General features: G+C 57.9%; 89 protein-coding genes and 1 pseudogene (1 of these 90 running past the window's edge). 35 read left to right on the top strand and 55 right to left on the bottom strand.

The window, feature by feature from the left end; translation table 11 throughout:
• On the bottom strand, nt 1-87 hold the start of the coding sequence (locus ACR0JA_RS10155; RefSeq protein ID WP_480573623.1) for a S8 family serine peptidase. It extends 1,962 nt beyond the left edge of the window; the window shows 87 of its 2,049 coding nt (coding positions 1-87); its start codon is at nt 85-87; its stop codon lies beyond the left edge, outside the window.
• Between the two features lie 145 nt (nt 88-232).
• On the opposite strand from ACR0JA_RS10155, the gene ACR0JA_RS10150 reads away from it, so the two are divergent.
• From ACR0JA_RS10150 to ACR0JA_RS10140, 3 genes are read left to right on the top strand one after another with little or no spacing between them, the layout of a single operon-like run.
• The gene (locus tag ACR0JA_RS10150; protein ID WP_480573620.1) at nt 233-1,804 is read left to right on the top strand and encodes a caspase family protein; all 1,572 of its coding nucleotides are present in this window, start codon (nt 233-235) and stop codon (nt 1,802-1,804) included.
• Nucleotides 1,774-2,475, top strand: a complete 702-nt coding sequence (locus tag ACR0JA_RS10145; protein WP_480573617.1) for a hypothetical protein — start codon at nt 1,774-1,776, stop codon at nt 2,473-2,475. The genes ACR0JA_RS10150 and ACR0JA_RS10145 overlap by 31 nt, the downstream gene beginning before the upstream one ends.
• A gap of 14 nt (nt 2,476-2,489) precedes the next feature.
• Nucleotides 2,490-2,891: a hypothetical protein gene (locus tag ACR0JA_RS10140; protein WP_480573614.1), complete on the top strand. Its 402-nt coding sequence runs from the start codon at nt 2,490-2,492 to the stop codon at nt 2,889-2,891.
• A 7-nt stretch (nt 2,892-2,898) separates the two neighbouring features.
• On the opposite strand, the gene ACR0JA_RS10135 is transcribed toward ACR0JA_RS10140, so the two are convergent.
• Entirely contained in the window at nt 2,899-4,386 is a 1,488-nt protein-coding gene (locus ACR0JA_RS10135; RefSeq protein ID WP_480573611.1) for a caspase family protein, read from the bottom strand.
• A 149-nt stretch (nt 4,387-4,535) separates the two neighbouring features.
• Here ACR0JA_RS10135 and ACR0JA_RS10130 point away from each other — a divergent pair, with 149 nt between their 5' ends.
• Entirely contained in the window at nt 4,536-5,591 is a 1,056-nt protein-coding gene (locus ACR0JA_RS10130; protein WP_480573608.1) for an OmpA family protein, read from the top strand.
• A 23-nt stretch (nt 5,592-5,614) separates the two neighbouring features.
• Here ACR0JA_RS10130 and ACR0JA_RS10125 read toward each other — a convergent pair whose 3' ends face one another.
• From ACR0JA_RS10125 to ACR0JA_RS10110, 4 genes are all read right to left on the bottom strand, one after another.
• Nucleotides 5,615-7,540 (bottom strand): caspase family protein, encoded by a 1,926-nt coding sequence (locus ACR0JA_RS10125; protein ID WP_480574219.1) that lies wholly within the window; start codon nt 7,538-7,540, stop codon nt 5,615-5,617.
• Between the two features lie 28 nt (nt 7,541-7,568).
• A complete protein-coding gene (locus ACR0JA_RS10120) occupies nt 7,569-11,207 on the bottom strand; it encodes a two-partner secretion domain-containing protein (protein ID WP_480573605.1) in 3,639 nt (1,212 codons plus the stop codon).
• 10 nt (nt 11,208-11,217) lie between these two features.
• Nucleotides 11,218-12,930, bottom strand: coding sequence for a ShlB/FhaC/HecB family hemolysin secretion/activation protein (locus tag ACR0JA_RS10115; RefSeq protein WP_480573602.1), 1,713 nt, complete (start codon nt 12,928-12,930; stop codon nt 11,218-11,220).
• Nucleotides 12,931-13,143: 213 nt separating this feature from the next.
• A complete protein-coding gene (locus ACR0JA_RS10110; protein WP_480573599.1) occupies nt 13,144-13,986 on the bottom strand; it encodes a M15 family metallopeptidase in 843 nt (280 codons plus the stop codon).
• A gap of 166 nt (nt 13,987-14,152) precedes the next feature.
• Between ACR0JA_RS10110 and ACR0JA_RS10105 the strand changes: the two genes are divergently transcribed.
• The 3 genes from ACR0JA_RS10105 (at nt 14,153) to ACR0JA_RS10095 (ending at nt 18,239) form a co-directional block, all read left to right on the top strand.
• The gene (locus tag ACR0JA_RS10105; RefSeq protein WP_480573596.1) at nt 14,153-14,728 is read left to right on the top strand and encodes an OmpA family protein; all 576 of its coding nucleotides are present in this window, start codon (nt 14,153-14,155) and stop codon (nt 14,726-14,728) included.
• A gap of 36 nt (nt 14,729-14,764) precedes the next feature.
• The gene (locus ACR0JA_RS10100; RefSeq protein ID WP_480573593.1) at nt 14,765-16,981 is read left to right on the top strand and encodes a serine/threonine protein kinase; all 2,217 of its coding nucleotides are present in this window, start codon (nt 14,765-14,767) and stop codon (nt 16,979-16,981) included.
• 112 nt (nt 16,982-17,093) lie between these two features.
• Nucleotides 17,094-18,239, top strand: a complete 1,146-nt coding sequence (locus tag ACR0JA_RS10095; protein WP_480573591.1) for a hypothetical protein — start codon at nt 17,094-17,096, stop codon at nt 18,237-18,239.
• 1 nt (nt 18,240) lies between these two features.
• Here ACR0JA_RS10095 and ACR0JA_RS10090 read toward each other — a convergent pair whose 3' ends face one another.
• The 23 genes and pseudogenes from ACR0JA_RS10090 to ACR0JA_RS09980 all read right to left on the bottom strand — a co-directional run bounded on the left by ACR0JA_RS10090 (nt 18,241) and on the right by ACR0JA_RS09980 (nt 48,439).
• Nucleotides 18,241-18,963: a PP2C family protein-serine/threonine phosphatase gene (locus tag ACR0JA_RS10090; protein WP_480573588.1), complete on the bottom strand. Its 723-nt coding sequence runs from the start codon at nt 18,961-18,963 to the stop codon at nt 18,241-18,243.
• A complete protein-coding gene (gene tagF / locus ACR0JA_RS10085; RefSeq protein ID WP_480573585.1) occupies nt 18,960-19,646 on the bottom strand; it encodes a type VI secretion system-associated protein TagF in 687 nt (228 codons plus the stop codon). Before tagF ends, ACR0JA_RS10090 begins: the two co-directional genes overlap by 4 nt.
• Nucleotides 19,646-23,218, bottom strand: a complete 3,573-nt coding sequence (gene tssM / locus ACR0JA_RS10080) for a type VI secretion system membrane subunit TssM (RefSeq protein ID WP_480573582.1) — start codon at nt 23,216-23,218, stop codon at nt 19,646-19,648. Before tssM ends, tagF begins: the two co-directional genes overlap by 1 nt.
• On the bottom strand, nt 23,218-24,657 hold the full coding sequence (icmH, locus tag ACR0JA_RS10075) for a type IVB secretion system protein IcmH/DotU (RefSeq protein WP_480573579.1): 1,440 nt from the start codon (nt 24,655-24,657) through the stop codon (nt 23,218-23,220). Before icmH ends, tssM begins: the two co-directional genes overlap by 1 nt.
• A 96-nt stretch (nt 24,658-24,753) precedes the next feature.
• Complete coding sequence (gene tssK / locus ACR0JA_RS10070; protein WP_480573576.1) at nt 24,754-26,094, bottom strand: type VI secretion system baseplate subunit TssK; 1,341 nt, start codon at nt 26,092-26,094, stop codon at nt 24,754-24,756.
• A gap of 38 nt (nt 26,095-26,132) precedes the next feature.
• Complete coding sequence (gene tagH / locus ACR0JA_RS10065) at nt 26,133-27,566, bottom strand: type VI secretion system-associated FHA domain protein TagH (RefSeq protein WP_480573573.1); 1,434 nt, start codon at nt 27,564-27,566, stop codon at nt 26,133-26,135.
• A 10-nt stretch (nt 27,567-27,576) separates the two neighbouring features.
• A complete protein-coding gene (locus ACR0JA_RS10060) occupies nt 27,577-27,885 on the bottom strand; it encodes a PAAR domain-containing protein (protein WP_170710785.1) in 309 nt (102 codons plus the stop codon).
• Between the two features lie 2 nt (nt 27,886-27,887).
• Nucleotides 27,888-28,499 (bottom strand): DUF6931 family protein, encoded by a 612-nt coding sequence (locus tag ACR0JA_RS10055; RefSeq protein WP_480573569.1) that lies wholly within the window; start codon nt 28,497-28,499, stop codon nt 27,888-27,890.
• 12 nt (nt 28,500-28,511) lie between these two features.
• On the bottom strand, nt 28,512-30,617 hold the full coding sequence (locus ACR0JA_RS10050; RefSeq protein ID WP_480573566.1) for a type VI secretion system Vgr family protein: 2,106 nt from the start codon (nt 30,615-30,617) through the stop codon (nt 28,512-28,514).
• 35 nt (nt 30,618-30,652) lie between these two features.
• The gene (locus tag ACR0JA_RS10045; RefSeq protein ID WP_480574216.1) at nt 30,653-33,988 is read right to left on the bottom strand and encodes a type VI secretion system contractile sheath domain-containing protein; all 3,336 of its coding nucleotides are present in this window, start codon (nt 33,986-33,988) and stop codon (nt 30,653-30,655) included.
• Between the two features lie 765 nt (nt 33,989-34,753).
• Nucleotides 34,754-35,236, bottom strand: a pseudogene (gene tssB / locus ACR0JA_RS10040) (type VI secretion system contractile sheath small subunit); the annotation flags it as partial.
• Complete coding sequence (locus ACR0JA_RS10035; RefSeq protein WP_480573563.1) at nt 35,229-36,083, bottom strand: ion transporter; 855 nt, start codon at nt 36,081-36,083, stop codon at nt 35,229-35,231. The pseudogene tssB (ACR0JA_RS10040) and the gene ACR0JA_RS10035, both read right to left, overlap by 8 nt.
• Before the next feature lie 68 nt (nt 36,084-36,151).
• Complete coding sequence (locus tag ACR0JA_RS10030; protein ID WP_480573560.1) at nt 36,152-37,303, bottom strand: hypothetical protein; 1,152 nt, start codon at nt 37,301-37,303, stop codon at nt 36,152-36,154.
• Between the two features lie 48 nt (nt 37,304-37,351).
• Entirely contained in the window at nt 37,352-40,069 is a 2,718-nt protein-coding gene (gene tssH, locus ACR0JA_RS10025) for a type VI secretion system ATPase TssH (protein WP_480573557.1), read from the bottom strand.
• Nucleotides 40,070-40,071: 2 nt separating this feature from the next.
• Nucleotides 40,072-41,142 (bottom strand): type VI secretion system baseplate subunit TssG, encoded by a 1,071-nt coding sequence (tssG, locus tag ACR0JA_RS10020; protein ID WP_480573554.1) that lies wholly within the window; start codon nt 41,140-41,142, stop codon nt 40,072-40,074.
• On the bottom strand, nt 41,106-42,983 hold the full coding sequence (gene tssF, locus ACR0JA_RS10015) for a type VI secretion system baseplate subunit TssF (protein ID WP_480573551.1): 1,878 nt from the start codon (nt 42,981-42,983) through the stop codon (nt 41,106-41,108). Before tssF ends, tssG begins: the two co-directional genes overlap by 37 nt.
• Before the next feature lie 5 nt (nt 42,984-42,988).
• A complete protein-coding gene (gene tssE / locus ACR0JA_RS10010; RefSeq protein ID WP_480573548.1) occupies nt 42,989-43,483 on the bottom strand; it encodes a type VI secretion system baseplate subunit TssE in 495 nt (164 codons plus the stop codon).
• Nucleotides 43,476-44,297, bottom strand: a complete 822-nt coding sequence (locus tag ACR0JA_RS10005) for a type VI secretion system accessory protein TagJ (RefSeq protein ID WP_480573545.1) — start codon at nt 44,295-44,297, stop codon at nt 43,476-43,478. Before ACR0JA_RS10005 ends, tssE begins: the two co-directional genes overlap by 8 nt.
• 82 nt (nt 44,298-44,379) lie before the next feature.
• Nucleotides 44,380-44,874 (bottom strand): Hcp family type VI secretion system effector, encoded by a 495-nt coding sequence (locus ACR0JA_RS10000; RefSeq protein WP_480573542.1) that lies wholly within the window; start codon nt 44,872-44,874, stop codon nt 44,380-44,382.
• A gap of 92 nt (nt 44,875-44,966) precedes the next feature.
• The gene (tssC, locus tag ACR0JA_RS09995) at nt 44,967-46,463 is read right to left on the bottom strand and encodes a type VI secretion system contractile sheath large subunit (RefSeq protein ID WP_480573539.1); all 1,497 of its coding nucleotides are present in this window, start codon (nt 46,461-46,463) and stop codon (nt 44,967-44,969) included.
• Nucleotides 46,464-46,466: 3 nt separating this feature from the next.
• Complete coding sequence (gene tssB / locus ACR0JA_RS09990; protein WP_039526464.1) at nt 46,467-46,982, bottom strand: type VI secretion system contractile sheath small subunit; 516 nt, start codon at nt 46,980-46,982, stop codon at nt 46,467-46,469.
• 67 nt (nt 46,983-47,049) lie between these two features.
• Nucleotides 47,050-48,084, bottom strand: coding sequence for a type VI secretion system protein TssA (tssA, locus tag ACR0JA_RS09985; protein WP_480573536.1), 1,035 nt, complete (start codon nt 48,082-48,084; stop codon nt 47,050-47,052).
• Between the two features lie 148 nt (nt 48,085-48,232).
• Nucleotides 48,233-48,439, bottom strand: coding sequence for a hypothetical protein (locus ACR0JA_RS09980; RefSeq protein ID WP_480573533.1), 207 nt, complete (start codon nt 48,437-48,439; stop codon nt 48,233-48,235).
• A gap of 70 nt (nt 48,440-48,509) precedes the next feature.
• Here ACR0JA_RS09980 and ACR0JA_RS09975 point away from each other — a divergent pair, with 70 nt between their 5' ends.
• From ACR0JA_RS09975 to ACR0JA_RS09945, 7 genes are all read left to right on the top strand, one after another.
• The gene (locus ACR0JA_RS09975) at nt 48,510-48,926 is read left to right on the top strand and encodes a hypothetical protein (protein WP_480573530.1); all 417 of its coding nucleotides are present in this window, start codon (nt 48,510-48,512) and stop codon (nt 48,924-48,926) included.
• 3 nt (nt 48,927-48,929) lie between these two features.
• Nucleotides 48,930-49,550 carry a MotA/TolQ/ExbB proton channel family protein gene (locus tag ACR0JA_RS09970; RefSeq protein ID WP_480573527.1) on the top strand — a complete coding sequence of 207 codons (621 nt, stop codon included), beginning with the start codon at nt 48,930-48,932 and terminating at the stop codon, nt 49,548-49,550.
• Nucleotides 49,551-49,560: 10 nt separating this feature from the next.
• On the top strand, nt 49,561-49,995 hold the full coding sequence (locus tag ACR0JA_RS09965) for an ExbD/TolR family protein (RefSeq protein ID WP_480573524.1): 435 nt from the start codon (nt 49,561-49,563) through the stop codon (nt 49,993-49,995).
• Nucleotides 49,992-50,402: an ExbD/TolR family protein gene (locus ACR0JA_RS09960; RefSeq protein WP_480573521.1), complete on the top strand. Its 411-nt coding sequence runs from the start codon at nt 49,992-49,994 to the stop codon at nt 50,400-50,402. The genes ACR0JA_RS09965 and ACR0JA_RS09960 overlap by 4 nt, the downstream gene beginning before the upstream one ends.
• On the top strand, nt 50,399-51,775 hold the full coding sequence (locus ACR0JA_RS09955; protein WP_480573518.1) for a DUF4384 domain-containing protein: 1,377 nt from the start codon (nt 50,399-50,401) through the stop codon (nt 51,773-51,775). The genes ACR0JA_RS09960 and ACR0JA_RS09955 overlap by 4 nt, the downstream gene beginning before the upstream one ends.
• Nucleotides 51,776-52,068: 293 nt before the next feature.
• Nucleotides 52,069-53,469, top strand: coding sequence for a DUF4856 domain-containing protein (locus tag ACR0JA_RS09950; RefSeq protein WP_480573515.1), 1,401 nt, complete (start codon nt 52,069-52,071; stop codon nt 53,467-53,469).
• A gap of 66 nt (nt 53,470-53,535) precedes the next feature.
• Nucleotides 53,536-54,525 (top strand): sterol desaturase family protein, encoded by a 990-nt coding sequence (locus ACR0JA_RS09945; RefSeq protein ID WP_480573512.1) that lies wholly within the window; start codon nt 53,536-53,538, stop codon nt 54,523-54,525.
• Between the two features lie 14 nt (nt 54,526-54,539).
• Here the strand turns inward: ACR0JA_RS09945 and ACR0JA_RS09940 are convergent, their stop codons facing one another.
• Nucleotides 54,540-55,808: an MFS transporter gene (locus ACR0JA_RS09940; RefSeq protein WP_480573509.1), complete on the bottom strand. Its 1,269-nt coding sequence runs from the start codon at nt 55,806-55,808 to the stop codon at nt 54,540-54,542.
• Between the two features lie 186 nt (nt 55,809-55,994).
• On the opposite strand from ACR0JA_RS09940, the gene cyoA reads away from it, so the two are divergent.
• The 5 genes from cyoA to ACR0JA_RS09915 are packed head-to-tail and all read left to right on the top strand — an operon-like array spanning nt 55,995 to nt 60,824.
• The gene (cyoA, locus tag ACR0JA_RS09935) at nt 55,995-57,056 is read left to right on the top strand and encodes a ubiquinol oxidase subunit II (RefSeq protein WP_480573506.1); all 1,062 of its coding nucleotides are present in this window, start codon (nt 55,995-55,997) and stop codon (nt 57,054-57,056) included.
• 33 nt (nt 57,057-57,089) lie between these two features.
• Nucleotides 57,090-59,123, top strand: a complete 2,034-nt coding sequence (gene cyoB / locus ACR0JA_RS09930) for a cytochrome o ubiquinol oxidase subunit I (RefSeq protein WP_480573504.1) — start codon at nt 57,090-57,092, stop codon at nt 59,121-59,123.
• Nucleotides 59,123-59,764 (top strand): cytochrome o ubiquinol oxidase subunit III, encoded by a 642-nt coding sequence (gene cyoC / locus ACR0JA_RS09925; RefSeq protein ID WP_480573501.1) that lies wholly within the window; start codon nt 59,123-59,125, stop codon nt 59,762-59,764. Before cyoB ends, cyoC begins: the two co-directional genes overlap by 1 nt.
• Complete coding sequence (gene cyoD / locus ACR0JA_RS09920; RefSeq protein WP_480573498.1) at nt 59,761-60,117, top strand: cytochrome o ubiquinol oxidase subunit IV; 357 nt, start codon at nt 59,761-59,763, stop codon at nt 60,115-60,117. Before cyoC ends, cyoD begins: the two co-directional genes overlap by 4 nt.
• The gene (locus ACR0JA_RS09915) at nt 60,114-60,824 is read left to right on the top strand and encodes an SURF1 family protein (protein ID WP_480573495.1); all 711 of its coding nucleotides are present in this window, start codon (nt 60,114-60,116) and stop codon (nt 60,822-60,824) included. The genes cyoD and ACR0JA_RS09915 overlap by 4 nt, the downstream gene beginning before the upstream one ends.
• A 48-nt stretch (nt 60,825-60,872) precedes the next feature.
• Here the strand turns inward: ACR0JA_RS09915 and ACR0JA_RS09910 are convergent, their stop codons facing one another.
• Nucleotides 60,873-63,665, bottom strand: coding sequence for a bifunctional aconitate hydratase 2/2-methylisocitrate dehydratase (locus ACR0JA_RS09910; protein WP_480573492.1), 2,793 nt, complete (start codon nt 63,663-63,665; stop codon nt 60,873-60,875).
• Nucleotides 63,666-64,057: 392 nt separating this feature from the next.
• Between ACR0JA_RS09910 and ACR0JA_RS09905 the strand changes: the two genes are divergently transcribed.
• Nucleotides 64,058-65,668, top strand: coding sequence for a tetratricopeptide repeat protein (locus ACR0JA_RS09905; RefSeq protein ID WP_480573489.1), 1,611 nt, complete (start codon nt 64,058-64,060; stop codon nt 65,666-65,668).
• Nucleotides 65,669-65,675: 7 nt separating this feature from the next.
• On the opposite strand, the gene ACR0JA_RS09900 is transcribed toward ACR0JA_RS09905, so the two are convergent.
• The 5 genes from ACR0JA_RS09900 to ACR0JA_RS09880 all read right to left on the bottom strand — a co-directional run bounded on the left by ACR0JA_RS09900 (nt 65,676) and on the right by ACR0JA_RS09880 (nt 72,155).
• Entirely contained in the window at nt 65,676-67,361 is a 1,686-nt protein-coding gene (locus ACR0JA_RS09900; protein WP_480573486.1) for a hypothetical protein, read from the bottom strand.
• 77 nt (nt 67,362-67,438) lie between these two features.
• Complete coding sequence (locus tag ACR0JA_RS09895; RefSeq protein WP_480573483.1) at nt 67,439-68,503, bottom strand: phosphatase PAP2 family protein; 1,065 nt, start codon at nt 68,501-68,503, stop codon at nt 67,439-67,441.
• Nucleotides 68,504-68,766: 263 nt separating this feature from the next.
• Entirely contained in the window at nt 68,767-69,093 is a 327-nt protein-coding gene (locus ACR0JA_RS09890; protein ID WP_480573480.1) for a hypothetical protein, read from the bottom strand.
• Nucleotides 69,094-69,190: 97 nt separating this feature from the next.
• A complete protein-coding gene (locus ACR0JA_RS09885) occupies nt 69,191-69,475 on the bottom strand; it encodes a hypothetical protein (RefSeq protein WP_480573477.1) in 285 nt (94 codons plus the stop codon).
• Between the two features lie 133 nt (nt 69,476-69,608).
• Entirely contained in the window at nt 69,609-72,155 is a 2,547-nt protein-coding gene (locus tag ACR0JA_RS09880; RefSeq protein WP_480573474.1) for a vWA domain-containing protein, read from the bottom strand.
• Nucleotides 72,156-72,347: 192 nt separating this feature from the next.
• On the opposite strand from ACR0JA_RS09880, the gene ACR0JA_RS09875 reads away from it, so the two are divergent.
• Nucleotides 72,348-73,322 (top strand): LysR family transcriptional regulator, encoded by a 975-nt coding sequence (locus ACR0JA_RS09875; protein ID WP_480573471.1) that lies wholly within the window; start codon nt 72,348-72,350, stop codon nt 73,320-73,322.
• Nucleotides 73,323-73,341: 19 nt separating this feature from the next.
• On the opposite strand, the gene ACR0JA_RS09870 is transcribed toward ACR0JA_RS09875, so the two are convergent.
• Entirely contained in the window at nt 73,342-74,865 is a 1,524-nt protein-coding gene (locus ACR0JA_RS09870; protein WP_480573468.1) for a trimethylamine methyltransferase family protein, read from the bottom strand.
• Between the two features lie 189 nt (nt 74,866-75,054).
• Between ACR0JA_RS09870 and ACR0JA_RS09865 the strand changes: the two genes are divergently transcribed.
• Nucleotides 75,055-77,490 (top strand): GcvT family protein, encoded by a 2,436-nt coding sequence (locus ACR0JA_RS09865; protein WP_480573466.1) that lies wholly within the window; start codon nt 75,055-75,057, stop codon nt 77,488-77,490.
• Nucleotides 77,491-77,566: 76 nt separating this feature from the next.
• Entirely contained in the window at nt 77,567-78,313 is a 747-nt protein-coding gene (locus tag ACR0JA_RS09860; RefSeq protein WP_480573463.1) for a 4'-phosphopantetheinyl transferase family protein, read from the top strand.
• Here ACR0JA_RS09860 and ACR0JA_RS09855 read toward each other — a convergent pair.
• Nucleotides 78,310-79,113, bottom strand: coding sequence for a FadR/GntR family transcriptional regulator (locus ACR0JA_RS09855; protein ID WP_480573460.1), 804 nt, complete (start codon nt 79,111-79,113; stop codon nt 78,310-78,312). The two genes, ACR0JA_RS09860 and ACR0JA_RS09855, sit on opposite strands and share 4 nt — an antisense overlap.
• 324 nt (nt 79,114-79,437) lie before the next feature.
• Here ACR0JA_RS09855 and ACR0JA_RS09850 point away from each other — a divergent pair, with 324 nt between their 5' ends.
• The 4 genes from ACR0JA_RS09850 to dld all read left to right on the top strand — a co-directional run bounded on the left by ACR0JA_RS09850 (nt 79,438) and on the right by dld (nt 85,539).
• Nucleotides 79,438-80,487 (top strand): TRAP transporter substrate-binding protein, encoded by a 1,050-nt coding sequence (locus ACR0JA_RS09850; protein WP_480573457.1) that lies wholly within the window; start codon nt 79,438-79,440, stop codon nt 80,485-80,487.
• A 115-nt stretch (nt 80,488-80,602) separates the two neighbouring features.
• Nucleotides 80,603-82,666: a TRAP transporter large permease subunit gene (locus ACR0JA_RS09845; protein WP_480573454.1), complete on the top strand. Its 2,064-nt coding sequence runs from the start codon at nt 80,603-80,605 to the stop codon at nt 82,664-82,666.
• Between the two features lie 12 nt (nt 82,667-82,678).
• Nucleotides 82,679-83,833: an alpha-hydroxy acid oxidase gene (locus ACR0JA_RS09840; RefSeq protein ID WP_480573451.1), complete on the top strand. Its 1,155-nt coding sequence runs from the start codon at nt 82,679-82,681 to the stop codon at nt 83,831-83,833.
• On the top strand, nt 83,830-85,539 hold the full coding sequence (dld, locus tag ACR0JA_RS09835) for a D-lactate dehydrogenase (RefSeq protein ID WP_480573448.1): 1,710 nt from the start codon (nt 83,830-83,832) through the stop codon (nt 85,537-85,539). Before ACR0JA_RS09840 ends, dld begins: the two co-directional genes overlap by 4 nt.
• Here dld and ACR0JA_RS09830 read toward each other — a convergent pair.
• The 10 genes from ACR0JA_RS09830 to ACR0JA_RS09785 form a co-directional block, all read right to left on the bottom strand.
• Nucleotides 85,536-87,503, bottom strand: a complete 1,968-nt coding sequence (locus ACR0JA_RS09830; protein ID WP_480573445.1) for a beta-galactosidase — start codon at nt 87,501-87,503, stop codon at nt 85,536-85,538. The two genes, dld and ACR0JA_RS09830, sit on opposite strands and share 4 nt — an antisense overlap.
• Nucleotides 87,500-89,146, bottom strand: coding sequence for an amino acid ABC transporter permease (locus ACR0JA_RS09825; protein WP_480573442.1), 1,647 nt, complete (start codon nt 89,144-89,146; stop codon nt 87,500-87,502). Before ACR0JA_RS09825 ends, ACR0JA_RS09830 begins: the two co-directional genes overlap by 4 nt.
• Before the next feature lie 64 nt (nt 89,147-89,210).
• Nucleotides 89,211-89,960 (bottom strand): basic amino acid ABC transporter substrate-binding protein, encoded by a 750-nt coding sequence (locus tag ACR0JA_RS09820; RefSeq protein WP_480573439.1) that lies wholly within the window; start codon nt 89,958-89,960, stop codon nt 89,211-89,213.
• A gap of 23 nt (nt 89,961-89,983) precedes the next feature.
• Nucleotides 89,984-91,030: a LacI family DNA-binding transcriptional regulator gene (locus ACR0JA_RS09815; RefSeq protein ID WP_480573436.1), complete on the bottom strand. Its 1,047-nt coding sequence runs from the start codon at nt 91,028-91,030 to the stop codon at nt 89,984-89,986.
• Nucleotides 91,030-91,743: a sugar phosphate isomerase/epimerase family protein gene (locus tag ACR0JA_RS09810; RefSeq protein ID WP_480573433.1), complete on the bottom strand. Its 714-nt coding sequence runs from the start codon at nt 91,741-91,743 to the stop codon at nt 91,030-91,032. Before ACR0JA_RS09810 ends, ACR0JA_RS09815 begins: the two co-directional genes overlap by 1 nt.
• A gap of 142 nt (nt 91,744-91,885) precedes the next feature.
• Nucleotides 91,886-92,590 carry an RES family NAD+ phosphorylase gene (locus ACR0JA_RS09805; RefSeq protein WP_480573430.1) on the bottom strand — a complete coding sequence of 235 codons (705 nt, stop codon included), beginning with the start codon at nt 92,588-92,590 and terminating at the stop codon, nt 91,886-91,888.
• Nucleotides 92,587-93,003, bottom strand: coding sequence for an antitoxin Xre-like helix-turn-helix domain-containing protein (locus ACR0JA_RS09800; protein WP_480573427.1), 417 nt, complete (start codon nt 93,001-93,003; stop codon nt 92,587-92,589). The genes ACR0JA_RS09805 and ACR0JA_RS09800 overlap by 4 nt, the downstream gene beginning before the upstream one ends.
• Before the next feature lie 65 nt (nt 93,004-93,068).
• Nucleotides 93,069-94,499: an NAD-dependent succinate-semialdehyde dehydrogenase gene (locus tag ACR0JA_RS09795; protein WP_480573424.1), complete on the bottom strand. Its 1,431-nt coding sequence runs from the start codon at nt 94,497-94,499 to the stop codon at nt 93,069-93,071.
• Nucleotides 94,500-94,581: 82 nt separating this feature from the next.
• Nucleotides 94,582-95,538 (bottom strand): LysR substrate-binding domain-containing protein, encoded by a 957-nt coding sequence (locus ACR0JA_RS09790; protein WP_480573421.1) that lies wholly within the window; start codon nt 95,536-95,538, stop codon nt 94,582-94,584.
• Nucleotides 95,535-96,308 (bottom strand): aspartate dehydrogenase, encoded by a 774-nt coding sequence (locus tag ACR0JA_RS09785; RefSeq protein ID WP_480573418.1) that lies wholly within the window; start codon nt 96,306-96,308, stop codon nt 95,535-95,537. Before ACR0JA_RS09785 ends, ACR0JA_RS09790 begins: the two co-directional genes overlap by 4 nt.
• A 149-nt stretch (nt 96,309-96,457) precedes the next feature.
• Between ACR0JA_RS09785 and ACR0JA_RS09780 the strand changes: the two genes are divergently transcribed.
• The 6 genes from ACR0JA_RS09780 to ACR0JA_RS09755 all read left to right on the top strand — a co-directional run bounded on the left by ACR0JA_RS09780 (nt 96,458) and on the right by ACR0JA_RS09755 (nt 102,115).
• Nucleotides 96,458-97,411, top strand: coding sequence for a dihydrodipicolinate synthase family protein (locus ACR0JA_RS09780; RefSeq protein ID WP_480573415.1), 954 nt, complete (start codon nt 96,458-96,460; stop codon nt 97,409-97,411).
• 96 nt (nt 97,412-97,507) lie between these two features.
• Nucleotides 97,508-98,050 carry a 3-hydroxyanthranilate 3,4-dioxygenase gene (locus ACR0JA_RS09775; RefSeq protein WP_480573413.1) on the top strand — a complete coding sequence of 181 codons (543 nt, stop codon included), beginning with the start codon at nt 97,508-97,510 and terminating at the stop codon, nt 98,048-98,050.
• Nucleotides 98,051-98,077: 27 nt separating this feature from the next.
• Nucleotides 98,078-99,055, top strand: a complete 978-nt coding sequence (locus ACR0JA_RS09770; protein ID WP_480573410.1) for a TRAP transporter substrate-binding protein — start codon at nt 98,078-98,080, stop codon at nt 99,053-99,055.
• Nucleotides 99,056-99,136: 81 nt separating this feature from the next.
• A complete protein-coding gene (locus ACR0JA_RS09765) occupies nt 99,137-100,324 on the top strand; it encodes a cytochrome P450 (protein WP_480573407.1) in 1,188 nt (395 codons plus the stop codon).
• Between the two features lie 7 nt (nt 100,325-100,331).
• Complete coding sequence (locus ACR0JA_RS09760) at nt 100,332-100,856, top strand: TRAP transporter small permease (protein WP_480573404.1); 525 nt, start codon at nt 100,332-100,334, stop codon at nt 100,854-100,856.
• Nucleotides 100,853-102,115: a TRAP transporter large permease gene (locus tag ACR0JA_RS09755; protein WP_480573401.1), complete on the top strand. Its 1,263-nt coding sequence runs from the start codon at nt 100,853-100,855 to the stop codon at nt 102,113-102,115. The genes ACR0JA_RS09760 and ACR0JA_RS09755 overlap by 4 nt, the downstream gene beginning before the upstream one ends.
• Here ACR0JA_RS09755 and ACR0JA_RS09750 read toward each other — a convergent pair.
• From ACR0JA_RS09750 to ACR0JA_RS09740, 3 genes are all read right to left on the bottom strand, one after another.
• On the bottom strand, nt 102,100-103,122 hold the full coding sequence (locus ACR0JA_RS09750; protein ID WP_480573398.1) for an NAD(P)/FAD-dependent oxidoreductase: 1,023 nt from the start codon (nt 103,120-103,122) through the stop codon (nt 102,100-102,102). The two genes, ACR0JA_RS09755 and ACR0JA_RS09750, sit on opposite strands and share 16 nt — an antisense overlap.
• On the bottom strand, nt 103,119-105,488 hold the full coding sequence (locus ACR0JA_RS09745) for a hypothetical protein (RefSeq protein WP_480573395.1): 2,370 nt from the start codon (nt 105,486-105,488) through the stop codon (nt 103,119-103,121). The genes ACR0JA_RS09750 and ACR0JA_RS09745 overlap by 4 nt, the downstream gene beginning before the upstream one ends.
• Nucleotides 105,489-105,593: 105 nt before the next feature.
• Complete coding sequence (locus ACR0JA_RS09740; protein WP_480573392.1) at nt 105,594-107,153, bottom strand: winged helix-turn-helix domain-containing tetratricopeptide repeat protein; 1,560 nt, start codon at nt 107,151-107,153, stop codon at nt 105,594-105,596.
• Between the two features lie 147 nt (nt 107,154-107,300).
• On the opposite strand from ACR0JA_RS09740, the gene ACR0JA_RS09735 reads away from it, so the two are divergent.
• Nucleotides 107,301-108,278, top strand: coding sequence for a homocysteine S-methyltransferase family protein (locus ACR0JA_RS09735; protein WP_480573389.1), 978 nt, complete (start codon nt 107,301-107,303; stop codon nt 108,276-108,278).
• A 273-nt stretch (nt 108,279-108,551) separates the two neighbouring features.
• Here the strand turns inward: ACR0JA_RS09735 and ACR0JA_RS09730 are convergent, their stop codons facing one another.
• Together ACR0JA_RS09730 and ACR0JA_RS09725 are read right to left on the bottom strand one after the other, a co-directional pair.
• A complete protein-coding gene (locus ACR0JA_RS09730) occupies nt 108,552-109,664 on the bottom strand; it encodes a phosphatase PAP2 family protein (RefSeq protein WP_480573386.1) in 1,113 nt (370 codons plus the stop codon).
• Nucleotides 109,665-109,686: 22 nt separating this feature from the next.
• The gene (locus tag ACR0JA_RS09725; RefSeq protein ID WP_480573383.1) at nt 109,687-111,576 is read right to left on the bottom strand and encodes a tetratricopeptide repeat protein; all 1,890 of its coding nucleotides are present in this window, start codon (nt 111,574-111,576) and stop codon (nt 109,687-109,689) included.
• 191 nt (nt 111,577-111,767) lie between these two features.
• Between ACR0JA_RS09725 and ACR0JA_RS09720 the strand changes: the two genes are divergently transcribed.
• Nucleotides 111,768-113,141 (top strand): S8 family serine peptidase, encoded by a 1,374-nt coding sequence (locus ACR0JA_RS09720; protein WP_480573380.1) that lies wholly within the window; start codon nt 111,768-111,770, stop codon nt 113,139-113,141.
• A gap of 38 nt (nt 113,142-113,179) precedes the next feature.
• Here the strand turns inward: ACR0JA_RS09720 and iolB are convergent, their stop codons facing one another.
• Together iolB and ACR0JA_RS09710 are read right to left on the bottom strand one after the other, a co-directional pair.
• Entirely contained in the window at nt 113,180-113,986 is an 807-nt protein-coding gene (iolB, locus tag ACR0JA_RS09715) for a 5-deoxy-glucuronate isomerase (protein ID WP_480573377.1), read from the bottom strand.
• 214 nt (nt 113,987-114,200) lie between these two features.
• Nucleotides 114,201-115,193 (bottom strand): helix-turn-helix domain-containing protein, encoded by a 993-nt coding sequence (locus tag ACR0JA_RS09710; RefSeq protein WP_480573375.1) that lies wholly within the window; start codon nt 115,191-115,193, stop codon nt 114,201-114,203.
• Nucleotides 115,194-115,343: the final 150 nt, after the last annotated feature.

Raw genomic sequence — 115,343 nt, 5'->3', positions numbered from 1 at the left:
CGGCGAGTCCTGGGTAAAACGCTGCCCACCGGATGCGCTGTACAAAACGGACTTAACCAATTTCGCGTCAGTTGCGACGTTCTGCATGAAACCACCTGTCATAAACTGCTGTCAGGCTAACACCCGATCGGTATTTCAACAAATGATTGAAGCACGTTGTCAGGATTCAGCCACATGCTTTCGGGACAGCGGCTGACTGTTCTTGCGCGTTCAGTTAAGCTAGGGTGTCGTCATGAAGCTGATCCACCCTATCATCGCACGCTTGGTCATTTTGATCTATGCGATGTCTGTCGTGGGATCGACTGCAGTTTCGGCACTCGCCGCGGACCGGGTTGCCTTGTTGATCGGCAACTCGAACTATTCCACGCCAGATATGGCCTTGCGCAACCCCGTGAACGATGTCTCGGCGCTGGGCGACGCGTTGCGAGAGCTGGGGTTCGATGTCCTCGAAGCCCTGGATCAGGACGCCAGCATGATGCAGCAAGCCCTAACCGAATTTGGCACTGCCGCCAAAGGGGCGGATATGGCGGTGTTCTTCTATGCGGGTCACGGAGTGCAGATTGGTGGCGAGAACCACCTGATCGGCACCGATTTTCAAGGCAGCGATTTGAACGCGCTGCGCCGAAGCTCGATCTCGATAGATACGGTGCGCGACGTCATCGCCAAAGCAGGTCCGAAGGTGGGCATTCTGTTGCTGGACGCTTGCCGGAACAACCCGTTTTCCGACAGCGGGCTGGTGCAGCGCGGGCTTGTCAGAATACGAGGTGGTGCCGGATTGCTGATTGCCTACGCTACCGATCCCGGAAATGTTGCCTATGACGGCTTGGGTCAGAACAGCGTGTTCACGTCCAGCCTGCTGGATCATATTGCCACTCCTGATCTCGACATCAGGCTGATGCTGGGCCGGGTACGTCAACAGGTTGTATTGGAAACCGATGGGCGCCAAATCCCGTGGGTCGAAGAATCGGTTCTGGACGATCACAGCTTTGCGCCGGGGTTGCCGTCTCAAGCGGTGGAGGATGAAACCGCCGCCGATCTGGCGCATTGGCGCAATGTTTCATCCAGCTCTGATACTCAGGACTTTGAAGCATATCTGAAAAGTCATCCAGACGGTCTGTTTGCGTCCTTCGCGCGTGAAAGAATTGAGACGCTACAGGCTGGAGCTGATACGCCCTTGGCCCCTGTCAGCGCTTCGCTGTCGCAGGCCAATCCCGACCAGGTCGCAGCAGCGTTGCTTGCCTTGGGTCATCTGAGCGATAGCCAGACCCGCGAACTGGGTCCCGCGTTGAACAACTATCGCCGCCGACTGCCTGAGCAAGAGACTGCCTCGGCCGAGCGCCTGTACGAAGACGCTGCGCAAGTCTCGGTGTTTCTGGCGGCAACAACGCTACAAAGGCTGCGCACAGATATTGTCGCATTGCGGAGCGTCGAACGAACACTGGCCATTGCCGAAGGCGCTCTGGAACAGATCGAAGAGATTGCCCGGTCCAACGCAGATGCCCTGCCCGTTCTGCAACAGGCACGCAATGACGTCTATGACATCTACCGCTCGCGTGGGGTCATCCTGCGGCGACTGGACCAAAGCCGCAGCTATTATGATGAGATCATGAACCGTGCGGCAGTGTTCTTTCCGCCGGGTATTGACGGAACAATCATCAGCGGGGCAGCAGATGCGCGCGATTTGGGGTATGCAAATGCCCAATTGACCGACGACGCTGCCCTGTTCCTGCGCCATGTGGCACAGGTCGAAGACAGCACAAAAGGGAGTTACCAATGGCTGGCCGATCTCATTCCACCCGACTGATCGCTGCCGCGATGTCGGCGTCACTTGTTCTTTCGGCTTGCGGAGGATCCAAAGAAGCCCCTGCTCCGGAAGTCGCCGCAGGTGGAACAACACAGGCTGAGGCGGATCTGGCCAAACAGGCAGCCGCTTTGCAAAAGACCATTCTTCAGGGAGCGATTGCCGGGGGTGTTACCGGAGGCGCGATCGGATTTGGCCTGGGCGGGGATGATGACATCGGCAGCGGCATCGCCATCGGTCTTGGTGCAGGCGCACTGGCCGGAACATATGTCGGTTTTATTCAGAAGAAATACGCCGGGCGCGAGGCGCGGCTGAGACAGATCAAAAGCGATCTGGACAGCAACGCCGCCGAAATGCAGACGACATTAAACGTCATGAATCAGGTTCTGGCAGCTCAAAAGGCCGAGTTGGATGCGTTGAACGCCCGCGCTGCAGCTGGCTCCGTCGATCAGGCGGAATTGCAGCGCGAACTGGCCGAGGCCAATGGCAACCTGAGCCAGATGGAACTTGCCATCGACGGTGCGACGAAGCGGCAGGCTGAATTTGCCGAGGCACGAAATCTGACCATTGCCCGGGGCCAGAGCGCCTCGCCCATCGATGGTGATCTGGCTGCATTGTCAAACCAGATCACGCAGATGCGCGGTATCGCCAGCGATCTGGCCTCGTCGCTATGACCGGGTTGCCCGTGATGCGTTTTGCCCTTCTTCCCTGCTTTGCGCTTATGGCCTGTCAAACGACAACGGACCCGGCAGAGGGGGGCTTTTTTGCTGGTGTCTCCGGCATTACAACCGGGGCTTATGACGCGCGCGTCGAAGCTGCCGAAGGGGATGTTGCGGCGGCGCAGGCACGAAACGACGCCTTGGCGGCGCAGCTGCGCACCTCGGAATCCGAGCTTGCCCAACTGAAACTGAAAATCCTTCAGCAGCGCGATTCCATCGGTGGCGGGGACACTGCCACCGCCGCCAGAATTGACCGTGTCCTGAACAGCAATCCCCAAGGTGCGACGCCCGAGGCGCGGCTCGAAGCGCTACAGCGCAGCATTTCCGAGGCGCGCGCGCTCAGCGCGGATCTGGCGAAACTGTCGGGTTAACGGCGGGTCAGCCCTGGCACCCGCCCAATGCCCAGCGACGGAGGTTGACCTTTAAACCCCCACCAAACGGGTGTTCTTTGGTGACGTTGCCCGCCGCAGGCCGCTGCACATAGGTCTGCGCCTGATCGCAGAGCGATTCAGCGGTCCATTGATGGCAGTTCGAGCAGGTTTGTTCCTTCCAAAGCTCCTCCGGCAAGCCCTCGATCGGCGGAAATTGCGGAGAACCGGCAATCAGGTCCTTGATTGTCTGTCCCCGCACACGCTTGTTTCCGAAAGTCAGCACCGATTGCAGCGTGACAGCATCAGTTGCGCTGATCTGACCTGTATTGGTCCCTTCGGGCGCAGCGCCGCTGGGCTCGGCCTTACGGGTCACTGTTTCGTCTTTCAGCCGCAGGGCCGCAAGGCGCTCGACCGCTGCGTCCGAGAACGCGCCGCTTGGAAAACTGTGCAGGTAGACCTCGTAGGAATGGATCGTGTCGTCGGCCTGTGCCAACTCATACATTAGGCGGTCGGTTTCGGTCGCTTCGGCGATTTCTTCCTCTGCCGAAGGGGCCGCTGGATCGGTTGATGGTATCGTCCCAAAGGATTCAGCCAACACCGTCTGCAACAGCTCATTGGCCTCGTCCGAATGCAGACTGTCGGGATAGGTGCGCAGGAACAGCATGATCTGCACCGGGTCGCGACCTTCGACAACTTCCTGCCACTGCTCTTCTTCGGTCCTGTGCGCGATGATCTTGGTTTCGGTTTCAGGTGCAAAGGCGAAATCCTGCGTCAGAGATGATGTATCCCACGGTGTTTGCAGGCCACGGGTTTCACCCAGAACATCGACCCGGACTTTCTTGAACAATTGCTCGATCGCCATTCCCGGGGTTTCGATATGTTGGGCAAGGCTCAGTGTGAAAGGACTGTTTCCAGCGTTCCCGTCCAGAGCGACGCCGCCCGGATCGGTCGCGTAGGCCAGAAACGTGCCAGTCGGTGCTTTCATTTCGGCCAAACCATTATCATCCATATCGGCCAGATCTTCGAACGGGTTGTTGCGGCAGGCATCAAGAATCACGATATTTGTCCGGTTTCGGGCCGACGCCATCTGGTGCAGCACCGAGCGCGCCTCGACCGCCATCAGATCCAGGTCCGCCGGGTCGCTAAGCGAGATATCAACCGGCAAAAGATAGTTGGAACCAAATGACTGAACGCCGTGCCCGGCATAGTAGAACAGGCCAATCGCGTCTTCGCCGCCTTTACGCAGATCGCGGCCAAATTGTGCAATCGCGCGTTTCATATCGATTTGGTTGCTATCGGACAGGTGCCGAACCTCAAAACCAAGACCTTGTAATTTCTCGGTAATCAGCTTTGCGTCGTTGACCGGATTGTCCAGGGGCGAAACCGAGCCATACTCCGAATTGCCGATCACCAACGCCACGCGCGGCTCAGCCGCCCCGGCCACGGCCCAGGCTGCCGAAATCAACGCGATTAATAGCCCATAGATGCGAAGCACGTTTTGCCCCTTGTTTTTTTGCGACCCTTGCCCGTGACCTCGGGGGCACCAAGCCGCTTTGAATCTCTATATTCCGCTTTTTTGGCTTTCTTGTGGCCACGCCCTGTCATATTCCCAAAATAGTATCAAGCATAGGAAGAGGTTCACACATGCGGCGTTCAACCTTTATGCGAAATCTGATTGCCTTGGCAGCGGTATTTTCGGCAAGCGCCGCAATTGGACAAAGCGCCGACCCGTTCGAACATGGTTGGAAACTGGACGCCGAAGCCTCGGAACTGCAATTCTTGTCGGTGAAAAAGAATTCGGTCGCCGAAAACAGTGGGTTTGCAACCTTATCCGGCGTGATCGCGGCAGATGGTACGGCTGAAATCCGGGTGCAGATGGACAGTGTCGATACCAAAATCGACCTGCGAAATGTCCGTATGCGGTTTTTGTTTTTTGAAACATTCAACTTTCCCGAAGCGATCATAACCGCCCAATTGCCCGCCGATGATCTTGTCGACCTGCATCAGACGCGCCACAAGATCATCGATTTGCCCTACAGACTGGCGCTGCACGGCATCGAGAAGACCGGAACGGCGCAGGTGGCGATCACGCTAGTGGACAACGATCGGGTTGCCGTGGCCAACACGACGCCGATTGCGATTGCCCTGACGGATTTCAACCTTGAAGAAGGTCGCGCGAAACTGGAAGAGGCCGCAGGCGTCGATATCCTACCTTTCGGGTTTGTCAGCTTTGGCTTCGTGTTTGATCGCGCCCAGGCGGGGACGCCGCCGCAATTGGAACTGGTTGCCGCGACGCCGGGTGCCGCTGCGCTTGAAACCAAAGGCAATCTGGACCGGGCCGCCTGCGAGGGTCGGATGGAAATCCTGTCGCGGACCGGAAACATCTATTTCAACTCGGGTAGCGCGCGTCTTACAAACGATTCAATCCCGTTGTTGACCAACCTGCACGACATTGTTGACCGATGCCCCGAGTTGACGATCGAAATTGGTGGTCACACCGACAGCGACGGTTCTGAGGCTGCGAACAAAGCACTCAGCGAACGCCGCGCGCGGGCGGTGAACACCTATCTGGTCGAACAGGGGATCTCGCCGGAACGGCTGATAACTGTGGGTTATGGCGAAAGCCGACCGGTCGTGTCCAACGACACTGCAGATGGCAAACGCCGCAACCGCCGGATCGAGTTTGTGCCGGTGAACTGACTAAAAATGGCACCGCGCCGATCTTAGTCCTGTGCCAGAATTATTGGGTTGAACCCGCCGCTGCGCCATTGTTGAAGCGCCGCGATAAAGTTAGGGCCCGGGACACCGTCGATCGTGCTGTCGTAATAGCCAGCCTTTTGCAGCAGCGTCTGTACTTCGATCAGTGTTTCACGCGACCACTGGTCCGACGCCAGCGACAACTGGTTAAGGATTGCACCGTTATCTTCGGCCGCACCCCGCAGAAGCATACGCGCCGCCGCTGCCGGGTCACGCGGAATTCCTCGACCTTCATCCAGCAGGATCGCTGCAGCAAGATAGCCCTGATACTCACCATCGCGGGCGGCCTTCTGGAAATATTCAAGCGCCTGCGCGGGCTCTCCGGCAATTCCATCTTGCACCAGAACCCCAAGGTTGAAGGTCGCCTTGGCCGAGCCGCCATATGCGGCACGGCGCATCAGCGCGATGGCCCGGTTGTCATCCTTCGGCACGATCTGACCTTCGAACAGGGTTACCGCCAGATTGATCATTGCATCGGCACTGCCACCCTGCGCAGCGCGTTCATACAATTCCAGCGCCTTGTTCACGTCCTGCGCGACACCCGTCCCGCTTTCGTGCAATTGCGCAAGCGACACCATCGCCCGCAAGTCACCCTCAGCCGCAGCCTGTTGATACAGCGTCACCGCCCTCTCGACATCGCCGGCTGCGATTGTTGCCCGCGCCAGGAGGGCCACGTAATGCGGCAGATCGGGTGACTGTGCTGCAGCCGCGCTGCACGCCTGTATGGCTGTCAAAGCGTTTTCCTGCAAGCGGCTGAAAGGTACGCCGGGTACGCTGGCCGTCCGATCACGCGGGTGCGTGGCAAGACGTTCGCATATACCACCGGGAGAGCTGTCTTCGGGACGTGGGATCGATGCGATCAGCAGTTCCGCCTGATCCGCGTGACTGCCATCGGGGTATTGTTCCAGGTAAAATTCAAGCAAGGGCCGCATCCGGCTGCGCTGGGCAAGCTTCCAAAGACGCTCGGCCTGTTCGTCCTCATCTTCGACCGACAGCGCACGGGTCAATGTCTCGCCCTGCCCTGCCCGATCCAGAAAGGCCGTCACCTCTTCGGCGTGCGCACCTTGCGGATAGCGGTCGATATAAAGCTGCATTAGCGACGGTTCCTGCGCATTTGCGGCAACCTGCCACAGCAGGGTTTCCTCGGATGCCGTGACCGGGCTGTTGTCGAACCGGAATTGGCGTGTCAGCGAGGAATTGTCCCACGGGATCTGCCGCCCACCGGTCGACGTCAGAACATCCTTGCGCACCGAAATCAGCAGATCCGAAATATCCTGACCGGGAGTGTAGATGTGGCTTAGCAATGCTTCGGTGAAGAAACTGTTCCGCCCGGTCCCGTCATAGGCGACGTTATCCGGCTGGGTTGCATAGGCGAACAGAAAATCCGCAGCGCTGCCGACACGAGCAAGACCCTCACCCCCGACCTCTATGCCTGTTCCCTCGAATGGATTGTCGCGACAGGCGTCCAGAAACACCAACCGAATTCCGTCGGATCGCTCCATCCGCCCGACGAATTCCTCCATGGCGATGGTCTGATCGGGAATATCCTCGGCGCTCGACATCTGCGCGTCGACTGGCACCAGATAGTTCCGCCCGTCGACCTGAAAACCATGGCCTGCGTAAAACAGCAGAGACACATCTGAATCCGCCGCTGTCGCGCCATAGCTTTCGGCCAACGCCAGCATCTCGGCCCGCGTCAGGTCGGTGCCCAGAAACACATCAAAGCCCAACCCTTCCAGAGCGATGGCAAGGTCCGAGGCATCGTTGATCGGATTGTCCAACGGGCTGACGGACGCGTAATCGGAATTGCCGATCACCAGCGCGACCCGCTTGTCTGCCAGCGCCGCGCAGGCGCTGAGCAGCGAAAGGAAAATGGCAGCAAAGCAACGCATTACGAACACAGGCTGGATCTCCGGAGACTTACAGGCCAATGGCGCGCGCCAGACCGATTTCGGCCTGACCAACCGCGGCCACAATCGTTTCTACCTGTTGGTTCTGGATCGAGACAAGCTCTGGATCCGTCGCTCTTATCAATGTGATGGCTTTGCGAATTTCACGCTGGGCCTGACGGATCTCGCGTCGGGCGGCCTGCACCGCTTCGCGCCGAATGGCAGCGCGTTCTTCGGCGCTTGTGGCCAATGCCAGCTTGCGGTTGGCCTCTTCACCTGCCGCGCGAATACCGGCGCTGGCGCCGCGAATGATGTCGCCGACAGATTCCAGACCCGGTGGCAAGCCTTTCACGATTGCATCCAGATCAGACGCATAGTCATCCATCGCCTCGGCCAGACAGGCCAGATACTGACTGACGTCATTGCCTTCCGAGGCACAGGCGGCAACCTCGCCGTCAAACTCCTGCGAAGCGTTCTCTACTGTGCCCAGGGCTGCTTCTGCTTCGGCCACAGTTGTAATGGCTGTACCGCCACCGCCTTCTCCGGTGATCGTCGTATCCACCGTCGGCGTGACTTCAACGGTCGGTGTTGGAGGAACTGGAATGATCGTTGTGTCATCGGTTATGACCGCCGCACCGGGCAAGGCGCTAACCGAATAGACCTGTCCGCCGCTGCTGGTCGCCGAGCTTGTGCCAAGGGTGAACGTGGTCGCGCCGGGCGACGTGTCAGCGAAATTCAGGTTGCCAAAGATTTGCGACGTGCTGAGCGAATCTGACGGCGGACCGAACCTGTAGACCGATGGCCCCCCATAGACGGTTCCTGTGGTCGAGGCGCTGGACACCTCGCTTGCGGGCACAGCGACATCATCCGGAATGGCAAATAGAACTGGCGAGGTTGTGTAGTTCGCCGGGTTCGTGCTGCCGTTGCCAGGGGCCCAGACGCTGGTGAAATCCCAGCCCCGTGCCCGGGCGCGGTTGTAAAAGCTTTCGGTGTCCTGCAATTGCGATGTCGTCAGTGAGGTGCCCCCGGCGCTGCTGCTGACACCAGTTGTCTGCCGGTTCCAGAACGAATTTGTGACTGTCGCCGGAGAGGTGTTGAAAACGACCAGACCGCCGAACGTAGTCGAGGCTGAGCCGTTTGAGGTGATATCGCCACTCGCGTATGTGCGCTCGATCCGACCGACTGTACCAAAATCAAGGTTGATGTCGTTGTCGACCACCAGACCGCCGATCGTTACGGTATCGTCGATGCCGTTGGCCGTTATGTCAGACGTGGAATATGAGTCCTGAATTGTACCGCTGTTGAAGGTAACCAGACCGGCCCCAAACGCATCACCCATACCCGTCTGACTGGTCAGTATGACGGGACCGGAACTGTTTGACCGCTCGATGGTTCCGGTATTGTCACCAACCAAACCAGCGGCCGCGAGGAAATCATCAAACGCGTCTACCGGGGAAATCGCCTCGACCCGCGCGGTGCTGAAACTGTCTTCGATCGTGCCGAAATTTGACACAACCAGCCCGGCAGCGACAGAGCCGCCACCCGAATTTTCGGCCGTAACCGAGCCGCCGACCGAAACGCCGCTGATCAAGCCGTTGTTGATTACGGCAAGGATCGCGGCGGTTTCGCTGTCGATATCCGCATTGGTGATCGACAAGTTCGAGACAGACCCCGTCGGTCCGATCGTTCCAATGAACGCTGCGCTGCCGCCTTGATCGATGGTCAGCCCGTCGATCGAGAACCTGTTACCGTCCAGAGACCCTGTAAGACCGGCAATCGGATCGAAACCCCCGCTCCAGCCAGAGGTAACCGAAGCGTCGATATCGTTGACCAGTTCGAAATTGGAAGCACCCAGCCCCGTGCTTCCAATTCCCTGAAGCCCATAGACATCTGTTATCCGGTAGGGGCTGGCAGACGACCCGCTGCCACCGACGGCGCGCAAAAAGCTGGCACCATCCGCAATCGAAAAATCTCCTGCGGAGAAAGACGGGATCGAGCTACCGTTCTGTTCCCAAGACCCACTCGCCAAGGTAAACGAACCAACGTCGATAGCGCCGCCTGATCCGGTCTCGACTGTTCCGGCGGCATCAATCGTCAAACCCCCCAACGTCGCCGTGATTGCCGCGTTGATATCGATGTCGTTATCCGCAAGCAAAGTCAGCTCGTTCGCGCTGAACCAGGTAATCGCCTCTTCCACTGTGATATTACCGTCTTCGCCATCCGGACCACCGAGGCCAACCGGGGAGCCGCTACCCACTATGATTTCTCCGGCTCCAACAGTAGTGATTGTCACGTCCCCAAGGTCCAGGTTTGTAACGATTGTGGTTGGCGAAACCGTTCCGGGGGCTCCACTTGAATTGACCTCGATATCCGACGGGTCAAGCAGCAGTAAACCGTTGGACCCATAAGGCGCGCGCGTATCCGTCAGGCCCTGATAGGTGAGTTGGATCTTGCCCGACACTTCGACAAAGCCGCCGTCACCGCTCTGATCTCCACCGCGGGCCGAATTGAACCCGAAGAAATCAGTCGCATAGTCAGACCAGACGATGATCGTACCGCCATTGCCCTGCGCGCCACCATCGGCGATCAAGCGGCTGTCTGCATCAACCGTTGTCGTCTGCGCACGCTGCAAATCGCCCTGCCCCTGCAAATCGCCTCCGACACGGATCGACCCGCCATCAGCGGCACCCGCGCCGCTGGCATCCAGGGTCGCTCCGGCCAGTGCAATCGCTTCACCCGTGATTGTAATATCGCCTCCGGTTTGCGGGCGCACAACAGGCCGGGGAGAGCTTGCAACAAGCGTCCTGCGGGCAGATGTGTCGATCGTACCGCTGACCTGCACCGCCCCGCCCGAACCGCCCAGCACCACCGCACCCGAAACGCCGCCGACCGAGCGTGCTTCGATGACGCCAGACATGTTGACGACCTGCCGTGCGGCGTCGCGCGCGCTGGCAACCTCCAGATGCACAAGGCCCCCATCTGCCTCGATCCGGCCAGAGTTCGAGACCAGTGCTTCCATCGCGTCGTCGTCACTGTCCGAAGGCACGGCGACTTGCAAGAACCCGTCGCCGGATATGTCCAGCGTAACCTGCTCACCGGCGCCGAGCCCGACCTTGCCCAATGGAACCCGGATCAGGCCGGAATTCGATACACGCCCCCCGATCAGAGCCGCATAACCGCCGGGCACGATCGAGATTGTCCCGGCATTCTCAACCGCTGCGGAATTGCCGTTCCCGTTATATCGATACCGCCCGTTCAGGAAATCGTCATCGGTGATATCCAGCGTCGAGGCGACGAACCCGGCGGTGTTCACATGACCCGACGGTCCAATGAAAATACCGTTGGGGTTGACCAAATGAACCTGCCCGTTGGCATTCAGTTGCCCGTGAATTTGGCTGGTCGTGTTGCCGGTCACGCGGTTCAGCATGGTGCTGTTCCGTCCCGGTTGGTTGATGTCGACCCGTGATCCGCTGCCGATCGAGAAATCGTTCCAGTTGACGATCGCGGCGTCCGAGCCCTGATTGATCGTCATCTGCTGGCCATTCGGCTGTGTGATCGACACGTCACCAGCTGCGACCGAGCCGCCGCTCGGCAAAGACTGCGCAAGTGCGGTTGTGCCCCACAGCATCGCCGTGGCAGAAGCCACCGCAAAGAACGTTGTGTAAATCATTGAAAGTCGCTCAGAATCTTCGGCTTGCAACGATACTGAATCGGTTTCCGTCTGCCCCCAGGTCATCACGTTCACCTCTCCCATATTCCACTCGTACCGACCCGGACCGATAGGCCGAGTCCTCAATCGTAAACAGGTCAAAACCCAAACCATACGAAGATGCTTTGGTTGTGCGTTGTTCGACAATAGTAGGTTGTTCTATACCTAACACGCCGTAGGCGCCGAACAAATACGGTTTGAAAATCAATGGCATTCCGGCCAGTTCAACTTGTTGTGCACGCCCGACTTCGGTGCGCAGCACCCACCCATTGTCACCGCGCAGCTCTCCTGCGTCAAATGCCGAAAGCTCGCTGGAGCTGGCGATGTTGAACTGTTCCGAGGTCACCAGCGGATCGCCAAAGTTCTCTTGAATGCGCGCGTTGACGTTCAGCGACCAGTTCGCGTTCAGCGGGCGCTGATATTGCGCCGACAGCACCAGTTTGGTGAATTCCGCGCTGGCGCCCTGCCGCGACAGTGGTGTGTCATCCGGACCGATTGATGTGCTGGCCCCAAAGGCGTCCAGACCACGCGACAAGACCGCTCCGGTGCGCAGGAACGTGCCGTTATCATAGTTCCATATCGCATCAATTGTGGCCCGTAACACACTGAGATCATCGTCATAAACCGGCAGGTCCGTCGACCCGATTGTCAAATCCTGAGAATCGCTGACCCGGTCCAAAATCAATTGCGACGACAGGTTGTACTGCCTCGTCCGAACCCAAGGATAATAGAGCCGGAAAGACAGGCGCTCGAATTCGCTTTTGTTCGGTATCGGGTTCGCATCCGGCCGCGCCTTGCTGGACGTGGCCTCGACGTTGAATGTCAGCCCATTGTAGCCGATCGGAAACACCGTACCCGCCGCCAAAATGCGGTATTTCGCATCGTCCGAGAAAAACCGCGTGGGCGAGCCTCCGGCGCGGAAATAGAATGTCTCACCCATCTCGAGCGCGCCATTCACCTCGAGACCGAGGCTCAGGTTCACCGGTCCCAACTCATCCGACAGTGTATTATCGAAGCCGTATGAACCAGTATATTGTTTGAATTGCCCATCCAGCGTCAGAATGGTGCCGCCACGAGAATCTCCAGCGGATAGCGTCGAGGACAGCCTGATGCCGAAGATGTCGCCCGCTAGCAGCAATGCCCGTTCGATCTCTTGCAGGCGAACCCCGCGCTTGCCGATCAAAGGTCGGGTGATCGCAACCACCCGCTCGCGCGCCTGTTCAGGTACTTTTCCAGCATCGATCCGTTCGACAAACCCGTCGATCACGACGATGCGCAGGGTTCCGCCGTCGCGCAGCACCTGTTGTGGCAGCACCACGCGGGACAGCACAAATCCGGCGTTGGTATAGGCGTTTTCCAGTTGGCTGGTGGCTGCAAAAATCTCGGATACTGCCACCCGTTTGCCCGTTAGACGTTCGACAAAGCCGGAATTCGCGGCCTCCATCTGTGGCAATGCCCCTTCGATCTGAACCGCGCCGACGGTCACGAACAGCCGGTTGGCCCCTTCCGGAACAGGCGCGCCGGGATCGCGCGCGACGGTAACAGGACCCGTACTGCGTTGATTTTGCGGCTGAAAAGTAGATGGAGCCAGGTTCGATGCGCTTTGCGCCAATACAGCACCGGCAAAGAAACCGCTGCAAAGCATCAGGACTGCAAGCTGAACGAAACGCCGGATATGCATCATTTTTATGGCAACCTCAGCACATTAACCGACTTGGGCGTTTGAATGGAACGGTTTCAAGAAAATCCCAAACGATGGGCCAAAGCAAGGTTGATTTGAACATTAGTCCGCGCCTGTTGGAATTGCCCAACAGATGTGCATGCCCCGGGTCAGGGTTGTCTGTGTCGGAGTTCACAAAACTTGGTTTTTTCAGAAACTTTTATCGGTCGGACCGGATCACAGCAGACCACCGTCGAGCCATTCCTGAATCTTGTCGCGACTGACCTCGAAATGCATCGAGTCCTCGCGCCCCCATGCCGCCCCCCAGACCCAGCCTTCATCGCGGAAAAAATCTGCCAAGATCGTTAACCCAAGCTGGGTTTTGCCATCGCCCAAGGTGTCAAGAACGCCATCAATGTTCAGGTCGACCGCCAACCCGTAGGCATGTGCTGAGGCCGAAGAGGTCGCGCCCCGAATTCGACGTACGCACAGCGAACCGGCAGTATTGATCCGAGCATAGAGGTCCGGATCCGTGCGACGGATGTTTTCGAACACCGTGCGCAGAGAATCGACCGCCGGTTTCAGCATCCGTACGCGCACGGGGCCGACTTCTTCCAGAACCAGCTTTTCCTCAAGACGCGGGTTGGTCATCGACTGGCAGTCATCCGTCAGGTCTTCGCGCGGAAGTCCAAAGGTGTCTCGCAGGAACGAAGAATTCGCCAGCTCGAGCCCCTGATTGACCTTCTTCCGGTTGGCTATCAGCACAACTTGCGCATAGGCATCGATAATCTCGTTCGGCGTCGTCGCGTCAAAGCCATATTCATCCGCCGCATCGCCGGATTGCGGCAGCACCGAGCTTCCCCCGCTTTGCGACCGTGAAATCTCAAGCGACAACTGTTCGATCTGGTTGCGCATGTCTTCAACCTGTTGGCTGAGCATTTCGATCTCGATCCGCGCGCCTGAATCGATTGCGGGCCCCTCATAGTTTTCTTCGATAGGCACAATTAACGGAAAGACATACCACAGGATTGGTGCCAGAATAATAGCCACACCCAGGATGATCGCGGGAACGATACGCATGTCCTTATTGTTTCCTGTTTCCTGCCGCCTTCGGGTCTGAACCTAGAAGCCGTTCGCAGGGTTGTCACGTGGTTGCCTAAAAAATGTCTATCAGAAGTGTGACTTTCTTCATTGTTCGACATTTGGCCCAAGGGTAGGCTGTTGCGCAAATTGGTAGGGGAAAACCATGTCTAAAACGTCTTCAATCAAATTCTTCTGTGCTTCGGCATTCGCTGTTGCCTGCGCGGCGCAAGCTTCGCTGGCCCAAACCACGGAATTGACAGCGGACGAAATCACCGACGCGTTCAACAAGCAAAAGACCCGGGGTCTGGTCATCGTGCCATCGACTCAGGACAACGCCGCGACCAGCACGACGGAAACAACGGCCGTTGCTGCGGCCCCGGCTGAGTATCAGCCTGTTGCCGAGGAAGATCAGGTGAACATCCAGATCCGGTTCGATTTTGCCTCGTCCGCGCTGCGCGAAGATGAAAAGCCCAAACTGTCATCGCTGTGTCAGGCCATGAAGGGTGTCGACGTCAACGTGTTCCAGATCATCGGTCACACTGACAGTGCCGGATCGGCCGAGTACAACCAAAATCTCTCGCTGTTGCGCGCGAAAGAGGTTAAACGCTTTCTCGTCGGCGATTGCGGTATTGCCGACGAGCGGCTTGAGGTGCTTGGCGTTGGCGAAGCGGAACCCCTTAACAAGGACAACCCGCGCGCGGATGAAAACCGTCGCGTTGAATTCCAGGCTCTCGGCTGATCGCAACCGCAGCAAACAAACGAACTTGAGGGCAGCATGACCGAATCCCGCGCAGGCGACCTGTTTCAGCCGGGCGATCTGGTGAACAATACCTATCGGATCGAAGCGATACTTGGGCGGGGCGGTACATCTGACGTCTACAGGGCCCGCTCCGAGATCTCGGGGCGGCTTGCCGCTTTGAAGGTTCTGAAGGCGGAGTTTTCCAGCAACGACGACTATCTGGTCCTGCTGACCCGCGAGGAAGAAATCCGCGATATCCGCCATGACGCGGTCGTCCGGTATTCCGAAAACAACAGAACCGCGGACGGCCATGTCTATCTGGTGATGGATTATGTGGATGGTCCGGGTCTGGATCGGAAGCTGGCAGAAGGGCCAATGTCAGCGGGTGAGATTCTGACCGTCTGCAAAAGAGTGTGCGAGGGGCTGGAAGCCGCCCATGCCCGCAACATCGTTCACCGTGATCTGAGCCCGGACAACATTATTCTGCGCGATGGCGATCCGGCACAGGCGGTCATTATCGATTTCGGCATTGCCAAAGATACGAATCCTGGCGCTGAAACCATCGTCGGAGGTGAATTCGCAGGCAAATACGCCTATGCCGCACCCGAGCAACTGTCGGGCAAAACCGATCAGCGCACCGATATCTATTCGCTGGGTGCGCTTTTGCTGGCCAATTTCCGTGGCAAACGGGCCGAGGCCGGGCGCAATCTGCTGGAAGTCGTCGAAAACAAGAAAGACCCCTTGGACACTGACGGCGTTCCCGAGCCGCTGAAGTCGATCCTCGACAAGATGACCGCTCCCAACCCGGATGACCGGTACCAGACCGCGACCGAGGTTCTGCGCGCGCTTGCCACCGCCCGGACCGGAGTGGCGTCGACATCGCTGGCGTCGGACGATGATGCGACGGTGATTATCCCCAAAAGCAAGCCGCCGGAATCAGATTTGGCGATGGCTGCACCAGAACCCGCTGTCGAAGCGCCCGCACAGGCGCCGCAGCGGTCGCCGTCAAAACCCGCCGAACCTCGGAAATCACGCGGGGGCCTTGTCGCTGGTGTCGGCGTTCTGGCCATCGCGGGCTTGGGGGTTGGCGGTTACTTTGGAGGCGTTTTTGACAGTTTCCTTGGACCACAATACCCGGTCGTTTCGCCCTACACACTTGTTGCTGACAAGCGCGAAGGCCTTCCCCCTCGTATTGTCGGCTTTGTCCCTTCAGAAACCGCCCGCGACGCGATGACGGGTGAGATCACCGCGCAGGGTGGCGAAGTGGACCTTACGCTCGCGTCCGGTGACATTGCCGAAAACTGGGGCACCGCAGTGAACGATGTCATCAGCGCCGCCAAAGACCTGGACGCGTGGCGCCTGGTCGTTGACGGAAACGACGCAAAACTGACCGGGCAGACAACCGATCAGGCACTGCATACCGAGTTGGAACAGCTCTACTCTGCCGGGTTGCCCGCCGGACTACAGGGAAGCGCTGAGATCGAGCTTGAGCCTTTGTTCCTGCCTGCCTCCGAAATCCGGCCGATCCTGTCCGGTCTTGCCGATTGTGGGCCATTGCAACTGGTCGATGCGCCGACTACGGGCTATGGGCTCGAGTCTCCGATCCGCGTCAGCGGGACATTGGCGTCGCAGGACAGTCTGATCGGGTTGCAAACAGCCTTGACGGCGCTTGCGGGCGAGCGTCCATTGGACTTGCAGCAGGTTACGGTGTTGAACCCGCCGATCTGTCTGGTCGAAAACTTCCTTCCCCCTGCGCCGACAAGCGACATCTCGGTCTCGTATTTTATTGGCGAAGAGGGCGCCGCACCCATACCCAACCCATCCGGCGAATTTGCTGTCGGGCAAAATCCGGTGATCGATGTCGATCTGCCGGCGGATGTGCAAGACGGCTTCCTGTCCGTCACGATCGTTGATGTCTCGGGCAGCGTGTACCACCTGTTGCCTAATTTGAACCGCCCCGAAAACGATATCGCGTCGTTACGAGACGGGAACTCAGGTCCTATCTCAGTTCGAATTGCATATTCGCAAGATGAAAAGCTGGCAAACGACAGTTTGATCGCGTTCTCGGTCGACGAGTCATCTTTGGGCAAAAGCAAAATCCTTGTCTTCCATTCGGACGGCAAGCTGTTCGATACGCTCCGGCCGACAGAAGAATCCGCTGCCAGCTATGCTGAGGCATTGCGCGAGCAGGACCGAAACGTCGAGTCGCAGATCCTGTCTCTGGACAGCAGAATTATGACAACCCTGGAATAGTTAACGCGGTTCGGCCCCAGCCATGCCCTGCTTTTGCAAAGCCAACGCAACTACACTCCCTGCCCTGAAGCCATCGGCCAATCTGTCGGTTCAGGCTGTGCCTCCTCAGATGATGAAACTGCTGAGTTTGCTGGGGCTGCAGGGAACCGCAGGGGGGCAGGCCCGAGCGGATATGAAGCTTAATGCGATGCTTCCGGCAATGACGCCGGATATGTATCTCAAGGCGACAATGGCCGCGAATGCGCCCAATATCGCGTTGCCGCCGATCCTGCCGACCGATGGTGGTGGCGCGATTTCGATGATGATGAAGCTGGTCGCCACCGGTTACCCTCTGACCGATCCCCGCGCCTTGCTGGCCGAGGTTCAACAAGCGGTCGTCAGCCTTGCAAAAAACGTTCTGCCACAGGCGCAATCGATGCCGAAGATACCCGGCCCACAGATGCAGAACATGACGCTGGCTGCCAAAATGACACTAGCCCTGCGCGCGCAAGGGGTCTGTCCAATGGCGCTGGCAGGGCTCGATTTCTCGCACGAGGCGAAGATGGAAGTTGGCGAGGCAGGCGGATCGCGCGGCACCTGCTCGGCCGCTCTGAACTTTGCCGCCAAACTGCCGCGCATCACCATGCCCCCGTTCGCTTTGCCACTGCCAAAGGTCAATCTGGCGCGGCACTTGGCGCTGATGGCTCCGGCTGCAACTGCACCTGCGGCGATGGGGTTACCCGCCGTCTCTGATCCAAAGCTGATGCAGGCGTTGATGAGCCAGCTGGCAAACCTGTCAACCATCCCCGTGCCCAACTTGCCGGTGTCACTTGAGGATCTTCAGGCCATGGCGGATCAGTTGCAGGATCTCGCAACAATACAGGAAGCCTTTGGCCCTGACGCCCTGACCCCGGCTGGTGTGGCCCGCGTAAACGCGATGCTCAGCTATATCGCACGCCTCAACGTGCCTGTGCCGCTTGAAGCGCAGTCCCTGCAGATGCAACTGGACGCCTTGCCCAAGATCGACGACGTCACACAAGGTGCGCAGGCGACGCAAAGCAGTGCAATGAACCTTGCCGCGTCGATGAGCGTTCAGCCACCGCCCGTGCCAATTCTTCCTACGCTGGAAGCTTTGAAAAAACTTGCCAAATCTCTGCCGGGGCGACCTTTGGGCCCGTGCGACGCGTGCAATACGGATATCGGTGCGATCCGCGACAGTCTGGCCACAATGCAACTGCCGCCCCCGCCCACGTTGCCGCCACTGCCGGGCTTTTCCTAAGTCAGAGGATATCCACCACAACAACGGTGATATTGTCCGCGCCACCACCATCCAGGGCAACCTGAATCAACTGGTCGGCCACCGTTTCGATCGGCATCTCGGACAACGCTTTTTCCAGCATCGAGAAGGTCGCATATTTGCTCAGTCCATCAGAGCAGATCAGGAAACGATCGCCGGGCTGAACCTCTCCGCGGATTTTGTCCAACTCCAGGACACCACCAACCCCTACCGCGCGTGTGATAGCGTTTGACTGAGGGTGTTGTTCCGCCTCGTCCCAGGTCAACTGACCGGCCATCACCAAATCCGCAACCAGAGAATGGTCAGTCGTCAGCATCTGAATTTTGCCGTCGCGCAACAAGTATATCCGGCTGTCCCCGGCCCACAGGCCGACAAAATGCCCATTGGCCAGCATCATGCAGGCTACGGTGGTCCCGATTGTTCCACCGCCGCGCGCCTCGGCCTCTTGACGGATCACGTCGTGCGCACGCTCGATAACTTCGCGCAAGGCACGCAATCTGTCTGATGGGGCCAGTCCCGGCGGCATCGCTGCCACCATGTCCGCGACGAGGCGGCTGGCATAATCTCCAGCCTCATGACCGCCCATGCCATCGGCCACCAACCAAAGACTCTCTTCAGGCAAAGCCAACACCGCATCCTCGTTGACTTTGCGCCTCAGGCCGACATGGCTGCGCGCGCTGTACCGAACGCGATGACTTGAATTCATAGTGGCCTGGCCTCGGTCCAGAGTGCGGCATGTAAGTTGAACAAACCTTGCATGTTTGGCCCATCCGGTAAACCTTCGCAAACCATCATCCGGGGCACTCCGCCAATTTCGGTGCTCCAAATGCTGGGACTGCGATAACTTTGCGACATCAACCCCGATGCCAGATCAGGCAGCAAGTCGTCCGAGCCCTCTCCACGGGTTAGAACCGTGGTTTTCCCATGCCCACGTACAGGCGCTGTCGGGCGCTGCTGCGGCGCGACCAAACCGGCCAACCCCTCGGCCAAGCGGTCGCGGGTCATATCGTCCTCAAGACAAGCCAGCGCAAGGTCTTCGAGTTGCAGAAAGGCGTCCGAGGCCCGGAGATGAGCCAGAATGGCCGACCCTTCGTTGGACAAACCGGCCACCAACGTCAGCGGAAATCGCCGCCCCACCCGATCGACCGAGGGCATCAGAACCCCCAACATCTTTTGCGGACCGGCCAGTCCGGGTGACAGACAAAACCGCCAGATCGGTGCTGACATGTAATGCTCATCCCAGGCCTGTCCCAACGTTTGTGAGGCGGCCAACATGCTGCGCTGTATCCACTCATCCCAAGGCTGCACAAAGGACTGCGCGACACCAAGCCGGAAGAAATCCCCTACCGAAGGCATCTTACCGAATGCGCCAAACCCCGGTTGTTGCATCAAAACGACTTCGGACAGCTGAACTTTTGCATGGCGGGCAGCGCAAACGGGTTGATAACCGACCCCGATTGCAACTGGAAAATCGCGATACGGCCACCGACGTTAAAGATCACTTTCTTGCGGTCAGAGACATTTGTCCGGCGCACTTCGGCGGCATCCAGCAAACGGAACCACGCCCACGGTCCGTCCTTTGACAAAACGCTTTCAATGTTCCGTTTCTGCGGCTCGAACGTGACACGTGCCAGACCGACGGAACCGGGCCATGTCACCGCCATTGGGGACGGCAACCCGCCCTTGTGGCGGAATTCAAGCGATTGGCCATCGATCTCTAAAGTGACACCCTTGGCTTTTGGGTCAAGTGCCTCGGGCATGATCTGGAACTGGATCTGCGGCTGCGGTCCGTTGGCGAAGAATGCTTCTCTGATCTCGGCTGCATATTGGAACTGGGTCAGAACGGCCTGGCTGATCCCCAGATCCGTGGCGTTGACCCCCGATTTCCACGACCACGGCCGCGTGCGCATATCCACGTGCTTGGCCAGACTGTCATTGAAGAAATTGTCGATCAGCCCCTGTGGCCCAAACAGCTTGGCAAAATCGCCCATTGCCACATCTGCACCCGACCTGCGATTGAACGGATACCGGTCAGACACGACCTGTTCGCAGAACGGCAGAACATTCGCCTGCCAACGCGCATTGATCGAAGCACGTGTGCTGTCCGAGGTAATGCCGGATGATCCATCGATAATCTGAACCGCCCATCTTTCCATCGGCCCCGGAATACGCGCCGCCTCTTGCTGGAACCGTTGCAGTGCTTGCCCGGTTTCACCGCCGGATACACCACTGAACGACATCTTGTTCAATTCCTGATAAACCTCAGTCAAAGATCCGATCAGAAGGTCCAACTGCGACGGCTGTCCTTCCTGTTGCTCAACAAGCTGATGCAACCAGTCAAAGCGTTCTTCGACATATTGACCGGGTTCCTGAACGGGCTCGTTGGTTCCGACCCCGCTCGACTTTGCCAGCGCTTCAAGCAAAATCTGCGTCTGCACCGAGGTTGCAGATTGCAATTCGAGGCTGGCAGCGTCGGATAGACCTTCGTTCAGGGCGTCATTCCCAGCCAGTACCGAGCGGCTTTCGGTCAGCCTTGTCTCATCCGATATCGAATTGAGGACATTTACGATAGGCGATGTCGGCCCGGACAAAACGTTTGTGACCTCAACCGCATGGCTCAGGCTTTCCATGGGCACGATGTCGATATCACCCAGCATCGCATCATAGCGGGCGATGTAGTCGTTGTAGTACAAGTCCAGAACATCCCGGCTGAGCGCAGCAAGCGCCTGTTCGGTCTGTTCAGCCTCGCCCCGAGGGCCCAAAACCCAGCTTTCCTTTTGAACGCGTTTGGCCACACCGACCGCCTCGCCCAGAAAGACGTTGTTGAAGCCGTTATAGGTGAAGATACCTTCGATGCCTTCGTTCAAGGGCTTACCCGAGGATCGTACCAGCACACGCCCCACGGCCGGGCCGCCCACATCGGTGATCCGCCATTGTGGCAGTGCCGTTGCTGCGGGGCTGGAGACGATGCCGTTATACACACGCTGAGCCAGCGGCAGCTCTGACAGAATGCCTTGTATCTGATCGACCATCGGGCCGTTCAACGCCACTTCTCGCATCGGTTGGCTGAGAAGCGCATCCAGATGGTCGTTCAGGTCCGCCCTGAATTCCTCGCGCGAGGGGCCGGGAAAGGACACCGTCCAATCGATGTTCATCCATTCCTTGACCAGATCCTGGTTCATCGGTCCTTGCAGGCCCAGCATCAGATAGACCTTGAGCGCCTCATACAGCACATCCGGGTTGTTGATGTTGGCGCTCATCTGCTCTTCCAGTCGCAGCAGCAGACGGGGCAAGAACCGTTGGTTCAGCGCAGCGCGGTAGGTTTGCGCGGCCTGTGTACCAATCACTTCGCCCTGATACAGCCCGTATGTCAGGCGTCGTTCCGGGTCCGGGTCGCTAAGCGTCGGGTTCGCGGGCAAATCGCGCAATGTATTCAGCGCCTGAACAACAGGCACCAAATCCGTATCGCCCACAGGGCTGGGCGGTAGCGTTGCTGCGGCGGCCTGATAGGAAGATACGCCTTCTTGCGCTTCGGCAATCAGGTCGGAATTGCCCATGAAACTGCGCACCAGCAAGGCGCCAACGCCAATCGCGGCCAAAACCGTCGCTGCAATCGACACCCATTTGGTGATCTTGTAGCGACGCTCGACCTTGTCATCGGCGCTGACCAGACCAGCCTCGCGGAAGATCACTTGATCGAAAAGACGTGTCAGGAAATAAGACCGGCCCGAGCCCTGCCCCGAGCCTATCGCCTGACGGCCAATTCCGAAGGTCCGCGCCATGCCCAGCATCAGACGGTCAATCGGAGTTCCTTCTTGTGTGCCAGAGGTGAAATAGACCCCGCGCAGCATATGCCGGTGTTGATAGCGGCTGTCCTGGAACACTTCGGTCAGGAACTCATGCGCAACCTTGCGGACCGAGGCAACCTGCATCGGGAAACCCGCAATCAGTGCGCGTCGCTGTGGATCGGTCTCGGTCTGCATCCGCTCGAGCGATTGGGCATTCAGCCGTCCCAGCAGCAAGGCGAACTCTTCATCAAATGCCGCAACAGGTGATTGTTCTGAACGGGACTTGTCCAGCGGCAGAGTAAAGCCCCAGACTTGTTCGCGATCTTCCTTGCCCAGATTATCGTGGAACTCGGCAAAACCGGCGATCAGGTCCGCTTTGGTGAACAGGATGTAAACGGGGAATCGAACGCCCAGTTTCTCACGCAATTCTTCTAAGCGACGACGTACGGCCTTTGCATGTTCTTTCTGCGTGATTTCGTCTTGCAGAGACAAATCAGACAGCGAAATCGCAATCATCGCACCGTTGATTGGCTGGCGTTTGCGGTACTTCTTGAGCAGGTTCAGGAACCCGATCCACGCTGCGTTGTCGACCTCGGCATCGCTTTCCTGCGTCGTATACCGGCCCGCCGTGTCGATCAGAACGGCGTTTTCGGTGAACCACCAATCACAATTTCGGGTACCACCGACGCCGCCGATGGCGGTTTTCCCCAACTCTTCGGCCAACGGAAAGTTTAGCCCCGAGTTGACGATCGCGGTGGTTTTGCCCGCACCCGGAGGACCGATCATCACATACCACGGCAGTTCGTTCAGATGCCTGCGCCCGTTCTTTGATTTGCGCAACGCGGCCATCGCGGTTTTCAGTTTGCCGCGCAGTTCCGTGATCTCGCTATCGATCATGTCGCCGCCATCGCTGACGGATTCCGTAATCTCTTCGGTCAGTTTCTTTTCACGCCGACGGCGCACAAAGAAGATGATCAGTGCGATGGTCAGGAAGATAACGTAGATGATCCCGCACCAGATCAGGCGCGCGGTCATGCTATCCAATGGCCGCCAGTCATCCGACCCGATCAACGGGCCAAAGAAATACAGGCTCAGCGCCAGAACGGTGGCTGTAAAGAACAGCACCGTGTAGATCGACATGAAGATGAATTTCAGAACTTTGAGGAAATACATCAGTTCTCCTCCTGAACCAGCAGGACTTCGATACGGCGATTGGTCGCCCGGCCCTCGCGGGTTGAGTTATCAGCTATGGGTTCGCTATCCGCACGGCCTTCGGCGCTGAGGCGATTGGGATCGGTCATATCGCCTGCCATCTGGTTCATCACCGATTTTGCACGGGCCAGAGACAGCGCAAGGTTGGACGGGAACCGCGACGACCGGATCGGGACGTTATCGGAATGGCCTGCGACAATGACGGAACCGGGCTCGTCGTTCAATGCAACTGCCACACGGCGAACCGGTTCACGGAACCGGTCCTGAAGATGGTCAGACCCTGACCCGAACATACCCGACCCCTTGATGCGAATGATCAGGGTGTTGCCTTTCTCGAAGACCTCGACCAACCCTTCGTCAATCTCGGGCTTCAGGAAGGCGACAACTTTTTCGACCTGCGGCTGCGCCTGCGGCGGCGGTGGAGGCGGCGGGGGCGCCCGTCGCTGCAGCTCGGCCACCGGGCCCGCATCGATCACCGACATCTGACCCACAAGGTTTTCTGTCCGGTTCGACAAGGCGTAAGACAGACCGCCGAATTCGATCATCAGCAACAGCGCGGTCACGCCAAGGGCGATCCAGACCGGCTTCCACATGCTGAGCGCGCGGTAGGGTTTATCGACCCCTTCCCAATGCGGGGCCAGATCGCGTTCCACATCCCCACGTTGCGCGCGAATGATCCGGGCCAGACCCTGCCTGATCTGCATGTGCTTGTCAGGGCCACCCTGTTCGACCCGGAGGCGGCCTTCGAAGCCCAGCGACAGGCACATGTAAACAAATTCCAGAAGCTCGATGTTGTTGGCCGGGTCCTGTTCCAGACGCGCCAGCAAATCGTAAAAGCGATCTCCACCAACGGTTTCGCGGTGGAAAGTCCCCACCAAAGACTGCGTGGCCCAGCTGGATTGCCCGCCCCATGGAGTGTTTAGCACCACATCGTCCAGCGTCGCACACAAAGCATATCGTGCAATCTTGACCGTCTGCGCTGGGATACCTGCCTGCAACGCCGCATTTTCAAAAGCGCGCACCTCGGCCACAACGCTCTGGCGCAGCTTGTCCGGGTCCATGTGCTGCGCCCGGTTGCGAATACGGCTGATCAGCGAAAACAGCGGGGCCGCACAGGCGTTCAGGCGGTTCATTCCCGTAACGGCAACATCTTCGCCAGCACCCTGCGGAGGTTTCGTTTGTGGTGCCTGAGGCTGGGGTACACCAAAGCCCACACCGCCGGTATCAGCCGCCGGCGCCTGTGGCGCCAAGGGCTGCTGCATCGGGTCGGGATACCCTGCTGGCTGTTGCGGAACCGCTGGCTGCTGCACACCACCCGATTGTCGACGCCCACCCGGATTGGGTCGGATCACCGTCTTGTCGGTATCGTCCGGTTCTGCAAAAGGATCTTTGTCGGACATCGCTTGACCTGTTTCCTCAAGGCTCCCGCGTCACAGTGTGACCCACATGGGTAGCCCTATCAAATTGTTTCGTCGCAGCCAGTGAATGCCTTCACATTACTGGTTGCGGATCGCCCACAGCTCCATTTCCAACCCGGGGTACTGGCCCGACACATGCACAGCGATGCCGCCCGACGTCGTCATCTTGCTCCAGTACGGACTGGCGGCATCCAGTTCGAAATAGACGACACCGGAATGGTAGGGGATCTGTCTTGGCGCGACCGGCAGCGGCCGCAGCGTAATCCCGGGCAAGGCAGAGTTCACAAGCTGGCGGATTTCCTCGACCGGGCCGGTCTTGGCCTGACCGGCAAAGTGTCTGCGCACATCTTCGGCCGGAATGTCTGCGTTGACGGCCAACACGAAGCCCGCATTGCCGATCAGTTTGCGGTCGGCGATGACACCAACACTGATGCCGTATTTGCGCGCCTCTAGCGGGATCGACACCGCCGTCTGCTCTAGCACCGAACTCAGATACTGGCGCAGGATGCGGATCACCGGCGCGAACGAGGCCGTCAGATCGTCATGTTGATACGCCGGGAACTGCGGCGCTTCCTTCTCGGCGCTCATGAATGTCGCAAGCTCTCCGGCAAGGGTTGCGCATACGCGGTAGGCGTGTTCGGGATGCACGTTCTCGATATTCGCAAAATGACGCACCAGCGGCAGGTTCCGGTTGATCACCATCAGAAGCAGGAAATCCGAAATCTCGGCAGCACCCTTGGCAGGCCCGCCCTCGGACAAACGCCCGGCCAGCGCCTGCATGCGATGCGATAGCATCCCCTCAAGCTCGTTCATGAAACCTGCCAGTGCCGCTGCAGCGCGCACGTCCAGAACTGAGGGGATAAAGCCTCGATCCAGAATGATCTCTTTGTCCGGGCGGACTTCGATAATCTTGGCAATCGGTATTGCCAGCTTGTCGGCCAGATCGTCCACTTCTAGAGCAAATTGCAGGCGCAGCTTGCCAACACCCAGCGTGACCGGCTTTTTCTGCTGGCTCATAACATCGGTGATTTCCTGTTCGGCCGGGCGCAGACGACTGACCGATTGTTCGGCCCCGCTCAGGTCAACTTCGGACGCACCCTGCCGCCGCTGCGGCACGGTCAGATAGACAACACAATCCTTGATCGTTTCCGGCACTTCCAGCGCGGGAGGGTGGTCTTCTGCCTGCGGCACGCGGAAGACCTGCCCGTCCGGTGTCAGCCCGGAACAGGACTTCAGCGCGAACTGACCAACCTTCAGTACCTCGTCGTCGATCTCAAGCGCGCTCACACCCCAGGCATAAGGCGTTACGCGACGCGCAAGCCCGGCGACCAGGGCCTCGTTATACCGATCGGCCTGCTGAAAGTGATGGGGTTGCAGAAACAACCCTTCGGTCCAAAGCACCTTGCTGTCCCAGGACAATGGCTGCCCTCCCTTGTTCTTGCCGCCCTAGCAGAGCGCTACTTCAGCTTTTCCAGCTGTTCCTTATACGCTTTTGCGAATTCCCGGCTAAAGAGATCATGAAAATCATTCTCTGCCTGATCCGAGATTTCTGCATACATCTTTTCGTACACTTCCCAATACTGGGCCTTTTTGCCCTTGAAAAGTGACCCAAGTTTGCCGGAACCTTCGATTTTCCCCGCCAGAACCTCGGGGTCCAGACGGGCCAGAACGCCCTTCAGCGCAGCCTCCATGCCCGTCACCATCGCAACCTCATGGGCCTTGATGTCGTTCAGGGCCTGTTCTGTTGCCTCTTCCGAGGCCAGATACCCTTTGACACGTGGCTTCACCAACGCTTCGATCGCCTGTTCAGGGCTGATCGAGAATTTTAGCGGGTTGTTCCCGCCTGCACTGATCATCGTCTGATCAATGCGAAACTCGGATTTGATCGAGGTGCGGGTCATCAGAATTTCCCGCAAACCGGTGATCATTGCCCGCAGCACGCGACCCATCCGCCCCATTGTTGCAGGCAAATCGGCGTCATCGATTTTCAGATCGTCAACCTCCAGCGCTTCTAGCAAGGCGCGGGCGGCCGACTGGTCGCCGCCACCCGCCGGCGCAGGTGCCGGAGGTTCGGGCTTTGCCGGTTCCGGGGTCGGTAGCTGACCGCCCGGTGTCGGCTTGACCGGAGGCGGCGGAGCGACCGGCTCAGCCCGGACTGGTTCGGGCGTCGGAATCGGATCCGGGGACGATCCGCCATTGGGCGACAAAAGATCATCGTCCCAATCATCCGGTATCAGATTTGCGCCACCGCCCGCTTGCGGCGCAGAAAACGCGTCCGAAGGTGACGGGTTGTGCATCGCATCGCTGCCACCCATATCCGCATGCACGTCCTTGGGCTTGGCAAAAAACGGATCATCGTCGTCCAGAGGTGGCAACAGCTCATCCATGGGATCAGGCGTTGCGATCTGTCCGGGCCCTTTCGGCGCATCACCACCCAACAGATCATCCAGAAAATCCCCACCCGGCGCGGCATCATCCAGCAACGCCAAAGGATCGGGTGCATTCTGCGATTGGCCCGGAGAAACGCCGGCCTGCTGCATCGGCTGCGGGATCGATTCTTCGAATGTGGGCAGATCGGCACCGATCTCGACCACCATCTCGTAACCACCTGCCGTCAGAACATCGCCATTGTTCAATGGCGTCGGTGTTCGCCCCAGCGCGATCTTGGAATAGTTCAGGAATGTCCCGTTGGTGGACAGGTCCACGATCACCACGTTTCCATTGTGATCTTCGATCACGAAATGGTTTTTGCTGAGTGTTTTTTCAGGGTCGGGCAGAACCAGATCATTGGCCGGGCCACGCCCCACGGTCAAAGAGCCCCCCTGCATTGACACCGGGCGCCCGTCGCCCGGCACAATGCCGGTGGATTGGAATTTTAGTGTGACCGTCATTCGTTTGTCTTCATCCTCCAACCAGAACGGTGGGGCAGCACGGCGGCAGAATCGGACCACCGCAGGCACAGGTGTCCATCATCCGTGCCGCCGGAAGCTTTCCGATCAGCACGGTTGCTGAACCTTTCAGGATCGGGTGCGGAAACGCTGGGGTCGCCAAATCGGTCATCCGCGCCGCTGGCAGTTTTGACACCAGAACGGTCGGACAACAAGGCGGCATAATCGGCATCGGCACCGGCGCCGGAGGCGGCGGCGCTGGCGGCGGGGCCGGCAGCGTGCATGCATGCAGATCGGTTACACGGGCTTGAGGAAATCCCATGTCTACTCCTTTGTCTCTGGACCGGCTTCTTCGCGGTCCAGCTTACCATTCCCACCCCGAGCAATATCTACGCCGCGATCAATCAGCAACTGTAGGTATGCATCAAAATCGCCTTCGTGATTGTCCATCGCAACAACATTCATCGCAAAGGCCACGGTTTCGGCTGCACCGGGCGGAGATGGGATGTTCGCCAGATCCCCCGTTCCCAACGTGCCTTCTGAATATAGCACGCCCATGGCACAGTTCACGGTCTCGTCGTCCGGTTCGGCCAAATCAATGGTTTCCCCGGCTTTTTCGCGGTTTTCCGGCGTTGGGCGGAATACCCATTCCTCGGATGCGGCCAGTGCAGGTGTGTTGTTGTCCGGCGCTTCGCCGACATAATCGCGCGCAGCCATACAAGACCACCAGACACGCTCGCGTGGCGGTAGCGCAACACCCAACAGGCGCAACATATCGATGAAGGCTTCTTTTTCGTCCAGCTCAGCCAGAACGACGTCCAAGGCCGCACTCGCCGGGGCGTCGAGCTTGACGCTCAGCCGAGCATTGGCGTCTGCCAGCATCCGGGCGGCCGGAACCTGTGGAACCTTGACCATATCTGCAAATCGTTCACTCATCGGTCAGCCTCCTTAGTTGATCATCGTCATGCCGCCCTTGAGGGTCAGCATGGCATCGCCGTTAACGGTCGTCATCGGGCTTTTCGCGTCCAGCTTGGCATTGGCCTGAACCTTGATCATGGTGCTTTTGATCGTGATGCTGGTCGGGTCCAATTTGATCGACGATCCGCCCACCTTCAGTTCGATCGACTGCATCGCGGTCATGGTGATCTTGCCGGACTTGGCATCGACCTGAATGTTGCCAGTCTTCACTGTCGTGGTTTTGTTCCCGGTTTTGACCGTTTCTGCGACATTGCCGGTGACCGTTCGGGTCGACTTGCCCTCTATGGTTTCAGTCTGGTCCGTCTTGATACCGATAGTCTGACTGCCGGTCTCGATGGTAAAGGTATGGTCGCCTTCCTTGATCGTCTCATCGACGTTCTTCTTGACCACTTGGCTCAGGCACCCGTCGCCACCATTGCCACCTTTGTCCAGCTTGTCATAGCCGATGGTGATGGTGGACATGTTCTTGACCAGTTTCTCATGATCCTTCTGAGCCTGGAACCGGACGAGTTCAGCGTCTTTCTTGTCCTCGAACATCAGTTCATTGAAGGTATCGGCGCTGCCCTGTTTGCTGGATCGGGTCTTTATTCCAGTTTGGGTTTGGTTATCAGGTAACTTGTACGGGGGCATTGTATCTGCGTTGTACAGCATACCCGTGCAAATCGGACGATCCGGGTCACCTTCCTCAAATTGAATAACCACCTCCTGACCGATCCGGGGAATGCTGACCATGCCCCAGTTCTTGCCAGACCAAGGTGTCACGACGCGCACCCAGCACGTGGTCTTTTCGTCCTTTTTACCCTCGCGATCCCAGTGGAACTGCACCTTGATGCGCCCGTATTTGTCGGTCCAGATTTCCTCACCGCTTTTGCCGGTCACGATAGCGGTATGCAGGCCGGAAATTTCAGGCCAGGGGATTGTCCGGGGCGATTTGAAATCGGTTTTCGCAGGCTGTGCCTGAAACTCGACCATGAACATCTGCCCGCTATCATCGGGAAACTCCAGCGCGCCGGTATCAAGGTCCATGTCTTTCTTTTCAAACCCGAATCCTTCGGTGGTTTGCAGATAGTATTTGGCTCCGGTGATCAGATACTCTGCGTTCTGCGACTTGTCGGGATGCTCTTTCAGCGTGAACTTACTACCGCTCGCCAGAGACCTGACAGACGCCCGACCGCGCCGCACATCGAACTGCGCGTCCTCGGCTTTCATGCGGACCTTGGCGAGATTGCTGCCAGCCCCGGTCTCTTTGTAGTGGCCCGGTGTATCATAAAGCTCGAGCTTCGATTTGAAGCCATGGGCCGCGCTCGTGGACGTATTGGCCCGCGTATCAAGCGAGGCGCTGGGTTTTTCAAAGTCGAAGTCACCCAGCGAGACAACGCCCGACAAAATCTGTTCCGAGGCGGCCCATTCCGTGATGAAATCACCATGCCGTTGCTTATAGTCGTCGCCGCCGCGAAACTCGACCTTTGGCTCGCCTTCAATCGGACTATGAGCCGAGGGTCCATCACACAAGACAAGCGTTTCGTTTTTGTCTTCGGCTTTCGAATAGTCGAAAAAGTAGTAGATCCCCTCTTCCTGCATCAGCCGAGAAACGAAATCAAAATCGGTCTCGCGATACTGCACGCAGTATTCGCGTTGCGGATAGGTTGCCGACAGGCTTTTCTTGAAATCCGAAATCCCGTGTCGGCTGAAGACATCCTCAATGATCTCGACGGTTGTCATGTTCTGATAAATGCGGCTGTCGGTCTTCTGCGTCAGCAGCCAGAACCACGGGCGAAGCTCGGCCAGAAACTGAACGAAACCGTCCCGCAAGGCCAGACGTTCGACACGCACGATTGTTCCGGTGAACTTGCGCTCGGCCCCTTCTTCTGCGGCCAGATGAATAGTCATGACCTTGCCAAGCAGCTTATCCAGCGCAATTGTGGTTTTCTTCGACATGAACTCGACCTGTATTTCGGTCAGCGTGCCAAGTTCTTCCGAGACAATAGCGCGCCGGATCACCAGATCTTCTTCGCCATACGAGTATGAACCGGTGATCCGAAGGGGCCACTCTTTACTTTGCAAACCTTGCGCCATTTCCCGTTCCTTCCAAATCTAGTCTTGCCACATCGTTACAGATCAGCCAGCAATGCGGCCAGTTCCGGGTCCATTTCTTCTTCGCCGTCTTCGGACCCGTCACCAAAGTCGACATCATCATCCCCGAAGGACGACAGAAAGTCGTCCAGATCGTCGGCATCATCCTCTTCTGCCTCCGCGTCGCCACCGCCCTGAAGATCGGCCAGCAACGCCGCCATTTCAGGATCATCATCGTCGTCATCCGATGTGTCATCATCGTCCAGATCCAGATCATCGATGTCGTCATCCAGATCCGTATCAAGGTCGAGATCATCGTCGTCTGCCGGTGCCTCCGATTCCGGTTCGGGCGGCACATCCGGTGACGGTTCGGGCACGGGCACACCTGTCCAGGGGCCTAGAATCTCGGATCCGGCAACGGAATTGAACGAGCCCAGCCGAATCTCATCCCGGCCCTTGACCGACAGAACCGGCATATAGCCGCGCTGCACGGAATGTTCGTGTTTTTCCAGCGTGATGTTGCGCTCGGTGCAGGGCAGCGCCACCTGATCTCCATAGCGATCATTGACGAAATGGAAGGGTATGCCGCCAAGGCTCATGACCGAACCTAAATTCATCGCCTTGCCGTTCTGTTTGAACGACCGCGCCAGAAGGATCGTCACCAGAACCGCCGGGTTGGCCCAGAGCATGCCGCGCAGACCTTCGGTTTCAGTAAACTCCTCGAAATCGAATTCGTAAATCGGCTCGGACTTGGCGCCGTATGGACGCCGCAACAGGAAGCGGGGCGAGGCCAGTCCCACATGCCCTGCCTCGGGCATCGCGCGGAATGTGTCCCACGCCTTGGTGACCAGTGGGTGACGGTCTTCTTTCTTGGTCTCCAGATAAGCAGGCGTGATCGCGCTGATAAACGGAGCATCCACATGCGCTGCTACGCGTCCGATCCGGCCCAGCAGCTCGGCATGTGGCGGCGTTTCCTCGAAGGTATAAAGACCGATCAGCGCCGAGTATCCGCCCCGCCCGTTCTCTTCGTCCAGCGGTTCTTCGGTCAGCAGACGGACCAGCCCGGTCTTGGCAAGATCTTCTTCGGCGGCCAAATCGGCCGCAATCTCTTCGGCCGAGACATCGTAAAGGATCACGTCCAAAGTATCGTCATCCTCGACGCTTCGAGCGATCAAATCCAAGCTGCGCCATTGCGCCTCGACCGACTGGAACTCGGGGTGATGCAGCACCATGCGCATGGCCGCGCTCAACGCTTCGTCCACGGCTGTCTGCATGGCCGAAACATCGGGGCTGGGCAGCTTGCGGATATGTGGCCCGACCACCCGTTTCAACAGGTCATCCACCGGCGACGGCTGCGCCAGTTCGCCGCTGGTGTCGCCGATCAGCTTCTGAAAGTCGCTCAGTTTCAGATCGGCGCGAACCGTATTGCCGCCCGACGTCTTGCGCGGGGGTACAACGGCCTGACCAAATTCTTCGCCCCAAGCGATGAGTTGCTTGGCCGCGTGATCTGCCGTGGCCCCGGAACTGAGCTGGCTTTTCAGACCTGAAAGCCCGTCAAACAGTTCGACATTTTCGTAAAGCTCGTCCGGATGCAGATCGTCAAGTTCCTTGAGCTTGACCTCGACCCCCGCGCCATCCTTTCCAAGCGGCAGCACCAGTGTGGTTGCAAAGCTTTGGATCACGTCCTCGACGGTATCCGGGTCCAGAAGGATTGGTTTGCGCGCGGCCAACGCGTCGCCAGTTTCGATCTGTCTGCGCGCGGCACGGCCTGAGAAATCTCCGAATATGGCAATGCGGAACCGCGTGCGCTTTAATCGTTCGGGATCGGGCCGATCGGCGCTCATCTTGCCAAAGGCCAACACCGGTTCTCCGTCAGAATTCGCACCTTTCGGCGCTTCAACGCTTTCGGTTTGTTCTAGATCCTCATCGGCGGCCACGTCCTCGAGATCCACAGACTCTTCTGCATCGTCGTCATCACCGCCCAGCAAATCGTCCAGGTCGAGGTCCAGATCATCCAGGCCGCTGTCATCCCCTGCGTCTTCGGGGGCGTCGTCATCATCTGCACCCAGATCGTCGAGCAGCCCGTCAAGATCCAAGTCCTCGTCGTCCGCAACTGGTTTCTCGTCATCGTCAAGAAAATCCTCCAGATCATCCGTCGACGCGTCGTCGTCGTCGAGGTCAAGGTCCCCTAAAAGGTCATCGAGGTCGTCGTCACTGTCCGCGACCAGTTCATCGGCATCCAAATCGGCAAGAGGATCGTCGGCGTCCTCAGCGTCTTCGGGAGCGTCCTCTTCCAGATCGCCCAGCAAATCGTCCAGACCCGAACTTTCGTCTGCGCCGCCAGAAACCGCGTTGTCTAGATCACCCAACAGGTCATCAAGATCACCATCGGTCTCTGCGTCCTCATCGGTATCGTCTATAGTGAGATCACCAAGAATATCGTCCGCGTCCTCAGCCTCCTCGACATCGGGCACCGAGGCGAGGATATCATCGGCGTCATCTTCTTCGGCTTCTTCGTCCGGAGCCATGTGCGCCAGATCACCTAACAGATCGTCCAGATCGTCATCGGTTTCCTCCTCGGGTGCAGCGTCTGCCAACTCTCCGAGAATATCTTCAGCGTCGTCAGTCTCGTCGGCCTCCTCGACTTCGGGCATCGCAGTCAGAATATCGTCAGTATCATCCTCTTCGGCGACCTCGTCCGGAGCCAGGTCGGCCAGATCACCTAAAAGATCATCCAGATCGTCTTCGGCTTCCTCCTCGGGTGCAGCATCTGCCAAATCCCCGAGAATATCTTCTGCTTCGTCAGTCTCTTCGATCTCTTCGACTTCGGGCATCGCAGTCAGAATGTCGTCGGTATCATCCTCTTCGGCTGCCTCGTCCGGAGCCATGTCGGCTAGATCGCCCAGAAGATCATCCAGATCGTCTTCGGCTTCCTCCTCGGGTGCAGCATCGGCCAAATCCCCGAGAATATCTTCAGCGTCGTCAGTCTCTTCGGCCTCCTCGACTTCCGGCATCGCAGTCAGAATGTCGTCGGTATCATCCTCTTCGGCTGCCTCGTCCGGAGCCATGTCGGCCAGATCGCCTAACAAATCGTCCAGATCGTCATCGGTTTCCTCTTCGGGTGCAGCATCGGCCAACTCCCCGAGAATATCTTCTGCTTCGTCAGTCTCTTCGGCCTCCTCGACTTCGGGCATCGCAGTCAGAATGTCGTCGGCGTCATCCTCTTCGGCTTCCTCGTCCGGAGCCAAGTCGGCCAGATCGCCCAGAAGATCGTCCAGATTGTCTTCGGCTTCCTCTTCGGGTGCAGCATCTGCCAAATCTCCGAGAATATTTTCTGCTTCGTCAGTCTCTTCGATCTCTTCGACTTCGGGCATCGCAGCCAATATGTCGTCGGTTTCGTCCTCTTCGGCGGCCTCGTCCGGGGCCATTTCGACCAGATCACCCAGAAGATCATCCAGATCGCTGTCTTCTGAAACTTCGTCTTCCGGTGCCGCATCCGCCAATTCGCCCAGCACATCCGATTGGTCGTCCTCAACCGGCTCGGGGGCGTCGGGCAGCGAAGACAAGGCGTCCTCAATACCCGCGTCTTCCTCTTCGTTAACCGGAGCGGTGTCAGCGAGGTCGGACAGGATGTCACCCGTTCCGTCCTCAACCTCATCGACCTCCAATTCGGGTACCGATGCCAAGGCATCGTCCACGCCGTTGTCCAGCGCCACGTCTTCAGGGGCCATGTCGGCGAGATCGGACAGAACAGTGCCGGTTTCGTCAACGGCTTCGTCTGGGACAGCGTCGGGAATCGACGACAACGCATCCTGTACCGAAGTATCTTCAACCGCGTCTTCAGGCGCGGTAGCCGCCAGATCTGACAGAACATCGCTGGCGTCATCTTGGACCTGCGACGGCTCGGCGGCATCGGGCAGCGAAGCGAGCGCGTCATTAAGCGACGTATCCGCTGGCGTGTCATCGGGTGCGGTCGCGGCCAAATCTGAAAGCACGTCCGCCGAGGTATCGCTGCGTTCCTCTGATGGCGCTTCGGGCAATGAGGCCAATGCGTCCTCGACCGAATGATCCTGCGGCGCATCCTCGGGCGCTGCGTCGCGCAGGGCATCCAGCGCGGCTTGTTGATCCTGTACCTCGACCGGGCTGCTGGCCAAACTGCTTAGCAACGCCGGATCGGCAAGTATCTTTTCGATCAGCGTTTCTGCCCCGGCTTTGCCATCCATATAGGCCATCAACGTGGACAATTGAGTGCGCGCGTCGAGCAGTTTGCGCAGAGGTTCGATCTTGGCCGCAATCTGCGCCGGGTTGAAATCGGCCATTTTTTCAAACGTCAGATCAACCGCAAGATTGCCTTCTCCCGTCAGAGTATTCGGCACCGAGAACTCAACCCGAGGCGCCATCGCCTTCATCCGGTCATCGAAATTGTCGACATCGATCTCAAGAAACTTACGGTCCGAGACTGCGGGTGTTTCGGCCTTGGATTTGCCCGACAAGTCACTCAGCACACCCATGACAAATGGCAGCTGAACTTTTTTCTGGGCACCGTATAGCTCGACATCATATTCGATCTGAACGCGAGGCGCGCGGTTGCGGGCGATGAACTTCTGCGAACTGTCAGCCATTGGTCTGCCCCTTCAGCTCCGCCACCTCGCGGCGCAATGCTTTGACTTCCTGCATCAGCTCCATGACGTGCTCATCGACGATGTCTGTCTCACTGCGCACAAGATCGCGCAGATGCGAGAATTCTTCGACCGATTCATCCTCGACAGCTGATTGCATGGTGTTGACCAGCAGGCCGATAAACAGGTTCAGCACCGAAAAGGCGGTGATCACGATGAACGGAACAAAGAAGATCCAGGCCGTCGGGTGCACTTCCATTACTGGGCGCACAATTCCCATGGACCAGCTTTCCAGCGTCATGATCTGGAACAGTGAATAGAGCGACCGCCCAAGCGACCCGAACCATTCGGGGAAGTCGGGGCCATACATCAGCGTCGCCATCACGGCAAACACGTAAAACACGATCGAAATCATGATGATCACGGCGCCCATTCCGGGCAGCGCATCCAGCAGCGCCTGAACAACCGCGCGCATTTGCGGTATGACCGACAGCAAGCGCATCGCACGGATAACCCGCAGACCGCGCAACGCGGACAGGCCGTCGCGGTTGGGCAACAGGCCCAGCGTTACGACCACTAGGTCAAAGATATTCCATGCGTTTTTGAAGAAAGACAGCCGATAGGCGTAAAATTTCACCAAAAGTTCGGCGACAAATATGCCCAGAACGATTTTGTCGAAAGCTACCAGCAAATGACCGACATTGGCCTGAACTGCGGGTGACGTAGACAACCCCAGCGTGATGGCATTGAAAATGATCACGCCCAGAATGGTATTCGTGACGACCCTGCGCTCGACAAATTCGCGGGCACGTTCACGAAGCGTGGGATCTGGGGCCGTTCGAGAGTCCAACTGAGTCACTCCTTGGTGCAAAGCGGGCAGCATCGGACCTCACACCGATCCTGCCCGCAATAGTCAGCTTACTTTACCGCTTTGACAATCTTGGCGCCGGACTTTGCCAGAGCCTTGCCCGCGCTGATCATGAAGTTCGCGGTATCTTCGTGGTCTTCCGCGAACTTGATCGCCTTGGACAGTTTTCCACCATCCCAGATACCCTTGGTTTCAAGGTCCTTGATGACCTTTGCGGCCTCGGCCTTCAGCTCGTCGTATTTCTTCTTTTTGACTTCGAATTTTTCGAGCTTGTAAGCCATTTCTTTCGCCAGACGTTCCGCCTCTGCGGCTTCGGCCGAGATGGCTTTGTCCGGGTGGCTTTTCATCTTGTCGGCGTTTTCGCGGGCGTCATTCGCCTTCACAAGCGCCTCGTTCATGTGCTTGCGCATCAACAGCATCCGCGTGGCACCGTCATCGAGGTGCTTTTTCAGCGATTTGACGTGGCCCGAAGTGCCAGCCATCAGCAGCTTGACCTTTTCCTTCGGCCCCAGCTTGCGGAATTCAGACGCTTTCTTTTTCTTTTCCTGGTACTCGACAGCCTTGGTGATCGCCGCAATGTCCTTTTCGATCTTCTCAAGGAAACCCTTGTAGCTGTCATATTCCTTCTTGATCGTCTTGCCGCTGGTGATCAGAGCGCCGACACCGGTACCGATCGCTGCGGCGATGACAACAGCCGCTACACCACCAGTCAGAACCGTTGCTGCGATGGATGCTGCCGCCACAGCCAGCGTGATCAGAACCAAAGCCGTTATTTTCAGACCCGTCTTAATCTTCTTGCGGGTCATTTTCTTTTTCAGCTTTTTCTCGACATAGTCGTAGACCTGCTCCATGCAGGTCGTCGCCAGCGACTGAACCTCGTTCTGGAAAGTCTTGAGACCCTGCTTGATCAGCTGGTTCGCCGTTTCGATGAATTTCTTCAGCTGCGCTTCCGAATAGTCCTTTTTCTCGATGTCCTTTTCGGTGCCGTCCATTGCTTTCTTGAACTCGGCCGAACGCTTTTTCTCAAGCTTGGTAAAGTTCTTATCCCACAGTTTGGCATAGGCGGCGCGCAGCAGCTTGGTTTCCGTTTCGTCCTCGCCCTCGGGTACGGCGTGGGCCACCGTAAACTCGCATTTGGGCTGCTTGAACATTTTGCCCTTGTATCCGATGTTCAGTTTTGCGCTTGTACTAAATGCAGCCATTCTCTCTCTCCTAGTATGCTATGTGCTTCGACCGTCGATTGATCGCCCTTAGTCAAACCCATAAGTGAAGTCGCCGTCTGTGACGTCGATCACGACTTTGGAAACTTCTTCGCCCTCCATCATTCTTTTTAGGAATTCTGCCGAAATATCCGGCAGCATCGTGTTGGTCACGATCGCATCGATCATGCGACCACCGCTGTCCAGTTCCTGACACCGGTTCACGATCTCGTCGACCACCGCATCGGTGTATTCGAAAGGTACACCATGTGCCTGTTGAACGCGTTTCTGAATCCGACCAAGTTGCAACTTGGTAATCTCGCCCAGCATATCGGGGCTGAGCGGGTAATAGGGGATCGTCACCAAACGCCCCAACAATGCGGGAGGGAATACCTTGAGCATCGGATCCCGCAGTGCCTTGGCCATGCCTTCCGGGTCCGGCATCAGGTCCGGGTCGGCGCACATATCCATGATCATTTCCGTGCCCACATTCGAGGTCAGCAGGATCAGCGTGTTCTTGAAGTCGATCACGCGGCCTTCGCCATCCTCCATAACGCCCTTGTCGAAGACCTGGAAAAAGATCTCGTGCACATCCGGGTGAGCCTTTTCGACCTCATCCAGCAGGACAACCGAGTACGGCTTACGCCGCACCGCTTCGGTCAAAACCCCACCCTCGCCATAGCCGACATAGCCCGGAGGCGCGCCCTTCAGGCTGCTGACAGTATGAGCCTCTTGGTATTCGGACATGTTGATGGTGATGACGTTCTGTTCACCACCATAGAGCACCTCGGCCAGCGCCAGCGCGGTTTCGGTCTTGCCCACGCCGCTGGTGCCCGCCAGCATGAATACGCCAATGGGTTTGTTCGGGTTGTCGAGCCCCGCGCGGCTGGTCTGAACCCGCTTGGCGATCATCTTCATCGCATGGTCCTGACCAATCACGCGTTGGGCCAGACGGTCTTCAAGGTTCAGAATCGTTTCGATCTCATCCTTGACCATGCGGCCAACGGGGATGCCCGTCCAATCGCCAACCACGCTGGCAACCGCCTGATGATCCACGATCGGCAGGATCAGCGGGCTGTCGCCTTGCAATTTCTCGAGTTCGGCATTCTTGGCTTTTAGTTCAGCCAGCAGAGCCTCGCGGTCGATGGGTTGCCCTTCCGGGGCTTCTTCCGTCGCGGCTTCGCCTTCGGCCGTGCCGGTGCCTTCGACCTCTTGCCCACCTGCGCGCAGCTTGGCCCGCAAGTCGAGGATTTCCTCAACGACCTTTTTCTCAGCCTCCCAACGCCCATTCAGTTCAGCCAGCCGCGCCTCTTCGGCCTCCTTTGCGGCGTTCACAGCCTCGCGGCGGTCGGCAACGTCATAGCCTGCGGTTTCATCGCGTTCGATAATTTCCAACTCGGTTGTCAGAGCCTCGATCCGGCGCTGGCTGTCATCCACTTCCGCCGGAACCGCGTGCTGAGACACCGCAACGCGGGCACATGCGGTATCCATCAGGCTGACCGATTTATCCGGCAACTGCCGAGCGGGGATGTAACGCGCGGACAAAGTCACCGCCGCCTCGATCCCCTCGTCCAGCACTTGCACGCGGTGGTGTTTTTCCAGCATCGAGGCGATGCCGCGCATCATCAGAACCGCCTTGGGGATATCCGGCTCTTCCACATGCACCACTTGGAAACGGCGGGTGAGGGCCGGGTCTTTCTCGATGTATTTCTTGTACTCGGCCCATGTGGTCGCGCCGATAGTGCGTAGCGTACCGCGCGCCAGCGCCGGTTTCAGCAGGTTGGCTGCGTCACCGGTTCCGGCAGCTCCGCCCGCGCCCACAAGAGTGTGTGTTTCGTCGACAAACATCACGATCGGCGTCGGGCTGGCCTGCACTTCGTCAATCACCTGACGCAGACGGTTTTCGAATTCGCCTTTCATGGACGCGCCCGCTTGCAGCAGGCCCACATCCAGCACCAGCAGGCGCACATCTTTCAGCGCGGGCGGCACGTCGCCGCGCGCGATGCGCAGGGCAAAGCCTTCGACCACGGCCGTTTTGCCCACTCCGGCCTCACCAGTCAGGATCGGGTTGTTCTGGCGACGGCGCATTAGCACGTCTACAATCTGACGGATTTCCTCGTCGCGACCCACAATCGGGTCGATCTCGCCATTGCGTGCCTGCTCGGTCAGATCGGTGCAGAACTGCTCCAGCGCTTCACCCTTACCCATTGCGCCGGGCGCCATCGCGCCGCTCGCCTCGCCGGGCTCGGCGCCACCGCCGACGTTGGACCCATCCTGTGCGCCCAGCGTATCCTCGGGCGAACCATCCGTGGCCTCGCCAAAGTTGTCGGCCAGATCATCAGCCCCGATCTTGGCCAGTTCCGGCGACATGCTGGCCAGAATATTACGCAGCGCAGGCGTCTTGAGCATGCCCAATATCAAATACCCCGTCCGCACCTTGCTGTCGGAATACAGCAGCGAACCCCAGACCCAGCCGCGCTCCATCGCGTCCATCAGGTGATCGCTAAGGTCCGAGATCGAGGACGCCCCGCGCGGCAACAGGTCTAACGACCGCGTCAGCTCGGACGCGATCTTTCCCGGGTCCAGATCGTAGTGCTGGATGATGCGGTGAATGTCGCTGTCCTGACCGTTCAGAATCTGATGTAGCCAGTGCTGGATTTCGACGTAAGGATTGCCCCGCATCTTGCAGAACACGGTGGCCCCTTCGATGGCCTGATAGCCCAGCTTGTTCAGCTTGCCGAACAGCGAAACACGGCTGATTTCCGTCATCTTCAATACCTCTCGTTGTGGGCCTGTTCTGCGGCCTCGAATTCTTGGTTTATGTATCCGGGATAAAGGATCAGATCGTCCGCATCCGGTCTGTCCTGTTCCGGGTCGTCGCGGGTTCGAATCCAACTGGTATGGCCCAACTGGGTTGTTCCACCCAGCGACGCGCGCGGAACCTCGTCGCCGGACAAAACCAGATTGACTTCCCAATCCAGCGTGTCCCCGGCATAGGTCCGCAGAATGGCCTCGAGCCGCTCCTGCGACACACCCCCGGGCAACAAACGCTTGTAGTCCACCAGCGAAAGCGGACCGATCCGAATGCGAAATTTGGCCGACCGCGACCACACGCGGTTGCCAATACTGGTCGATTGCCCAAGTCGGGCCGGGCCACCAAGCTGCCAGGTATCATCCGGCTCAAGTTCGAGCCAGGTTCCGACGAATTGCTGAACATGTGCCTCGACGCCGAAATAATCGGACAGAATCGCGATCAGGCCCTCAACCGTCTTGGTTCCCGATCCCAGATGCCCCGCAAAAAACCGGCGCAGCATGTCGGGCATCGCGTCCCGGTCCGAGTATTCTGCACCCTTGAACCCCGCCAGCGCAGCAACCCGCTGTTCGAACGGATCATCGCCGCGATCAAAACTGGGCGCGGGTTCCGCTGCAGCCCATGCTCGGTAAAGCAGGCTCATCAGACGGTGCGTCAGCATATCCGCGAAGGCGACAAATGTCGGATCGCGGTGGTTGCGCAACCGATCCCGGGCAAATTCTGTCAGATGCAGCGGCAGCGGCCCCTGAGGGCCAAAAAAACCAAAAAACAGATTGCTCAGCTTGCCGGGTTGATTGCCCGAAGCCGGGTCAAACCGTGTCAGCGTGTTCGGTGGAAAGGCCAGTGACACGTCCTGCCCAAGGCGCACCTGATCCTGACGCGGACGACGGGATTCCCCCAGACGCGGTGCATCGGCGTAATGCGCCTCGATCACGCGCAACGCCTGAAAGATGTGATGCTTTTCAGGCTCCGCCGCCAGCGCGGCGATCAGGCTTAGATGATCCTGCCCAGGCCGGCTGCCGGTCGCCATCTGGCAATCTCTCCCCTTCGTTCGGTTTTCAACACCGTTTCCGTGAAACTGTTGATCGTAGTGTATTTTCGGAAGAACCGTTCCAGCACAGCACCGAGCACATACACGCTTGTGCCCTCATAAAAGCTTTCGTCGAACCCAAGTGTGATTTCTAGACCGCGAACCGCAGTGCTGAGTACCTCGTCGCTCATCCGGCGCACGATTGGGCGGCTCGAGACCGAGACAACGCCCTCAAGCTGCTTTTCAGTCACGCGATTGCCCAAGGGTGCGTAGATTCCCAGCAGTTCACGCAAGGCGCCTGCACCGCCGTCTTTGCCGTCGCCGGCAATCGACAAATAGTTCAGGCTGAGATGACTGATCAACTTCCAGGCGGCGTCGCCCTGCGCAAGCGTGGCGTGCGGTCGTGTCGGCGTCACAGGCGTTCGAATTGATTTGACCGGTCCTCCGTCCGGCAGGTGGAACACACCGTCACCGCCCGCGGCCAGCAACATCGGCAGATCGCGGTTCGAACACAGCGCCTCAACCGCCAATTGTTCCAGCGTTCCGGGATACGGGGCCTGCGCGCGGTCCACCAGCGTCAGGTACACCTCGGACCCGAGATACGAGGTCCGCACCCCGCGCAGTCGTTCCTTTTCATTCCGCTGACGCATTCTGCGCTTGACCGTGTAATAGGCGGAATGATTGTCACCCGCAGCCGTCAGGTCCGTGTCGCTGTAGAAGGGGCGGAAAGGAATATCGCCCTCTTCATCCGCCTGAATGCCGATCACGCGATCGATCGAGAAAATCTCATAGTCCAAACCGGCCGTGCGGTTCGGAACAATGTGGTGCTCGGTGTCCATCTGGGTGATGTGCACTCGGTCGCAACGACGGTGAAACAGGTTAACCGCAGGCACCGCATTCAGGGTAAAAGCGGTTGGGGTCACCGCAGGCGAGACGTCGCGCATACCCTCTTGCAACAGGATATAGATATCGACATCCGTGCCAGCCGATTGTTTCAGCGCTGGCTTCAACCCGGTCAGTTCCACAAACAGGAACCGTTCAGGCATCGCAAAATATTCCTGCAGCAGACGGTATCCGTCAAAGGACTGACGCGGCGTGGGCAGCAGGGCTTCATTGCTCTCGAACCCTTTCGGAACGACATCTGCCTCCATCAGCCGCACAGTCCAATCCGCGCGCCGGTCGGTGGATCGCCCGGTCAGACCAACACATTGCGTGCTGAGCAACTCATGCAGCGCCCAGGGTTTGCCACTTTGCGTATCCAGATGCAGCACAAGGCTGTCCAATTCCAGATCCGCCATCGGCTCACCATCGGTCCGGTTCAGGCGTAGCCGAATACCGGCACGTGCGTCGGTTTCCTTGGCCACCCCGGCAGCAACAAGCTCGCCCCGTCCGTCGATGTACTCGGCTTCGGTAATTTCGATCGGCCACAATGTCAGATCCGAGGACGTGGCAAACTCACAAGCCGTTTGTTCGCCCTCTGCCAGGCGCGCGCGCAGCGTCGTGCCGCGCGCGATGGGATACCCTTCTTTCAACGCTGCATTGCCCACATCGGGCTCAAGCTGAGCGATCATCATCGACGGCGTCGGTGCCAGATAATGCGGGTAAACGATCTCGAGCAGGTTCGACGTGAAGGTCGGGAACTGCATTTCCAGTTCCAATTGCACACGCGCAGCCAGAAAGGCACTGCCTTCCAGCAGGCGTTCCACATAGGGATCGACGACCTCGATCCCCTCCATCCCCAAACGCGAGGCGATTTTTGGATAGGCATTGGCAAATTCCGCACCCATTTCGCGCAGAAAGGCAAGTTCGGTTTCATAGTGCTTGAGAAGCCGTGTGTCCATTTCGCCTAGCTCCTCTCGATCGCGACTTCGCCTGTCGTCACATCGACACGGCTGCGCAGATACAGTTCCAGCGGCATCGGCTGCGCCCACATCACGGCGCGAATGTCGAACTCGACATGCATGTCGCCTGCTTTGTTCTCGGACCGTAAGTCAACCGCGACCGAGCCCTTCACGATCCGCGGCTCAAAAACTTCAATCGAATCGGCAATGGATTTCTGGATGCGCTGCGCCTGCCGCAAGGTCGAGAATGACCCTGAGGTTTCGCGAATTCCGTAGTTCAGCACCGACTTTGCTGCATGCGGATAGACATCTTCGTCGATCAGGTCCGATTGATCGGTGGTGTTCAACAGCATCGACAGATCACGCTGGATGATTTCCCGAAGGCGGCCAACGTCGATCACACGCGCGTCGCGCCCCTCTTTCCTTTCATCCGGTGCGTTGTCCGTCAGCCGGTCAAGAAGTGAAGGTTGCAGTCGTTCCGCAAGTGTCTTCTCAGCCATCTCCCGCCGTTTCCCCGGCCTCTGTGGCCACATCCAGTACAAGTTCGCGGACATCCAGCAGCGCGACGTCGGATTTGTCTGTTGTCAGCAACCGCTGGCCCAGCCCGACAAAGGTCTCGGCCCCGGCATCGACCCAGTTTGTCGCCCTTGCCAACCGGTCGGCGTCGTCGCCCTGATCTGTTGTACCGGCATAGCGCGTTGGGATCAGGGCCGCGACCTCGCCTCCGCTGGCAACCGTCAGGGTGCAGGCTGTCCAAACCGCATCTCGCAGGTCACTGGGGGCTTCGATATCCAAACGCACGATCTGCGCAAAAGGCAGCCAGAAATAGCGTCCGTTCACGATGACCTCAAGCACGGGGCCAAGACGCATGTCCGCATCCGCGATCCACTCAAAAGCCTCGCCATTGACGGTTCCAGAGGTTGCCGGGGCAGCATCGAATGCGCGCCCGCGCAATTCGGCAGCCTGATCGAAGTGACCGCCCGCTGTCAATTTTTGTGCTTCGATCAGATGGGCCAGCCACTCTTCGGGCTCGCCAAAAATCATCGGGGTTTTTTCGCCCGCAAAAACCTTTTCGCGGTAGACCTCACAAATGATTGCCTCGCGATAGGTTTTGGCCATCATCGTGGCCGCTTCGTCCATTTCCGCGCTCAGCTTGAGTTGGGTAATCGCGCGCTTCCAGTCGCCCATGACACATAGCAACTGAAACAGAAAAATCCGCAGCTTGGCGTCTGCGGGATTGGCGCGAATGTTGTCTTGCAGCGTTGCCAGCGTGGCCGCCAGATCGCCTGATTTAAGATGCTCTTCCGGCGTCATGAAACCCTCGCGCAGTCAGGATGAAGAAAATGCGAAAAGCTCTGGCGATGGTTTACCGCCAGAGCCGGATCGTTTCGGAAAATCAGCTGACGTCGCCGGTTTCCAGGTTCCACTTGAACTCGTTGCAATCGCTGAGTTTGCCGGTCTTGAAGTCGGCAATCTTGTATTTGACCGAGATACCGCGATACGCGACGGTCCAGCTTTCGGTCGGGATCGATTCTTCGCCGCCGGACACCGAATAGCTGTCAACGATGGCATCACGCAGCGTGAGGATCAGATAAGGCTCCATGCCTTTCTTTTCATCATCGCCCGACCGGCACAGGTGGATCGTCATCTCGGCATTGGATTTGCCCGAAGCAACATAGGTCATGAGTTTTGCCGAAGCTTTGCTCAGTTCCGTGTTCAACTCGACTTTGCCGAAGTTTGCGTTCGCATAGCCACGCTGGGTGGTACCCATGTCGGCCATGTCCAGTGTCCGTTCGACGTTCCAGGTGATCTCTTTACAAGCGATCCAGTCGGTGTGTCCTTTTTCCCGGGCCTCGCCAGGGAAGTCCATTTTGATGAATACGTTTTCCATTTTGCCTTCCTCTAAGGTTGATGTCTTTGAAATACTGGAGAGCCAAAGCGGCGGCAGTGAAACACATCACATGCCGCCAACTTTTTTGTCATTTACCCAGCTTTTTCGGACGGAAGTTTTGAGACAAGCCGCAGTGAAACCGACAGCCCTTCGAGCTGATAATGGGGGCGCAGGAAGAACTTGGACGTATAATAGCCCGGGTTCCCTTCTACGTCCTCAACCACGACCTCGGCCGAGGCAAGCGGCTTGCGCGCCTTTTCCGCTTCGGCAGAAATATCGGCGTTGAAATCAACGTATTGGTTGATCCATTCCTGCAGCCAGGATTCCATATCCTGACGGCTTTTGAACGAGCCGACTTTGTCGCGCACCATACATTTCAGGTAGTGCGCAAAGCGGCAGGTCGCGAACAGGTAGGGCAGACGTGCAGCCAGATTGGCGTTCGCGGTAGCGTCCGGATCGTCATATTCCGCAGGCTTATGCAGCGATTGCGCACCGATAAAGGTCGCCGAATCGCTGTTTTTGCGGTGGATCAGGGGCATCATGCCGTTCTTGGCCAGTTCCGCCTCGCGCCGGTCCGAAATGGCAATCTCGGTCGGGCATTTCATATCCACGCCGCCATCGTCAGTCGGGAAAGTATGCGCCGGCAGGCCTTCGACCGTTCCGCCGCTTTCCACACCCCGAATGCGCGAGCACCATCCGTATTCCTTGAAAGACCGGTTGATGTTCACCGCCATGCCATAGGCCGCATTGACCCAGCTGTAGTTTTCACTGTTGGCACCTGTGGTGTCTTCTTCGAACGCGAACTCCTCGACCGGTTCGGTCTTGGAGCCATAGGGCAGACGGCCCAGGAAGCGCGGCATCGCCAGACCCACATATTTGGAATCTTCGCTCTCCCGCAGGGACCGCCATGCGGCATATTCCGGGGTTTGGAAGATCTTGGTCAGGTCGCGCGGATTGGCCAGTTCCGACCAGCTGTCCATCTGGAACAGGCTGGGTTTGGCCCCGGTGATCAGCGGCGCGTGAGCGGCAGCGGCGATCTTGGACATCTCGCCCAGCAGCTCGATATCCTGAGGGCTGTGGTCGAAGTGATAGTCCGCAACCAGCGAGCCATAGGGTTCGCCACCAAACTGGCCGAATTCTTCTTCATAAAGCTTTTTGAAGATCGGCGACTGATCCCATGCGGTCCCTTTGAACTTGCGCAGGGTCTTGTGCATGTCTTTCTTCGAGATGTTCATCACGCGGATTTTCAACATCTCGTCGGTTTCGGTGTTGTTCACCAGATAATGCAGACCACGCCATGCGCTTTCCATCTGCTGGAAATCTGCGTGGTGCAGGATCAGGTTGACCTGTTCGGTCAGCTTCTTGTCGATCTCGGCAATGATGCCTTCGATCGAGCGCAGCGCATCGTCCGAGATCAGGCCCGTGTTGGCCAGCGCCTGTTCGGCCAGCGTTTTGACCGCGCTTTCAACAGCGGTTTTCGCCTGATCCGACTTGGGGCGGAATTCTTTGGTCAGCAAAGCCTCGAATTCCGAGGATCCAAATGCTGTTGCGCCTTCGGCGGCTTCTACCTTGGCTTCTTCTTCGGCCATCTTTTACTCCTCCTCGGCGGCGTCGCCGCCCGGTTTGGGCTGGGCTGCCAGTGTCTTCAGCAAGCTTGGGTCTTGCATGATCTTGGAAATCAGATCTTCGGCACCGGTCTTGCCGTCCATATATGTCATCAGGTTGGACAACTGGGTGCGCGCATCCAGAAGCTCCTTGAGCGGCTCGACCTTGGCGGCAATCGCTGCCGGACTGAAATCGTCCATGCTCTCGAACGTAATATCGACAGCCAGGTTGCCTTCGCCAGTCAGCGTGTTCGGCACGGTGAACGCTGCGCGAGGGGCCATCGACTTCATCCGATCATCGAAATTGTCGACATCGATCTCAAGGAACTTGCGGTCCGCAACTGCGGGCTGCTCAACCTCGGATTTTCCGGCCAGATCGCTCATGACGCCCATGACGAAGGGCAACTGAACTTTCTTTTCAGCTCCGTACAGCTCCACATCGTATTCGATCTGAACCCTCGGAGCCCTGTTCCGGGCTATGAATTTTTGTGAACTATCGGCCATCTGGTGCTCCTCGATTCATCCATCAGTGTTTCTTTTCAATCCGTTACCGCCGCATGATCGGCGAGGATCAATAATCGTCATCATCTTCCTTCAGGCCGCCAATCTGACGAACCTCGTCCAGACCCTCTTTCGCCATGTCTTCGATAATCGTCAGAAAATCGGCATTAACAAGGCGCTTTGCCCGTTCCAGCAGAACTGGCAGCGGGCTGGAGGGTTCGCAGCGCGCGTAATAATCCATGATGCGGTCCAACATCATGGTGACATCGTCGGGCGAGTTGATCGCCCCGCCACCGGAAGGACCCCGCGCCGGTGCGCCGGGTGCGGCGGCCGCCGGGGCCTCGTCATCGCCGCTGTCCGCGTCGGCAATTTCGCCGACATCGGCATACCGCGCTAGCGCTTGCTTGATGCTTTTCAGCGCCTCGGACAGCGGATCGAGGTCCGGGCCTTCGCCCGGCGTCTTGTCGCTAAAGATCGCATCGATGGCCGTAACATCATCCAAAGCGGACGCAGCCGCTTCGGCATTGGCCGACAGGACCTCGTCGTCGGTATCCTTGAACGCTGCCGCAACCGAGTTCTCGTCCGGGATGTCGTCAAGATCGGCAGGCATGTTGATGCGGCCATCGACGACGTCCAGATGCCGAAGGGTCATCTGACCGAACATGCGGCTATCGGTCAGGCCGGTGCGGCGCAGCGCCCGCACCATTCGATCAGAAGATGCGATCCCGCGCACGGCATTTATGCGCATCGTGGCGTCGCCGTCATCTTCGTCCAATTCGGGGTGGCAGGTTTCCCAGTTGTCTTCCAACAAAGACTTCACATAGCCGATCGACGCAGCAAAAGCTGGCAAACCCTTGGTGTGAAGCACGGCCTCGGCCAGATAAACAGCGGCGCGCAGGTCGTGGCTTTTGTCCATGACGGCCAGCGCCTTGGATTCCACATCGCCCCAATCCTGCTCTTCGGCGGCGACAACCTCGTCACCCATCTGACGCTCTTCGCCCGGTTGGGCCGCGATCTCAAGGTCGGTGAACGCCGGATCATATTCCAGATTCTCGCCGCTTGGCGACTCGTCGTCCCTTGGTTCCAAATAAGATGATAGATCCATGTTCTCCCCGAACCGTCTTGTGCTTTGGTAGCTTGTTGTCGCTTTTTTCGTCGCTTACCGCAGCTTTGACTGCTGCGTGTATGAATTAGTTCACATGACTGGACAACTCGCAATTTCCCGGCGGTTGAACAGCTAACCCTGTGGTAAATCAGCCGCATCCCCCCGATAAAGTCAAATCCAATATGCGCGCCTGTCGTGGCCCGCGCTTGATCCCTGCAACGCCCGCAAGGCACAGCCATCGCTCCTTGTCGCTCACGCGCAATATTTCTTCTTTTCGGTTGGCCCTTGATACTGCAATGATCGTGCCAACAGCACGATTATCGCGTTCTTTGACCACCGGGGCTGCGTCGAACATCGAACCGGCCAGCAATTGGACTCAGTCGGATAATGGAAAAGTTGACGTAAGGGAACAAGGGGAAATTAGCATGAGACCTGGCATCTTTGGCGCAATCGCACTGGCTCTGGCCGCATCTTCTGCTTCGGCCGACGAAGGCAAGCTGTCAATCGAATTGAACAAGTTCGAAGCCGGTGAAAGCGGCGGGTGCCGAGCGTTCTTTTTGTTTCGCAACCAGACCGACAACAGTTTTGAAGAGTTTGAGATGTCGCTTGCCATTCTCGACGGCAACGGCGTGATTGACCGGCTGCTGTCGATCGACGCCTCCCCCCTGCCCGTTCAGCGCACCGTCCTGAAGCTGTTCGAAATCCCCGAAATCGACTGCGCCAATATCTCGGAAATTCTGCTGCACGATCTGCCCGCCTGCAAACCACAGAACGCCGATCCCGTGGACTGTTTTCCGTTGCTGTCGCTGGGCAGCAAGACCTCGGCCAGTCTGGCGCAATAAGTCATGTTGGGATTTGAAAACCTTGGAACCGGCGGGCCGATCCTGATTGTGCTTGGGCTGCTGTCTCTGCTGTCGCTGACCCTGATCGTCGTCAAGGCCATTCAACTCGCCCCTGTGCGCTCGGGCGGCGCGTCACGCGACAGCGCTCTGGTCGAGTGGTCGAAAGGCGATCGCGCGGGCGCCCAAGCGGCTGTTGCCTCGGGCAAATCACCTGCGGATCGTGTCTGCGCCTATGCGATGCAAGCGCTGATCGAGGGGTTCAAAGGCCCAGCGTTGACGGCAGAACTGACCCGACGCGGCAATCTGGAATTTGCGTCAATGACCACGTGGATCAGAGTTCTGGAACTCATCGCCATGATCTCGCCGCTTCTCGGGTTGTTGGGAACCGTGACCGGCATGATTCAGTCATTTCAAGAGCTTGAACTGGCTCAAGGGGCGGCGAATGCCTCGGTTCTGGCCGGTGGTATCTGGCAGGCGCTGCTGACCACAGCGGCCGGGCTTCTGGTGGCGATCCCTGCGGCTGTCGGTGCGTCGCTGTTGTCGGGTCGCGCCGAAGCCGGAGCGCAGGCCATCGAAAACGCGGTCGGGCGCCTGATGGTGATCGAGGAACGCGGCGCGGATTGAAGGGGTGGCAATGAGCGAAGAGATCATCCTCAACAGGCGCAGGCCGACACGGCCGCTGATTTCGCTTGTTCCGATGATCGACGTAATGCTGATCCTGCTCGTGTTCTTCATGGTCACGTCCACCTATCTGAACCTCGACATGATCCCGGCGCTGTCACAGCAAGACCGCCCTGCCCCATCGCAGAGCGAGGCAAGCGGGCAAGCCCCGGGCGCGATGCTGATCCGGGTTGGCGCGGATGGTACAGCCTATTTTCGGGGGCGCCCCTATCAGTTGGATGACCTTTCTGCCTTGCTAAGCGATCAACTTGTCATCGAACCGGCCACACAGGTGATAATCCTGCCGACCGGCAGCGCCAGAATGCAGGCGTTGGTGTCAGTCATGGATGTCGTCACGACCGCTGGCGTGACCAATATGCGCGTGGTCCGGCTGGAGGCGCGCCCATGAGGATCACCAGACCAGCACCCCGCCATCACCCGGAAACAATCATTGCATTGATCGATGTAGTTTTCTTTCTGCTAGTGTTTTTCATGCTGATTGGCCGAATGGATGCGACGGCGCCTTTCGACGTGGAACCGCCTGTCGCCCAAACCGGTGCCGATATGCCTGCCGGGGGTTTGACTCTGTCCGTCAGCGCCGACGGCGTTTTGGCATTGGACGGTACGGAAGTGCTAAGCGACGAGGTTGTGTCGCGCGTGCAATTGGCGCTGTCGGATCAGCCCGAGACGCTGATCCGCATCAATGCCCACCGAGACACCACCTTGCGCGACGTGCTGCCTCTGATTGCTCAGTTCGAGGCACTGGGCGCGCGCGACGTTGTGCTGGTCGTGACGCCGCCGGGTCCGGTTCGGTGATCCGCACCCCAATCATATGGGGCGCTGGGCTGGTCGGGTCGATTGCGCTCCATCTCGTGGGGGCTGGGGTGCTGCTGTGGTCAATCGATCCCGACCCTGTCGCGGAACAACCCGTACCCGAAACCCGGATGCAATTGTCAGCCCATAGGGTCAAACAAAGCGATGCCATCGAGACACGACCGCAGGCAGATGTTGCGCAGGCAGGCGACGCGTCGGGCCCAAGATTGGCACAGGGTGTAATACGCCAGAGCTCCGCGACTGCCGCCGCACCTGAGATCAGCGCTCTGCCGGCGTTGGAGCGGATCGGAGAAACCGTCGAAACGCTGGATGCAGCCCCGGATATTTTGACCGAAATCACCGAAACTCCGCGCCCTGCTCAGGCCGCCAGCGTAACACCGGCCAGTGTTTCCGCTGCAGACCTGCCTTTGAGCGCACTTGCCCCCCAGATTGTGCCGACACAGGCCGTTGCGTTGGCAGCGCCGACCGCGCAGGCCGCACAGGCGGTTCAGGCCCAGCCCGCCGCGCTAACGCAAACGAAACCGGACATACCACGAGCCAAGGCCTCGGATGTGTTTTCGTCGACCGGTGACGGACCGATTGATCCTGTCTCGCTTGCGGCCTTCCAAAGCTTCATGCAACCCGGGGATGCAGGCCAGCAGGCGCTGGATGTGCGTGACGGTATCGACGGTCTGCTGTCTCAGGTCCCATGTTCCCGGCTGCAGGTTCAGTTCCAACCCGAGAGCAATACGCTTGAGTTGATCGGTCATATTCCCGAAGACGGCCTGCGCAATCCCGTGTTGTCTGCGCTTCAGACCCAGATGGGAGAGAACATCCGGGTTGCTGACAACCTGCTGGTCTTGCCGCGCCCGCAATGTGGCGCACTGAGCGGGATCGCCGATGTCGGCCTGCCGCAATCCACCGACCAGATCACCAATCCGCTGCTGGTAGGAGAGGACGTGCATGCGCGCGCCTTCCGCTATACCGAAGGCCAGCAACTGGTCCTCGACCTGACAGGTGCCGATTATGACGCCTACATCTATGTCGACTATTTCGATGCGGACGGTCAGGTCATCCACCTCAGCCCGAACGACTCGTCGCCGCTGCAATTGACACAGGCCAAATCTGCCTTGCAAATCGGCGCGCAAAATCAGGGCGACCCGGGGCTTTTCATCACGATCGGGCCACCTTACGGGCAAGAGATTGCCGTAGCTTTTGCCGCGTCGCATCCTCTGTACGACACCGACCGGCCGCTGATCGAACCTGCCGACGCCTATCTGGAGTTTCTCAGAGAGCGCGTGTCTGCTGCCCGTGCCAGGTATCCGGATTTTAAAGGCGAATGGGTCTATTTTTTCATTACAACGGCAGCTCAGTAGCTTCCGGGGCTACAATCGGCCTAAGAAAAACGACTTTAAGTGACCGGCGCAGCATACTGAATTAAAATTATTTTTTTGAACTCGCAATCAGCGCCGGCAATGACCCTTGAGAATAGCTCTCAAGCAACTCCGTTGTTCACATATTCCTGGTTTGTAGTGCGCGCCGATTGGGTGTTTTCAGAACGATGTTCCGCATTCACTCGAAATTACCTTGACATTGCACCCAATTGATTGACTAAAACAATCAAGATTAATTTCCGACTCCTTTTATCGGACTATGCTGAGGGACCCGTATGTTCAAATCAAACCTGAAACTTACGTCGGCGCTTGTTGCTGCAACGCTGATTGGCGGAGCGGCGCTGGCGGATCAAGCCTATGGCCCGTTTCCTGTGACCGTAAAAGGATATGAGGGCGACAAAACGGACTCGGTGTCCTATTCCGGTCAGATCGCACGCCACGTTCTGCATGACAGCCTGAAGAAGGCTGCGGCCAAAGGAGACGGCGGCAACAACGCCGCCGAGGTCGAGGCGCTGATGCTGGCCTATTTCAACGGATCCGAAGAAGATCTGGCGATCATCGCACCCGTTTCCAAGGACGGCTTCCCGGTCAAGCAGTCGACCGTGAATGAAATTTCCAAGGGCAAGAACATCTCGGGCAAGTTCTACAAGGGCGCGATGCCAGCATGGCCAGGCAACCAGTCCGGCGTCAATGTGGCGTTACAGATGATCAAATTGGCAGCCGCATCCGAGCAGGGTTACGACCCGGTCAACGGCATGGATTGGGGTCAGCTGATCTCGAAATTCACGCTGGGCGCAATGGCCTATAACCAGGCGGTCGACAACTATCTCGACGAAAAACTGGAAGCCGACAACAAGCCCAACAACGAGCCCTATTCAGAGGGCGCGCATTACACAGGCAAGGAGCACAGCTGGGACGAAGCATTCGGTTACTTTGGTGCCGCAGCGCATTCGGTGACCCTATCGCCCGAGCAGAACTATGGCGTTTCCAAGCAGAAAGACCTGGCCGCTGCGGATGCCAATGGTGATGGCGTCATCGACTTGAAGACCGAGATGGTGTTTGGTCCGGCCTACTACGCCGCAGGTGCTGACAAAGGTGGCAACAAGAACACCCAGTACATGACCACTATCTTCAACGCCTTCCGTGATGGTCGCGCGCTGATTGCTTCGGCAAATGGTGAGGCCCTGACCGATGAGCAACGTGCGCAGTTGAAGAATTATGCTGACATCATCGAAACCAACTGGGAAAAGACGTTGGCCGAAGCCACGTTCAAATACGCCGGTTCGGTCTACCAGGATATCGACAAGATCAAATCCGGTGAGGACACTGACAAGGCGCTGCGCGACTATGCCAAACACTGGGGTGAGCTAAAGGGCTTCTCGATGGCGTTGCAATCGGGCAAGAACAATCTCGGCGCAACTGCGATCGACCTGAACTGGCTGATCGGCTTTGGCCCGGCGATGCCGGATGGTTTGATGGTCTCGGACATCGACGCAGACGGCAATTTTGTCCGTGGCCGCGAGATGACGCTCGAGGATTATCAGGTCAACATGCTGAAAGTTCAGAAACTGCTGATCGATACTTTCGGCATCGAAAGCCGCGCCAATGATGCGACAGCTGATCTGGCTGCGTTGGCTGAAAAGCTGGGCGAAAACGCCTCGGCCGAAAACGACTAAGGGTGACTTGACCCAACCCGGCGGCGGCTTGTTATCGCCGCCGGGGTTACAGCCGAGACGCGTGTATTGGATATTTTCGAACCTATAACCTCGGTCCTTTCCGATTTTTCGAACCCGAAGAAGCGCGTCTTTTTCGGGTACCTGTTTTTGACGGTGTTGATCGCAGTTCTGTGGCTGGTCGCAGCCCGCCGGTCATCCGTCAAGCGCGCATTACAGCAGGTTTTCGACCGCAAGATCCTGTTTTCCCCCTCGGCCAGAGCAGACTACAAGATCTTCGTCATCAATCGCGTTTTCATGATGTTCATATCGCCGTTGCTGGTGTCGCAGCTGGCAATCGGGACCCTGCTATATTACGCGCTGCACGACGTTCCCTTTCTACAACGCGGGGTGTTGTCCGAAACCCCAGCCGCGCTGATCGTGGCCCTGTTTACGGTGACAATCTTTATCGTCGACGATTTCACCAAATATCTGGTGCATCGCTGGATGCACCATTGGCCAGTGCTTTGGGCGATTCATAAGACCCATCATTCCGCCGAAACCTTGACGCCCATCACAGTCTATCGGACCCATCCGCTTGAGGGCATCCTCTATGCGTTGCGCAGCGCGGTTGCTCAGGGGACAACGATGGCGCTGTTTCTGTTCTTCTTCGGCAGCGCGGTGGACCTTTATACGGTGTTGGGGGTCAACGCGCTGTCATTCGTATTTCATGTAACCGGGTCAAACCTGCGGCATTCGCATGTTTCGATCCACTATTGGCCCTGGCTGGAGCACATCCTGATTTCCCCGGCGCAGCATCAGGTGCATCATTCGATAGCACGAAAGCACCACGACAAGAACTTTGGCGTCGCTTTTGCAGTTTGGGACTGGCTGTTCGGCTCGCTGCACCTGTCCGAAAAGGATGCCGATCTGAAATTTGGCCTGCACGCGTCAGAGGCGCACCCATCCCGCGTGTTGGATATCTATCTGCGCCCCTTCGCCGATATCGCACAGATATTGCGCCGTCGATACGACAGGTTGCGCGACCGTCGGAAACGACAGTTCATTCGCAGCCGCTGAGATCGAAAATTGCGTCAGTCGCCCTCGGGCGCGCCGCGCTTGTTCATGAGATGCAGCGCCATAAATGTGACAACCGCGCCTGATAGCAGATAAAGGCCTGCCGCCCAAAGACCAAACGCCGCCGTTAGTCCGATACCGACCAGCGGGGCAAAGGCGGCACCGAATATCCAGGACAGGTTCGTCGCCATGGCAGAACCTGAATACCGGTAACGCCTCGGAAACTGCTTGGGCACGATCGCACTTGCCTGACCATAGGCCAGGCCCAGGACCAGAAAACCGAAGATGATGTAAGCATAGGGATAATGTGCCAGGGTGCCGATCATCAGGCTGAGCACAACAATCAGGATCGAGCTGAGTTTGATCACAAAATGCCGGTCGTACCGATCCGCCAACAATCCGGATGCGATCACTGTCAGGATCGCCAGCGCTCCACCGATCAACTGCACGGTCAGGACTTCGGTGATTTCAAACCGCTCGTATATTGCAGCAAACGCCAGTGGGAAAACGGTGACCATGTGGAACAGGGCATAGCTGGCGAGCGGCAGGAACGCAGACAGCAATATCGTCCGGCCTTGGTTCTGAACCAGTTCCTTCAACGGAGCTGACTCAGTGACCTCGGGCTCGACACCCAAATCCGAATTCAGCAGCCGAACGCGGGCATATAACGAGACCACGTTGACCGCCATCACAGCAAAGAACGCAAAGCGCCAGCCCCATTTGAGGAACTCCTCCTCGGTCAGAAAGCCGTGGAGCACATAAAAGATCGACGCGGCGACAACAAAACCAATTGGTCCGCCCAGTTGCGGAACCATCGCATAGACACCCTTGCGATGGGCGGGTGCGGCATTTTGCAATTGCAAGGTTAACCCGTCCCAGGCGCCGCCAAGTCCCAGCCCCTGCAAAATCCGCAAAACAGCCAGAAAAACCGGCGCAAGCCAGCCGATTTTCTCGTATCCGGGCAACAAACCGATGGCAACCGTCGACGTTCCCAGCAAAAACAGGGCCAGCGTGACCTTCCCGACTCGCCCGATCTTATATTGCAGCGTGCGTCCCGCGAGGCTGGCAATGGGTCGCGCCAGAAATGCAAGCGAGAAGATAGCAAATGACGCCAGCGTACCCGCCAGAGGGTCGAGCATGGGAAAAAACAGCCTGGGAAAAACCAGAGCTGACGCGATGGCGTAGACAAAAAAACCAAAGAAATCAGTGACACGCGCCATGACAACGGTGGTGATCACCTCGTCGATTGTGGCTGTGTAACGTTTTGTGTTGTCAACGCTGGTCATGCTATACTCCCGTACAGACCCAAAGTTTCCGGAGCGTCACGCCAAAGGTAATTGTGCGGGTCATCTTTTGTCGCATTGCAGCATGACTGCAAAACTTGCACAAGAGGTAACGCAAGCAGAGGTTCGTCAAATGTCTCGCCAGCTTAGCAATTCCTCATCCCAAAACCGATCCATGAGACGAAAGAAATGAAGCGCGCAGTTTCCGTCGCACTCCTTCTAACGATCATCACTCTGGCCGGGTGCGATATGGTTGTCCTGAACCCCTCGGGTGACGTGGCGATGCAGCAGGCCGATCTGATATTGTATTCGACAGTCCTGATGCTGATCATCATCGTACCTGTCATGGCTTTGACAGTGTTCTTTGCGTGGAAATACCGCGCCTCGAACAAGAAAGCCACGTATGAGCCCGACTGGGATCACTCCACCAGCCTCGAGATCATCATCTGGTCGGTGCCGCTTGCGATCATCATCTGCCTTGCCGGTCTAACCTATGTGGCAACGCACCGGCTGGACCCGTATCAACCGCTGACACGACTTTCCGACGGGCAAGAGATTGACCCGAATATTGAGCCGATGGTGATTCAGGTCTCGGCGATGGACTGGAAATGGCTGTTCATTTACCCCGAAGAGGGGATCGCCACCGTAAACGAGGTTGCCGCCATCGTCGATCGACCGATTAAGTTCGAGATCACATCGACAACCGTGATGAATTCGTTCTTCGTACCGGCGCTGGCCGGTCAGATCTATGCCATGTCGGGCATGCAGACCGAACTGAACGCGGTGATCAACAAGCCGGGCGTCTATGACGGGTTCTCGGCCAATTATAGCGGCGAAGGCTTTTCGCAAATGCGGTTCAAGTTCCTCGGCAAGGATCAGGCCGATTTCGATGCCTGGGTGGAACAGGTGCGCGCGCAAGGCTCTGCGTTGGATCGTGAGACGATTGGGCAGCTAAACCAGCCCAGCATTTCGCACCCGGTGACCTACTACGACTCGGTCGAGGATGGATTGTGGGACAAGATCGTCAATCTCTGCATCGACGACGACGCCCTGTGCCTGAACGACATGATGATGGTTGATGCCTTGGGTGGCGGCGGGCTTGAAGGGCTTTGGAACCGCGAAATGTTCCGCGGCATCTGCTCGGCCGACAATCCGGGTGCGCTGATGGCGATGATCCGGCCGGACATGCGTATCCGCGAGGACGAAATCATTACTGCGATGACGCTGGTTCCTCCGGCGGCCACTGACTGACCTGTAACGAACAAGAAACGGAAAGATAACGCAATGTCGCTATCTCACGGAGCCGCTGACAGCATCGCCCATGTTTCCGGAGTTGATCCGTTCTGGGGCAAACTGTCATGGGGCGTTTTCCCCTTCTATGAGCCGGTAATCCTATACACCTTTATCGTCGTCGCGCTGGGCGGCGTGGCCGTTGTGGGCGCTCTGACCTATTTCCGCCTCTGGGGATATTTGTGGAAAGAATGGTTCACCAGTATCGACCACAAGAAAATCGGCATCATGTATATGGTTCTGGGGCTGGTCATGTTGCTGCGCGGCTTTGCCGATGCGCTGCTGATGAGATTGCAACAGGCCCTCGCGGCCAGTGGCGGCGAAGGGTATCTGAACGCGCATCACTATGACCAGATTTTCACCGCACACGGCGTGATCATGATCTTCTTCGTGGCGATGCCCTTTGTCACCGGGTTCATGAACTATGTTATGCCTCTGCAGATCGGGGCGCGGGACGTGGCCTTTCCCTTCCTGAACAATCTGAGCTTTTGGCTGACCGTGTCCGGCGCAGTCCTGATCATGATTTCCCTGTTTGTCGGAGAGTTCTCGACTGCTGGTTGGCTTGCCTATGCACCGTTTTCGGGGTTGGAATACAGCCCCAGTGTGGGAATGGATTATTATCTGTGGTCGCTGAACATCGCCGGGATCGGAACAACATTGTCCGGCATCAATCTGGTGGTGACCATCGTCAAGATGCGCGCGCCGGGCATGACGTTCATGAAGATGCCGGTCTTTGTCTGGACGACGCTGTGTACCAATATTCTGATCGTTGTGACCTTCCCGGTTCTTGCCGCCACGCTGGCCCTGTTGACTGCTGACCGGTACCTGGGCACGCATTTCTTCACCAACGATCTGGGCGGCAATCCGATGATGTATGTGAACCTCATCTGGATCTGGGGCCACCCCGAGGTGTACATTCTGATCCTGCCGATCTTTGGCATCTTTTCCGAGATCGTTCCGACCTTCACCGGTAAACGCCTGTTTGGCTATACTTCGATGGTTTATGCGACTTGCGTGATCATGATCCTCAGCTATCTGGTCTGGCTGCACCATTTCTTCACTATGGGCGCGGGCGCGAATGTGAACGCCTTCTTTGGCATAACCACCATGATTATCTCGATCCCGACCGGGGCCAAGATTTTCAACTGGCTGTTCACGATGTACAAGGGCCGCATCCGGTTCGAAACGCCGATGCTGTGGGTTATGGGGTTCATGCTGACCTTCGTGATCGGAGGTATGACCGGAGTTCTGCTGGCCGTACCGCCTGCGGATTACGTCCTGCACAACTCACTGTTCCTGATCGCGCATTTCCACAACGTGATCATCGGAGGGGTGGTGTTCGGAATCTTCGCGGGCATCATCTATTGGTGGCCCAAAGCCTTCGGTTTTCAGCTTGCGCCGTTCTGGGGCAAGGTCAGCTTCTGGTGCTGGCTGATCGGGTTCTACCTGGCCTTCATGCCGCTTTATGTGCTTGGCCTTATGGGTGTTACCCGACGCCTTAGCCAATTCGAAGACACGTTCTATTCCATTTACTTCATCGTGGCCCTCGTGGGCGCGTTGTTCATAGCCGCCGGGATCGGCGCTTTCATCGTCCAGATCATCGTCTCTATCCTGAAACGTGACGAGTTACGCGATACCACGGGCGACCCGTGGAGCGGGCGGACGCTTGAATGGTCGACCTCTTCGCCGCCTCCATACTACAATTTTGCCTTTTCGCCGCGTGTCCACGAACTGGACGCATTCGCCCAGATGAAGCGAGAAGGTTTCGTGCGTCCAACCGACGGTTTCCTGCCGATCCACATGCCGCGATATACCGCGACAGGTATCGTCATGGCCGGGTTCTTGACGGTCATGGGCTTTGCCCTGGTCTGGCATATGTGGTGGCTGGCCGTGCTCGGCTTTGCGGCCACCCTGCTTTACGGCATCGGGCACACCTTTAACTATAACCGCGACTATTACGTACCAGCGGATGAGGTGCGCGATATCGAAAACCAGCGGACACAACAGCTGGCGGGGGCTGCGGAGTAATGACGGACACATCTACCGACACGCCAAAAGAGTTCTTCGTGATGGAAGACCCGCACCACGCGGATGATCACGGTGAACATCACCACGAAACCGGAACCATGCTGGGGTTTTGGATTTACCTGATGAGCGATTGCCTGATCTTTGGCATCCTCTTCGCCACCTACGCGGTGCTGGGTCAGAACTATGCCGCCGGTCCCGCCCCCGTGGATCTGTTCGAGATCGAGATGATCCTGGTCGCCACTTTTGCGCTGCTGTTTTCCTCGATCACCTACGGGTTCGCAGTGCTGAGGATGGACATGGATGATCTGCGCGGAACGGTCCTTTGGCTGATCGTCACCGGTTTCTTTGGTGCGTGTTTTCTGTATCTGGAGCTCAAAGAATTCAGCCACCTGATCCATATCGGAGCAACACCGCAGGCCAGTGCATTCCTGTCGTCTTTCTTTGTGCTGGTCGGCACCCACGGTCTGCACGTTCTGGGGGGCAGCATCTGGCTGATCGTCCTGTTGATCCAACTGGGACAGCACGGTCTGACCCATGAAAACAAGCGCCGCGTGATGTGCCTGAGCCTGTTCTGGCACTTCCTTGATCTGATCTGGATCGGCGTCTTTTCCTTGGTCTACCTCACGGGGGTCCTGCTATGAGCGATCAGGCAAACGGGGGCCACGGCACCTTCAAATCCTACATGATCGGTTTTGCGTTGTCGGTCGTTCTGACGCTGATCCCGTTCTGGGTGGTGATGGGCGATGTCATGGATAGCACCGGCTGGGCGATCGCAGTCATCTTCACTATGGGTGCCACGCAGATGCTGGTGCATATCCACTACTTCTTGCATGTTTCGCTAACGGTCGAGGCGGGTTGGCAGGCCATGTCGCTGGGGCTGACGGTCTTGTTGTTGGTCATCGTGATGGCAGGCTCGATCTGGGTCATGTTTAATCTCGATGAAAACATGATGCCCGCCCATGAGCAGATCGAGCGGGTGCGCAACCTGCCATGACCAACCGATCCACCGTCCGACGGCCCGGATGGGTTACGGCTCTGTTGCTGGTGCTGTCGGTGGTGATGATCGGAGTGTTCATCCTGTTGGGCAACTGGCAGATGCGCCGTTTGGCCTGGAAGCTGGATTTGATCGAAGCCGTTGACACGCGCGCGTTTGCGGATCCGGCCAGCCTGCCTGCGCGGTTCGACCCAGAGGAACACGCCTATCAACGCGTCTCGGTCGATGGCCGCTTCAAAACCGAAGCCGTTATTCTGGTCAAGGCTGTGACCGAGATTGGGGCGGGCTACTGGGTGATGGTGCCCCTGCAAACGGATCGCGGCATTCTCTGGATCAATCGCGGGTTTGTCCCCCCGGACCAGAAGAACCCCGACCAGTGGAGCACACCAACAACACCTGTCACAGGATTGCTGCGCCCTTCTGTTGCTGGCGGTACATTGCTCGAGCGGAATGACCCAAATTCAAACCGCTGGGTATCGCGCGACACTCTGGCGATGTCCGAAACCCAGAAACTGGGCGCGACCCTACCCCTTTTTCTGGACGCTGATCACCAGGGCGCGGCGCAATCCTGGCCGCGCGGCGGCCTGACCGTCATCCGGTTCAGCAACCCGCACCTGTCCTATGCTTTGACCTGGTACGCCATGGCCGCGCTGTTCGCAGCCGCGCTGGTGTATGTCATTCGCACCGTTCGGCGCGAAAGGCCCTGAGACCCGCAGGCTCCCGCCCGACCCAAAGGAACGGACGGGAACAGAGACTTAGAAGTGAACCGATCTGGCGCCAGCCGGTTTTTCGATCGGAGGCGCAAACTTGGTCAGGTCGATACCATCAACCGCAGCTTTGTATTCCTCGACGCTTGGAGTGCGGCCAAGGATGGCGGACAGGACGACAACCGGGGTTGAGGCCAGCAGAGACTCACCCTTCTTGTCTTCTGAATCCTCGACAACGCGGCCCTGGAACAGACGCGTTGAAGTCGCCAGAACCGTATCGCCCTTTGCCGCCTTTTCCTGATTTCCCATGCAAAGGTTGCAGCCGGGACGTTCAAGATAAAGGATGTTTTCGTATTCCTTACGCGCCTCGTTCTTGGGGAACAGATCGTCGAACTCAAAGCCCGAATAGCGCTGTAGGATTTCCCAATCGCCTTCCGCCTTCAACTCATCGACGATGTTATAAGTCGGCGCTGCCACAACCAGTGGCGCGTTGAATTCGACTTTGCCCGAGGACTTTTCAAGGTTCCTGAGCATCTGGGCAACGATCTTCATGTCGCCCTTATGCACCATGCAGGACCCGACAAAGCCCAGATCGACCTTTTTGTCGCCGCCATAATAGGAAACCGGGCGGATCGTATCGTGGGTATAGCGCTTGGAGACGTCGATGTTGTTCACATCCGGGTCCGCGATCATCGGCTCGACGATTTCATCAAGATCGACGACGACTTCGGCAAAATACTCGGCGTTGGCATCGGGCGTCAGCGCAGGTTTTGCACCCGATCGGATTTTGGCAATGCGCGCATCAGCTTTATCAATTAGGCCTTGCAGCGTACCCGCTGCGTTATCCATGCCTTTGTCGATCATGATCTGAATGCGACCCTTGGCCAGTTCCAGAGATCCGATCAAGGTGTCATCCTGCGAGATGCAGATCGACGCCTTGGCCTTCATCTCGGCCGTCCAGTCGGTAAAGGTAAACGCCTGATCCGCCAACAGGGTTCCGATATGAACCTCGATGACGCGCCCCTGAAAGACGTTGTCGCCGAACTGTTTCAACATCTGCGCCTGCGTGGCATGGACCACATCGCGGAAATCCATGTGATCGGCCATCGTACCCTTAAAGGTCACTTTCACCGATTCAGGGATGGGCATGGTCGCCTCACCCGTCGCCAGGGCCAGCGCAACAGTTCCCGAGTCCGCACCAAAGGCCACGCCTTTGGACATCCGGGTATGGCTGTCGCCACCAATGATGATATCCCAGTCATCGACGGTGATGTCATTCAGCACCTTGTGGATCACGTCGGTCATCGCGTGATATTCGCCCTTCGGATCGCGCCCGGTGATCAGGCCGAACCGGTTCATGAAGCTCATGAGTTTCGGAATGTTGGCCTGCGCTTTTGCATCCCAGACCGAGGCGGTGTGACAGCCCGACTGATACGCACCATCGACCGAAGGTGAAATGATCGTCGCCGCCATCGCCTCAAGCTCTTGCGAGGTCATAAGGCCCGTCGTGTCCTGCGAACCAACGATATTGACCTTGACCCGCACATCCGAGCCCGCATGCAGAACCTTACCCGGGGCAACGCCGCGGGCGTTGTTGTTGAAAATCTTTTCGACCGCCGTCAGGCCCTGATCGTCATGCGAGATCTCCCGCGACGGTGCAAAGGCTGATTTCAACTCGATCCCAAGTGTTTCCGAAGCAAATGTCTGAAGTTTCTTACCGAAAACAACAGCATAAGATCCGCCAGCCTTCATGAACTCGACCTTCTGCGGCGTGAAGGCCGACGACACATCGACCAACTCCTGGTCGCCTGCATCATTGTACAGCTTTTTGTCCTTGGAGTTGATGGTCAAAACGGTTCCGGTTTCGACCGAGAACGCTTGCTCCAGGATCAGCTCGCCGTCGTTGTTCAGGATTGGATTGCCGTCCTCGTCCAGCTTTTTGACCCAGTTCTTCAGATCGATCCCGATGCCGCCGGTCACGCCTACCGTCGTCAGAAAGATCGGCGAAATACCGTTGGTACCGGCCACAACCGGCGCGATATTGACGAACGGCACATAGGGGCTGGCCTTTTTTCCGGTCCACAGAGCCACGTTGTTGACGCCCGACATCCGCGATGATCCGACGCCCATGGTGCCTTTTTCCGCAATCAGCATCACGCGTTTGTCGGGATGCTGTTGCTGCAACTGCTGAATTTCAACCTGCGCTTGCGGCGAAATCATGCATTTGCCGTGCAATTCGCGGTCGGAACGCGAATGCGCCTGATTGCCTGGCGACAGCAGGTCGGTCGAGATATCGCCTTCGGCCGCGATATAGGTGACAACTTTGATCTCGTCGTCAATCTCCGGCAGGTTGGTAAAGAACTCGGCCTTTGAATAGCTTTCCAGAATATCCCGCGCGATCGAGTTTCCATCGGCAAACGCTGTCTTCAACCGGTCGGTATCTGCCTCATAGAGAAACACTTGAGTCTTGAGGACTTCGGCCGCCTGCTCAGCGGTGGCCCCATCATCACCCAGAGCCAGATCAAGCAACACCTCAACCGAAGGACCACCCTTCATATGTGACAACAGCTCAAATGCAAATGTCGGCGAGATTTCTTCGACAATCGTTTCGCCCAGAATGACCTCTTTCAGAAAGGCCGCCTTGGCCCCCGCAGCGCTGGTGGTGCCTGGCAGCGTGTTGTAAATCAAGAAGTTCAACGACTCTGCGCGATGCTGGTTGTCACTATCCTTGATCTGACCAATGATTTCCTGCGTCAGCGCGCCATCTTCGATTGGCTTGGGGTGCAGCCCCTGTTCCTTGCGCGTTTCGATCTCAGTTAGGTAATCTTGATAAAGGCTCATGGCTATCCCGACGTATCAGCGTTAGATTGGGCTTGGGCGTCGGATCTGACGCGATGGCAGACCCTGAAGCACCATTTGTATGCGGCGGTATACCATTTGTGCCGCGAATGCAATATGCGCAAGAGCGGCAACTTGTCCTAGTTTCCGATTCCAAGCGAATTGCAGCTTGCGCGCCAAGATCGGGCCATGGCAGGCATTTTCGAAGGGCAGCCGGGCCGCTCTACTCCAAGTCGAATGCAGACATAAGTGACACTGCCTGTGATAATCTCACTTGCTTATCATCACAACAATGTTACCGCTCGGCCAACTGCTGACCTCATTGCGACTGTATGCTCGATTTTCTCGACGCGATTATTCTGCAATTGTGGTAACTTGTGGTACGGGGTAGGTGAATGATCGACGACGCGGAGAAAACGGTTTCACCTGTGACGATCGTCACACGCGGTCGATTTACGGTCCTGTGTTCACACGATCGCGACATGACCCCATCCAATCGCAAGGAACGTGCGGTCATCGCTCTGCTTGCGGTCAGCCGCGACAAGCGCCGGTCCCGGCAATGGCTGCAGTCGATGTTGTGGTCCGAAAGCGAACCCAGCAAAGCATCCGGCAGTTTACGGCGGGCACTGGCGAATATACGCGCTCGGCTTGCCGATTGCGGGCCGGTGATCGAGTCGAACAAGCACGAAGTCTGGTTGTGCGACGCAGTAAAGATCGACGACAGACCGTCGATGCTGGGCAAAGAAAATCTGCTGGAACTGGTGAACGCGCCTGACCCCGCGTTCGAGGACTGGCTGCGGGACTATCGTGCGCAGGACGCGGCACGGGCGCGCGAGTTGCAAAACCCGGATACTGCAACGCAGCCCGCAGGTGCAACCGGAGGAACCATTGTCATAATCCGCGCCACTGCGGATCAATCCGACGGCATGGCGCGGTTTTTTGAAACGGTTCTGCTGGATACCCTATCGATGCGGTTCGAGGCCGAAGGTGCCGAGGAGATCTATACTCAGGTCGAGCCAGAGCCGGGACGGATCGAAAGCGCGGCGACAATCGTTCACATTGAACTGGTTTCGATGGTCGAGGCTGGTCATTGGGCGGTTCACCTGCGCGCGCTGGCGGACAAGGAGCGGCGCTTTCTGTGGTCTGGTCGTATCAGACTGCCGATCGAAGCCGGAGAATTTACCGCCGGGGTGGAACTGGACGCGTTTGCGACGCGCGCGATCGCGCAAATTCTTCTGCGATATCAGTCTTTTCGCAAGATAAGCCACTCGCCCTTGATGATCATGTCCCGTGCCTCGGCCCGGCTATATGATCCCAGCATCGAACGTGTGCACGCTGCAGAACGCGATCTGAAGGGTCTTGTCGACGGCGAAGGCGCGCCAGTGGCTCTGGCATGGCTGGGCTTTGCCAAACTCGCCCGCGTGCTGGAATTCGGAGATCAGGAGGCGGCCGAAGAAGCTCAGGTTCTGGTGCAAGAGGCCCTGTCACGTAGACCCGGAAATGCGTTGATCTCGGCCTTGGCCGCGCGCGTCGCCATGGATGTGACCGGTGATTTTGACCGGGCAGAGTCTCTGGCACGCGACGCCATGAACAACGACGACGGCAACCCTTATGCCCTGCAAGCTGCGGCACGCATCTCATTGTTGCAGGGCCGGATCGAGGACGCGCAGGCGTTGACCAGCCGCGCGCGGTTGGCGGCCGAGGGGTTGTCCCATGTCTTTGCCTGGGACTTCGAACTGTGTCTGACCGCGCTTGCGCAAGGTGATTTTGCCGCCGCGCAGGAGGCCGTACGCCAGGCGCACAGCAACAACCCGCAGCATCGCGCATCGCTCAGATACCTGATCGCGACCAGTCTGTTGATGAAAGATATGGCCGTTGCCGAAAAAGCCGCCGCCAAACTGGCGGCGCTTGAGCCGGGCTTTGAGCTATCAGACCTCAGCAAGCCCGATTATCCGGTCATGACCCTTCGCAATCTCGGCCTGATTGACGCCTTGGAAGAAAACTGAACCGGGACTACATCCCGGCAATCTTTCCCGCCATCCGCGCTGAAGCCAGAGATGTCCCTGCCGCACGGAACCTGTCTTTGCCGCCATTGCCCAGCACGGCCCGGCCCAGGAATGGACCAATCGGTTGCAGATCGTAATCCATCCCTACCGATGCCCTATCCGCAAGCGACATACTATGATCAGCAGATTCGCCAGCGGGCAACAGGCTCGCATAAGGCGCAGATGTCCCATCCCCCAGCAGCGCTGTGACGATGGAAATCCGGTCATGTGAGGACGACGCAAGCAGAGATGCGCTGCCGTCACGACGAACCACAGACAGCGGATCTCCGGGTCGGTGGGAGGCATCCTTCAGGGCAGGCATGCCGTATTTGTCGAACCGGTTGTATCGCTGATCTTCGAACCACGAAGGACGCGACGGCTGAAAAGGATCCGCCTCGAACCCGGTTTCGTCGCGCAGAATCCACAAATCGGCCTTTACGTCGTCGCAGGCAAGTTGCCACTTTCCAAATGGCGCGATCGGAACCTGCGGGTATCTCGACGCCGTCGGAACCAGAGCAATTCGCGTGCGAACACGGCCCCCGTCTATGTCCTCGGTCCATGCACCACCGACGGGTAAACCGTTCACCACGATCCGGCACAGGCCCCGCATGTCCGGGATATCGACAAAAACTCCGCCCGGAGGCGCGATCCGCATGTTTGCCGGACCTTTGGCGCGAATGATCTCAACCGTATTGGCGGAATGATCGTCCGGCAATACGCGCCAGCCGACGGTCTCGCCCTTGGTCAGTCGCGCGTGCAGCTGGTCCTGAAGTTGGTTGCCAATCGGCAAAACCAGTTCGAGCTGAAAGCCATAATCATTGTATCGCGATACGACCTCTTCCAACCCCTTGAGGCCCCCGGCTGTACCGTCCAATGGCCCGCCCATGAAACCAAAGGCCATCAGGACGACCAGTCGGCATCCTTTTTTGTCCGGTATACCGCTTTGTCTTCTGGCGTTTCGAACCTGCTCGGCAAGCGCCTGGACGGCGATCTCCATCAACGCAATCATCTGGCCGCCGGTCAGATCGCGCAGGACCGACACCGGAAGTTCAAGCCCATGCAGACGCGCGGTCTTTGGCGCGGTCGAAAGGACCATTTCGGTCATCGCAGTGCCATGCGCCAATCCCTGCGGACGTACCAGCGGCCAGCGCGCGGTGTCCCCGAACACGCTTTCGGGGTATTTCACCGCCAGCGCCGCGCGGTTGGCGGTGTCGGCACGCGCGCAGAATTGCTGAATCTCCGCCGAAGAAAGCGCTGCGCCGACGAATTGCTTATCCTTCAGCTTCAATGCCCCGTACGAAGCGAACCGGCAGGAGCCATCCGAACCCTCGGCCCTGAATGCCGGGTTCCAAAACGCGATCCCAGCATCGATGATTCCGATCTCGACATCATCCGACTCCGGCGGGTCGGCTTTGGTCTGAGCATCAGCAGTCAGAGCTTGCCCGCTGCCCGCGCACCGCGGCACCCGCGGTCCAAGAGATATGGGCGCATTGCGGTCCGCTTGGCCATGGGCAGCATCGATGCTGGGCCACAAAATACAAAACGGGTCCATTCCCGATGGGTGCGGATAAAACTCTTCGATAAACAATTCGCCTGACTTGGTGCGAAAAAACACGCTTGAGACGGTATCAGGTTTGGCGAGCCCCGGAATCATGCACGGCAACCCGGCTGGCAATAGATTTCGAGGGGCGGGATCAGGCGTTTTCAGTGGTTCAAAATGCAGCACCGGGCTTACTCCTGACTTGTAGGAAAGCCAAGTTCGGTGCGCGACAGTTCCATCGCGGCCCCAAGCACGCCGCCCGGGTTGGTAAATGCGGGCGCATTGGGTTGCGCATGCGGCGCCCCGACCTGGCGCGCAGGTTGGGCCAGCAGACCCGCCTGCCCTGCCTCGGACCATACCGGGTCACGGGTTTCGTCCAGTTCGGCATTCGAAACACCAAGCCGATCCGCAAAAATCTTGGCGAGATAGGTGGCCAGACGCCGACCCATATAGCCGTCATGTTCATAATGCACACCAGCCACGATACGGTTTTCCTCGATCCGGGCAGCAATCAACCGCAACTCTTGCGAGGCGCACCCAAAAATCAGCGACTCCATGGCGTATGCCATAGCCCAGGATTCAGTCGCGTGGCCGCTGGGTGTTGCACCATGGGCTGGCGTACGAATGACCGGAGACATGCCCGCCGACCAGTCCGCCGGGCGGGGAACATTCAGCTTGTATTTGGCCTGAACCACGACCTTGCCCGCCGAAGCAAGCACCGCATCAAGCAGCGCCATGGTGAACGGATGCGTGTCGCGGGTCATTGGATAGGCCAGCGCCAGAAAGCTCAGAATATCTGTCTGCTGTTCGATTATCTCGCCGATACGTTCAGCCCTAAGCCAGCGGCGATTGTTGATTGCGTCCAGAACCGAGGCCGTAAGATCCGGTCTGGTCAGGGCATCCGGTCCAATGTTCTGGCCATCAAGCTGAACCATCACGCCAGCCGACGCAGGTCGTGCTTCGTCAATTCCAAGTCCGCGCGACAAAGCAGCGGTCAACAGGATATGTCGGTGCATGGGTTGCAGCCGACGAAGGCTTTCCTTGTCTGCGTCCGATGCCGATGACGACATATCGCCCGGGCGATCAACCGGCAGCGTTTGCCCCACCGAGTTCAAAGCATGACTCAGATGAGCTGAGCTTGCACCACCTGCGTGGTTCAGCGACGGAACCGATTGGGATTGTTGCGACTGCTGAGACTGTTGGGATTGTTGCGACTGCTGGGATTGCTGGGACTGTTGAGACTGAGCAAAGGGCATGAGACTCTCCGTTTTGGCAGGTTCGAGACAAAGGTGTATTGCTTGCGGGAGTTTTGCTGGTGCTCAACAAGCCGGTCCGTGGCGACGTGCATGGGTCTGGCGTTGAATGACATGAAAACTCGTTACTGGTTAATCGGTACTTGACGTTTTTTTTTCCGAGCCCTGGTGGCCGGTATCGAAAGATTGCCCGGGATTTGTTCAGCAAACAACAGTTCTCAGACTGGTTGTTTACTCGTTGAACCCCGAACATGGCCTTAAACAGTTCAGTGCGTCTCACGCACATCCAGATCCAGCAGTACCGAACTTTGCCAAAGGATCAGCACCTTGTCGTACTGCCCCTGCTCTGCCGGGGCTTCAAACCTCACGCGCTGATATTCGTCCTTGGCATTGCCCGCACCGCCGTTGTTCCGGATTGTCAGATCCAGTTCCAATGTTGACGGTGGCGTACGCGGATCCATGTTGACGCACAGATGCGGACGCTCGGTATCGCTGGGCATTTCGCCTTCTCCGCTGACAATCAGTTTGGATTGCCCGGGGTTTTCAAGATTGATCCAGCTGACGAAGGATCGCAATTTTGGAGGGTTGAACATCGTCTTCTCCTTTTCATTTCTCTGACGCGCAAGAACGGGGTTCAAATGCGCGGTTCAATTCGGGGGATATGTCGGAGGCAAAGGTCATCGGGCGCGCTCAGGGCAGAGTGACCAACCAGCCGCGATCACGGTAGTTCTGCACCACGGCGGTCAAAAGCTGATCTACATTAGCTGCGGGGGGCACTTTGGCCGAGGTCAGAAACAAACCATCTGACCGGTAACGCGGCAGGTTGTTGATGTCGTTCAGAAACGCGTCGAGATCGACTGCATCCGCGCCGATATGTGTTTCCACCTTGTGGTTGTCGACGACCCTTTTCCCGCTGGCCTGCTCCAGATGATCAAACAACGCGGCTTTGATTGCGTTGTAACTTTGGCTGCCCATGGCTGCTATCCTTCCTCCAAGCCAAATTCCGCTTGGTATCAGGTAACAAGCCAGCGTGATTTTTGCGTGATCGGAAGGGATCGGGCACGGTCAGTAAGCCCGCCGCGCCCTTGGTTATCAAAAGATCAAAGGCCTATTCGACCTTGATCACCTTTCGCGACAGAACCTGTTTGTTGGTAAGGTCCAGTAATCTGATCTCGTACACTCCGGGTTCGTCGGGCAAAGTCAGCTCCAGCGGCGCGTCACCTTTGATCTTCTCTGCGGAAATCCAGGTAAAGATCGGCTGCTCGCCGCGCGCCAGAGTGATGCGCTGATCGGCGCTTTGGCTTTCGGTTGTCCAGCCAACAGAAATGCTGGCACCGGGCGCGGCGGTATCCGGCGCATCAAGAGTTGCGCCTGTATCCAGTGCGGCGTCCGCACTAAGAACCTCAACTGGCTGTCGCGCCATCACCCGGTTGCCTTCGCGCAGTTGGTACCGCAGCTCGTAAAGACCTGTTTCCACAGGCGCATTCAGGTCAAGTTCCGTGTTGCTTCTGACCTGAGAATAGGTGCCGAAATCACCCTCCTCCGTGCCCATTGGCACCAGATTGATGTAGTCACTGGTGCTAACTGTTCCGGTCCAAGACACCCGCAGTTTGTCGCCTGCACGCACTTCCAGAGGCGCCTTGATCGTCACCTCCGGCTCGACAATTTCGGTCATGATGGATGCGATGGTCTTCGACCCTTCACGCAGAACGTATCGGATTTCGTACAGGCCTGTTTCGGAGGGGGCCTGCAGATCGCCCTGATTGGCATTGCGAACGGTGATGTAATTTCCGAATACGCCCTCATCTGTCCCGACCGGCACGATGTTGATATAGTCCTGAGCGCTCACGGTACCCGTCCAGGAAACCTCGAATTTTCCGCCCGCCAGAACCTTTTCCGGCGCGGTTATGGTCACCTCGGGCACAGTGACCTCAATCGGTGCCGAAGCCAGCGTTCTGGCGCCTTCGCGCAGGATATAGCGAAGCTCATAGAGGCCCGGATCGGCAGGTGCGGTCAGCACCGCGCTGCTGCCGTCGCGCACAACGGAATAATTGCCATAGACCCCTTCATCCGAACCCGCCGGAACGATGGCGACATAATCCTGAACATGCACGCCACCCGTCCAGCTCACATCAAACTTGGCGCCTGTCACAACCTGATCAGGACCGGATACAGTCACCTGCGGCGCTGTAATCTCGATCATTTCTGCAGCCAGCGTGCGGTTGCCTTCGCGCAAAACATAGCGGACCTCATACATGCCGGGTTCCGCCGGGGCTTTCAATGTGCCCTTGGTCGTATCTCGCACGGTGATGTAATTGCCGAACTTGCCTTCATCAGTGCCGACCGGGACTATGTTGATATAGTCCTGAGAACTGACAGCCGCCGACCAGCCAACATCGAACGCAGCCCCGGTCGCGGCAGCCTGCGGCACTTGCAAAACCACCGTCGCCGACGCGACCTCAATCGGGAGCGTCGCAACAGTGCGTTTGTCGACGTTCAGGATATAACGCAGCTCGTAAAGCCCCGGATCGGCTGGCGCGACCAGCGATGTTTTGGTGTTGCTGCCGACCGCCTGATAGTTACCGAACGTTCCAGGGTCGGATCCCGCCGGGACAATCGCGACATAGTCGCGCTTGTTGATCGTTGGTGACCAGGAAACCGCAAACCGGGCTCCGGTCGCCACGGTGTCATCTGCCGTCAACTCGACAACCGGTTTGAGCACCTCGAGCGTTTCTGTGCCCAGAACGTCCTTGCTTTGATTGTTGAGATACTGGATTTCATAAAGCCCTTCGCTGCCGGGGGCGGGCAATCTGACCTCGGTGGCCTTTCCAACGCGAACATAATTTCCAAAGGTTCCAGGATCGGTGCCGACGGGAACAATGTTGATGTAATCGCCTTCCGCAATCGTCGGATCCCATGTGACCTGAATATCCGCACCTCCGACGGCCGTATCGGGACCGTCGACGTTCACCTGCTGCGTTGCTGGCTCTGGTTCAGGCTCGGGCTCAGGTTCGGGTACAGGCTGCGCCACTGCGCTTGCGACGGTGCTGAACGCGGCGCCCAGTTCCTCGGCGCTGCTGGCAGTGATGTATTCACCGCCAGTGTTCTCGGCGATACACGCCAACGAGCTTGCGTCTTCGTCTGCGCCCAAACCAAAGCCCACCACATGCGCGGTGAACCCGACGCCACCTTTTTCCAAAGCCTGCGCCAGCGCGCAGGGATCGCGCTCACAGCTTTCCAGGCCATCGGAAATCAGCACCACAGTCGCAGGCTGGTCCGTGTAGGACAGTGCTTTTGCGGCCGCCTCGACCGCGTCGGTCAGCGGGGTCTTTCCGGTTGGCGTGATCGCGTTGATCCTGTCCAGAATAGCCTGCCGCGACTGTTGACCCGGGGGCACCAGAACCTCGATGTCCCCACAATCGCCCCGGCGACGGTGACCATAGGCCATAAGCCCGACATTGCGGCTTTCGGCCCAGTCACCCAGCAGGTTCTCCATGACGCCACGCGCAATCTCGACCTTGGCGACCCCGTCAATCTGGCCCCACATCGAATTTGACCCGTCAAACACCACCATCACGTTTTCATCTGCTGCACTTGCCGAGGCAGTCAGTAATGCGGTGGACAGCGCGATGCTACAATAGACCCTGCGGCGCATGGGAGACTCCTGAAACTCATTTGATCAATCGAACGAATTGAAACACACAAATGACGTTGCGCCAATATCCGGACCGCAGGCGTGCTTGGATCCAATTGACAACAATTCAGAGAGCAAGAAACTGCAAGTTTTCCGAAGTTCTGTTATTCTTTTTCCTAGAAATTCTAATTTATATGCAGGGAATACCGATTGATGTCGCGCAACTCGGCCCCAAAAGACCTGAGCCTCAAATGGCTCGAACTGTTCCAGATCTGCGCCCATAACGGCTCGCTTCAGGCGGCGTCCGAAGAAACCGGATTGACGATCAGCACGGTGTCACATCATCTGCGCAACCTAGAAGATCACCTTGGGGTCGAGCTGTTCAACCATGCGCGCCGACCCATGGTGCTGACCCCAAAAGGACGCGCCTTTCTTCGCAATATCGACGATGCGCTATATGCCATTCGTAAAGCCAAGGCCGAAGCCTCGGCCGGCTCGATTGCCGATGCCAGCTACCTCAGGGTCGGCAGTATCGAGGATTTCGACAGTGACATCATCCCGGAACTGGCGGTGTATCTGTCCAAAAACATGCCCTCTTGTGATTTCATGTACCACACAGATTCCAGTCACGCGATTTTAGAGATGCTGCGTAACCGGCATCTGGATTTGGCCATCACCACGACGCCCGAGAACGCCATGCGCGATCTTATTGACCGACCTCTGTTACGCGATCCATTTGTCATGGTACTGCCCGACATGAACGAACAATCGCTGTCAGATGTTGTTGAAGGACGCAGCAAGCTGCCCTTTCTGCGGTTTTCCAGTTCTCTGATTATTGCCCGGCAAATTGAGTCGCAGATGCGTCGCCTCGGGCTAACGCCGTCCTCGAATTTCGAATGCAGCAACAATCAGACGCTGATGGCCATGGTCGCCGCCGGTGCCGGGTGGACGATTACCACGCCGCTGCTATTTGCACGGGCAAAGCGGTTTCAACCCAGGCTGCGCATGCATCGCTTTCCCGGCAAGAGCTTTGCGCGCACTTTGGCCATCGTTGCGACGCCGGATTGCTCCAGATCGCTGTTGGATCTGGTCGATGGCAAAATGCGGGCCTTGATCAAAGATCACGCCCTGTCGTCACAACATAAGGCCTATCCGTGGTTGGCAGACAGTTTTCGGCTTGCAGACTGAACCTCGCCGCAGCTTCGGATTAGGGGTGCAGAATGTTGAAACGAGACCGTATCTGTGTTTCCTGTTCGGGGGTCAGATAGGCCGGGTTGTGATTGCGCAGAACCTCGCGGGCCCTCTCTCGGGCACGTGACCAAGCGTCTTTGGCCCCGTTTTCCGCCCATGTGCGCGGTTCATCACGATCCGCAAGGATAGGATAGAAATAGTCCCGTTCCATCGCCGAATAGGTATGTTGCCCGCCCAGGAAATGACCGTCCCCCAAAACCGCATCACAAACGGCCTGAAAGCCCAGGTTTTCCTCGGTCACTTCGATGCCGCGCAAGGCGCGATAGGTGTTGGAATGCATCTCATCATCCAACACGAAGGCTTCGAAACTGGCCCCAAGCAAAGACGCGGTCATGCCCGAGCTTTCGTAGATCAGGTTACCACCCGCCAGCGCCGCGGCCATCGAAGTGATACCCTTTTCCATTCCGTATTGAGCGTCGATTGCTTTGGCATCGGTCATTGAACAGGCCACGCCCGAGGGCAGACCCAGCCAGTTCGACAGCTGTGCCGATGCCGCATTCAATACGGCGGTTTCACCGCTGCCGCCGGAAAATGCACCTGTCCGCAGGTCGATCACCAATGGCCAGTTCGAGAAGACCATGGGAAATCCGGGTTGGATGGCGTGCACCATCAAAAGACTGGCCAGCGTTTCTGCCAGCGATTGCGCCAGAAATCCCGCAAGCGTTGCTGGGGCCGTTGCCCCGGCCTGCGCCGCCGTGATGCACGAAATCGGGATGTTGTATCTAATGCATTCGTAAACCACATCGACCGCATCTTCGCCGTAGCGCATCGGCGATATCATGGGGCTTATATGGGCCTTCATGAATGGACGTTTGGAAAACACGCCCGGACCACCCGCCGCAATGTCCAGCATCTCGACAATCGGAGCGACATGTTCGGCCAGAGTGAACGACGTCGCCGTCGGCTTTGTAGTGTTTTTCAACAGGGCGAAAACCGTGTTCACGTCCAGGTCGAAATTGTCGGGAACGTCCGTGGCGACGCAACAGCGCGTGAACCAACTGACATTGGCCAGCGTATCCTGAAGCCGGGTGAAGTCATGCAGGTCTTGCAAGGTTGACGGTCGATAAAGCGCGCTGTCCATATCCAGCGTCTGCACCGCAGCGCCACCGGTCCCGAAATGCACCGTGTTTCCGCCCACCTCGATTGAGCGTTCCGGATCGCGACCATGCAAAGTGAATGTCTTGGCGGCCTGATCGATGGCCTGCTCCACCAACGCAGGTGGAAACAGCACCCGCCCCTGCCCGTTGTCGGTTGCGCCAATTGCCAGCAAATCTGCAAGCAGCCGATCCGGCACGTCTCCGACCCCAAGTTTTTCAAGCAGATCCAGTGCGGTGTCGTAGATGCGCCTCAGATCATGTTCGCTGAGAGGTGTGTACGCCCCACCAATCTGGCCTGGTGGGCAAGGGTCTATGACCGGCTTCGCCGCGCGCTGTGCCACCCGCTCCTTGCGCCCGCCTCGTTTTCCGCGCTGTCCCGTCATTTTGGCCCTTTAGCAAACTTGATCTGTAGGAAATTCAAGCGGGCCAACCCCTTCAAACGCAAGCATTGCTTCTATATTCTCATTTTCTCGAATATCTATTCATATTTTCTCGGATTATTGCCTGTTCACTTGCGGCGTAACCAAATTTGCGAACCTATCTCGGAAAACGATTTCCAAAGGGCGCTTGTCATGAAAACCCGAACCAAAGTGGTTGTTATCGGCGGCGGCATCGCCGGTTGCTCGACACTCTACCACCTGACCCAGGAAGGCTGGAGCGATGTGGTTCTGGTCGAACGCAATGAGTTGACCAGTGGCACCACATGGCACTCGGCCGCGCAGGTTACGAATTTCGGCATGAACCAAACCATGGTCGGGCTGAAAACCCATTCGATCAACTTGTACAAGACTCTGTCCGAAAACCCGGAATACCCGATAAACTACCACCATGCAGATGGCGGTATTCGCTTGGCCAATACCGAAGGGCAGATGCAAGGCTATCGCCATTTCGCCTCGATGGCGCGCGGTATGGGGGTCAAGTTCGAAGTCATCGACGCCGAGGAATGCGCCCGGCGTCACCCCCTGATTTCGACGACAAACCTGCTTGGCGGGCTATGGGACCCGCTGGACGGCGACATCGACCCGGCGCAGCTTTGTCAGGCGCTGGCCTATCACGCGCGCAAGGCTGGGGCCGAGGTCTATCGGAACACACCTGTCACGGCTTTGACCCAACACAAGGACGATACGTGGACAGTTCACACCGAGCACGGCAATATCGACTGCGACATTGTCGTCAATGCTTGCGGCTACCGGGTGAACGAAGTCGGCGCGATGATGGGTGTCCACCATCCGGTCGCCTCAATGGAGCATCAGTATTTTCTGACCGAGGATATTCCGGGCATTGCCGAGGCCGGTCACCGGATGCCGCTGCTGCGCTGCCCGATCAGTGACTATTACAGTCGACAGGAAAAGGGCGGGTTGTTGGTCGGGTTCTACGAACAAGATTGCAAACCCTGGGGCATGGACGGGATTGACCCGAACTTTGTCAACGCGCTGTGCCCCGACGATCTGGACCGAGTCATGGATGTTTTGGCCGGGGCTTTCGAACGGATGCCTGCACTGGAAGAGACCGGCATCCGGTCCATCGTGAACGGGCCAATCACCTATACGATCGACGGCGCGCCTCTGGTCGGCCCAATCCCGGGCAAGCGCAATGCGTTCTGCATCATCGGCCTGCGCGCGGGACTTGGCGAGGGTGGCGGTCATGGCTGGTTGTTGGCGCAACAAATCGTCCATGGCGAGGCCTGCTATGACACCTGGTGTCTGGACCCGCGCCGGTTCACCGGACACACGAATGTGGAACTGACCTCGCTGAAAGCGATCGAGGACTATCAGAACGAGTTCCGGTTTCACTTTCCCCATGAACACCGACCCGCTGGCCGTCCGGCCAAGACTACACCTTTGACACCAATCCTGGCCGCCGAAGGCGCTGAGTTCACTGTGGTCAATGGATGGGAGCGGATGGATTACATCAAACCCACGCCCGATTTCCATCCAACGCTCAGCTTCAATTTCGACGAGGCGTTCGACGTCATCGCTGCCGATGTGAAAAATGTGCAGGAAAACGTCGGCCTATGCGAAGTCAACGGGTTCAACCGCTTCGAGATCACCGGCACTGACCGCCACAGCTTTCTTGACCGGATGTTCTGCGGCACAGTCACCAAACGCGACGGTCGGGTTGGGTTGGGCTATCTGCTGAACAATCACGGCATGATCAAGGCCGAGGCGACCGTGGCAAACCTGCCCGCTTCGGACCGTGGACCGGACCGCATCTGGTATGGGTCGGCTGCCGCCAGCGATTACCACGACATGGACTGGCTGTCCCTGCATATGCGCGACGATGAGGATGTGCAGATCCGTAGTCTGACCAACGATCAGACCATCCTGGTTCTTGCCGGACCCAAGGCGCGCGCCGTACTGTCGGCGTGCTCGCGCGGCGACTGGTCGAAAGAGGCCTTCCCATGGCTGTCGGTCCGCGAATGCTTTGTCGGCTTTGCCCCCGCGACTGTCATGAGTGTCAGCTTCTCGGGCGAACTGGCCTATGAAATCCACGTACCCAACGCGTCGCTATATGCCGCGTATCTGGCGCTGCGAAAGGCAGGTGAGGTGCACGGGCTGCGTCTGTTCGGTGCCCGCGCCGTCGAGTCGATGCGCATGGAAAAGGGTTTCTTGCACTGGAAGGCGGATATCCTCACCGAATTCGACCCATTTGAAACCGGGCTTGGTCGATTTGTGAACCTCGGCAAAGAAGACTTTGTTGGCAAACAGGCGTTGATAAAGCGTCAGGCTGGCAGTGTGCGAAAACAACTGGTGACGCTCAAGATTGATGCGACTCACGCGCCGGCCCATGGCGGGGCATCGCTGATGAAGGGCGATGCGGTCGTTGGCACCGTGACCTCGGGTGATTGGGGCCATCGCACCGACATGAATTTGGCCTATGCCTTTATCGAACCCAATCTGGCAGCAATCGGAAGCAAAATGCATCTGGATATGTGTGGCGAGCTGGTCGGGGCCGAGGTCATTGCATCCTCACCTTATGACCCGCAACACCAACGCATGCGGAGCTGACGACTGCCGGGTTTTGCCCGAAGTCTGCAAAAACGGGATTGACGGCAAGCGCAGGACGCGGGATTCCGAACGCAGAATGAAGCCCGTTGACCAGATACTCCGCTTTTCCCAGTCGCAATCCCGTGGGTTCCTGCGCGATACGCGTACGCTGCAGATCGGCGCGCCCGCAACCGCCGCTTTGGTCGGCAAATATGACATGCAACGATACGATGACGCGCTGTTCGCCGAACTCGGCATCCACCGGCCCGAACGGCTTGATTCAGCAGTCACAAAAAGACGCGCCGAATATCTGGCGGGGCGGGTGCTGGCGCAGACAGCGCTGTCAGTTCTTGGGCGACAGCCCGAACCGGTTCTGACCGGGCCAAACCGCGAGCCCGTCTGGCCCCAGGGCGTTGTAGGATCAATCACCCATTCCAAGGGCCATTGCGCCGTGGCTCTGTCCGACAACCCGTCGCTGCTGATCGGCATCGACACCGAAGACGTTGCCAGCGGATCAGCACTGGAGTCGATTTTTCATGTCGCTTTGCTGCCGCAAGAGGCTGCATTGGTTCGTAAACAAGAGAGCATGCCACAGGAAACGCTGGCCACGCTGGTGTTTTCAGCCAAAGAAACGCTCTATAAGGCGCTGTTTCCAAACGTTCGCAAGTTCTTTGGCTTTGACCATGCAGAGCTTGCGGCCACGCCGAAAAACAATGTGCTGCGGTTGCGTCTGGTGAAGACTCTGAGTGCCGCATTTCCCGCAGGTGATTGTTTCGACATCGCCTTTGAGCTTGCCGGAGGCACCGTCCTTACATGGCTGGTTTTGCCGGACCCTGTCCGCTAGCGCGGTTTATGCAACTTGGTGCCGTATTGGTCTGACAAGATCCGGCGCTTTTGCGCCATCGATTCACGTCGCCGACGCTCAAGCCCAAGCCTGAAAGATTTTTCGACAAAGTCGATATGATCCGTTGCTGCCTTCTCGGCACGCTCTTCATCGCCTTCGACTACAGCGCGCCCAAGTTCCAGATGTTGCTGCAACAGCGCCTCTCCGGTTCCGTCAATGGTTTTCAGAAAGTCCCGATTGTAGAAAACACCCCTTCGCGTCAGGTCATAGATTGATGCCATGATATGGATCAGCGTGGCGTTCTGGCTGGCGTCAACAATTGCCGAATGCAGCGCAAAATCCGCCTCTTGAGAGGCGGCGACGTCATTCTCTTCCCATGCGCGTTCATTTTCCGACAGGATTTCCGCGATGCGTTCCTTGTCGGCGGTTGTCGCCCGGCGTGCGGCAAGCCGCGCGGCAAAGCCCTCCTGCTCGCGCCGATATTCCAGATAATCGAAAAACGCGGGCTCGTGTCGTTCATAAAGCGCCAGAAGCGCAGGCATCATGGCCTGACCGGTCAGCGCCGCCACAAAAGTGCCTTCGCCATGTTGCGTCGTAACCAACCCGCGTTCTTCCAGAACGGAAAGCGCCTCTCGCAGTTTGGGGCGCGACACGCGCAGCATTTCGGCAAGATCGCGTTCCGAGGGCAGCTTGCGACCCTGTTTCAGAATGCCCGACGCGATCAGATCCTCGATCTGCGCGACCACCGCCTCGGACAGCGATTCGTGTCCAACAGGTTCAAAAATCGCCGTGGTGCTCATGAAGTGCCGCCCTGCCTGATATCGGATTTTCGCAATACTGGTAAATAATAATAACCATTTCTGTGAAAAACTCAAGATGTGGTCTCAGATCGCCAAATATCACTTACAACATTGGTTTTATTCTATTTTACCAAAATCAGTATTGCAGAAGTACGCGCAAAGATCGTAGCTACCGCAGCTATAGATCAAACGCGACACCGGACCAGTGGTAAATAAAGTTGTTGACTGATCCGCGGTGGTAAATTTAGTTTGCCACCAGAATGGCGTTGGATTAGCCCGCGCCGATGTTTGGGCCAAAGCCCGACAAACCCCGGAGGAGAATTGATGAAAAAGACTCTGACCAGTGTTGCCGTAGCAGCGAGCCTTCTGGCCGCACCTGCGGTCGCCGCAGACAAGTTGCTGCTGAAAACCCCAATCGCGTTTTCGACCGAATTGCCAGGCCTGGGCTCACCCATCCCGCGCGTTGCCGAACAGCTTGAGCTGATGTCGGGCGGTACATTGAAAATGAAGGTCTACGAACCAGGCAAATTGGTTCCGCCCTTCGAAATTCTGGATGCTGTATCCACGGGAAAGATCAACTCGGGCTACACCACTGCCGGATACTGGGCGGGCAAGATCCCCGCAGCGCCGCTGTTTTCGGCCGTTCCGTTTGGACCCGAGGCCGGCGAATACATGGCGTGGCTCTATTATGGAAACGGCCTGAGCTTGTATCAGGAAATGTACGATCAGGCCGGGTACAACGTGAAAGTCCTGCCCTGCGCGATTATCGCACCAGAGACATCTGGATGGTTTGCCTCGGAAATCAATTCGCCCGAAGACCTTGACGGCCTGAAGATGCGTTTCTTCGGCTTGGGCGGCAAGGTGATGCAAAAGCTGGGCGTTGCGACGTCGCTGCTGCCGGGTGGCGAAATCTTCCCCGCGCTCGAAAAAGGCGCCATCGACGCGACCGAGTTCTCGATGCCCGCCATCGACTCGCGCCTTGGCTTTCATAAACTGGTCAAGTTCAACTACTTCCCCGGCTGGCACCAGCAGGCGACCGTGTTTGAACTGATGATCAACAAGGATGTCTGGGCAGAAACCAGCGAGCAGCACAAGGCGATCATCGAAAGTGCCTGCAAGGCGTCGATGGCTGACAGCTTTGCTGAAGGCGAGGCCATTCAGCACGCTGCCCTGATCGACAATGTCGAAAACAACGGCGTGACCATCAAACAGTGGACACCCGAGATGCTGGATACCTTCCGCACAACCTGGGAAGAAGTTGCTGCCGAAGAAGCCGCAAATGACGCTTTCTTCGCCAAAGTTCTGTCCGACATGACCGAGTTCCGCGAAGGTTATGACCTGTGGAAGACCAACGCGTTCCTCCCACGTCAGTAACTGAAAGCTGACGTTGCCGGGGCGGCCTAACGTGTCGCCCCTGGCACATCTCTCTGATTACCCAGATTCAACACCTTGATTGCCCGCGCTCCGGGCTGCTGAGCGAGGACTGAACATGGCTACCCAAAAGAAACTCAACGATCCGGTCGAAGCCTATGAGGGCATCCTGGAACATCCCGAAACCGACCGTCAGCAAATCGCCGTAGCAATCGACACGGGCGTCAAAGCAATCGGTCACGTGGTGATGTGGGCAAATGTCCTGCTGATGGCGGCGATCTTCTCGCAGGTTTCGTTGCGCTACCTGTTCAGCCAGAACTATCCCAAGCTGGATGAGATCCAGTGGCATTTCTACGGCATCGTCACGATGATCGGCATTTCCTATGCGCTGATCACCGACAGCCATGTGCGCGTCGATGTTCTGCACATGCAACTTTCACGCCGCGCACAGCGGGTCATCGAGGTAATCGGCATCCTTACCCTGTTGGCCCCGTTCATCTATCTGATGGTCGATCAGGGTTATGATTATTTCTACGAAAGTTTCCGCGTCAACGAACGTTCGGACAGCCCCACCGGCCTGCCTGCGCGTTGGGCCTTCAAAGCCGTCATCCCGATCAGCTTTGTATTGCTTGGGTTGGCCGCATTGGCGCGCCTGATCCACGATGGTCACGCGCTGATGTTTGGCCCAGCCTCCGAGCGTGAAGGCGCCCCTCTACGCCGCATACTGCTGGTCTTGGCGGTCTTTGCGGCGGTTTGTGTTGGTCTGACCTTCCTGGTCGAAACCACCGAAGAAAAACTGGTCATTGCGATGTTCCTGACCTTCATCGCGCTGCTTTTCACCGGCTATCCGGTGGCATGGGTACTGGCTGGTATCGGCGTCGCTTATTGCGGGCTAGCCTATCTGTTCGACAACGACCTGATGTTGTGGACCGGGTTGGAAAGCACCTTTACCGGGCTTGATTATCTGACGTTGGGCGCCGTTGTGAACCGGGTCTACGCCACCATGTCGAACGCGGTTCTGGTTGCCCTACCGATGTTCATCTTCATGGGCCTGATGCTGGACGAATCCGGTGTTGCCGAACGTCTGATGAGCTCAATGCAGCGCTTGTTCGGCACAGTACGCGGAGGTCTGGCGATCACCGTGACCCTGATCGGCATCATCCTCGCCGCCTCTACCGGGATTATCGGAGCCTCGGTCGTATTGCTGGGCGTGCTGTCGCTGCCCTCGATGATGCAACAGAAGTATCAGCCGACGCTGGCCGCTGGAGTCGTTTCGGCCTCGGGCACACTGGGCATCCTGATCCCACCCTCGATCATGCTCGTGATCATGGCCGACCAGATGGCACTGTCTGTCGGTGACCTGTTCATGGCCGCGGTGTTTCCCGGCGTGATCATTGGCGGCCTGTACCTGACCTACATCTTCATCCTTGCGCTGGTGAAACGCGATGCTGCCCCTGTCCCTGAGGGTGCGAAAGCCCCCGACTGGGCCGCCGTCAAGGGCGTGCTGATCGCTGTAATCCCGACGTTGATGCTGATCCTTGCGGTGCTGGGTTCGATCTTTGCGGGTCTGACAACACCTACCGAAGCCTCGGGCATCGGTGCATTGGGGGCAACGCTTCTGGCCCTGGGGTATCGCAAGCTGACCTTCGCGAAATTGTGGAACGTTCTGGTTTCCACCTTCAACACGACCGCCTATATCTTCGCGATCTTCCTGGGTGCAACCGTGTTTTCCTATGTCCTGCGCGAGCTTGGCGGCGATGAACTGATCGAACATGTTGTGCAGTCCACCGGGCTCGGAGCCAACGGGACAGTCCTGTTCATCCTGTTCATCGTCTTCCTGCTGGGTTTCGTGTTGGACTGGATCGAGATCACGCTGATCGTGCTTCCCCTGATGCGCCCCATCGTGAACGGGCTGGGCATCGACATCCCCGGCTTTGGCGTACTGGATGAGCCCGCTCTGGTCTGGTTCGTGATTCTGGTCGCGGTGACGCTGCAAACCAGCTTCCTGACACCGCCGGTGGGCTTCGCCCTGTTCTATCTGAAAGGCGTCTGCCCGCCCGAGATCAAGCTGATGCACATCTACAAGGGCATTATCCCCTTCGTGCTACTGCAACTGACGGGTCTCGCGTTGGTCTTCCTTTGGCCCACCCTCGCCACCTGGCTGCCCTCGGTTGCCTATTAAGGAGGTCTCGCCATGCGTCTGAACCAATGCCATAACTTCCACGACTTTCGCCTGTTGGCAAAACGTCGCCTGCCGGGACCGATCTTCAACTACATCGATGGTGGTGCAGATGACGAAGTGACGTACCGGGAAAATACCCATGCGTTCGACCGCTGCGATCTGTTGCCCTCGGTCTTGCGCGGGGTATCGGATGTGGACATGTCGGTCACCGTCATGGGGCAAAAGCTGGAGATGCCGGTCTATTGCTCGCCAACCGCGCTGCAACGACTGTTTCACCATCAGGGTGAACGCGCCGTCGCGGCGGCGGCGGAAAAATACGGTACCATGTTCGGGGTTTCGTCCCTTGGAACCGTGTCGATCGAGGATTTACGGGCCAAGCACAAGAACCCGCAGGTCTATCAGTTCTACTTTCACAAGGATCGCGGCCTGAACACTGCCATGATGCAGCGCGCCAAAGAGGCCGGGGTCGAGGTGATGATGCTGACTGTCGACAGCATCACCGGCGGCAATCGCGAGCGCGATTTGCGAACCGGGTTCTCGATCCCCTTCCGGCTGACACTGGGCGGGATGATCCAGTTTGCGATCAAACCGATGTGGGGCATCAACTATATCACCCACGAAAAGTTTCGCCTGCCGCAGTTGGAAGACCATGTCGACATGGGTGGCGGCGCAAGTTCGATCGGCGGATATTTTACCGAAATGCTGGATCCTTCCATGAACTGGGATGACGTGGCGCAGATGGTTCGCGATTGGGACGGGCAGTTCTGTCTCAAGGGCATCATGACCGTAGAAGATGCTCGTCGCGCTGCCGAAATCGGATGCTCCGGCATCGTGCTGTCCAACCATGGTGGTCGCCAGCTTGATGGGTCGCGCACGCCGTTTGACCAACTGGCCGAGATCGTCGAAGCGGTCGGTGACCGTGTGGACGTAATGATGGACAGCGGCATTCAACGCGGTACGCATGTCCTCAAGGCGCTGTCGCTGGGCGCAAAGGCGGTGGGTGTCGGCCGGCACTATCTGTATCCGCTGGCCGCAGCCGGTCAGGCAGGCGTCGAACGTGCGCTTGGGCTGATGAGGGCCGAGATCGAGCGGGACATGAAGTTGATGGGCGTCACTCGGGTGGACCAATTGAAACCCGAGAACGTGCGCTTTCGCGATGCGGCATGACAAATGACGCGCTCATATCCACCTTCCGCGCAATAGTCGGATCACGCCACGTACGAACGGGCGCACGTGCAACCGAACGCTTTCGCCGAGGGTTCCGATCTGGTGAAGGAGAGGCACTGTGCGTTGTTCAACCCGGCACATTGCTTGAACAATGGAAGGTGCTGCAAGCCTGCGTCGTGGCGGACAAGATCGTCATCATGCAGGCGGCCAATACCGGCCTGACCGAAGGCTCGACCCCTTCGGGCACCTATGATCGCGACGTTGTGCTGATCAACACGCGCCGGATGGATACCCTGATTTCACTGAATGGCGGCGAACAGATCATCAGCTTTCCCGGGGCGACGCTGTTCGCGCTTGAAAAGCTGCTGGAACCCATTGGGCGCGAGCCCCATTCGGTCATTGGCTCGTCATGCATCGGCGCTTCGATCATTGGCGGGGTCTGCAACAATTCTGGTGGGTCTCTGGTGGAACGCGGCCCGGTTTACACCGAACTTTCGGTCTATGCTCGCATCGGCGAAGATGGCGGGCTTGAGTTGGTCAATCACCTGGGTATTGATCTGGGCGAAACGCCCGAACAGATCCTGGCCAATCTCGACTCGGGGACTTTCGACCGGAACCCAGACCCCACCAACAAGCGGGCGTCGGCCAGCGACTATGCGCAGATCGTGCGCGATGTGGACGCAAAAACACCCGCACGGTTCAACGCTGACAAGGCGAAGCTGTACGAATCCGCGGGATCTGCGGGTAAAATGGCCGTCTTCGCCGTGCGACTGGACACGTTCGCGAAAAACAAGGCCGAGCAGGTCTTTTACATCGGCACCAACAACCCGGATGACCTGACCGATCTGCGCCGACATATCCTATCCCAATTCTCGTCCTTGCCGGTTTCTGCCGAATATATGCAGCGTGAGGTTTTCGACATTACCCGGCTATATGGCAAAGACACTGTCTGGATGATCGACAAGCTGGGCACCGACCGTCTTCCGATGTTCTTTGCGCTGAAAGGCGCGGTGGACGCGCGGCTGCGTCGTATCCCCTTCTTACGCAACTTTACTGACCGTTTCATGCAGATGGCGGTGCGCGTTCTGCCGCAAATCCTACCCAAACGGATGATCGAGTTCCGTGACGCCTATGAACACAACCTGATCCTGAAAATGAAGGATACGGGCATAGAAGAAGTCCGCGATTGGTTGCCCGGATTTCTGAACGGGCGCGACGCGGGATTTTTCGAGTGCACCCCGCGCGAGGCAAAAATTGCGGGGCTGCATCGTTTCGCTGCAGCCGGGGCCGCCGTGCGGTATATGGCGATCCACGCTAACGAGGTCGAGGATATCATCGCGCTGGACGTCGCCCTGCGCCGCAACGACCGAACCTGGCTTGAAACGCTACCGCCCGAGATTGATGACCAACTGGTCCACAAGCTCTATTACGGCCACTTCATGTGCCACGTCATGCATCAGGATTTCGTCGTGCGAAAAGGCGCGGACCCAAAAGCATTGAAAGCCGCGATGCTGCGGCTTTTTGACGAACGCGGCGCGGAATACCCGGCCGAGCACAATGTCGGGCATCTCTACAAGGCGAAACCCGATCTGGCGGCGCATTACCAGTGCTGCGATCCAACCAACAGTTTCAATCCGGGGATCGGGAAAATGTCCCGGCTGCGCAACTATGCTGCGCAGGACGCAAAGAGCGTGAGCAACAACTAGTTAGCATCGTGCCAGATGGACACGCCATGAGGCGCGACCAATTCGTTACCGACCAGGAAACGCTTTGGTCCAGAGCACGGAATTGGCACGGGGCGATCCGCGAAATTGAACGCGAACCTCAAATTTCCTCGCCGGGTCAGGCGCATGTCATGCGGGCAGTCGAGATGGTCAAGCCCCGCCCAACCGAGCGCATCACGCAGGATCTTGCTCAGGGCCTCTCCGGTTGGTGACATCGCAAGGTATGTCGCCTTTTCAGATCGGGTGATCGCAGGACTAACCCGGTGATGCTTCTCTTCGAATGTGGCAAGCACCGCTTCGGTTGTCTCGATATCTTCGCGCCAGCCGATGACCTCGAACGCGGTGCCATCGCTGAACCGGATGGATTGCGGGGCATAATCCGGCAGCGATTCAACGCGCGTAACCTGCACGCCGGACATTCCTGCAAGGGCACCCGGAGCGAGGTTGGACGGGCTGTGCATGTCTGCCGTTCGGCTACCCGCGCGGGCACCGATCAGCAGTTTAGCATCGGCTGCCTCAAGCCTTTGTTCCAATTCACGCGTCACGATCATCGCCTGCGGCAGGACAATCAGCCGATAGCCGTCAAGATCAGACTCCGGACCGATGAAATCTATATCGATCCCCAAGGACCTTAGCCCGGCATACCACTCGCGGATGATCCAGTCGTTTCGATAGTCCTTGTCGTTCGGCAATATCTGCCCCGCCCAGATCGAGGGGTAGTCGAGCAGCATCGCCACCTCGGCCCGCTGACGGGTTGCCGGAAGCAGGGCCTGTCTCTCGCGGGCGATCTCGGCCAATTCGATAGCAGCCTGATCTGGGCTGCCATCGGATCGGAACAGACCGGTGTGGTCCTGTTCCTGTGCTTTGTCCGACTGACGCCAGCGAAAGAACATGACCGCCTGCGCCCCATGGGCATATGCGGCCCAGGTCCACAACCGCACCATCCCATCTGCGGGGGCCGGATTCTTGTCGGCCCAATCCACAGGCCCCGGTTGTTGTTCCAGCACCCACATGCGGCCCCGGCCCTGCGACCGGTAGAGATCGCAGTGAAAACCCTGATAGTCCGGCTCACCCGTACGCAAATAGCGTCGCTTCGCCGCCTCGGACTGAGACGAGCCCAGAAGGTTTCCCAGTGGATAGCTGTCGAAACCCACCACATCCAGATCGCGCGCCACCGCGTGATGGTCAAACTCGAAACTGCCGGCCATAAAGTTATGGGTCACGTCCCGCCCCGGCGAGAATTCGCGTAGAATTTCCACCTGAGCCCGATTGAAAATCTGCACCCGGTCCGAAGAGTAGCGCGCGAAATCAAGGGCCTGCGTCGGGTTTGGCGCAGCGACCAGGCCGGTTGGCAATTCGATCTGATCAAAGTCGGAATAGATCGCGCCCCAGAACGCGGTGCCCCAGATACGGTTCAGCGTTTCGATGTCGCCATAGCGGGCCTGCAACCATTTGCGAAAGCCATCGCGCGCCGCACCGGAATAGCTGAGCACCGTATCATGGTCATTGTATTCGTTGTCGATCTGCCAGGCGTGGACATGCGGGCTCTGTCCGTATCTGCTTGCGTATTCGCGTGCGATCCTGCGCGCCTCGACCAGATAAATCTCGCTGGAAAAGCAATAATGCCGCCGCGAGCCAAAGCCGCGCACCCGCCCATCTGGTCCAACGGGCAGTATCTCAGGATGCGCATCAACAAGCCATTTTGGCGGCGCGGCGGTCGGCGTGCACATCATCACCTTAAGGCCCGCCTGCCCAAGAATGCCAACCACATCGTCTAGCCAGGCCCATTCAAATCGGCCGGGTATAGGTTCCACGATCCCCCAGGTAAATTCCGCGATGCGAACCCAGTCGAGACCCATCTCGACCATCCGGGCGGCATCGTCGCGCCAAAGTTCTGGTTCCCATTGTTCCGGGTAGTAGCAAACCCCAAGTTCCAGCTTGCTCATCTGTTTTCCCTGGCGGTTCGTCTTTCGACCCATTTCAGAAAGCTGGCACAGCACAACGTAATGACCACATAAAGGATCGCGGCGGTGTTGAACGGGGCGAAGGGCAGAAAACTCGCCGCCTGAAACTCGCGCATCCGCTGGGTCATGTCGCGCACCGACAGGATCGACAGTAGCGACGTATCCTTGATCATCGCGATGAATTCGTTGCCCAAAGGCGGTGTCACAATGCGCAAGGCTTGTGGCAGCACGATCAACCGTGCCGTCTGCCAGCGCGACAGGCCAAGCGATCCTCCGGCCTCGATCTGCCCTTTTGGAATGGCCTCGATGCCGGATCGGAAAATCTCGGCCATGTAAGCGGAATAGCCGACTGAGATTGCAATGATACCGCGTGTCATGTTGGTCATATCGATGCCGCCACCCGTGGCGTCTTTGACCGCGCCAGCAAGCGGCAGACCGATATAGAGAATGATCACCAGCATGGGAATGCCGCGGATTGTATCGACAAAGAACTCGGCCCCGACGGCCAGCGGGTGCAGCTTGTGCTGCGCCCCGGCAACCGTCAGCGTCAGTAGAAGAAAGCCGAGGACCGAAAAGGTCAGTGCAGGTGTCCGGTACCGGTTGGGCAGGAAACTGTTCTGCCAGATAACCTTGTAGCCTTGCGTGTTCGCCTCAACCGGAATGTACGCGCCCGAGACGCTGTCGATGCTTTCGATCTGATCCAGCGCCGTGGCGACATCAGGGGCGCTGCGGATTCTGAACCTCTGCCCCTCGCCGCCATCGAACTCACCATATCGGATAATGTCGGCCTGATCCTGCGGCGTTCCTTGCACAATGGCAATGCGTCCCTCGATACCGCCCACAAGTGCATAGTTTTCCTTGGGCTGCATGAAGAAATAGGCCGCGATCGCAATCGCGGTAAGGCTGATGGCCCCGTAAATCGTCGTTGTCATCTGCTTGGGGTTCAGGGACTGAAGGCCGACCCAGACCAATCCCAGAATGGCGGACAGAACGTAGGCGAAAATGGCGGCCCGAAAGGTGATCGCAACGCCGGTTGCGAATTCCCAGTGGGCCACGAACATCAGATAGAACAGAACCGCACCTGTCAGGACCTCGAGCCCGATCAGCAAATAACCTTGGTTCCGCACTTCACGGCGTGAAAGCAACAGCACCAGAACCAGTGCAACGCTGTAGACAACGAGCGAAATTTGCAGGGCCACCTGCACCCGTTCGATCACCCACGGGAACAAAACCCAGTTCTGTGCCGAGCGGTCGATCAAATCCGAGGTGTTTTCACTCAATGCGTTAAAAAACACCGATTGCGCAAACGGCATCAGAAGTTGCGGCGCAACAAAGGCCAACATCGTCACCAAAGCCGCAACCGGTAGAGCCGCATAGGCGCTGATCCGCAGCCAGCCTGGGGCCGTCGACTGGAAACGGGCGTAACGGGCGCTGAGATACCCAAGTGCCGCCACCAGCAGCAGGATCAGAAACCCCTGGAATATCGGCGTCGCGTTCTGGCCGATGCCAAGTATTGCCGTCAGCGAGCGATAGTATTTCGGAGAGCTTGCGAAAAGGTAGATGATGAACGGTGCCGCAGCGAACAGAACCAGATTGCTGGGGCGAATGGACTTCAGATAGGACATCCGGGCCTCTGCTCTTGGAAAAGGGCCCGGCAAGTTGTCTTGCCGGGCCGGATGAGGGTCGGGTTTATTCGGTGCCCCAATATTTGTTGATCAACGCTTCCATCGTGCCGTCTTTTTTGATTGCGGCAAGACCTTCGTTGATGGCGTCAACGGTTCCGTCGCCCTCTTGGAAGACGATACCCAGCGGGTCGGTTTGCAATCCCGTAATGCCAACGGTCAGTTCGCCCGCGAATTCCTGCTCGTATGCGGTGGCCGAAGTTCCATCAATGATAACTCCATCCACATCCGCGTTTTGCAACGCAAGGATCGCCGCCGAGAAGTTGTCATAAAGCTGAGTATTCTCGCGCCCGACAAGGTCTTCGGCCAGTTGTGCGTTCGTCGTCCCGGTCTGCGCCGACAGCTTTTTGCCGCCAGCCTTGAAGTCATCAAGTGTGATGTCGGAATCGTTCACGCGCAGCAGGATGGCCTGGCTGACCACAATATAGGGCTCTGAGAAATCCATGGTTTCCTCGCGCTCATCCGTGATTGAGACACCCGAGATCACCAGATCGAACTCTCCTTGTTGCAACGCGGCGAAAATCCCGTCCCAGGCGGTGTTCACAAAATTCGTGACACAGTTCACCTTTTCACAGATGGCGTTCATGACATCCACGTCGAAGCCAACAATATTGCCGGTTGCCTCGTCGACGGTTTCCATTGGTGGATAGGTTGCGTCGGTCCCGATCTTCAGAACGCGACCCTCCAGATCGGCAGCAGAAAGAGCCGTTGCTGATATCGCAACCGCAGCCGCGGCGAACAAAGATTTTCTGAACATGTTGTTTTCTCCCTTATGTTGGATCAAGTGGCGCCCGCCAAGGTTGGCGGAATGGTGTCAGGTTGCCGCTCGATAAAGGTGGCCCTGATCTTTTTTTGAGTCTCGGCCAAATCGGCCCCTTCCAGACGCTTGAGGATAAATTCGCCCAAAAGCTTGCTGGTTTCTTCGATAGGAACGTAATAGGCGCTGGGTGGAGGCACAAAGTACCGGCTGAGTTGCAGATCATCGGTCGAAATGACGACGAAGTCCTGCCCCACGCACGCACCGGCTTGTGCGGCAGCCGACAGAACGCCCAAAGTCATCGCCTCGTTGGCGCAAATGCAGGCGCTGGGTCTGTTCGGCAGCGACCACATTTTCGCAAACGCATCGGACCCGGTCTTTGCAGTTGTTGGCCCGCTGAAAACCAAGGCCGGGTCAGCTGGCAACCCGGCTTGTTGCAATGCTTGGGTCGACCCCTGCACACGTTGCCTGGCGTAAATCAGCTCTTGCGGGGGGTTCACCAACGCAATGCGCTGGTGGCCAAGATCGATCAGTCGTTTTGTGGCATCAAAAGCCGCCGTCTGACTGTCAAAATCAACATAGGCGTGCGGGCGCGTGCTGTCGCTCATACCATAGGTGACAAAGGGGATATTGTTGTCCTGCAAGAAAGCAATGCGCGGATCGGACAAGCAGGTTCCGGACAGGATGACCCCATCCGCCGCGTTGTCCATTATCATTTGTTGCAGTGCACGCAGGGCATCTGCCATGTCCCGGACGGTCACAACATTCAGCCGATAGGGTGAGCCGTCCAAAGCGGCAGAGATACCGGCAAGAATGCGGGTAAATTCAACGCCTTCCCACTCTTCCGGCTGGTTCGCCGACATATTAACCAACACCGCGATCTGAAACGATTTTCGCGTCTTCAGTTTCAAACCATCCAAATTCACCCGGTACCCAAGCTCGTCCGCGGCGGCCTGAACCTTTTGCCGGGTCTTGGCTTTGACCGACTCTGAACCCCGCAACGCGTTGGACACGGTGCCGACAGATAGGCCGGTACGCTTTGCGATGGATTTGATCGTCGGCCGCGCCATCATGATGCTCCGACGAGGGTGTGGTTGCGCAGGAATCGAAATCCGGTTTCCAACGTCGCGCGCGCGTCTGGCGGATCGTCATGTTCCACAAACAGATCCGAACACGGGCTGGCTTGCAAAACCTCCAGAACAGAGGCCCAATCGACGACCCCCTGCCCCAGATCCCGCCAACGGTCATCACCCTGACCTGCCGCCGGGTCTACGTCCTTGACATGTGCCGAAACGATCTTGCCTTGCCAGCGTTGCAAGGTTTCGACCGGGTTTGGAACAGACGCAACCAGCCAGCCAATATCGGGTTGCCAATGGACTTCGCGCTCCAGGATCAGATCCAACGGAATGCGCCCCTGAACCTCAACCAGATCAAAATCATGGTTGTGATAGGCCAGACGTTTGCCATTCTGATCCAGAACCTGTGCCCATTCGTGCAGACGTTCAGCAACACCAATCCAGCCTGCAAGGTCATTTGGCCGGTCTCTTGGCTCGAGCCAGGGCATGACGGCCACGGGGCACTCCATGGCATTCAACGCTGACAAAATGTCATCAAAGCGCGTCTCGAATTCGTCCCAGTCGAAATGGGCAGATCTGACGCGAAGACCTGCTTGCTTCAGGTCGGCGGCCAGCTCTGCCGGGCCAAGCCCATGGAAGCCGACGGTTTCGACATCGCTGTACCCGCAGGCCGTCACCATCTGCAGAATTTCAGGCAGATGGCTCATATGTCTAGCCGTGTAGAGCTGCGCTGCGACTCGCATCAGACACCATATTGAAACGTTTCAGTTACGGTGACTCAGGGGTGCGGTCCTTGTCAAGCAGGGCGCGGTCAGGCTGAGTTTTGTGCGAACTGCGAGGCTTTTACTTTCAAGCGCGTGAAATGCTCGGGTTCGGCGTTCCCGCCCATTCGAAAACCCAGCCATCACCCTGACGAACGTTCTGGACCATGTGCGGGCGCAATGCGACCAGGCATTGCCCCCCGGGGTGGCGCACAGACGGGTACAGCAATCCGTTTCCACCCGCCGCAAACACATCGCGCGCTAACGCCTGCCCGACTGGGTACGCAACGGTGGGGTCTTGATCCAGAACATCCGCATCCGCTCTGTCGCAAAGATCGTGAAGACGTGTTGTGAAGCCAGCCAATAACTCGCGATAGGCGGTGATGTTCTCGTAGATGCCGGTTGCCTCCAGTTCGCGCGTAAGATGCCAGGCGACTTCTGCCTGCGCCGCGTCCACGGCATTTGCGCCGTGGCAGGCATACCAGGCCCCACGCTCTGCCCCGTTGAAGCGGTTTCCGGTTGTTCTCGTGTAGCAAAACGCGGCGTTGACGTAGGTCCAGCCATACCCTGCCGCCTCGGTTAACAGTTCTGCGGGGTTCAAGCCACCTGGTATCGGAAAGCTGGCCGAACGTCGTGCGGATGTAAGCCCCTCGATCTCTTCAAGAATCGCCAGGTCATCCTCATCATCGGCCAGCGGAGCCATCGCCGGTTCCTCGATGTAAGCCGCCGAGATCAGACGAACTGTCTTGGGGTCTGTAAAGTCTACCTCATCAAGGTCCGATGCGCGGATCACACGCCGCCCCTCAGGGCGTCAATGTGCTGTCGAACTTTCATCATGGCCGGAATCCCGCCATCGCACATGACTTGAACCGGGCTTTTGCCGTAGAACCCGGGACCTGCATTCGCGGCTTTGGGCCAGCCATAGGTCAGCGGACCATTGAAGAGCAGCCGAAGCCCTTTGAAAAGGCCGATCAGCAGGCTCGCACGGGTGACTTTGTCCTGATCCAGAACGCCCTTGTATGTGCCTGCTTTCATCCGACTCCAGGTCGCGCTTGGCACGTCAAACAGAGCGGCCGCTTCGGCGTTTGACAACTGCCAGGCATCCGTGGCCCGAACAACGGCTTTGACAATCGCGGCGATTTTCTCTGCCTCGGCCACAGAATGCACGACTCCGCGTTCAGATGTGAGTTGGGCTGGCTCGAACATAAGGCCCTCCATATGATGTGATTTATTTAATCATATGATATGCTTTTGTCAAGTTGGATAGATGTTCAATGAATTTGCGCTGCGTGCCAGACATTCTTGACCGTCATGTAATTGTCTAACCCTTCGGTGCCGCCCTCGCGCCCGTAACCGCTTGATTTTACGCCACCAAAGGGAGTTTCGGGCATGGATGCCTCCAATGTGTTGATGGACAGGTTGCCGACTTCTACTTCGTCAACCAAACGGTCGACATAATCCGCTCGGTTGGTGAAGGCATAGCCCGCAAGGCCATAGGGCACCGAATTTGCACAGGTGATGGCGTGATCCAGCGATTGCACAGGGTTGATAACGGCAACCGGACCAAAAGGTTCTTCCTGCATGATCCGCGCAGTTTCGGGCACGTTCAAAAGCACGGTTGGTTGGAAAAAGTACCCCCTGTCCCCTGACTGTGCGCCTCCGGTCGCCAGTGTTGCGCCTTTGGCAACCGCATCGTCGACCAGCGCCGTCAACGCGGGTATGCGACGGGCATTGGCGGTCGGCCCCATTTCGACACCTGAATCCATACCATTGCCCACAACCGTTGCCCGCGCCCGATCAACAAACTGGGCCGCATAGTCCGTGAATACACTTTCGTGGACAAAGAACCGCGTTGGTGACGTGCAGACCTGCCCCGCGTTGCGCATTTTGCGCACTGCGCCGGAGACCGCCGCTGCATGCAAGTCGGTGTCTTCGCACACAATGACCGGAGCATGGCCGCCGAGTTCCATCAACACCCGCGTATCGTGCTGCGCCGCAAGCGTGGTCAGCTGCCGCCCGACCGTGGTTGACCCGGTAAAAGCCACGAGCCGCACCTGAGACTGAGGGATCAGATGCCCCGAAATTTCGGCTGGAACGCCAAATACAAGGTTCAGGACTCCTGCGGGCAGGCCCGCATCTTCAAATGCGCGGGCGATGTGGAACGCGCCAGCCGGGGTTTCCTCTGCCGCCTTGAGGATTACCGAGCAGCCCGAGGCCAACGCTCCGGCGATTTTGCGGGCCGGCTGGCTCATCGGAAAATTCCAGGGCGAAAAGGCCGCGACGATGCCAACCGGCTGATGATGAACGGTGAACTTGTGCCCCTGCGCCGCCGGAATGACGCGGCCATAGGTCCGCATCGCTTCGCCTGCGTCCCATTCAAAGAACTCGGCCCCGCGTATGACCTCTAGCCGGGCTTGGGCAAGCGGCTTGCCGTGTTCCAGAGTGATCGCCTGCGCGATCTCGTCCTGTCTTTTGCGCATCAACGCTGCCGCGCGCAGGATGATATCAGCGCGCTCGCGCGGCGCGGTGCGGCTCCAGATACGAAACCCTTGATCTGCCGCCCCCAGCGCGTCATCCAGATCGCGGGCCGTGGCTTTGGGCAACCGACCGATTTCTTCCTCGGTGGCCGGGTTGACCACGGGCATGTCTGCACCGGTCTTACGCCATTGACCCCCGATAAAGAGTTTAAGCTCTGGGTACATGACTTGGACGCCTCCGAATTAATGCCATTTCAGATCAGGCATCCGCCGCCATCACTTCAAGTGAATTGACGGAATACTGATATCAGTTTGGCGAATACCTATCCTGCGCCGCCCGATGCAACGCGCCCTTGAACGCACGACCAGCGGGCGAAAGATCATCATCGGCGCGCAGCGATATCCCGACTGGTCCCGTGCCGAATGGCACCGCCCAATCCAATTTCGACAGATGCCCGTTCCGGATGTCCTGCGAGACGACCTCGGCGGGCATGAGGCCGATCAGGTCGCGCGTTTGCAGCAAGGCGCGGTTGGCCAGGTAGGATACGCTTTCAATTGTCACCGGCGGAACATATTGCTGTTGCCCGACAAAGAAGTGGTCTGCCTGCCTGCGCAGGGTGGTTTCCAATGGCGGCAGAATCCAGCCGAAAGGCTTGGTCTGAGCAAATGAAAGATCCTGCAATCCCGCCAGCGGATGCTGCGCCCCGACGACGGCGACGATCCGGTCTTCAAACAGCTTTTCCTGCCTGATCTTGTCCCGATGCCGGTGCGCAGGAAGCCGCCCGACAACCATGTCGATCTCGCCGGAAAGAAGCCCCGGCATCAAAACTTCGTTGGTACCTTCGGTGATTTTGACCGCCACATTCGGTCGGTCGGCCAGCAGAATCTCGATTGCCGTGGGCAACAGGCTGGTTGAGGCAGCCAGCAGCGTACCGACAACGACCCGGCCCGCGTTGCCCTCGTTCAGATCGTCCAGCTCTTGCGCCGCGTTCGAGACCTGCGTGAAAATCAATTTGCCGTGGCGGATCAGTGTCTCTCCGAACACGGTGGGCACGACGCCGCGATTGGTGCGATTGAACAGCTTGACCTCGAAATCCAGTTCAAGGTCCTGGATCATCTTGGTGGCCGCAGGTTGCGAAATGCCAAGCGCGCGGGCGGCGTTCTGGATGTTACCATGCGCCCCGACCGCCACCAAAAGCCGCAACTGCCGCAGTTTTAGCCGGGTCAGCGCCCGATCGACGATGCGAGAATGCCGACCGGTCACAGCGACACCCGTGCTGCGATCTGGTCCAGCTTTGCAAGAATGCTCATGGCTGCCAGTGCAGACGAGCGTGGATTGTCCGGCAAAGCGTTGCCGCAGATCTGAAAGCGAAACTCACCGAACTCACCCGATGCGGCAACCTCGTGAACGTTCTGCGCGATGGTTGTATCCGCAATCAGCCGGACGCGCGTATCGTCAAAGCCCAGCCCCGCCAAAGCGACCGCAGCCGACACGTTGGCGTTCTTGGGATAGGCAAGCGCCGCCGCCCGCGCAGTACCTTCGAAGTGCGTTTCGGCACCGCCGCTCATATTGTCCAGATCCAGTTTCTGTTCCGCAGGCGACCCCTTCCAGCCCTGCGGCGGTTTGCGCCCGGTATAGGTGACCGAAGTCAATCGTCCCGCCCGCGCGGCTGCCAGGCAGTCCAAAGCGCCGATTGCCCCGCTGGCCAGATGCAGCTTTGACCCGCCCGCCTTGGCGGCATCTTCCAGTGCTTGGGACGTATGCGGATTCGCCAGGGCCCCTATAGAGACCGTAACCATGTCAGTGCCGCGCGCCAGAATGGCAGGGCCGTGATCAGCGAGGGCCTGATGCCCCGCACAGTCGATAACCAGTTCGATGCTCTCTGGCAGGTCTTCGACCGAGTTGACCGCCAACGCACTGGGGGTGGCCCCGCCCGATCTGACCAATACGGCCTCCAGCGCGTATCCGCGCGCAGCAAGGCCCGACGCAACATAGCGCGCGATGGCGCCTTTCCCGATCATTGCAAGTTTCATAAGCTCAAAGCTATGCCAGATCTGCAAGAAACTGAATTGGAAAGCACCTGCTATCAGATTTTCTGATATCCACTTACAGGCTTTCACCTTGGCCATATCACCCGATCTAAGCTTTTCTGGCTGCAACTCAAATGAAAGGCCCCTGTCGGATGGAATATGCAAAGCATGACGCCAAAGCCTATGCCCGCGAGAACATGACGGGCATCTGGGCTGCGGCGTTGAACCCGTTCGATGAAGACCTGTCACTGAACGAAGCCGGGCTGCGCGCCAACATACGACACTGGATTGACGATCTGGGCATTCAGGGCCTGTTCATCGCCGGTAAACAGGGCGAGTTCTGGGCGATGTCGCTTGAGGAACGCAAGCGCAACATGACCATCGCCGTCGAGGAATGCGCTGGCAAGGCCGGGACAATCATGTCGATCTCGGATCAGAATATGGACACCGCACTTGAACTGGGGCGTCATGCGCAGAACTGTGGCGCTGACTATGTGGTGGTGCATGCCCCAATGCTCAGCTTCTGTCAGGACCGGGGCGAACTGCTCTATCAGTATTACAAACGCTTTTGCGATGAGCTTGATATCGGCATCGCCATGTGGAGCCACCCGGACAGCGGTTACCTAATGCAACCCGAGGAATGCGCACGTATCGCAGATCTGCCAAATATCGTAGCGATCAAATATTCGGTCCCGCGCGAAATGTATGTGAAGCTTACGCACATGGTTGGCGACAGGATCCATGTCTCGACCTCGGCCGAGCATGAATGGCTGGACAATATCCTGGAGTTGGACTGGAAACTCTACCTCTGCTCGTCGCCGCCCTACCAATTGCAGACGGCCAAGGATCAACGGATGAACGAATACACCCGTCTGGCTTTTGCCGGAAAGGCGGATGAGGCGCGTCGGGTGTTCGATAGCCTGAACCCCGTGCGTGACGCCATGAAACGGACAAAACCCGCAGGCAAACCGACCGCTTTCGGAAAGTACTGGCAAGAACTGCTGGGCCAGACCGGCGGCCGTGTTCGCGCGCCGATGCTGGAACTGACCCAGCCGGAAAAAGAGATCATTCGCAAGGCTTTTGATGAATGCGGCCTGAAACTCTGAGCCTTGTGATATAACTTATTCCGATATCTACATGCGGACAAATTCTTTGCCGTAATGGGCAATGTCGCCAACAATTTTCTCAGAGGGGAGATGCGCATGTCGAAGCTAAGAGCGTTCAACTTCAAAGCCTGGATTGACGAGCATCGTCATCTGCTGAAGCCTCCGGTGGGAAACAAGATGGTGTTCGAGGACTCGGATCTGATGGTCACCGTTGTCGGCGGGCCGAACAAGCGGACCGACTATCACGACGATCCGGTGGAAGAGTTCTTCTACCAGTTGGAAGGCGACATGCTGCTCAAGCTGTTTGACGGGCAGGAGTTCTACGACGTCCCCATTCGCGAGGGCGAAATCTTTCTGCTGCCGCCGCATGTCCGTCACTCGCCGCAGCGCCCACAAGAGGGTTCTGTCGGCCTCGTGATCGAACCAAAACGACAGGAAGGTCAGCTGGACGCCATCGAATGGTATTGTTTCGAATGCGGAACGCGGGTGCACCGGGCCGAAATGCAGCTCAAGTCCATCGTTGACGACCTGCCCCCGGTGTACGAGAAATTCTATGCCTCGGAAAAAGCCCGCACCTGTCCGAACTGCAACGCTGTTCATCCCGGAAAAGAACCACCCGAGGGTTGGGTTCAACTGTAGGCAAACAAAATAACAACAGGGAAAGCCATGGAACACTTCAAGAAAATGATCGCGACCGCCGCCGTTCTGACGGTGACGGCTGTTGCCGCTCAGGCCGAAGAATTTCGGCTGGGCCTAATCACGCCACCGCCACATATCTGGACAAAAGCTGCCGAAGCCTTTGGGGCTGAACTCTCCGAAGCAAGTGACGGCGCGCACAGCGTGTCGGTTTTTCCTGCACGGCAGTTGGGCAACGAAGCCGAGATGTTGCAGCAATTGCAGACCGGTGCTTTGGACATGGCCTTCATGACCGTCGCCGAAGTCTCGAACCGTGCGCCTGATTTTGGCGCCTTCTATGCACCATTCCTCGCCAATGACATTGGCCACGCAGCGCGCATTATCCAATCCGATTATGCGCGTGAAATGCTGGATCAGCTGCCGGGCAAAGTGGGCGTTGTCGGCCTTGGCTACGGCATGGCGGGCCTGCGGCAGATCGTTGCGCGCGGGGATGTCTCCTCGGCTGACGATCTGGCGGGGAAAAAGCTGCGCATCACCCCGTTTGAACCGATCCTCGACTTCTACTCCGCTCTGGGCGCTGCCCCGACACCCATGCCGCTGCCTGCCGTGTACGAAGCGCTTGCCAATGGACAGGTCGACGCGATTGACATGGACGGAGAGTTGATCTGGGTGCTGAAATACTACGAGCACGCCGACACCATCATCGAATCCAATCACATGATGTTCCCGATGGTGGGATTGGTGTCCGCCAAGGTTTGGGCTGGTCTTTCCGAAGAAGATCGCGCCATGATTTCGGATTTGATGAACAAGCACCTGGGCACGGTAGTCGCATCGTATGTCGAGAAAGAACCAGCATGGATTGATCAGATCAAGGGTACTGGCAAGACGTACATCAAGGTCGACCCCAGCTTCTTTGGGGATGTGGCCGACACCTGGAATGCAAAATGGTCTGACAAGTCTGCCGCGCTCGAAGGCCTTCGTGAGGTTGCAGCCCAGACTGCCCAGTGATCGGACCTAAACCATTGCGGGCAGACCGGAAATGGACTGCCCGTTCTTGCTTTTGCAATGATTCCGAAGGTAACTTTTGCCATGACGGACCGCCCAAGCTCTGACCTCGACCTGTTTTCGGATGAAGCCATCCAAACGCCTTATGCCGTCTGGAAAGAGCTCCGGGACATCGCGCCTGCGGTCTGGATGACCCGTTACGATATGTGGGCCGTAGCGCGGTATGAGGACGTCAGGGCGGTGCTAGGGAATTGGGAAGTCTATACGACCGCACATGGCGTCGCGATGGACGATCAGGTAAACGTCGCCACCTCGGGCCCGGGCCGGGCAAACTCTTTGACAAGCGACCCGCCGCTGCATGACGAAATTCGCAATGTAACGGGCGTTCCCTTGCGGCCACGCGGCTTGCGCGAAATCCAGGACCAAGTTGCCGATGCCGCCCGTGCGCTTGTGGATGACATCTGTGCCCGCAAGGATGTAGATGGCATGGAAGATGTCGCGCAGGTTCTGCCAATGAACCTTGTGAGGGAATTTGTAGGACTGCCTGCTACCGGCAAGGAAAACATGTTGAAATGGGCCGCCGCGACGTTCGACGCAATGGGCCCGATGAACGAACTGGGCAAAGCGGCGATTCCGAACATTCAAGAATTGCACCAGTACTGCATCAATGAAGCCGTGCCACCGAAACTAAAACCGGATGGCTGGGCCGACAGGCTTTATCAGGCAGCGGACGAAGGCAAGGTCGAACGCAGCCAGTGCCCCGGCATGATGCGCGAATACATAGGTCCGGCGCTTGATACGACGATATTTGGTATCGGCCATCTGCTTCGCTACCTGTCGTTGGATCGAAACCAGTGGGACATGCTCAAGGCCGACCGCGCGCTGGTGCCAAATGCGATAAACGAAGCATTGCGCATGGATGCGCCGATCCGATCTTTCACCCGGCTGGTACGCGAAGAGACGATGCTGGGCGATGTGCGATTGAACGCCAATGAACGCTTGATTGTGCTCTATGGGTCCGCCAACCGGGATGAGCGGCATTATGACGACCCGGACCGCTTTGACATTACCCGGAACAACCGCGACCAACTGGCCTTTGGTTACGGCTTGCATACTTGCGGTGGTATGCATCTTGCACGGTTGGAAATGACCGCGTTGCTCGAAGCGATGCTGGACAAGATTGACTACTTTGAAACCGACACGCCTACCGTTACCATAAACAACACCCTCCGGGGTTTTGATACTTTGCCCATGAGGGTGTTCGCCGCGTGATCACACAATGCTAAGACGTCTTTCCGCCCGACTGGCTTGGTTCGAGCTCTGGCTGGCTGCGCTGCTGGCCGTTTGCGTCACATTGCTTATCCTTCTGAACATCGTGACCCGCTATTTTGGCGCTGCGTTGTTCTGGGTCGATGAGCTTGCGATATACACGATGGTCTGGATGACGTTTCTGGGGGCGTCAGCCGCCCTACACCACCGAAGCGCAATATCAATCACGCTCGTGACAGACGCGGTGCCAAAGCAAGTCAGGCGCGTGCTGTTGAAATGCGTTGATGTCATCGTATTTTGCTTTGCGCTGTCGATGGTCTGGTTCTGCTGGCGTTGGTTTCTCCCGCTCGACATCGCGCGAGCGGGCTTTGACGCGCAGGCATTTCAGGGGGCCACGTTCAACTTTATCTACGCGGAACCGACGACCACGTTAGGTGTGCCAAAGTTTCTCTTCTGGGTGGTGTTGTGGCTGTTTTCGTTGGGGGCGACCCTGCATTCCGCAATGCACCTGTTTACGCCGGAGCCTCAGATATGAGCGCGGCCGTCTTTATTGTCACATTGCTGCTGTCGGTGCCTGTGGCCATCGTTCTGGCGGTAACCGCGATCTGGTACATTTGGCAAAGTGGCAATACGGTTTTGTTCGACAGCTTCGCCCAGAAGATGTTTGGCGGGCTTGAGAACTATGGCCTGTTGGCCATCCCGCTATTCATGCTCACCGGTGAATTGATGAACGAAGGCGGAATGACCCGCCGCCTGATCGCGCTTGCGCGGGTATTCGTCGGCGGGTTCCGAGGGGGACTGGCCTATATCAATCTTCTGGCCAACATGTTCATGGCCGCCATTATCGGCTCGGCCACCGCCCAGATAGCGGTCATGTCGCGCGCCATGGTCCCCGCGATGGAGGAGGAAGGATATGAAAAGGGCTTTGCAACGGCCACCACTGCCGCCGGAGGGTTGCTGGCACCGGTAATCCCGCCATCCATGATGTTTGTGATCTTTGGGGTGCTGGCCCAAATCCCGATTGGCGAGATGTTCATCGCTGGCATCTTGCCCGGATTGCTCCTTGCAGCGGGCTTTGCCCTGGTGATTGCAATGATCGGCTGGAAACAGCAATTTCCCAAAGGCAAATGGATGACACGGCAAGAGGCGCTGCGTGCCTTTGCAGCGGCGGTCCCGGCCATGCTCATTCCGGTTGCCATCATCGGCGGTATCCTGTTCGGCATCGCAACACCAACCGAGTCCGCAGCGGTTGCCTCCTTCGTCGCGTTCATCGTGGGTTGGCTGATCTATGGTGAGCTCGACCCGCGCCATTTGGGTCAGATGTTCCGGCGAACAGCTGCAAACGCTTCGATGATCTTGTTCATGATCGCGGCGGCCAGCGTGTTCGGCTGGGTCATTATTTACGAAGAACTGCCACAGAAACTCGCAGGGCTGATTACGACCGTAACGTCAGACCCCTTCCTGTTCCTGCTGATCGTCAATGCGGCGCTGTTGCTGGTCGGCATGATCATCGACGGTATCGCGGCGATCATTTTGATCACGCCAATATTGCTGCCTATTGCCACCGGATCCTACGACATAAGCCCCTATCAGTTCGGGGTTGTGGCCTGCTTGAACCTCGTTCTAGGCCTGCTGACCCCACCGGTCGGGATCGGGCTATACATTGCGTCGTCAATGAGCGGTGCAACCCCTGGATCCATCCTCAGATCACTCTGGCCCTTTCTGATTGCCGTGGCAGCCGTGCTTGTTCTGCTCAGCTATGCACCGATCCTGTCCACTTACCTGATCGAGTAACGCGCCGACGACCTGCCGGGTTGGGCGTCTGGGTGCCGGCTTCCCAGACCTGAAACCAACGGCGCAATTTCCTGGCAATCCTGAACCACCCACTCGCGGAACCAGCGAGAATAATAGGTGCTCACCTCGGCGGCGCTGACGCGTTGGTTTTGGGCACCCGCGACAAGGTGTACCGCCATCATTGCCGACATGGCGGCGCGTAAAACGCCTTTTCCTGCCGCTGGATCGAGACGCCCCCCCGCATCGCCAATGCGAAACAGTCGGTGCTGAGCCGGGCTTTCGCTGACCCTCCAGGTTCCATCGGCATACGCCCACCCAGCATCCTGCTGGACCGTTTCGAACCGACGGCCACGTATCAATTCAACCTCGGCAATCCGATCCGGTGTCAACCGGGCCAACCAGCGCCATCCATCTGGCCGCAACGTGATACGAGGCCAATTCTCGCTGACCGACCCATCGCACCGATAGCGATACCTGACGGTCATCTGTGGACCCAATTGCTGCATTCGGCCCGACAATTTGCGATGGCTCAGATTGGCAAAACCGGTGGCGTCGAAACACCAGTCGGCCGTGGCTGACCTTTCGGGCAGGTCGACCGTTACGTGGTCGCTTTGAAAATGGACACCTCGCACCGCGCTACCAAACCGGAACCGAGCGCCCAAAGCCCGAGCGCGTTTGACCATTGCCTGACTCAAACGCTCGCGGCTGATCTGGTAGCCCGTCCAAGGTCCATCTACAGGCCCGCCGAAAGGCAAGCGCGTGACACTCGGCCCCACGACTTCAATACCAAGCGGGCGCGAGGTCGCTATCCCCTCGATATCTGTCAGCAGCCCCAGACTGTCGAAAACGGGACCTGCACCCGGGTGCAGGGTTTCACCGGGGCGGACAGGAGGGGCGGTCTCTCGTTCGATCACCGTGACGCTCAGACCTGCCATCCGGGCGGCTATGGCTGCGGCCAATCCGGCCACGCCCGCACCAATGACAACTATTTCCGCGCGCGCGCTCAAACGCCGCTCGCTGCTTTCCAGGGACCCTGATCGGCCGAGAACGCGATCCGTCCGACCTCATCCACAATCAGGGTCAGCCTGGCCGTTATCTGCTTGCGCCTGAGCCACCGTTCGGGATTTGTCGGATGCCGGGCCAACCGGCGGCTGGCCCCGGTTTCAACCATCACGAACCGGTAAAGGAGCCCCGCAAAACTCAGACCCGTCGCCGCTGCGGCAGCGGTCACATCCGCATCGTTGGCAGCAACCGCGCGAAACGACAGCATGCGGTGTGTCCTCAGACCCTGCGCCCCTCCGCCTTCAACCGTCGCGTTCAACATCCGCCGCACGGCCACGATCCGCGCCTGATACTCCTCTTGATCCACTTTCATGGTTTCGGCCATCGAGAACTGATTGTTCAGCGCTGTATTTATGTAGTCTACGTGCGCAAAGTCGTCATCTTCGATGTGAGGACGACCATTGACGAGAACCTCGCGCGGGCCGGGCACGCCATCCCAAGCAGGCGGACCCTCCAGCCCGACCTCGCTGTCCGTCATCGGGGCCACAAGCCGCCAATTCGTTTGCGGGTGCTGCCCGTACGAGCGCGAGGTGTCCGGCGCAACCGACGGCCAAAAGGCCGAGATCGCAGCGCAGAGTTTGGCGTCCTCGGGAAATGGGCTGCCCAATCCATGCGCCGCTAGGAAATTGACACCGGCGACATCGTCGAAATCAATGCTGGTATCCCATCCCGGCGCGTAGAACCCGGCGGCGTTGTCGGGCAGATAGGAGGTGCAGTTGACCGGTGCGGATGATCCTGTCGCGCTGCTGCCAACCGACCCGGCGGAGCCAACGATGGCTGATACGGTTTCATCTTCGGGCACAAACGGCGCGCCGTGACGACGCAGGTCCAGATTTGGGGCCGTTCGCTGATCACACAATGTCAGCGGCGGAACCCGCCAGATGCCCCTGCCCAGTGAGGATGGCAGATCATTCAACCACCAATCCATCAACGCAGATTGACTGACGTAGGGATAGAAATCCGGAGCTGCCAGAATCGAGTAGGACGGAATGCGCCGACTGATCACGGCAGACAGGCCCGAGACCACGGGCGCCACCCACCCGTCTCCGGTGAAATCGGTATAGTGCAGCGCCTCGTAAGGGCTGACGTTGCCGACCCGCGCTTCGAAGACAATGTCGGCGACATCTTCGAATGTGTTGAGCGACTGCACCTCGTTATCGGGTTTAAGGCGCGATCGTACATGCATCCACTCGGGTGCTCTATGCGCGTTGTTCCGCTGCACGCTGATGTTGAAACTGCCCCAGTTGGAACTTTGGTCCGGCACTTTTGTTCCAATTCGGCGACCGTTGATCGTTGTTGGCTCAATCAGTCTCGGGCGCACCACAGGGCATACAGCACCGGGGCCATGGTCATCTTCGGGCAACATCTCAGCCAGCCCGCTTATGACAGTAAAGGGTGGGCGATCGACCTCGGGCAATCCAAAACCCGAGTCGAACGAGTTTCCGGTCAACAGGTTGGGGCGAACGCCCATATTCGACAAATGAACGCGTCGCAGCTTTTCATTTACGTGCCGAGCGTCGAAATCGACGGAAAGGACCCTGCCCCGAAGGCATTCATCGCCTGAAAACAGCTTGTGGACCGGTACCCAGAAATCCCGATTCTGGTCCAGCCTGTCGGATTGCGGTGTTACATTGAACTGCTGCTGTGCCCGCAGACTGCGGTTGGCGCGGAACGGCCCGAAATCGTTGGTGTTTCCCCGGCGTTGCACAGCAATGTAGACCGCGTATCTGCACGGCATTGCCCGGAACACATGCGGATTATCCTGAGTTCCACGCGGCAGATACGACCGGGACGCGCCATCCCACAAGGCGGCTTCGGTTCCGACCCGCGCCACGCCCGTCCGCGCGTAAACCATATCCGCATGCGCGCCATGCACGGTTCCGCTGGTCTGGCGGTATTCACGAGCAAATACACCAACCGCCATATTCTCGTTCGGGAACTGGGCACGCAGATCGTCCAGAGCCCGCGATGTGCTGGCATAGACAAAATTCTCTACTGCTTCCAGTTCCGCCGGGGTTGGAAAGCGCTGCAGCGCCATACCATCGGGCGCAGCCTGCACGGCGGGCGAGGACAAGGCGTGAAACAGCAGGCTTTGCGCCGGACGACCGGGTTCAATTGGCCGGATCGCCGCGCTGGACACCTCTTCGAACCCTGCAACAGCGCGCAATGCCGAAAGATTGGGGGCCGGGGATGTCAGGGCCGTTTGCAAACCCGAATCTGTCGGGCTCACGCCCATTAGATCGAATAAGGGGGTCCAGCCACCACCGGCCAACCGAACCAAAACGGATTTCAGATCATCAAGAACCGCCACAACAAAACCCTCCAAAAATTGAACAGAAAAATGCTTGTACAATATGCCAGAAAACACTGGATTTGAGAATGCCAAGGCTGTGGGGTTCGTTCCCGATCGAAGCCTTTACAGCTCCAGCGCGTTGGCCGCCTCGGATAACAGCTGCCTGAATCGGGTACTTGATGCCGGTACCAGGGCCAAAACGTGGTCTTTGCCAAGGTTAGGGTTGCGGCGGCGCGCCTCTGCGACCCACCACCGCGCCCGTTCCGGGTTGTCGTTCAGCCATTGGCTCATCCCGGCAAAAAAGGCCATTCCTGCGTGCGACCACGGCGTTTTTGCCGCGATCTCGGCCCATTTCACCGCCGAGGCATAATCCTGACGCGCGATATGAACCCACATTTTGTTACCCGTCATGCCGGGGCGAAACGGGTCGATCGGGCTCAGGTCTATGGCGCGATTTGCATTGTCGAATGCGGTGTCGAAATCACCTGTAAAAACATCCGCCCAACTGGCGCCGTAGTAGCCCCAAGTATAGTTTGGGCAGGCCATCGTCGCCTGAGAGAACCACGGTTTGCTGCCTTCGGGGTCGTGGTCAAGCCAATGGCACCTACCCATCATGAAGTTCGCAAACGGATCGCGTGGCTGCAGCGATAAGCTCTGTTCAGCGAAACGGCGCGCGTGATCTGCTTCGGTCGCAATGTCCGAAGCATACCGCATGAAGGCGTTTTGAAACCGGACAAATGCCATCCCTGCATGCGCGCGGGCCAGTGTGGGGTCCAGGTCTATCGCCCGCTCAAACATCTGCCGGGCATTGTCGTTACCGGCGCGACTGAACTGGCTCATGTGATTGAACCCCAGATGCATGGCAGACCAGGCGTCCAGATTCTCCGCATCAACCGGTCCCAGCGTAGCGCTTTCGTGCTGTGGGATTTCAAGCTCGGCGACCATGATGACGTTGGCGGCAATTTCGGCACGCAAGGCGTGAATGTCGTCAATATTCGCCGTCTTTCGCAAGGCCCAGACAACCTGCGAGCTTCGGGTATCCGACAATTCGGTATCGATGGTCACCCTGTTGCCGGTCAGATCCACAACACCGGTCAGGCAATACCGCGCCTTCAGGATTTGACGGACCTGATTCAGATCGATCTGTTGTCCGCGAAATTTGAACGCCGACCCATGCGAGACCACTCTGATCCACCGCAGACTGGCCAATGTCATGATCAACTCGCGCGGAATCGCCTCTTCCAGCGCTTCGAACTTGTCCATCTCACCGTTTCTTTGAAACGGCAAAACCGCGATCGAAGGCTGCTGGCCAAACGCTTGGGTCAGATCGACGTCCCGCGACGTTTGCAAATTACCACCAGCACCGGCCTGGGCGCGCAGCGTGACCTGCCCCGTGAAACGGAACCCATGACCACGCACTGTATGAACAAGCCCCGCGTCCTGTCCCGACGCCGCCAACACCCGCCTCAGATCCCGAACACGGCTTGAGATCGCGTCCTCGGACACAATCCGCCCCTGCCAGACTTTTTCGACAATCTCGTCGCGGCTGACCACGCGATGCGCATTTTCGACAAGCAGGCACAGCAGATCAAAGACCTGCGGTTGCAAATGCACCGGCTGCCCGTCGCGGCTGAGTTCGCGGCATTCGCCGTCCAGCCGAAAGGGTTCGAACGAATAAATCACCTCGGCAGTCCACTTTCCGAAAACCCTGCATTCAGCATAGTCAGATCGCGTTTCCCCGCAATATCCCGCAAATATCCCAGCAATCTCCCAGCAAGGGCAGCGCCTCTGGACTAGGAAAATTGCATTGAAACACTGAAGGAGGCGGATATGCCCATTTCCGAAACAACCTCGCGCCAACCCGCTCATCCGTTGCCGGGCAATGGCTTTTATCTGACTGATGGCGGCATCGAAACGACGCTGATCTTTCACGATGGGCTCGAACTGCCCCAGTTCGCTGCGTTTGTTCTGCTTGAGACGGAAGAAGGTCGCGCTGCATTGACGCGGTATTTCGAACGTCACATCGCCGTGGCCCGGGCGCATGGCCTTGGTTTCGTGCTGGAAAGCCCGACCTGGAGGTCAAGCCGTGATTGGGGGCACAAACTTGGCTACAGCGACCGCGACCTTAATCGGATCAACGCCGAGGCGATCTATCTGATGCGCACCCTGCGCAATTTGCACAAGGACAGCGTGTCACCATTGATCATCAGTGGCTGTGTCGGTCCCCGCGGTGACGGTTACGTCCCCGGTGAACTCATGACCGCATCTCAGGCCCGGGACTATCACGCGCCGCAGGTCGCCGCGATGACCAAGGCCGGTGCTGACATGGTCACTGCGATCACGATGAACAATTCGCCCGAGGCGTCGGGAATTGCCCTTGCTGCAAAGGCGCAATCCGTCCCGGTGATAATCGCGTTCACCGTCGAAACCGACGGCAAGCTTGCAACCGGACAGGCTCTGTCCGACGCGATCCGCGAGGTCGATGAGATCAGCAACGGCTACCCCAGCTACTACATGATCAACTGCGCGCATCCCGATCACTTTGAACACGTGCTGCGCAAGGACGACAGCTGGATAAGCCGCATTGGCGGCATCCGTGCCAATGCATCGCGCATGTCACATGCGGAACTGGACGAGAGCGAGGTTCTGGATGATGGCAACCCGGCGGAATTGGGCGAAGACTATCGCAGGCTCATGACCCTGTTGCCGAACCTGCGTGTGGTCGGAGGATGCTGCGGCACCGATCACCGCCATATCGATGAAATGGGTCACGCTTGCGCGCATGCGCGCGCCGTCGCCGCACAATAACGAGGCATTTCAGAGCCTTGCGAAAAACCACATGCCACCCTGCCTAGAAATTTGCGGGGTGGCTGACCAGATACAATACTACAGTTAGATTTTACGGAGAGTATTATGACCAACCTTTGCGCCTCATTCTGGCGCCGCCTGATAGCCACAGGACCGCCACTTCGCCTGACGGACGTATCCAAGCTCAGAGACCGAGACAGGCTTGATCTGGGTCTCCCCCCAAAGTCCCGCGCATCCCTGCTTCTGAGCTTGAAGATTTGAAAGGGCTGGCCATCAGGCCAGTTCCTTCCATTCGTTTTTGGCTCGGGCCAGCAGCCCTTCGTCTGGGTGTCCAATCGTCTGGCATTGCTTCATGATTGGGACGGCGAAATTGGCCAGCCTTCTCCCGGCTTCACTGTCCGAGGGGTAGTGCACGCCCAACACTTCGCGATTGCGCGATATTCGTGTCGCCATGTCGTAAAGCGGGTTTCGCACAACTTTCGGATCACCCGCAGCATCGTCGTGCGTGATTTCCATCAGCTTGTTCTCGTCTTGGTCAACGATCACTTCGTTCAGGCAATAAGCGACACACCAGGCCTCGGTCGCATGGGCGCTGGGATACGAAGCGTGCTGGGGCACATCGATCGGCGGTGCCAATCCGGGATGCAACTGCGACGGACGCGGGCGGTCAAAGCCTTTTTTGTATTTGAAGGCCAGAAATTGCGCCACGACGAGCGCCATATGACACAGTTGCACGGTGTAACGGTGCGATAGATAGGTAAACGGCAAGATACCCTGAAAATAACCAATGATCGTGCCGCGCTGCTGAATTGCTTCGCCCATTGCGCCATCGCGGTATTCGATCAGGCCAATCAGTTCCTTCAATTCGTCCTCCAGCTTGAAATCGGCTGCCTCCAACTTCTCCAATCCAGCTGGCGGCAAAATCTCTGGAAACCTCGTACCAGGCACAGTCGAGCTATCAGGGAAGGTCTGGTTAACCGCTGGAACCTGCAGGATAATCTTGGTCCAGTCAGGAATATTGTCTGTACCGCTGGAAAACGCCGCGAATTCTGACAGAAATGCAATCGCGCGATTACCAGGGGACCAGTTCCAAAAGCTGTCTTCTTTGAAGGACCTGTAAATAGCATGCAATGGCACCGGATTGCCCCCGTCGTATCCAACGGGATGGGTTGGCGGCCATTGATTGCCGGGCCACCACTGGTCTTCGACCTCTGATCCGCCCTCCGGCTTGGTGTGCGGCGAAATTCCAAGGCTGAGATAGCTGGGGCTGCCTCCATACCCCGCATCGCCACGCGCGTCGCGGGCATCCCGCGCATCTCTCGCGTCGCGGGCGTCTCGTGCATCGCGGGCGTCAAATGGTCCAAATGATCCTGCTGATCCGGTCATAACAATCTCCTTTCACTCAATATCATTCCGGTGCGCCCGCCTCTGTCAGACGGGCGCGAAAAAGATCGGCGCGCGCTGGGTCGCTGTACAATCGACGGGTGCCTTTGAAGCTCGACATGCGAAAACCGGGCTCGAGCTCCATCAAGCGCGCGACCGCATTGCGGGCCTCGCTGATTTGGCCACGAGCCACATGGGACACTGCAAGCGTCCGTAAGGCCGAAGTGTAGCGTGGGTTTTCCGCCAACCCACGCGACAGCCACATGACAGCGCGGTCAAAATCCCCTGCGTCATAACAGGCGATGCCCAGGAAAACGTAATAGATGAAAAGGCGCTGATCGAGCGGGGACAGACGCAATGCACGTTCGGCAGCCTGTATCGCCTCGTCGGTACGGCCCAGGCTCGACAGGGTCACGCTGGACAAAAGCCACGCAATCGAACTGTTGGGGTTGGTATCGCGCGCCCGGTCAAGATAAATGATCGCGGTTTCGTAATCCCCAAACATATACCCTTGAACATGGCCGTAGGTTGCCAGTGCCAGCGCGTTCTGTTCGTCCAGACCAATCGCCTGTTGGGCAAGGTTCAGCGCTTCGTTGGCGTCGCGTTGCGGATCATCGGACCACCCCTGCCCGACCCGAAGGCTGTGCCAGCGCGCGGCCCACGCGAAAGCGGACGAAAACCCGGGATCGCCCAACATCGCACGCGACAGATGGATACGTGCCTCGTCGAAAGGCTGGCGTTCAAGACTGCCGATCTGATCCAGCGCTTTGAGATAGTCGTCATACGCCGTATAGGATCCCGGCCATTTGCGCAGTGTCCTGCGACGCTCGGCCGAGTGCATCCCGGGCAGAAGATGCACAAGCGTCGATTCCACAATCTCGTCCTGAACGGCAAAAACGTCGACCGAGTCAAAATCCCTGCGCAGGCTGGCCAGTTGCTGCCCCGATGCCGTATCCAGCAGCTCGGTTGAAATGCGAATTCGATCCCCGGATCGGCGCAGTGTACCAGTGATCACATAGCGGACGCCAAGTACCTGACCAACCACGCGCGGGTCGACCGCCTGCCGCGCCAAAGACAGCGTCGATGACCGCGAAATGACCATCAGGTCGCGCTGACCGGAAAGTGAGACCACGATGTCCTCGACAATGCCGGCACACAGGTAACCGTCTTCCTCTTTGCCGCCGATATTGGCCAGCGGGATCACCGCGATGGTCGGTAACGCCTGTTCGATCTTCTGAATGTCCGAAGATGGCCGCCCATCGGTGATCAACTCATGCGCGCCGACGCGGCCCTGCATCTTTCGCAGGTTCAGCATACCAATCGGCCGCGTCGCCAATTCCGGCAGACCCGAGAGTTGTTCGGCCACCGCGTCGGTCAGGATGACACCTCCGACCGGCGCATGTTCCTGCAACCGGGCCGCAACGTTGATGCCGTCACCCAACAGGTCATCCCCGTCGCGCAGGACCGAGCAATAATGCAGCGACACCCTCAACGACAGCCCTTGTCGACGTTGCCGTGCCTTCATCTGTAGCTCGGCGCTCCATTTGACGGCGGAAACGGCGTTGTCGAACGTCGCCATGATCCCGTCACCGGTCAGTTTGACCAATTGGCCGCTGAATTGCTGTAGCAACGGCAGAACCACATCGTCACGCATATCGACCCAGCGGTGAAATGTTCCAACTTCATCCGCACGCATTTGGGCCGAGAAACCAACAACGTCGATGAATGACACGCACAGCATACGCCGTTCAGTCTTGTCGACCTGCGCGCCCTGAACGCCGATGGGTCCACGCGCTCCCGGGGCGGAAATGGATTGTTCAGGTGAGTGAAACAATACAGCACTCAAACCTGTGTCCTGCCCCATCGCCGTGTCGGCCGGGCCGATTGAAATGTCGGCAGTCCCCCAATGACTCATTAAACCAACCACCTCAAAAGGTGCATTATGCGTCGATTCGCGATAAAGTCTAAGCATAAGGTAGGCTGCGTCTGCATTATTTCCAAATACGGGCCAATATTTTCAAACCCGCATCAGACGCAATTTTGGTATTCGAACGGATTGTCAGGGCGCGTGCCCCAGACCCTTCGGACACAAAACGGAGTTTGCGCATGGACCTTGATCTGTTTCTTTTTGCCCCGAACAAGAACGCGCTCGTTCAGCTTCTAATTCGCGCCGAGATCGACCCGCTGCAAATCCTGACTGAACGGGAATTGATTGATCCAGAGCAAAGCAACAACCCCTGGACGCTGGTCGACGAGAACGGCAAGGCATTTCCCGACCCTGATCCGGAAGGGGACAACGGGTACAGCGTTTCTCTACGCGGCCTGGACAAATCTTTGAATCAGGAGGTGTTCGAAAAGCTGCGCGCTCCGGCCCTGATGGCGCCCGAGACCATCGGAATTGAGATATTTCCCAGCAGGCTGGATCTTGCGCTCAGAGGGCAACATTGGTGCGGTGGTACCGGCAAAGGCTATCAGTTCAGCACCAGAGATCAGGCCGAGGCTCTGATCAACCTTTCTGCTCTCAAAGACGCGGGTCTTACTGGGCGCGGGGTCAATATTGTTGTGGTCGATCAGGGAATAAACGAAGATTATGTGACGTCGATTGGCGGTACTTATGGTGGCGGCATGCAAGCCGACGCGGACGGCCAGACCAAACTCCCGGGTGAAGGCAAACACCCTTACGTAAACCTGCGCAAACGGCACGGTTCGATGCTGTTGCGCTCGATCGTCAATGCAGCCCCCGAAGCCAAGGTTTTCGACCTGCCGCTATTGCCCAAGCGCATCGATGATGTGTTGAAGTTTGCCAGCTATGCGTCATCTGCCAAGTTCGCGTTCAAGAACAAATACATAAAGCCGGGCGAGGCCTGGGTGTTTCTTAACGCCTGGGGAATTGTAAACCGGTTTGGCGAGTCGATCCGCGGGGACTATACCAGCAACCCCTCGCATCCGTTGAATAAGATCGTTTCCGATCTGGGGAAAGACGGCGACATCGTATTTGCCGCAGGCAACAACGGGCAGTTCTGCGCAGACCCGCGCGCGCCGGGATATGACCGGATGCCGGGGCAGTCAATTTTCGGGGCCAACTCTTTGCCAGACGTGACCTCGGTCGGGGCGGTACGCCCGGACGGGCAGTGGGTTGGCATGTCCTCACAAGGACCTGGAATCTTCGATTTCGGTGACGCGCGTGACCACAAGCCTGATCTCTGCGCCCCAAGCTGGTTTGCTGAGCCACATGATGCATCGTTGCGCAGCGGCGGCACATCGGCGGCCTCGGCGGTTGTTGCCGGGGCGATCGCGGCATTGCGCCATGGCTGGAAGCCCAACAAGGTCTCGCCCAACGAGATGCGCGTGGCGCTGACGGACAGCGCGCGCAAAGTGGACAAAGGCGCATGGAATGCCAGAACCGGCGCCGGAATCCTTGATCTCGAAGCCGCCATAGAGCTACTGACAGAGCGACACGGCCCGCCCATTCTGACCTGATCTGCATAATCCCCGGCTTGCGTCCAGATAGGCGCGCCTCAGCCGTCGCGTTCCAGAATCCATTCTACCTCGGGCGCCGGAACAAACCGCCATTTTCGCAGCGGACCCGCCATGACATTCAAATAATACATCTCGAACCCATAGGGGGCGCCACAGGGATGGTGCCCGCGCGGGACCAAAACAACATCGCCGTCCGAGACAGCCATGGTTTCGTCCATCTCGCCGTCATCCGTATAGACCCGCTGAATACCGAACCCGTTGGCAGGGTTCAGACGGTGGTAATAGGTTTCTTCCAGATAGGTGATCCGGGGGAAGTCGTCCTCGTCATGACGATGGCTTGGAAAGGATGACCAATGGCCTGCGGGCGTGAAAACCTCGGTGACCAGAAGGCTGTCGCAATAGTCTTCCGCCTCCATCGCGATATTATTGATGTACCGGGTATTTGCACCCTTGCCGCGTTCAGTCAGGGTAATACCTTCAGGCCCAATACGACGCGCCTCGTGGCCGCCTTTGCCCGGCGCGGAACAGATCGCTATCACGCAATCGGTTTCGGCCACAGCAACCCAGTCACTTCCGTCAGGCAGATAGAGGCAATGCGGAGGTGTTTTTTCAAACACGCTCATCCGGTCACCCAGCACGCCCCAATCTTGCCCCGCACCGGTAATCTTTGCCTTGCCTTCAACCATGACCAGGATCACTTCGGTCGTGCCAGTCTCTTCGGCCACCCGTTCACCAGCCCGCAGATGATACAAACCAAACCCGACATACTGCCACCCGGCGCTTTCCGGAGTGATATCATGCACTTTTCCATCTGTGCCGACAGGTTTTCTGAGAAGGTCTGACATATCGCTGCTCCGGGTTTCTGTGCTGTTTTAATCCGATTTCAGGGCTCGCTGCAAATCTCGAAAATCAGGCAATAACACCGCATAAACAACGGGCAAAGTTTATCAGGGCGAGCCGGTGCCGGATCGGGCACGTTTGCGATCAAGTGGCTGTTGCTGATTTGGTCGGCCACAGATCGGCGATGCGTTGAAATTTGACGATCACTTCCGACGCTTTTTAAACAGGTGCCTTTCCAAGAAACCTTTGTTCTCTAACGCGTTCCGGCCGCAAGCCATAGTGTCTCACAAACGCGCGCGACATCGCGGATCGAGACGAAAACCCTGTCGCGGATGCAATTTCAATCAATTGCATGTCCGAATAGGCCAGCAGGCCACCCGCACGCTCCAATCGCAACGACTGATAGGTCGCGAGCAGTTTCGCACCTGTTTTTAGTAGGAACCGTCGTTGAAGCTGACGCACGGACGTGCCAACCAGATCGGACAGCTCGGAAATCCGCAGCGGATCTTCGATGTTCTCCAGCATTTTGTCCATTGTCTGCACAACCAACTTATCCGCGCTGGCGCGGCGGATGAGCTGGTTTGCGACCTGGCTTTCGATCTTTCGATCTGGCTCTGCCAGCCCCACATATCTGCGCAACGTATCGGCGAGATGCTCGCCATGATCCAATGACACCAAGTTCGCCATCAGCCGCAGCGCACTCAGACGCGTGTTGGCACTATGCGTGCGTCCTTCCGCAGAAAAATGGGTCGCGGTCCCGCTATTGGTTATTCCGCTTTCACGCGCCGCAGCGTCAAAACTGGAATGGATCGCAGCGACCATTCGACCCGATCCGCCGATTTGCGCCAACAGCATTACAGCCCCGCCAACAAGAAGCGATCTGGGTGCCAGGTTCAACACCTGCGCCGCCCAGGATCTCTCTGCGCCAACTGGCGCCCAGGCGAACTCAAAATCGCCCCAAAAGAGAGCTGTTCGCCCGGCCCAGTAGAGCGGACCGCCCACGGGCTCCTCGCACAAAACGCGTAAATTGACGACATAGTTGTGGGTTTCGACCAGCGCGTTGAGTGCGCGGTAGAATTCCACAATTGGTTCCGCCGACGCTCTGTCAGCCTCACATCGCAGAATGACATCAATCTGCTGCACGCGCTCCGAAGCAAGGCTTGTGGGTTTGGCGCAATGCGCGTGATCTTTGCTGACGACGTAGTGTTTCATGGCACCTTGGTCGGGCTGGGTTTGATTGACCCCAGAGAGGGGCCGACCGTTTTCAGTTGAACCCCGCCGATTGTATGGCGGGGTTATGTTGGTTGTGTTTTATTCGGCGGCGTCTTCGTATTCTGACATTGGTGGGCATGTGCAGATGAG

This window comes from Ruegeria sp. AM4 (assembly GCF_056540665.1).
Note: the sequence above shows the minus strand (reverse complement) of the source record. Positions and strands in the feature narration are given on the sequence as shown.

What these genes read in the sequence shown, in the direction of transcription:
- ACR0JA_RS09795 (WP_480573424.1), bottom strand. Translation starts at nt 94,499, where the DNA reads ATGTACCCAGAGCTTAAACTCTTTATCGGGGGTCAATGGCGTAAGACC.
- ACR0JA_RS10150 (WP_480573620.1), top strand. Translation starts at nt 233, where the DNA reads ATGAAGCTGATCCACCCTATCATCGCACGCTTGGTCATTTTGATCTAT.
- dld (WP_480573448.1), top strand. Translation starts at nt 83,830, where the DNA reads ATGACAAATGACGCGCTCATATCCACCTTCCGCGCAATAGTCGGATCA.
- iolB (WP_480573377.1), bottom strand. Translation starts at nt 113,986, where the DNA reads ATGTCAGACCTTCTCAGAAAACCTGTCGGCACAGATGGAAAAGTGCAT.
- ACR0JA_RS10030 (WP_480573560.1), bottom strand. Translation starts at nt 37,303, where the DNA reads ATGGCTGCATTTAGTACAAGCGCAAAACTGAACATCGGATACAAGGGC.
- ACR0JA_RS10115 (WP_480573602.1), bottom strand. Translation starts at nt 12,930, where the DNA reads ATGATGCATATCCGGCGTTTCGTTCAGCTTGCAGTCCTGATGCTTTGC.
- tssB (WP_039526464.1), bottom strand. Translation starts at nt 46,982, where the DNA reads ATGGCCGATAGTTCACAAAAATTCATAGCCCGGAACAGGGCTCCGAGG.
- tssH (WP_480573557.1), bottom strand. Translation starts at nt 40,069, where the DNA reads ATGACGGAAATCAGCCGTGTTTCGCTGTTCGGCAAGCTGAACAAGCTG.
- ACR0JA_RS09840 (WP_480573451.1), top strand. Translation starts at nt 82,679, where the DNA reads ATGCGTCTGAACCAATGCCATAACTTCCACGACTTTCGCCTGTTGGCA.
- ACR0JA_RS10110 (WP_480573599.1), bottom strand. Translation starts at nt 13,986, where the DNA reads ATGCGTATCGTTCCCGCGATCATCCTGGGTGTGGCTATTATTCTGGCA.
- cyoB (WP_480573504.1), top strand. Translation starts at nt 57,090, where the DNA reads ATGTCGCTATCTCACGGAGCCGCTGACAGCATCGCCCATGTTTCCGGA.
- ACR0JA_RS10145 (WP_480573617.1), top strand. Translation starts at nt 1,774, where the DNA reads ATGGCTGGCCGATCTCATTCCACCCGACTGATCGCTGCCGCGATGTCG.
- ACR0JA_RS09765 (WP_480573407.1), top strand. Translation starts at nt 99,137, where the DNA reads ATGACGGACCGCCCAAGCTCTGACCTCGACCTGTTTTCGGATGAAGCC.
- ACR0JA_RS09940 (WP_480573509.1), bottom strand. Translation starts at nt 55,808, where the DNA reads ATGACCAGCGTTGACAACACAAAACGTTACACAGCCACAATCGACGAG.
- ACR0JA_RS10095 (WP_480573591.1), top strand. Translation starts at nt 17,094, where the DNA reads ATGAAACTGCTGAGTTTGCTGGGGCTGCAGGGAACCGCAGGGGGGCAG.
- ACR0JA_RS09950 (WP_480573515.1), top strand. Translation starts at nt 52,069, where the DNA reads ATGTTCAAATCAAACCTGAAACTTACGTCGGCGCTTGTTGCTGCAACG.
- ACR0JA_RS09780 (WP_480573415.1), top strand. Translation starts at nt 96,458, where the DNA reads ATGGAATATGCAAAGCATGACGCCAAAGCCTATGCCCGCGAGAACATG.
- ACR0JA_RS10060 (WP_170710785.1), bottom strand. Translation starts at nt 27,885, where the DNA reads ATGGGATTTCCTCAAGCCCGTGTAACCGATCTGCATGCATGCACGCTG.
- ACR0JA_RS09975 (WP_480573530.1), top strand. Translation starts at nt 48,510, where the DNA reads ATGAGACCTGGCATCTTTGGCGCAATCGCACTGGCTCTGGCCGCATCT.
- ACR0JA_RS09825 (WP_480573442.1), bottom strand. Translation starts at nt 89,146, where the DNA reads ATGTCCTATCTGAAGTCCATTCGCCCCAGCAATCTGGTTCTGTTCGCT.
- cyoA (WP_480573506.1), top strand. Translation starts at nt 55,995, where the DNA reads ATGAAGCGCGCAGTTTCCGTCGCACTCCTTCTAACGATCATCACTCTG.
- ACR0JA_RS09735 (WP_480573389.1), top strand. Translation starts at nt 107,301, where the DNA reads ATGCCCATTTCCGAAACAACCTCGCGCCAACCCGCTCATCCGTTGCCG.
- ACR0JA_RS09820 (WP_480573439.1), bottom strand. Translation starts at nt 89,960, where the DNA reads ATGTTCAGAAAATCTTTGTTCGCCGCGGCTGCGGTTGCGATATCAGCA.
- ACR0JA_RS10005 (WP_480573545.1), bottom strand. Translation starts at nt 44,297, where the DNA reads ATGACGCCGGAAGAGCATCTTAAATCAGGCGATCTGGCGGCCACGCTG.
- ACR0JA_RS09980 (WP_480573533.1), bottom strand. Translation starts at nt 48,439, where the DNA reads ATGTTCGACGCAGCCCCGGTGGTCAAAGAACGCGATAATCGTGCTGTT.
- ACR0JA_RS09900 (WP_480573486.1), bottom strand. Translation starts at nt 67,361, where the DNA reads ATGATTCCGGGGCTCGCCAAACCTGATACCGTCTCAAGCGTGTTTTTT.
- ACR0JA_RS09730 (WP_480573386.1), bottom strand. Translation starts at nt 109,664, where the DNA reads ATGACCGGATCAGCAGGATCATTTGGACCATTTGACGCCCGCGATGCA.
- ACR0JA_RS09855 (WP_480573460.1), bottom strand. Translation starts at nt 79,113, where the DNA reads ATGAGCACCACGGCGATTTTTGAACCTGTTGGACACGAATCGCTGTCC.
- ACR0JA_RS09870 (WP_480573468.1), bottom strand. Translation starts at nt 74,865, where the DNA reads ATGACGGGACAGCGCGGAAAACGAGGCGGGCGCAAGGAGCGGGTGGCA.
- ACR0JA_RS09915 (WP_480573495.1), top strand. Translation starts at nt 60,114, where the DNA reads ATGACCAACCGATCCACCGTCCGACGGCCCGGATGGGTTACGGCTCTG.
- tssC (WP_480573539.1), bottom strand. Translation starts at nt 46,463, where the DNA reads ATGGCCGAAGAAGAAGCCAAGGTAGAAGCCGCCGAAGGCGCAACAGCA.
- ACR0JA_RS09785 (WP_480573418.1), bottom strand. Translation starts at nt 96,308, where the DNA reads ATGAAACTTGCAATGATCGGGAAAGGCGCCATCGCGCGCTATGTTGCG.
- ACR0JA_RS10140 (WP_480573614.1), top strand. Translation starts at nt 2,490, where the DNA reads ATGCGTTTTGCCCTTCTTCCCTGCTTTGCGCTTATGGCCTGTCAAACG.
- cyoC (WP_480573501.1), top strand. Translation starts at nt 59,123, where the DNA reads ATGACGGACACATCTACCGACACGCCAAAAGAGTTCTTCGTGATGGAA.
- ACR0JA_RS09775 (WP_480573413.1), top strand. Translation starts at nt 97,508, where the DNA reads ATGTCGAAGCTAAGAGCGTTCAACTTCAAAGCCTGGATTGACGAGCAT.
- icmH (WP_480573579.1), bottom strand. Translation starts at nt 24,657, where the DNA reads ATGTCCGACAAAGATCCTTTTGCAGAACCGGACGATACCGACAAGACG.
- ACR0JA_RS09710 (WP_480573375.1), bottom strand. Translation starts at nt 115,193, where the DNA reads ATGAAACACTACGTCGTCAGCAAAGATCACGCGCATTGCGCCAAACCC.
- tagH (WP_480573573.1), bottom strand. Translation starts at nt 27,566, where the DNA reads ATGACGGTCACACTAAAATTCCAATCCACCGGCATTGTGCCGGGCGAC.
- ACR0JA_RS09865 (WP_480573466.1), top strand. Translation starts at nt 75,055, where the DNA reads ATGAAAACCCGAACCAAAGTGGTTGTTATCGGCGGCGGCATCGCCGGT.
- ACR0JA_RS10045 (WP_480574216.1), bottom strand. Translation starts at nt 33,988, where the DNA reads ATGCCCGAAGTCGAAGAGATCGAAGAGACTGACGAAGCAGAAAATATT.
- ACR0JA_RS09970 (WP_480573527.1), top strand. Translation starts at nt 48,930, where the DNA reads ATGTTGGGATTTGAAAACCTTGGAACCGGCGGGCCGATCCTGATTGTG.
- tssF (WP_480573551.1), bottom strand. Translation starts at nt 42,983, where the DNA reads ATGGACACACGGCTTCTCAAGCACTATGAAACCGAACTTGCCTTTCTG.
- ACR0JA_RS09910 (WP_480573492.1), bottom strand. Translation starts at nt 63,665, where the DNA reads ATGAGCCTTTATCAAGATTACCTAACTGAGATCGAAACGCGCAAGGAA.
- ACR0JA_RS09890 (WP_480573480.1), bottom strand. Translation starts at nt 69,093, where the DNA reads ATGTTCAACCCTCCAAAATTGCGATCCTTCGTCAGCTGGATCAATCTT.
- ACR0JA_RS09810 (WP_480573433.1), bottom strand. Translation starts at nt 91,743, where the DNA reads ATGAGCCATCTGCCTGAAATTCTGCAGATGGTGACGGCCTGCGGGTAC.
- ACR0JA_RS10125 (WP_480574219.1), bottom strand. Translation starts at nt 7,540, where the DNA reads ATGCGTTGCTTTGCTGCCATTTTCCTTTCGCTGCTCAGCGCCTGCGCG.
- ACR0JA_RS09875 (WP_480573471.1), top strand. Translation starts at nt 72,348, where the DNA reads ATGTCGCGCAACTCGGCCCCAAAAGACCTGAGCCTCAAATGGCTCGAA.
- ACR0JA_RS10130 (WP_480573608.1), top strand. Translation starts at nt 4,536, where the DNA reads ATGCGGCGTTCAACCTTTATGCGAAATCTGATTGCCTTGGCAGCGGTA.
- ACR0JA_RS09725 (WP_480573383.1), bottom strand. Translation starts at nt 111,576, where the DNA reads ATGAGTCATTGGGGGACTGCCGACATTTCAATCGGCCCGGCCGACACG.
- ACR0JA_RS09770 (WP_480573410.1), top strand. Translation starts at nt 98,078, where the DNA reads ATGGAACACTTCAAGAAAATGATCGCGACCGCCGCCGTTCTGACGGTG.
- ACR0JA_RS09830 (WP_480573445.1), bottom strand. Translation starts at nt 87,503, where the DNA reads ATGAGCAAGCTGGAACTTGGGGTTTGCTACTACCCGGAACAATGGGAA.
- ACR0JA_RS09850 (WP_480573457.1), top strand. Translation starts at nt 79,438, where the DNA reads ATGAAAAAGACTCTGACCAGTGTTGCCGTAGCAGCGAGCCTTCTGGCC.
- ACR0JA_RS10105 (WP_480573596.1), top strand. Translation starts at nt 14,153, where the DNA reads ATGTCTAAAACGTCTTCAATCAAATTCTTCTGTGCTTCGGCATTCGCT.
- ACR0JA_RS10000 (WP_480573542.1), bottom strand. Translation starts at nt 44,874, where the DNA reads ATGGAAAACGTATTCATCAAAATGGACTTCCCTGGCGAGGCCCGGGAA.
- ACR0JA_RS09755 (WP_480573401.1), top strand. Translation starts at nt 100,853, where the DNA reads ATGAGCGCGGCCGTCTTTATTGTCACATTGCTGCTGTCGGTGCCTGTG.
- ACR0JA_RS10050 (WP_480573566.1), bottom strand. Translation starts at nt 30,617, where the DNA reads ATGGCGCAAGGTTTGCAAAGTAAAGAGTGGCCCCTTCGGATCACCGGT.
- tagF (WP_480573585.1), bottom strand. Translation starts at nt 19,646, where the DNA reads ATGCAACAACCGGGGTTTGGCGCATTCGGTAAGATGCCTTCGGTAGGG.
- tssE (WP_480573548.1), bottom strand. Translation starts at nt 43,483, where the DNA reads ATGGCTGAGAAGACACTTGCGGAACGACTGCAACCTTCACTTCTTGAC.
- ACR0JA_RS10090 (WP_480573588.1), bottom strand. Translation starts at nt 18,963, where the DNA reads ATGAATTCAAGTCATCGCGTTCGGTACAGCGCGCGCAGCCATGTCGGC.
- tssG (WP_480573554.1), bottom strand. Translation starts at nt 41,142, where the DNA reads ATGGCGACCGGCAGCCGGCCTGGGCAGGATCATCTAAGCCTGATCGCC.
- ACR0JA_RS09720 (WP_480573380.1), top strand. Translation starts at nt 111,768, where the DNA reads ATGGACCTTGATCTGTTTCTTTTTGCCCCGAACAAGAACGCGCTCGTT.
- tssA (WP_480573536.1), bottom strand. Translation starts at nt 48,084, where the DNA reads ATGGATCTATCATCTTATTTGGAACCAAGGGACGACGAGTCGCCAAGC.
- ACR0JA_RS09880 (WP_480573474.1), bottom strand. Translation starts at nt 72,155, where the DNA reads ATGCGCCGCAGGGTCTATTGTAGCATCGCGCTGTCCACCGCATTACTG.
- ACR0JA_RS09760 (WP_480573404.1), top strand. Translation starts at nt 100,332, where the DNA reads ATGCTAAGACGTCTTTCCGCCCGACTGGCTTGGTTCGAGCTCTGGCTG.
- ACR0JA_RS09885 (WP_480573477.1), bottom strand. Translation starts at nt 69,475, where the DNA reads ATGGGCAGCCAAAGTTACAACGCAATCAAAGCCGCGTTGTTTGATCAT.
- ACR0JA_RS09905 (WP_480573489.1), top strand. Translation starts at nt 64,058, where the DNA reads ATGATCGACGACGCGGAGAAAACGGTTTCACCTGTGACGATCGTCACA.
- ACR0JA_RS10120 (WP_480573605.1), bottom strand. Translation starts at nt 11,207, where the DNA reads ATGATTTACACAACGTTCTTTGCGGTGGCTTCTGCCACGGCGATGCTG.
- ACR0JA_RS09965 (WP_480573524.1), top strand. Translation starts at nt 49,561, where the DNA reads ATGAGCGAAGAGATCATCCTCAACAGGCGCAGGCCGACACGGCCGCTG.
- ACR0JA_RS09895 (WP_480573483.1), bottom strand. Translation starts at nt 68,503, where the DNA reads ATGCCCTTTGCTCAGTCTCAACAGTCCCAGCAATCCCAGCAGTCGCAA.
- tssM (WP_480573582.1), bottom strand. Translation starts at nt 23,218, where the DNA reads ATGTATTTCCTCAAAGTTCTGAAATTCATCTTCATGTCGATCTACACG.
- ACR0JA_RS09815 (WP_480573436.1), bottom strand. Translation starts at nt 91,030, where the DNA reads ATGGCGCGGCCGACGATCAAATCCATCGCAAAGCGTACCGGCCTATCT.
- ACR0JA_RS10100 (WP_480573593.1), top strand. Translation starts at nt 14,765, where the DNA reads ATGACCGAATCCCGCGCAGGCGACCTGTTTCAGCCGGGCGATCTGGTG.
- ACR0JA_RS09845 (WP_480573454.1), top strand. Translation starts at nt 80,603, where the DNA reads ATGGCTACCCAAAAGAAACTCAACGATCCGGTCGAAGCCTATGAGGGC.
- ACR0JA_RS09860 (WP_480573463.1), top strand. Translation starts at nt 77,567, where the DNA reads ATGAAGCCCGTTGACCAGATACTCCGCTTTTCCCAGTCGCAATCCCGT.
- ACR0JA_RS10055 (WP_480573569.1), bottom strand. Translation starts at nt 28,499, where the DNA reads ATGAGTGAACGATTTGCAGATATGGTCAAGGTTCCACAGGTTCCGGCC.
- ACR0JA_RS09960 (WP_480573521.1), top strand. Translation starts at nt 49,992, where the DNA reads ATGAGGATCACCAGACCAGCACCCCGCCATCACCCGGAAACAATCATT.
- cyoD (WP_480573498.1), top strand. Translation starts at nt 59,761, where the DNA reads ATGAGCGATCAGGCAAACGGGGGCCACGGCACCTTCAAATCCTACATG.
- ACR0JA_RS09800 (WP_480573427.1), bottom strand. Translation starts at nt 93,003, where the DNA reads ATGTTCGAGCCAGCCCAACTCACATCTGAACGCGGAGTCGTGCATTCT.